This is a genomic window from Leifsonella bigeumensis, from assembly GCF_039537265.1.
Classification (GTDB): Bacteria; Actinomycetota; Actinomycetes; order Actinomycetales; family Microbacteriaceae; genus Terrimesophilobacter; species Terrimesophilobacter bigeumensis.
In genome coordinates this window covers 170,742-285,060 of the sequence record NZ_BAABAE010000001.1, presented here as the reverse complement: position 1 = coordinate 285,060, position 114,319 = coordinate 170,742, and the positions used below count along the sequence as shown (strand labels likewise).

General features: G+C 67.6%; 109 protein-coding genes, 3 tRNA genes and 1 pseudogene (1 of these 113 running past the window's edge). 72 read left to right on the top strand and 41 right to left on the bottom strand.

Translation table 11 applies throughout. From position 1 onward, the window contains the following. Positions 1–25 precede the first annotated feature (25 nt). The 4 genes and pseudogenes from rplI to rpsF form a co-directional block, all read right to left on the bottom strand. A complete protein-coding gene (gene rplI / locus ABD678_RS01440; RefSeq protein ID WP_344752961.1) occupies positions 26–478 on the bottom strand; it encodes a 50S ribosomal protein L9 in 453 nt (150 codons plus the stop codon). 12 nt (positions 479–490) lie between these two features. Further along, positions 491–754, bottom strand: a complete 264-nt coding sequence (gene rpsR, locus ABD678_RS01435; protein WP_344752959.1) for a 30S ribosomal protein S18 — start codon at positions 752–754, stop codon at positions 491–493. 35 nt (positions 755–789) lie between these two features. After that, positions 790–1,284, bottom strand: coding sequence for a single-stranded DNA-binding protein (locus ABD678_RS01430; protein ID WP_344752957.1), 495 nt, complete (start codon positions 1,282–1,284; stop codon positions 790–792). 123 nt (positions 1,285–1,407) lie between these two features. Further along, positions 1,408–1,767 (bottom strand): annotated as a pseudogene (gene rpsF, locus ABD678_RS01425) (30S ribosomal protein S6); the annotation flags it as partial. 145 nt (positions 1,768–1,912) lie between these two features. Between rpsF and ABD678_RS01420 the strand changes: the two are divergent. Beyond that, positions 1,913–2,983: an inositol-3-phosphate synthase gene (locus ABD678_RS01420; RefSeq protein ID WP_344752955.1), complete on the top strand. Its 1,071-nt coding sequence runs from the start codon at positions 1,913–1,915 to the stop codon at positions 2,981–2,983. 9 nt (positions 2,984–2,992) lie between these two features. On the opposite strand, the gene ABD678_RS01415 is transcribed toward ABD678_RS01420, so the two are convergent. Then, a complete protein-coding gene (locus ABD678_RS01415) occupies positions 2,993–4,417 on the bottom strand; it encodes a CCA tRNA nucleotidyltransferase (RefSeq protein ID WP_344752953.1) in 1,425 nt (474 codons plus the stop codon). 79 nt (positions 4,418–4,496) lie between these two features. Between ABD678_RS01415 and ABD678_RS01410 the strand changes: the two genes are divergently transcribed. The 6 genes from ABD678_RS01410 (at position 4,497) to ABD678_RS01385 (ending at position 12,132) form a co-directional block, all read left to right on the top strand. Beyond that, positions 4,497–6,617, top strand: a complete 2,121-nt coding sequence (locus ABD678_RS01410) for a DUF6049 family protein (RefSeq protein ID WP_344752951.1) — start codon at positions 4,497–4,499, stop codon at positions 6,615–6,617. Then, the gene (murJ, locus tag ABD678_RS01405; protein ID WP_344752949.1) at positions 6,614–8,308 is read left to right on the top strand and encodes a murein biosynthesis integral membrane protein MurJ; all 1,695 of its coding nucleotides are present in this window, start codon (positions 6,614–6,616) and stop codon (positions 8,306–8,308) included. The genes ABD678_RS01410 and murJ overlap by 4 nt, the downstream gene beginning before the upstream one ends. A gap of 51 nt (positions 8,309–8,359) precedes the next feature. Next, positions 8,360–9,331 carry a thioredoxin-disulfide reductase gene (trxB, locus tag ABD678_RS01400; protein ID WP_344753527.1) on the top strand — a complete coding sequence of 324 codons (972 nt, stop codon included), beginning with the start codon at positions 8,360–8,362 and terminating at the stop codon, positions 9,329–9,331. Positions 9,332–9,366: 35 nt separating this feature from the next. Then, positions 9,367–9,693: a thioredoxin gene (gene trxA, locus ABD678_RS01395; protein ID WP_344752947.1), complete on the top strand. Its 327-nt coding sequence runs from the start codon at positions 9,367–9,369 to the stop codon at positions 9,691–9,693. Positions 9,694–9,866: 173 nt separating this feature from the next. Further along, positions 9,867–11,177, top strand: a complete 1,311-nt coding sequence (locus tag ABD678_RS01390) for an aminotransferase-like domain-containing protein (RefSeq protein ID WP_344752945.1) — start codon at positions 9,867–9,869, stop codon at positions 11,175–11,177. A gap of 7 nt (positions 11,178–11,184) precedes the next feature. Beyond that, positions 11,185–12,132, top strand: coding sequence for a D-alanine--D-alanine ligase family protein (locus tag ABD678_RS01385; RefSeq protein WP_344752943.1), 948 nt, complete (start codon positions 11,185–11,187; stop codon positions 12,130–12,132). Positions 12,133–12,234: 102 nt separating this feature from the next. Here the strand turns inward: ABD678_RS01385 and ABD678_RS01380 are convergent, their stop codons facing one another. The 8 genes from ABD678_RS01380 to rpmH all read right to left on the bottom strand — a co-directional run bounded on the left by ABD678_RS01380 (position 12,235) and on the right by rpmH (position 17,244). After that, the gene (locus ABD678_RS01380) at positions 12,235–13,179 is read right to left on the bottom strand and encodes a ParB/RepB/Spo0J family partition protein (protein ID WP_344752941.1); all 945 of its coding nucleotides are present in this window, start codon (positions 13,177–13,179) and stop codon (positions 12,235–12,237) included. Beyond that, the gene (locus ABD678_RS01375; protein ID WP_344753525.1) at positions 13,179–14,060 is read right to left on the bottom strand and encodes a ParA family protein; all 882 of its coding nucleotides are present in this window, start codon (positions 14,058–14,060) and stop codon (positions 13,179–13,181) included. Before ABD678_RS01375 ends, ABD678_RS01380 begins: the two co-directional genes overlap by 1 nt. A 128-nt stretch (positions 14,061–14,188) precedes the next feature. Further along, positions 14,189–14,821: a 16S rRNA (guanine(527)-N(7))-methyltransferase RsmG gene (rsmG, locus tag ABD678_RS01370; protein WP_344752939.1), complete on the bottom strand. Its 633-nt coding sequence runs from the start codon at positions 14,819–14,821 to the stop codon at positions 14,189–14,191. Between the two features lie 130 nt (positions 14,822–14,951). Continuing rightward, entirely contained in the window at positions 14,952–15,497 is a 546-nt protein-coding gene (locus ABD678_RS01365) for a Jag family protein (RefSeq protein WP_344752937.1), read from the bottom strand. Positions 15,498–15,500: 3 nt separating this feature from the next. Next, positions 15,501–16,448, bottom strand: a complete 948-nt coding sequence (yidC, locus tag ABD678_RS01360) for a membrane protein insertase YidC (RefSeq protein ID WP_344752936.1) — start codon at positions 16,446–16,448, stop codon at positions 15,501–15,503. Between the two features lie 7 nt (positions 16,449–16,455). Continuing rightward, complete coding sequence (gene yidD / locus ABD678_RS01355) at positions 16,456–16,764, bottom strand: membrane protein insertion efficiency factor YidD (RefSeq protein WP_344752934.1); 309 nt, start codon at positions 16,762–16,764, stop codon at positions 16,456–16,458. Continuing rightward, a complete protein-coding gene (rnpA, locus tag ABD678_RS01350; RefSeq protein WP_344752933.1) occupies positions 16,761–17,099 on the bottom strand; it encodes a ribonuclease P protein component in 339 nt (112 codons plus the stop codon). Before rnpA ends, yidD begins: the two co-directional genes overlap by 4 nt. Before the next feature lie 7 nt (positions 17,100–17,106). Further along, positions 17,107–17,244, bottom strand: a complete 138-nt coding sequence (gene rpmH / locus ABD678_RS01345; protein WP_344752931.1) for a 50S ribosomal protein L34 — start codon at positions 17,242–17,244, stop codon at positions 17,107–17,109. 281 nt (positions 17,245–17,525) lie between these two features. Here rpmH and dnaA point away from each other — a divergent pair, with 281 nt between their 5' ends. The 10 genes from dnaA to ABD678_RS01295 all read left to right on the top strand — a co-directional run bounded on the left by dnaA (position 17,526) and on the right by ABD678_RS01295 (position 28,631). Continuing rightward, positions 17,526–18,938, top strand: a complete 1,413-nt coding sequence (gene dnaA / locus ABD678_RS01340) for a chromosomal replication initiator protein DnaA (RefSeq protein WP_344752930.1) — start codon at positions 17,526–17,528, stop codon at positions 18,936–18,938. Between the two features lie 344 nt (positions 18,939–19,282). Further along, positions 19,283–20,431 (top strand): DNA polymerase III subunit beta, encoded by a 1,149-nt coding sequence (dnaN, locus tag ABD678_RS01335; protein ID WP_344752928.1) that lies wholly within the window; start codon positions 19,283–19,285, stop codon positions 20,429–20,431. Next, complete coding sequence (gene gnd / locus ABD678_RS01330) at positions 20,432–21,361, top strand: phosphogluconate dehydrogenase (NAD(+)-dependent, decarboxylating) (protein ID WP_344752927.1); 930 nt, start codon at positions 20,432–20,434, stop codon at positions 21,359–21,361. It begins immediately after the preceding gene. A gap of 33 nt (positions 21,362–21,394) precedes the next feature. Further along, complete coding sequence (recF, locus tag ABD678_RS01325) at positions 21,395–22,594, top strand: DNA replication/repair protein RecF (protein WP_344752925.1); 1,200 nt, start codon at positions 21,395–21,397, stop codon at positions 22,592–22,594. Then, positions 22,591–23,118: a DciA family protein gene (locus ABD678_RS01320; protein ID WP_344752924.1), complete on the top strand. Its 528-nt coding sequence runs from the start codon at positions 22,591–22,593 to the stop codon at positions 23,116–23,118. The genes recF and ABD678_RS01320 overlap by 4 nt, the downstream gene beginning before the upstream one ends. Before the next feature lie 157 nt (positions 23,119–23,275). Next, a complete protein-coding gene (gene gyrB / locus ABD678_RS01315; RefSeq protein WP_344752922.1) occupies positions 23,276–25,249 on the top strand; it encodes a DNA topoisomerase (ATP-hydrolyzing) subunit B in 1,974 nt (657 codons plus the stop codon). Positions 25,250–25,318: 69 nt separating this feature from the next. Then, a complete protein-coding gene (gene gyrA / locus ABD678_RS01310) occupies positions 25,319–27,916 on the top strand; it encodes a DNA gyrase subunit A (RefSeq protein ID WP_344752921.1) in 2,598 nt (865 codons plus the stop codon). Then, the gene (locus tag ABD678_RS01305; RefSeq protein WP_344752919.1) at positions 27,909–28,316 is read left to right on the top strand and encodes a DUF3566 domain-containing protein; all 408 of its coding nucleotides are present in this window, start codon (positions 27,909–27,911) and stop codon (positions 28,314–28,316) included. Before gyrA ends, ABD678_RS01305 begins: the two co-directional genes overlap by 8 nt. 50 nt (positions 28,317–28,366) lie before the next feature. Beyond that, positions 28,367–28,440 (top strand) — tRNA-Ile (locus ABD678_RS01300). A 118-nt stretch (positions 28,441–28,558) separates the two neighbouring features. Beyond that, positions 28,559–28,631: transfer RNA gene (locus ABD678_RS01295), tRNA-Ala, on the top strand. On the opposite strand, the gene ABD678_RS01290 is transcribed toward ABD678_RS01295, so the two are convergent. Beyond that, positions 28,622–29,284, bottom strand: a complete 663-nt coding sequence (locus ABD678_RS01290; RefSeq protein ID WP_344753523.1) for a TOPRIM nucleotidyl transferase/hydrolase domain-containing protein — start codon at positions 29,282–29,284, stop codon at positions 28,622–28,624. The two genes, ABD678_RS01295 and ABD678_RS01290, sit on opposite strands and share 10 nt — an antisense overlap. A gap of 76 nt (positions 29,285–29,360) precedes the next feature. On the opposite strand from ABD678_RS01290, the gene ABD678_RS01285 reads away from it, so the two are divergent. Beyond that, positions 29,361–29,789, top strand: coding sequence for an NUDIX hydrolase (locus tag ABD678_RS01285; RefSeq protein ID WP_344752918.1), 429 nt, complete (start codon positions 29,361–29,363; stop codon positions 29,787–29,789). A gap of 131 nt (positions 29,790–29,920) precedes the next feature. Next, positions 29,921–30,385 (top strand): hypothetical protein, encoded by a 465-nt coding sequence (locus ABD678_RS01280; protein WP_344752916.1) that lies wholly within the window; start codon positions 29,921–29,923, stop codon positions 30,383–30,385. Positions 30,386–30,431: 46 nt separating this feature from the next. Here the strand turns inward: ABD678_RS01280 and ABD678_RS01275 are convergent, their stop codons facing one another. Continuing rightward, positions 30,432–30,953 carry a DNA helicase gene (locus ABD678_RS01275; protein ID WP_344752914.1) on the bottom strand — a complete coding sequence of 174 codons (522 nt, stop codon included), beginning with the start codon at positions 30,951–30,953 and terminating at the stop codon, positions 30,432–30,434. Between the two features lie 128 nt (positions 30,954–31,081). Between ABD678_RS01275 and ABD678_RS01270 the strand changes: the two genes are divergently transcribed. Both ABD678_RS01270 and ABD678_RS01265 read left to right on the top strand, forming a co-directional pair. Further along, positions 31,082–31,621: a peptidylprolyl isomerase gene (locus ABD678_RS01270; RefSeq protein WP_344752912.1), complete on the top strand. Its 540-nt coding sequence runs from the start codon at positions 31,082–31,084 to the stop codon at positions 31,619–31,621. Between the two features lie 19 nt (positions 31,622–31,640). After that, complete coding sequence (locus tag ABD678_RS01265) at positions 31,641–32,495, top strand: rhomboid family intramembrane serine protease (protein WP_344752910.1); 855 nt, start codon at positions 31,641–31,643, stop codon at positions 32,493–32,495. Positions 32,496–32,566: 71 nt separating this feature from the next. Here the strand turns inward: ABD678_RS01265 and ABD678_RS01260 are convergent, their stop codons facing one another. After that, a complete protein-coding gene (locus ABD678_RS01260; protein ID WP_344752908.1) occupies positions 32,567–32,824 on the bottom strand; it encodes a cell division protein CrgA in 258 nt (85 codons plus the stop codon). 89 nt (positions 32,825–32,913) lie between these two features. Between ABD678_RS01260 and ABD678_RS01255 the strand changes: the two genes are divergently transcribed. After that, positions 32,914–33,690: a class E sortase gene (locus tag ABD678_RS01255; RefSeq protein WP_344752906.1), complete on the top strand. Its 777-nt coding sequence runs from the start codon at positions 32,914–32,916 to the stop codon at positions 33,688–33,690. A gap of 161 nt (positions 33,691–33,851) precedes the next feature. Beyond that, positions 33,852–34,532 (top strand): anthranilate synthase component II, encoded by a 681-nt coding sequence (locus ABD678_RS01250; protein ID WP_344752904.1) that lies wholly within the window; start codon positions 33,852–33,854, stop codon positions 34,530–34,532. Between the two features lie 6 nt (positions 34,533–34,538). On the opposite strand, the gene pknB is transcribed toward ABD678_RS01250, so the two are convergent. The 7 genes from pknB to ABD678_RS01215 form a co-directional block, all read right to left on the bottom strand. After that, positions 34,539–36,260 carry a Stk1 family PASTA domain-containing Ser/Thr kinase gene (pknB, locus tag ABD678_RS01245; protein ID WP_344752902.1) on the bottom strand — a complete coding sequence of 574 codons (1,722 nt, stop codon included), beginning with the start codon at positions 36,258–36,260 and terminating at the stop codon, positions 34,539–34,541. A gap of 60 nt (positions 36,261–36,320) precedes the next feature. Beyond that, the gene (locus ABD678_RS01240; RefSeq protein WP_344752900.1) at positions 36,321–37,952 is read right to left on the bottom strand and encodes a protein kinase domain-containing protein; all 1,632 of its coding nucleotides are present in this window, start codon (positions 37,950–37,952) and stop codon (positions 36,321–36,323) included. Then, positions 37,949–39,388, bottom strand: a complete 1,440-nt coding sequence (locus ABD678_RS01235) for a peptidoglycan D,D-transpeptidase FtsI family protein (protein WP_344752898.1) — start codon at positions 39,386–39,388, stop codon at positions 37,949–37,951. Before ABD678_RS01235 ends, ABD678_RS01240 begins: the two co-directional genes overlap by 4 nt. Continuing rightward, positions 39,385–40,713, bottom strand: coding sequence for an FtsW/RodA/SpoVE family cell cycle protein (locus ABD678_RS01230; protein ID WP_344753521.1), 1,329 nt, complete (start codon positions 40,711–40,713; stop codon positions 39,385–39,387). Before ABD678_RS01230 ends, ABD678_RS01235 begins: the two co-directional genes overlap by 4 nt. 103 nt (positions 40,714–40,816) lie before the next feature. Then, positions 40,817–42,061 (bottom strand): PP2C family protein-serine/threonine phosphatase, encoded by a 1,245-nt coding sequence (locus tag ABD678_RS01225; protein ID WP_344752896.1) that lies wholly within the window; start codon positions 42,059–42,061, stop codon positions 40,817–40,819. Positions 42,062–42,065: 4 nt separating this feature from the next. Continuing rightward, complete coding sequence (locus tag ABD678_RS01220; RefSeq protein WP_344752894.1) at positions 42,066–42,590, bottom strand: FHA domain-containing protein FhaB/FipA; 525 nt, start codon at positions 42,588–42,590, stop codon at positions 42,066–42,068. Further along, the gene (locus ABD678_RS01215; RefSeq protein ID WP_344752892.1) at positions 42,587–43,339 is read right to left on the bottom strand and encodes a DUF3662 and FHA domain-containing protein; all 753 of its coding nucleotides are present in this window, start codon (positions 43,337–43,339) and stop codon (positions 42,587–42,589) included. The genes ABD678_RS01220 and ABD678_RS01215 overlap by 4 nt, the downstream gene beginning before the upstream one ends. Before the next feature lie 170 nt (positions 43,340–43,509). Between ABD678_RS01215 and ABD678_RS01210 the strand changes: the two genes are divergently transcribed. The 5 genes from ABD678_RS01210 to ABD678_RS01190 all read left to right on the top strand — a co-directional run bounded on the left by ABD678_RS01210 (position 43,510) and on the right by ABD678_RS01190 (position 47,875). Beyond that, positions 43,510–43,593, top strand: a tRNA-Leu gene (locus ABD678_RS01210). A gap of 138 nt (positions 43,594–43,731) precedes the next feature. Beyond that, the gene (locus tag ABD678_RS01205; RefSeq protein WP_344752890.1) at positions 43,732–44,091 is read left to right on the top strand and encodes a heavy-metal-associated domain-containing protein; all 360 of its coding nucleotides are present in this window, start codon (positions 43,732–43,734) and stop codon (positions 44,089–44,091) included. 5 nt (positions 44,092–44,096) lie between these two features. Then, positions 44,097–46,364 carry a heavy metal translocating P-type ATPase gene (locus tag ABD678_RS01200; RefSeq protein ID WP_344752888.1) on the top strand — a complete coding sequence of 756 codons (2,268 nt, stop codon included), beginning with the start codon at positions 44,097–44,099 and terminating at the stop codon, positions 46,362–46,364. Positions 46,365–46,458: 94 nt separating this feature from the next. After that, positions 46,459–46,791: a mannitol dehydrogenase family protein gene (locus ABD678_RS01195; RefSeq protein ID WP_344752886.1), complete on the top strand. Its 333-nt coding sequence runs from the start codon at positions 46,459–46,461 to the stop codon at positions 46,789–46,791. An 88-nt stretch (positions 46,792–46,879) separates the two neighbouring features. Further along, positions 46,880–47,875, top strand: coding sequence for a LacI family DNA-binding transcriptional regulator (locus ABD678_RS01190; RefSeq protein WP_344752884.1), 996 nt, complete (start codon positions 46,880–46,882; stop codon positions 47,873–47,875). A 10-nt stretch (positions 47,876–47,885) separates the two neighbouring features. Here ABD678_RS01190 and ABD678_RS01185 read toward each other — a convergent pair whose 3' ends face one another. Continuing rightward, complete coding sequence (locus ABD678_RS01185; protein WP_344752882.1) at positions 47,886–49,169, bottom strand: alanine racemase; 1,284 nt, start codon at positions 49,167–49,169, stop codon at positions 47,886–47,888. Between the two features lie 197 nt (positions 49,170–49,366). Between ABD678_RS01185 and ABD678_RS01180 the strand changes: the two genes are divergently transcribed. The 4 genes from ABD678_RS01180 to ABD678_RS01165 all read left to right on the top strand — a co-directional run bounded on the left by ABD678_RS01180 (position 49,367) and on the right by ABD678_RS01165 (position 53,416). Continuing rightward, a complete protein-coding gene (locus ABD678_RS01180; RefSeq protein ID WP_344752880.1) occupies positions 49,367–50,650 on the top strand; it encodes a sugar ABC transporter substrate-binding protein in 1,284 nt (427 codons plus the stop codon). Positions 50,651–50,717: 67 nt separating this feature from the next. Further along, positions 50,718–51,596, top strand: a complete 879-nt coding sequence (locus ABD678_RS01175) for a carbohydrate ABC transporter permease (protein ID WP_344752878.1) — start codon at positions 50,718–50,720, stop codon at positions 51,594–51,596. Between the two features lie 3 nt (positions 51,597–51,599). Further along, positions 51,600–52,442 (top strand): carbohydrate ABC transporter permease, encoded by an 843-nt coding sequence (locus tag ABD678_RS01170; protein WP_344752876.1) that lies wholly within the window; start codon positions 51,600–51,602, stop codon positions 52,440–52,442. Between the two features lie 26 nt (positions 52,443–52,468). After that, entirely contained in the window at positions 52,469–53,416 is a 948-nt protein-coding gene (locus ABD678_RS01165) for a nucleoside hydrolase (RefSeq protein ID WP_344752874.1), read from the top strand. Between the two features lie 73 nt (positions 53,417–53,489). Here the strand turns inward: ABD678_RS01165 and ABD678_RS01160 are convergent, their stop codons facing one another. Next, positions 53,490–53,855, bottom strand: a complete 366-nt coding sequence (locus ABD678_RS01160) for an RNA-binding S4 domain-containing protein (protein ID WP_344752872.1) — start codon at positions 53,853–53,855, stop codon at positions 53,490–53,492. A 143-nt stretch (positions 53,856–53,998) separates the two neighbouring features. Between ABD678_RS01160 and ABD678_RS01155 the strand changes: the two genes are divergently transcribed. The 6 genes from ABD678_RS01155 (at position 53,999) to ABD678_RS01130 (ending at position 61,920) form a co-directional block, all read left to right on the top strand. Continuing rightward, positions 53,999–56,338, top strand: coding sequence for a hypothetical protein (locus ABD678_RS01155; RefSeq protein WP_344752870.1), 2,340 nt, complete (start codon positions 53,999–54,001; stop codon positions 56,336–56,338). A gap of 76 nt (positions 56,339–56,414) precedes the next feature. Next, the gene (locus ABD678_RS01150; protein WP_344752868.1) at positions 56,415–57,839 is read left to right on the top strand and encodes a phytoene desaturase family protein; all 1,425 of its coding nucleotides are present in this window, start codon (positions 56,415–56,417) and stop codon (positions 57,837–57,839) included. A 28-nt stretch (positions 57,840–57,867) separates the two neighbouring features. Then, positions 57,868–59,295 carry a lipase maturation factor family protein gene (locus tag ABD678_RS01145; RefSeq protein ID WP_344752866.1) on the top strand — a complete coding sequence of 476 codons (1,428 nt, stop codon included), beginning with the start codon at positions 57,868–57,870 and terminating at the stop codon, positions 59,293–59,295. Positions 59,296–59,333: 38 nt separating this feature from the next. Beyond that, positions 59,334–60,380, top strand: coding sequence for a type III polyketide synthase (locus ABD678_RS01140; RefSeq protein WP_344752864.1), 1,047 nt, complete (start codon positions 59,334–59,336; stop codon positions 60,378–60,380). Further along, on the top strand, positions 60,377–60,907 hold the full coding sequence (locus tag ABD678_RS01135; RefSeq protein ID WP_425561937.1) for an isoprenylcysteine carboxyl methyltransferase family protein: 531 nt from the start codon (positions 60,377–60,379) through the stop codon (positions 60,905–60,907). The genes ABD678_RS01140 and ABD678_RS01135 overlap by 4 nt, the downstream gene beginning before the upstream one ends. Next, positions 60,904–61,920 (top strand): NAD(P)/FAD-dependent oxidoreductase, encoded by a 1,017-nt coding sequence (locus ABD678_RS01130; RefSeq protein ID WP_344752861.1) that lies wholly within the window; start codon positions 60,904–60,906, stop codon positions 61,918–61,920. Before ABD678_RS01135 ends, ABD678_RS01130 begins: the two co-directional genes overlap by 4 nt. 13 nt (positions 61,921–61,933) lie before the next feature. Here the strand turns inward: ABD678_RS01130 and ABD678_RS01125 are convergent, their stop codons facing one another. Continuing rightward, positions 61,934–63,142, bottom strand: a complete 1,209-nt coding sequence (locus ABD678_RS01125) for a glutamyl-tRNA reductase (RefSeq protein WP_344752859.1) — start codon at positions 63,140–63,142, stop codon at positions 61,934–61,936. A gap of 44 nt (positions 63,143–63,186) precedes the next feature. Between ABD678_RS01125 and hemE the strand changes: the two genes are divergently transcribed. From hemE to hemL, 8 genes are read left to right on the top strand one after another with little or no spacing between them, the layout of a single operon-like run. Further along, positions 63,187–64,248, top strand: coding sequence for a uroporphyrinogen decarboxylase (hemE, locus tag ABD678_RS01120; protein ID WP_344752858.1), 1,062 nt, complete (start codon positions 63,187–63,189; stop codon positions 64,246–64,248). After that, positions 64,245–65,594: a protoporphyrinogen/coproporphyrinogen oxidase gene (locus ABD678_RS01115; RefSeq protein ID WP_344752856.1), complete on the top strand. Its 1,350-nt coding sequence runs from the start codon at positions 64,245–64,247 to the stop codon at positions 65,592–65,594. Before hemE ends, ABD678_RS01115 begins: the two co-directional genes overlap by 4 nt. Continuing rightward, entirely contained in the window at positions 65,591–66,259 is a 669-nt protein-coding gene (gene hemQ, locus ABD678_RS01110; protein ID WP_344752855.1) for a hydrogen peroxide-dependent heme synthase, read from the top strand. Before ABD678_RS01115 ends, hemQ begins: the two co-directional genes overlap by 4 nt. Next, the gene (locus tag ABD678_RS01105) at positions 66,256–67,356 is read left to right on the top strand and encodes a ferrochelatase (protein ID WP_344752853.1); all 1,101 of its coding nucleotides are present in this window, start codon (positions 66,256–66,258) and stop codon (positions 67,354–67,356) included. Before hemQ ends, ABD678_RS01105 begins: the two co-directional genes overlap by 4 nt. Then, a complete protein-coding gene (hemC, locus tag ABD678_RS01100; RefSeq protein WP_344752852.1) occupies positions 67,353–68,264 on the top strand; it encodes a hydroxymethylbilane synthase in 912 nt (303 codons plus the stop codon). The genes ABD678_RS01105 and hemC overlap by 4 nt, the downstream gene beginning before the upstream one ends. Before the next feature lie 4 nt (positions 68,265–68,268). Continuing rightward, on the top strand, positions 68,269–69,015 hold the full coding sequence (locus ABD678_RS01095) for a uroporphyrinogen-III synthase (protein WP_344752850.1): 747 nt from the start codon (positions 68,269–68,271) through the stop codon (positions 69,013–69,015). After that, positions 69,012–69,986 (top strand): porphobilinogen synthase, encoded by a 975-nt coding sequence (gene hemB / locus ABD678_RS01090; RefSeq protein ID WP_344752848.1) that lies wholly within the window; start codon positions 69,012–69,014, stop codon positions 69,984–69,986. Before ABD678_RS01095 ends, hemB begins: the two co-directional genes overlap by 4 nt. Next, positions 69,983–71,323 carry a glutamate-1-semialdehyde 2,1-aminomutase gene (gene hemL, locus ABD678_RS01085; RefSeq protein WP_344752846.1) on the top strand — a complete coding sequence of 447 codons (1,341 nt, stop codon included), beginning with the start codon at positions 69,983–69,985 and terminating at the stop codon, positions 71,321–71,323. The genes hemB and hemL overlap by 4 nt, the downstream gene beginning before the upstream one ends. Positions 71,324–71,357: 34 nt before the next feature. On the opposite strand, the gene ABD678_RS01080 is transcribed toward hemL, so the two are convergent. Both ABD678_RS01080 and ABD678_RS01075 read right to left on the bottom strand, forming a co-directional pair. After that, the gene (locus ABD678_RS01080; protein WP_344752844.1) at positions 71,358–72,263 is read right to left on the bottom strand and encodes a bile acid:sodium symporter family protein; all 906 of its coding nucleotides are present in this window, start codon (positions 72,261–72,263) and stop codon (positions 71,358–71,360) included. A gap of 27 nt (positions 72,264–72,290) precedes the next feature. Beyond that, positions 72,291–72,731 (bottom strand): MarR family winged helix-turn-helix transcriptional regulator, encoded by a 441-nt coding sequence (locus ABD678_RS01075; RefSeq protein WP_344752842.1) that lies wholly within the window; start codon positions 72,729–72,731, stop codon positions 72,291–72,293. Between the two features lie 71 nt (positions 72,732–72,802). Between ABD678_RS01075 and ABD678_RS01070 the strand changes: the two genes are divergently transcribed. After that, entirely contained in the window at positions 72,803–73,015 is a 213-nt protein-coding gene (locus tag ABD678_RS01070) for a hypothetical protein (protein ID WP_344752840.1), read from the top strand. A gap of 9 nt (positions 73,016–73,024) precedes the next feature. Here ABD678_RS01070 and ABD678_RS01065 read toward each other — a convergent pair whose 3' ends face one another. Both ABD678_RS01065 and nucS read right to left on the bottom strand, forming a co-directional pair. Then, entirely contained in the window at positions 73,025–73,681 is a 657-nt protein-coding gene (locus ABD678_RS01065; RefSeq protein ID WP_344752838.1) for an HAD hydrolase-like protein, read from the bottom strand. Positions 73,682–73,713: 32 nt separating this feature from the next. After that, a complete protein-coding gene (gene nucS / locus ABD678_RS01060; RefSeq protein ID WP_344752836.1) occupies positions 73,714–74,409 on the bottom strand; it encodes an endonuclease NucS in 696 nt (231 codons plus the stop codon). A gap of 189 nt (positions 74,410–74,598) precedes the next feature. On the opposite strand from nucS, the gene ABD678_RS01055 reads away from it, so the two are divergent. Beyond that, on the top strand, positions 74,599–74,805 hold the full coding sequence (locus ABD678_RS01055) for a dodecin family protein (protein ID WP_344752834.1): 207 nt from the start codon (positions 74,599–74,601) through the stop codon (positions 74,803–74,805). On the opposite strand, the gene ABD678_RS01050 is transcribed toward ABD678_RS01055, so the two are convergent. Both ABD678_RS01050 and ABD678_RS01045 read right to left on the bottom strand, forming a co-directional pair. Next, positions 74,802–76,049 carry an MFS transporter gene (locus ABD678_RS01050; protein ID WP_344752832.1) on the bottom strand — a complete coding sequence of 416 codons (1,248 nt, stop codon included), beginning with the start codon at positions 76,047–76,049 and terminating at the stop codon, positions 74,802–74,804. The genes ABD678_RS01055 and ABD678_RS01050 overlap by 4 nt on opposite strands. A gap of 12 nt (positions 76,050–76,061) precedes the next feature. After that, on the bottom strand, positions 76,062–77,405 hold the full coding sequence (locus ABD678_RS01045) for an MATE family efflux transporter (protein WP_344752830.1): 1,344 nt from the start codon (positions 77,403–77,405) through the stop codon (positions 76,062–76,064). 64 nt (positions 77,406–77,469) lie between these two features. Between ABD678_RS01045 and ABD678_RS01040 the strand changes: the two genes are divergently transcribed. The 7 genes from ABD678_RS01040 to ABD678_RS01010 all read left to right on the top strand — a co-directional run bounded on the left by ABD678_RS01040 (position 77,470) and on the right by ABD678_RS01010 (position 84,127). Further along, positions 77,470–79,440 carry a M13 family metallopeptidase gene (locus tag ABD678_RS01040; RefSeq protein ID WP_344752828.1) on the top strand — a complete coding sequence of 657 codons (1,971 nt, stop codon included), beginning with the start codon at positions 77,470–77,472 and terminating at the stop codon, positions 79,438–79,440. Further along, positions 79,434–80,342 carry a serine hydrolase gene (locus ABD678_RS01035; RefSeq protein ID WP_344752826.1) on the top strand — a complete coding sequence of 303 codons (909 nt, stop codon included), beginning with the start codon at positions 79,434–79,436 and terminating at the stop codon, positions 80,340–80,342. The genes ABD678_RS01040 and ABD678_RS01035 overlap by 7 nt, the downstream gene beginning before the upstream one ends. A gap of 324 nt (positions 80,343–80,666) precedes the next feature. Then, complete coding sequence (locus tag ABD678_RS01030; protein WP_344752824.1) at positions 80,667–82,112, top strand: hypothetical protein; 1,446 nt, start codon at positions 80,667–80,669, stop codon at positions 82,110–82,112. 199 nt (positions 82,113–82,311) lie between these two features. Then, a complete protein-coding gene (locus tag ABD678_RS01025) occupies positions 82,312–82,614 on the top strand; it encodes a hypothetical protein (RefSeq protein WP_344752822.1) in 303 nt (100 codons plus the stop codon). A 28-nt stretch (positions 82,615–82,642) separates the two neighbouring features. Next, positions 82,643–83,059, top strand: a complete 417-nt coding sequence (locus ABD678_RS01020; protein WP_344752820.1) for a phage holin family protein — start codon at positions 82,643–82,645, stop codon at positions 83,057–83,059. Continuing rightward, complete coding sequence (locus tag ABD678_RS01015; RefSeq protein WP_344752818.1) at positions 83,056–83,274, top strand: DUF3618 domain-containing protein; 219 nt, start codon at positions 83,056–83,058, stop codon at positions 83,272–83,274. The genes ABD678_RS01020 and ABD678_RS01015 overlap by 4 nt, the downstream gene beginning before the upstream one ends. 79 nt (positions 83,275–83,353) lie before the next feature. Then, positions 83,354–84,127, top strand: coding sequence for a uroporphyrinogen-III synthase (locus ABD678_RS01010; protein WP_344752816.1), 774 nt, complete (start codon positions 83,354–83,356; stop codon positions 84,125–84,127). Between the two features lie 26 nt (positions 84,128–84,153). Here ABD678_RS01010 and ABD678_RS01005 read toward each other — a convergent pair whose 3' ends face one another. Then, positions 84,154–84,576 carry a DUF1304 domain-containing protein gene (locus tag ABD678_RS01005; RefSeq protein WP_344752814.1) on the bottom strand — a complete coding sequence of 141 codons (423 nt, stop codon included), beginning with the start codon at positions 84,574–84,576 and terminating at the stop codon, positions 84,154–84,156. An 84-nt stretch (positions 84,577–84,660) separates the two neighbouring features. Between ABD678_RS01005 and ABD678_RS01000 the strand changes: the two genes are divergently transcribed. After that, positions 84,661–85,908 carry an FAD-dependent oxidoreductase gene (locus ABD678_RS01000; RefSeq protein WP_344752812.1) on the top strand — a complete coding sequence of 416 codons (1,248 nt, stop codon included), beginning with the start codon at positions 84,661–84,663 and terminating at the stop codon, positions 85,906–85,908. A gap of 22 nt (positions 85,909–85,930) precedes the next feature. Here ABD678_RS01000 and ABD678_RS00995 read toward each other — a convergent pair whose 3' ends face one another. From ABD678_RS00995 to ABD678_RS00985, 3 genes are all read right to left on the bottom strand, one after another. Continuing rightward, a complete protein-coding gene (locus ABD678_RS00995) occupies positions 85,931–86,953 on the bottom strand; it encodes a 6-phosphofructokinase (protein ID WP_344752810.1) in 1,023 nt (340 codons plus the stop codon). A 55-nt stretch (positions 86,954–87,008) separates the two neighbouring features. Continuing rightward, complete coding sequence (locus tag ABD678_RS00990) at positions 87,009–87,233, bottom strand: hypothetical protein (RefSeq protein WP_344752808.1); 225 nt, start codon at positions 87,231–87,233, stop codon at positions 87,009–87,011. A gap of 210 nt (positions 87,234–87,443) precedes the next feature. After that, the gene (locus tag ABD678_RS00985; protein WP_344752806.1) at positions 87,444–89,024 is read right to left on the bottom strand and encodes a phytoene desaturase family protein; all 1,581 of its coding nucleotides are present in this window, start codon (positions 89,022–89,024) and stop codon (positions 87,444–87,446) included. 161 nt (positions 89,025–89,185) lie between these two features. On the opposite strand from ABD678_RS00985, the gene ABD678_RS00980 reads away from it, so the two are divergent. The 3 genes from ABD678_RS00980 to ABD678_RS00970 are packed head-to-tail and all read left to right on the top strand — an operon-like array spanning position 89,186 to position 94,632. Further along, positions 89,186–92,647 (top strand): proline dehydrogenase family protein, encoded by a 3,462-nt coding sequence (locus ABD678_RS00980; RefSeq protein ID WP_344752804.1) that lies wholly within the window; start codon positions 89,186–89,188, stop codon positions 92,645–92,647. 5 nt (positions 92,648–92,652) lie between these two features. Next, entirely contained in the window at positions 92,653–93,294 is a 642-nt protein-coding gene (locus ABD678_RS00975; RefSeq protein ID WP_344752802.1) for a TrmH family RNA methyltransferase, read from the top strand. Positions 93,295–93,345: 51 nt separating this feature from the next. Then, positions 93,346–94,632, top strand: coding sequence for an adenylosuccinate synthase (locus ABD678_RS00970; protein WP_344752800.1), 1,287 nt, complete (start codon positions 93,346–93,348; stop codon positions 94,630–94,632). Between the two features lie 10 nt (positions 94,633–94,642). On the opposite strand, the gene ABD678_RS00965 is transcribed toward ABD678_RS00970, so the two are convergent. Continuing rightward, positions 94,643–95,305, bottom strand: coding sequence for a maleylpyruvate isomerase N-terminal domain-containing protein (locus ABD678_RS00965; RefSeq protein ID WP_344752798.1), 663 nt, complete (start codon positions 95,303–95,305; stop codon positions 94,643–94,645). Positions 95,306–95,362: 57 nt separating this feature from the next. Between ABD678_RS00965 and ABD678_RS00960 the strand changes: the two genes are divergently transcribed. The 3 genes from ABD678_RS00960 to ABD678_RS00950 all read left to right on the top strand — a co-directional run bounded on the left by ABD678_RS00960 (position 95,363) and on the right by ABD678_RS00950 (position 97,322). After that, the gene (locus ABD678_RS00960) at positions 95,363–96,004 is read left to right on the top strand and encodes a GNAT family N-acetyltransferase (protein ID WP_344752796.1); all 642 of its coding nucleotides are present in this window, start codon (positions 95,363–95,365) and stop codon (positions 96,002–96,004) included. Positions 96,005–96,065: 61 nt separating this feature from the next. Continuing rightward, the gene (locus tag ABD678_RS00955; RefSeq protein WP_344752794.1) at positions 96,066–96,998 is read left to right on the top strand and encodes a DMT family transporter; all 933 of its coding nucleotides are present in this window, start codon (positions 96,066–96,068) and stop codon (positions 96,996–96,998) included. Positions 96,999–97,007: 9 nt separating this feature from the next. Next, on the top strand, positions 97,008–97,322 hold the full coding sequence (locus ABD678_RS00950) for a chorismate mutase (protein WP_344752792.1): 315 nt from the start codon (positions 97,008–97,010) through the stop codon (positions 97,320–97,322). An 82-nt stretch (positions 97,323–97,404) separates the two neighbouring features. Here the strand turns inward: ABD678_RS00950 and ABD678_RS00945 are convergent, their stop codons facing one another. Together ABD678_RS00945 and purL are read right to left on the bottom strand one after the other, a co-directional pair. Further along, complete coding sequence (locus tag ABD678_RS00945; protein ID WP_344752791.1) at positions 97,405–98,433, bottom strand: hypothetical protein; 1,029 nt, start codon at positions 98,431–98,433, stop codon at positions 97,405–97,407. 103 nt (positions 98,434–98,536) lie between these two features. Continuing rightward, positions 98,537–100,810, bottom strand: a complete 2,274-nt coding sequence (gene purL / locus ABD678_RS00940) for a phosphoribosylformylglycinamidine synthase subunit PurL (RefSeq protein WP_344752789.1) — start codon at positions 100,808–100,810, stop codon at positions 98,537–98,539. Positions 100,811–101,104: 294 nt separating this feature from the next. On the opposite strand from purL, the gene ABD678_RS00935 reads away from it, so the two are divergent. From ABD678_RS00935 to ABD678_RS00910, 6 genes are all read left to right on the top strand, one after another. Next, entirely contained in the window at positions 101,105–101,887 is a 783-nt protein-coding gene (locus ABD678_RS00935) for an ABC transporter ATP-binding protein (protein WP_344752788.1), read from the top strand. After that, positions 101,880–102,695, top strand: coding sequence for an ABC transporter permease (locus tag ABD678_RS00930; protein WP_344752786.1), 816 nt, complete (start codon positions 101,880–101,882; stop codon positions 102,693–102,695). Before ABD678_RS00935 ends, ABD678_RS00930 begins: the two co-directional genes overlap by 8 nt. Positions 102,696–102,742: 47 nt before the next feature. Further along, positions 102,743–103,789, top strand: coding sequence for an ABC transporter substrate-binding protein (locus ABD678_RS00925; protein WP_344752785.1), 1,047 nt, complete (start codon positions 102,743–102,745; stop codon positions 103,787–103,789). Between the two features lie 61 nt (positions 103,790–103,850). Further along, positions 103,851–105,041, top strand: a complete 1,191-nt coding sequence (locus ABD678_RS00920; protein ID WP_344752783.1) for a M24 family metallopeptidase — start codon at positions 103,851–103,853, stop codon at positions 105,039–105,041. Between the two features lie 61 nt (positions 105,042–105,102). Next, positions 105,103–106,098 carry an LLM class flavin-dependent oxidoreductase gene (locus ABD678_RS00915; RefSeq protein WP_344752782.1) on the top strand — a complete coding sequence of 332 codons (996 nt, stop codon included), beginning with the start codon at positions 105,103–105,105 and terminating at the stop codon, positions 106,096–106,098. 2 nt (positions 106,099–106,100) lie between these two features. Beyond that, positions 106,101–107,030 carry an LLM class flavin-dependent oxidoreductase gene (locus ABD678_RS00910; RefSeq protein WP_344752780.1) on the top strand — a complete coding sequence of 310 codons (930 nt, stop codon included), beginning with the start codon at positions 106,101–106,103 and terminating at the stop codon, positions 107,028–107,030. On the opposite strand, the gene fgd is transcribed toward ABD678_RS00910, so the two are convergent. Next, positions 107,027–108,040: a glucose-6-phosphate dehydrogenase (coenzyme-F420) gene (fgd, locus tag ABD678_RS00905; RefSeq protein ID WP_344752779.1), complete on the bottom strand. Its 1,014-nt coding sequence runs from the start codon at positions 108,038–108,040 to the stop codon at positions 107,027–107,029. The two genes, ABD678_RS00910 and fgd, sit on opposite strands and share 4 nt — an antisense overlap. Next, complete coding sequence (locus tag ABD678_RS00900) at positions 108,033–108,473, bottom strand: VOC family protein (protein ID WP_344752777.1); 441 nt, start codon at positions 108,471–108,473, stop codon at positions 108,033–108,035. The genes fgd and ABD678_RS00900 overlap by 8 nt, the downstream gene beginning before the upstream one ends. Positions 108,474–108,653: 180 nt before the next feature. Between ABD678_RS00900 and ABD678_RS00895 the strand changes: the two genes are divergently transcribed. From ABD678_RS00895 to ABD678_RS00880, 4 genes are all read left to right on the top strand, one after another. Further along, the gene (locus ABD678_RS00895) at positions 108,654–110,198 is read left to right on the top strand and encodes a PucR family transcriptional regulator (protein ID WP_344752775.1); all 1,545 of its coding nucleotides are present in this window, start codon (positions 108,654–108,656) and stop codon (positions 110,196–110,198) included. A 90-nt stretch (positions 110,199–110,288) separates the two neighbouring features. After that, entirely contained in the window at positions 110,289–111,704 is a 1,416-nt protein-coding gene (gcvPA, locus tag ABD678_RS00890) for an aminomethyl-transferring glycine dehydrogenase subunit GcvPA (protein WP_344752773.1), read from the top strand. Next, on the top strand, positions 111,701–113,377 hold the full coding sequence (gcvPB, locus tag ABD678_RS00885) for an aminomethyl-transferring glycine dehydrogenase subunit GcvPB (protein WP_344752771.1): 1,677 nt from the start codon (positions 111,701–111,703) through the stop codon (positions 113,375–113,377). The genes gcvPA and gcvPB overlap by 4 nt, the downstream gene beginning before the upstream one ends. After that, positions 113,374–114,319, top strand: partial view of an ATP-NAD kinase family protein gene (locus ABD678_RS00880; protein WP_344752769.1) — the 5' portion only. The gene runs 167 nt beyond the window's last position; the window shows 946 of its 1,113 coding nt (coding positions 1–946); it begins with the start codon at positions 113,374–113,376; its stop codon lies beyond the right edge, outside the window. The genes gcvPB and ABD678_RS00880 overlap by 4 nt, the downstream gene beginning before the upstream one ends.

Sequence of the window (114,319 nt, the reverse complement as noted above, 5' to 3'; positions counted from 1 at the left end):
CGCCCCTGCCGCTCCCGTGAAACGCCTACTTCGCGGCGACCACCCGAACGGTGATCGTCGCCACCAGGTCGTCACGGAGGCGAACGGTCGCCTCGTGCTCACCCGTGGCCTTGATCGGAGCACTGAGCTCGATCTTGCGCTTGTCGATGGTCCCGAGCCCGGCGGCCGAGACGGCATCCGCGACATCCGAGGTCTTGACGGAGCCGAACAGCCGACCGCCCTCTCCGGCCTTGACCGTGAGGGTCACCGGCGTCGCCTGGAGCCTCGCCTTGAGGTCCTGGGCCTCCTCGATGGTCGCGTGCTCGCGCGCGGAGCGGGCGGCCTTGATCTGCTCGATCTGCTTTTCGCCTCCGCGCGTCCAGACCACGGCCCAGCCCTGCGGGATGAGGTAGTTGCGGGCGAAGCCGTTCTTGACGTCGACGACGTCACCGGGGGCACCGAGACCGGTGACCTCATGCGTGAGAATCAGTTTTGACATGTCTCGTGTCTCCTAACGGCCCGAGCCCGCGTACGGAAGCAGAGCCATCTCGCGCGCGTTCTTGACGGCACGGGCGATGAGACGCTGCTCCTGCACGGAGACACCGGTGATGCGGCGAGCGCGGATCTTTCCACGCTCGGAGATGAACTTGCGAAGGGTTGCGACATCCTTGTAGTCGATGACGCCGACCCTGATCGCCTTGGCGGGGGCGGCGTTCTTGCCGCCCTTCGCGCCGCGGAGCGGCTTGCGGCGATCGCCGCTGGACTTTCCGGCCATGATTTCCTGCTTTCAGTGAAAAGTTGGGGAGAGGCCTAGAAAGGCGTCTCGTCGTTGAAGTTGCCGGGCGTGTTCCACACGTCACCGGAGGAGGCGTCGGATGCCGGAGCGGACGATGCCCACGGCTCGTCGCCGCCCTGGCCGCCGCGGGAGGATCCGCCACCACTGGTGGTGCGGGTGACCTGCGCGGTCGCGTAGCGGAGGCTCGGGCCGATCTCGTCGACCTCGATCTCGTAGCTCGTGCGCTTCTCGCCCTCCTTCGTCTCGTAGCTGCGCTGCTTCAGGCGCCCGGTCGCGATGACCCGCGAGCCCTTGCTGAGCGAGCCGGCGACGTGCTCGGCGAACTCGCGCCACACGGAGGCGCGAAGGAAGAGGGCTTCCCCGTCCTTCCAGTCGTTCGTGGCACGGTCGAAGTTGCGCGGCGTCGAGGCGATCGTGAAGTTCGCCACGGCGAGACCGTTCTGCGTGTACCGCAGCTCGGGGTCGGCGGTGAGGTTGCCGACGACAGTGATGATCGTTTCGCCCGCCATGGCCTACTCCGCGTCCTTGTCGGATGCCTCGGCATCCGGGGTGGTCTCGGCGGCGGCCTTCGCCGTGGTCTTGGCCGGAGCCGCGGCCGGCGCTGCAGCTGCAGCCGGTGCCTTGGCAGCGGTCCTGGGTGCGGCGGCAGCCTTGCGGGCGGCCTTCTCGGCGGCGAGCTTCTCGGCCTCGGCGACCTGGGCGATCGCCTCCTCCGCACGCAGCACCTTGGTGCGCATGACGGCTTCGCTGAGCTTCAGCTGGCGGTCGAGCTCGATCGTGGCAGCGGGGGTCGCCGTCATGTCGACGACCGCGTAGATGCCCTCGGTCTTCTTGTTGATCTCGTAGGCCAGACGACGCTTGCCCCAGATGTCGACCTTGTCGATCGTGCCGCCATCCGCGCGGATGACGCCCAGGAACTTGTCGAGGCTCGGAGCGACGGTGCGCTCATCGATCTCGGGATCGAGGATCACCATGAGTTCGTACTGATGCATAACTAACCCACCTCCTTCGGACTAGAACGGTTGCAGACGATCTGCAACAGGAGGGTTGTGGCATCGTGCCACCCGGTCAACAGACCGAGGGCAACCTGCCTAGTGTAGTCAGTGTCCCCCTCTCGTTTCAAGGAGCTCTGAAGCAATGCCCATTCGGGTTGCCATCGCCGGTATCGGAAACTGCGCCAACGCGCTCGTCCAGGGCGTCACGTTCTACCGTGACGCCGCGGAGTCGGAGGTGATTCCCGGTCTCATGCACAACCGGCTGGGCGGCCACGCGGTCGGCGACCTCGAGTTCGTTGCGGCCTTCGACGTCGATGCGCTCAAGGTCGGAACCGATCTCGCCGACGCCATCTGGGCGAGCCAGAACGACACGCTCCGGTTCGCCGAGGTCGCCCCGACCGGCGTGCTCGTGCAGCGCGGCCCCACCCTCGACGGGCTCGGCGAGTACTACCGGGAGCTGGTCGAGGAGTCGGTGGCTCCGGTCGTGGATGTCGCGCAGGCCCTGCGGGACTCCGGTGCGGAGGTCTTCGTCTGCTACCTGCCGGTGGGCTCGGATGCCGCGGTCAAGTTCTACGCGCAGGCGGCACTGGACGCCGAGGTCGCCTTCGTCAACGCGCTCCCGGTGTTCGTCGCGAGCGACCCGGAGTGGGCGCAGAAGTTCACCGACGCCGGTGTTCCCCTCGTCGGGGACGACGTCAAGAGCCAGCTCGGCGCGACCATCACCCACCGCGTGCTCGCGCGGCTGTTCGAGCAGCGCGGTCTCGTACTCGATCGCACCTACCAGTTGAACGTCGGCGGCAACATGGACTTCAAGAACATGCTCGAGCGAAGCCGCCTCGAGTCGAAGAAGATCTCGAAGACCCAGGCGGTGACGAGCAACATCAGCGCCAGGCTCGACCCGAAGAACGTGCATGTCGGCCCGAGCGACCACGTCCCCTGGCTCGTCGATCGCAAGCTCGCGTTCGTGCGACTGGAGGGCCACGGCTTCGGCAACGCTCCGACGAGCCTCGAATACAAGCTCGAGGTGTGGGACTCCCCGAACTCCGCCGGCGTCGTGATCGACGCGATCCGGGTGGCGAAGGTCGCGCTCGACGCGGGCATCGGCGGTCCGCTCGTGGCGGCATCCGCCTACCTCATGAAGTCGCCGCCCGTGCAGTACCCCGACGAGGAGGCACGGGCACTCCTCGAGGCGTTCATCAGCGATCCAGCCTGAGCCGGCCCCTCAGCGGGCGGCGTGCCAGGCGAGCAGGCGACGGGTTGCCTCCTCCTCGCCGAGCGGCCCCTCGGAGAGCCGCAGCTCGAGCAGGAACCGGTAGGCCTCGCCGACCTCGCGTCCGGGCTTCAGCCCCAGAGCGGCCATGATCTGCTCGCCGTCGAGGTCGGGTCGGATGGCGGCGAGCTCCTCCTCCTCGCCGAGCGTCGCGATGCGGTCCTCGAGGTCGTCGTAGGCGAAGGCCAGCCGATCGGCCTTCCTGCGGTTGCGCGTCGTGACATCCGCCCTCGTCAGGATGTGCAGCCGTTCGAGCAGCGGACCGGCGTCGCGCACGTAGCGCCGCACGGCGGAGTCGGTCCAGGCGCCTTCGGTGTAGCCGAAGAATCGCAGGTGCAGCTCGATGAGGCGCGCGACACTGCCGATGGTGTCCTTGTCGAAGCGCAGTTCGCGCATCCGCTTCGCCGCGAGCTTCGCGCCGACGACGTCGTGGTGGTGGAAGGTCACGACTCCGCCCGGCTCGATGCGCTTCGTCGCCGGTTTGCCCGCGTCGTGCAGCAGGGCTGCCAGGCGCAGGACGAGGTCGGGGGCGTCATCCGGATGCCGTTCCCGCTCGAGGTCGATCGCCTGGTCGAGCACGGTGAGGCTGTGCTCGTAGACGTCCTTGTGATGATGGTGCTCGTCGACCTGGAGCTGCAGCGCGGGGAGTTCGGGCAGGACGAGCGCGGCGAGCCCCGTCCCGACGAGCAGTTCGAGACCGGCCCGGGGCGACGGCGTTCGCAGCAGGCGGCTGAGCTCGTCCCGCACGCGTTCGGCGGAGACGATGGAGATCCGATCGGCGAGGTCGGTCATGGCGCCGGCGACCTCGCCGGTGACCGTGAACCCGAGCTGGGAGGTGAACCTGGCCGCCCGCATCATCCTGAGCGGATCGTCTCCGAAGGAGACCTCCGGGGCGCTCGGTGTGGTGAGCCGCCGAGCCATGAGGTCCTCGATGCCACCGGATGGGTCCACGAGCACGAGCTGGGGGAGGCGCAGCGCCATGGCGTTGACGGTGAAGTCGCGTCGCACGAGGTCCCCCTCGAGCGAGTCGCCGAACTCGACGACCGGTTTGCGGGTCTCCCCGTCGTACGCGTCGGTGCGGTACGTGGTGATCTCCACGGTCTTTCCGCCGATCGTCGCGCCGATCGTGCCGAACGCCCTCCCCACATCCCAGTGCGCGTCGGCGATGGGCGCGACGATCGCCAGGATCGCGTCGGGGTCGGCATCCGTCGTGAAGTCGAGGTCATTGAGGGGCACACCGAGGAAGGCGTCGCGCACGGAGCCCCCGACGAGCGCGAGTTCGCGCCCCGCCGTCGCGAACGCCGTGGCGAGCCGGCTCACCTGAGGCGACGCCGCCAGTGACCCGAGTTGCGCGATGGCCGAGGCGGCGCTGTCCATGCGCTCAAGACTACCCAGCGTCCGACCAATAGAATCGCTTCAAGCCGGCCGAGGAAAACCCCGGGGCCCGCTCCCACCTATGAGAATCGTCCCTGTACTGCTCGCGCTCGGCCTCGCCGTCGGGGTTCTGGTCGTGCCCTCCGTCGGGAACGCCGCCGTACCGCCCATCGACGACGGCAGCGTCAGCCTCGTCGCCGCGCCCGCCTTCTCCGGCGTTCTCCGCGCCGGCCAGGCGCTCCAGGTCACCGGCACCGTCACCAACAGCACGGGCCAGGACATGGATGCCGGGGTCGCTTCCGTGTATCTCCCCGAAATCGGCCTCGGCAGTCGTGACGCACTCTCCGACTGGCTCGACTCGGACGCGGGCAGTGCCGGCGTGCCACTCGGAACCGCGCTCGGAACCACCGAGATCGGCGAGCTCGCACGCGGCCAGGTGCGCACCTTCACGATCACGATTCCAGCCAAGGCGCTCCGGCTCTCCGGGACCGCGACGACCGCGCACCCGCTCGCGATGCGCCTCGCGAGCGGGGATGTGGAGGTGGACTTCGCCCGCAGCGCGGTCGTCTGGCTGCCGGACGGCACCGTCCCCGAGGTCTCAGTCGCCGTGGTGACCCCGCTCGTGGCCCCGTCAGGGGGGACCGGGCTCATCGATGCCGCAACGCTCGAGACGCTCACCGCCCCCGGCGGCCTGCTCGACGTCCAGCTCCAGACGGCTCTGTCGCATCCGGTCGCCATCGGCGTCGACCCGATGATCATCGCCTCGATCCGCATCCTCGGTTCGAGTGCATCGCAGTCGGCGCTCGACTGGCTCGCCCTCCTCGCGAGCGCGTCGAACGACGTGTTCCCTCTCGGCTACGCGGATGCCGACCCCGCACTCGCCGCCCAGGCCGGCGCGACCCTGCCGCTCGCCCCGCTCGCATTCCCGATCGACGAAAGCCTGTTCCCGGTGACGCCGGAGGAGACTCCCGAGCCTGGAGTGACGCCGGTGCCGACCCCGCCGCCGGCCGTCCCCACCCCGGAGACCCTCCTCGACTGGACGTACACGATCGAGGGACTCGCCTGGCCCGCCGATTCCACGGTGGCCCCCGACGACCTCGCAGCACTCGCGAACGCCGGATACTCCCGTCTGCTGCTGAACTCCACCCAGCTCGAGGGCACCATCGGATCGAGCCCGAATGTCACCCTGCTGAGCCCGGACGAAACCGATGCGGCAGCGAAATCCGACACGAAGCTCACCGCGACCGTCAGCGACGACGCCCTCTCCCGGCTCGTGCGCACGGCAGCGACCGCGCTGACCGATGTGGAGGCGAACGCCGCCCTCGCCGCGATCTCCGCGCAGCTCGCCGTCACGGCATACGCCGATCGGGGGACGACGCTCGTCGCCACCCTCGGTCGTGACGGCTCGGCGGCCGGGCCGCGCATCGACGACGTGCTGGGCACCCTCGAATCGCTTCCCTGGGTCTCCGTCACGAGCCTCGGCGAAGCCCTCGTGCTCCCCGCGCAGGCCGCCAGGCTCGCACCATCCGCACAGCCCGACGACCGTGTGTCGACGGCGCGGTCGCTCCTGGCCGCCGAACGGGATGTCACCGCGTTCTCCTCCGTCGCCGACGACCCGACCCTCGTCACCGGTCCGCACCGGCTCGCACTGCTCGGCCTGTTCGCCGAATCCTGGGCCTTCGACCAGGCCGGATGGGCCGCCGCGACCACCGCCTACCTGGAGGAGAGTCGCGCCACACTCGAGTCGGTCCACATCCCGGACGGCAGCACCGTCAACTTCCCGCTGGAGAAGGGCAACCTGCCGATCGCGGTGAGGAACGAGCTCGCCTTCCCGGTGACCGTGTATGTCAGGGTGCAACCGGAGCGGGCCATCCTGGACGTGCTCGACAGCCGGGTGGAGCTCAAGATCGAGGCGAACTCGCAGGCGAGGGTTCAGATCCCGGTGCAGTCGATCGCCAACGGCGAGGTGCGCACGATGGTCACGCTCACGAGCTCCAACGGCACGCGCATCTCCACGCCGACCGTCGTCGACCTCAACGTGCAGGCGGGCTGGGAGACCACCGCCACGGTGGTGCTCGTGATCGTCGTCATCGGATTGTTCGGTGCAGGAATCTGGCGTACCGTGCATCGACGACGCAAGGTTCTGCGCGCGGCGCACGAACCTGACGGCGCCCCCGAAGCGACCGGAGAGGACGAGTCGTGAGCACCGACGCCGACCCGCTGCCCGGCACCGCCGCCGGCACCGCGCGGCTGGGGTCGGCAAGCGCCCTGCTGGCCTCCGGCACGATCGTCTCGCGCATCCTGGGCTTCATCAAGGTGGCCGTGCTCGCTGCCGCCATCGGCCAGGTCGGCAGTGCGAGTGCGGACACCTTCGCGATCGCCAACCAGCTTCCCAACAACGTCTACGCGCTCGTCGCCGGCGGGGTGCTGAGCGCCGTGCTCGTTCCGCAGATCGTGCGGGCGAGCAGCGGAGCGGATGGCGGCCGTCAGTACATCAACCGGATCGTGACGCTCGGTGTCGTGATCTTCGCCGTGGTCACGCTCATCGCGACTCTCCTCGCCCCCGCGCTCATCGACCTCTACTCGCAGTCCGCCGTCGCCGCATCGGACGGCACCGGTCGTGGCTTCAGCCCTGAGGCCTTCGCGCTGGCGACCGCGTTCGCGTACCTGTGCCTGCCGCAGATCTTCTTCTACGCGCTCTACAACCTCATGAGCGAGGTGTTCAACGCCCGCAACGTCTTCGGACCCTTCGCCTGGGCGCCGGTCGTCAACAACATCGTCGCGATCGCGGGGCTCGTGGTGTTCATGGCGCTCTTCGGCGGGGCGCAGCAGAACAGCGCCGTCGACGTGTGGTCGTCGGGGCGCATCCTGCTCCTCGCCGGCACCGCGACCCTCGGCGTCGCCGCGCAGGCCGTCGTCCTGTTCCTGTTCTGGAGGCGCTCCGGCCTGAGCTACCGGCCCGACTTCCGCTGGCGCGGTGTCGGCCTCGGGGCGACCGGTCGAGCCGCCGGCTGGCTGTTCGGGATGGTCGTCGTCACCCAGATCACCGGGGTCGTGCAGAGCCGCGTCGCCTCGATGGCCTCGGGGGATGCCGCCTCGATCTCGGCCCTGCAGAACTCCTGGCTCATCTTCATGCTCCCCCACTCGGTCGTCGCGGTCTCGATCGCGACGGCGTACTTCACCCGGATGAGCGGGCATGCCGCCCGCTCCGACCTCGCCGCCATGCGCACCGACCTCTCCGGCTCCCTGCGTGGAATCGGGCTGCTCATCGTGTTCGCCTCGGTGGCGCTGGCGGTCGTCGCCTACCCGTTCGCCCGGTTCTTCGAGAGCGACTACCCCAACGTCGTGGCCATGGGCAACGTCATCCTCGCGCTTCTGCCCGGCCTGGTCCTGTTCAGCGCGCTGTTCGTGATGCAGCGCGCGTTCTACGCGCTCGGCGACACGCGCACCCCGTTCATCCTGCAATGCGTCCAGTCCGTCGTCTTCGTCGTCGGGGCCATCGCGTGCATCGCACTGCCCACCCAGTGGATCGCCGTGGGAATAGCGGTCTCCACCACCGTCTCCAGCAGCACGCAGGCGGTCATCGCGATCCTGCTCGTTCGTCGGAGGCTCGGCGGGGGCGGCGGGGGGCTCATCCTCGTGCGCTACCTCCAGTACCTCGGCCTCTCGCTCGTCGCGGGGGGCATCGGATTCGGCGTACTGCTCCTGCTCGGCGGCCTCGACGCATCCGGATTCGCGCAGTCCGGCAGGGTGCAGGCGATCGTCGCGATCGCGATAGTCGGGGTCGTCATGGCGATCGTCTACGGCGGGCTGCTGGCCGCCATCCGCAACCCGGAGCTCGTCGGGGTCACCAGATCGATCGCGCGCCGCCTCGGTCGCCGGAAGGCGGAATAGCCGCCGAATAGGATGTGTTGTAGCCAGTACGACGTGAAGGGGATCTCCAACGTGCGCCAGCTCATCATCATCGGCTCCGGGCCTGCGGGCTACACTGCGGCGATCTACGCCGCACGCGCCAACCTCTCTCCGCTGCTCATCGCGAGCTCGGTCGAAGCCGGTGGCGAACTCATGAACACGACGGATGTGGAGAACTATCCGGGCTTCCCCGAAGGCGTCCAGGGGCCGGAACTCATGGGGCTCTTCCAGGCACAGGCCGAGCGATTCGGCACCGAGGTCGTGCTGGACGACGTCACGAAGCTCGAGCTCGACGGCCAGGTCAAGAAGGTCACGCTCGGGTCGGGCAGGGTCGAGGAGGCCCTCGCCGTGATCTATGCGACCGGCTCCGCCTACCGCAAGCTCGGGGTCGAGGGCGAGGACCGCCTGAGCGGCCACGGCGTCTCCTGGTGTGCGACCTGCGACGGGTTCTTCTTCCGGGAGAAGGTCATCGCCGTCGTCGGCGGGGGAGACTCCGCGATGGAGGAGGCCACCTTCCTCACCAGGTTCGCGAGCAAGGTCTACATCATCCACCGCAGCGAGACGCTGCGGGCATCCGAGATCATGCAGGAGCGTGCCCGGCAGAACCCGAAGATCGAGTTCCTGCTCAACAAGGTGGTCGAGAAGATCGACGGCGACGCCCTCGTCACGAACGTCGTGCTGCGCGACACGGTCGACGGCGGCGAGAGCACGCTCGACCTCAATGGGCTGTTCATCGCCGTCGGGAGCGACCCCCGGGTGCACCTCGTGCACGGCCAGCTCGAGCTCACCGCTGAGGGCACGATCAAGGTCGACGGGCGCACCTCGAAGACCGACATCCCCGGCGTTTTCGCGGCCGGCGACGTGCTCGACCCCACCTACCGCCAGGCGGTGACCGCGGCCGGCTCGGGCACCGTGGCCGCACTCGACACCGAGCACTACCTCGCGTCACTGCCCAAAGACCTGCTGGCCGAGGCCAGCGCCACACCGACCGCGGTACCGGCCTGACCGCCGGCGCCACCACTGAAGGAGAAGAACCAGCAATGTCCACAGCGACCGACGTCACCGATGCCACCTTCGAGCAGGAGGTCCTGAACTCCGAGACCCCCGTCCTCGTCGACTTCTGGGCCGACTGGTGCGGCCCCTGCCGTGCCGTCTCACCCATCCTCGACCAGATCGCGTCGGAGAACGAAGGCAAGATCCGGCTCGTCAAGGTGGATGTGGACGCCAATCCGCAGGTCGCCATGAAGTACCAGATCACGTCGATCCCGGCGATGAAGGTGTATCAGGGCGGCGAGGTCGTCAAGACCGTCATCGGCGCGATGCCGAAGCCGGCGCTCGAGGCGCAGCTCGCTGACTTCCTGAAGTAGTTCCGTGGTCACCTCGGGGGGAGGGCTGGGCGAAGTCATTTCGGGTCTCCGCCCGTAAACGCCCGCCACACCCGAGACCCGAAACGTCTTCGCCCAGCCCTCCAGTCACGTCGACCCGGGACGATCTCCCTGAGGCGGCGCAATCGGGACTTCTACCCCGTTATTGTTGAGGGATGGCCGGGCTGAGCGAGGGCAACAACCTCGACCCCTGGTACGGGCACTACGCTGCGCGTACGACGGGGTTGAGCGCCTCCGAAGTGCGCGCGCTGTTCGCCGTCGCGTCGAGGCCCGAAGTGGTCTCGCTCGCCGGCGGAATGCCGTTCGTCTCCGCCCTCCCCACCGAGCTCGTGACCAGCGCGATCGATCGCCTCATGCGCGAACGCGGCCCGGTGGCGCTCCAGTACGGCTCCGGGCAGGGGGCGCCGGAGCTGCGCGAGCAGATCCTCGACGTCATGGCGCTCGAGGGCATCCGGGGCAGCGTGGACGATGTCGTCGTCACGACCGGCTCGCAGCACGCTCTCGAGCTCATCGCGAAGCTCTTCCTCGACCCGGGTGACGTCGTACTCGCCGAAGGGCCGAGCTATGTCACGGCGCTCGTGGTGTTCCGGTCCTTCCAGGCCGAGGTCAGCCATGTCCCGATGGACGAGCACGGGCTCATCCCTGCCGCTCTGCGCGAGCGGATCGCCGCGCTGAAAGCCGCCGGAAAGCGCCTCAAGCTGCTCTACACGGTCCCGACGTTCAATAACCCGGCCGGGGTGACCCTCAGCTGGGAGCGACGCCTCGAACTGCTCGAGATCGCCCGCGAGAACGACATCCTGGTTCTCGAGGACAACCCGTACGGGCTGCTGTACTTCGACGGCCCGCCCCCGCACGCGATGCGGTCGGTCGAGAAGGATGGTGTGGTCTACCTCGGCACCTTCTCGAAGACGCTCGCCCCCGGTTTCCGGGTCGGCTGGGCACTTGCACCCCACGCAATCAGAGAGAAGCTCATTTTAGCGAATGAAGCGGCCGTGCTCTCCCCGAGCTCCTTCACCCAGCTGGTGATCTCCGAGTACCTTTCCTCCGCCGACTGGAGGGCCCAAATCGACACCTTCCGCGGCGTCTACCGGGAACGCAGGGACGCCATGCTCTCCGCCCTCGCCGAATACCTGCCGAAACTCAGCTGGACCATACCGAACGGCGGTTTCTACGTCTGGCTCAACCTCCCAGAACAGGTCGACGCGAAGTCGATGCTGCCCCGTGCGGTCAAACAGCTCGTCGCCTACACTCCGGGAACCGCCTTCTACGCGGATGGCAATGGCCGTAACAACATCCGGTTGTCCTTCTGCTATCCCACCCCCGAATTCATCCGGGAGGGCATCCGGCGCCTCTCCTCGGTCATCACGGGGGAGCTCGAGTTGCTTGACACCTTCTCCCAGACCGGACCGCTCACCCGGATCACAGCCGAGCGGAACGTCACGAGTCCACCGCCGAACCTCGGCTAGCACCGACATGAGCACCGCACCCACCCGAGTCCTCGTCCTCGCCGGAGGCATCTCCCACGAGCGCGATGTCTCCCTGCGCTCCGGGCGCCGCGTCGCGGACGCCCTTGCCGAGCACGGCATCACCGTCGAGCTCCGCGACCCGGACGCCGCCCTCCTCGACCACATCGCCGCCAGCGCCCCCGACGTCATCTGGCCGGTCCTGCACGGCTCGAGCGGGGAGGACGGCTCCCTCTACGCGATCCTCGAGTTCGTCGGCATCCCCTTCATCGGCTCCGCCTCCGGCGCGGCCCGACTGGCCTGGGACAAGCCGACCGCGAAGACGATCATCGGGCGGGCCGGTCTCCAGACTCCGCGCTCCATCACCCTCCCACGCGACGCCTTCCGCGACCTGGGCGCCGCACGAGTGCTCGGAACCCTCACCGACTCACTGAGGCCACCGCTCGTCGTCAAGCCGGCACAGGGCGGCTCCGCACAGGGCGTCACGATCGTGAAGGACCTCGATGAGCTCTCCCGCGCCATGGTGGACGCCTACACCTACTGCGACGTCGCCATCGTCGAGGCGGCGATCACCGGCGTCGAGGTCGCGATCGGGGTGATCGACACCGGCGACGGCCCTGTCGCCCTCCCCGCAGTCGAGATCGAGCCGGTCTCCGGCGTGTACAGCTTCGAGGCCCGCTATAACGCCGGCGAGACGCGTTTCTACACGCCGGCGAGGCTGGATGCCGTGGTGGCCGAGCGGGCCGCCTCAGCGGCCATCACTGCGCACACGGCGCTCGGTCTCGGGAACCTCTCCCGCGTCGACTTCATGGTGGATGCGGATGGCGTTCCCTGGTTCCTCGAGTGCAACGTCGTGCCGGGGCTCACCGAGACCTCGCTCCTGCCCCAGGCGCTCGAGGCGGCCGGCCACGACCTCGGCTGGATCTACAGTGCCCTCGTCGAGGCCGCGCGTCGCTAGTATCACGCGATGGATTTCGAGTGACTTTGCCGTCGCGGCGGCTCCGTTCACTGCCAGAGCGAGGGGAAAGTCACTCGAAATCCGCCCCGTGATACACGCGGCCTAGGAGTATCCGGGCTCGCCCAACTCACCGAGGATGCGGTTGAGGTCGGCGACCGACGCGAAGTCGATCGTGAGCGTGCCCTTACTCGCCCCGAGCGAGACCTTGACCCGGGTGTTCAGACGGTCGCCGAGCCGTTCGGCGATCTCGTTGAGCTGAGCCTGGCGCTTCCCGGCCGTCGGCCTGGCCGAACGAGGAGGCTTGGTGGACACGAGACCGGCAGCCGCCTCGGCCCCGCGCACGGTGAGGTCCTCGTTGACGATCTTGTCGGCGAGCCGCTCCATGGCGGCATCGTCCCCCGCAGCGAGCACCGCTCGCGCGTGGCCCGCGCTGAGCACGCCGGAGGCGACGCGCTTCTGTACCGAAGCCGGCAGCTTGAGCAGGCGCAGCGTGTTGCTGATCTGTGGTCGGGATCGTCCGATGCGGCCCGCGAGCTGATCCTGCGTGATGCCGAAGTCGGCGAGGAGCTGCTGATAGGCCGAGGCCTCCTCCAGCGGGTTGAGGTCCGCACGATGCAGGTTCTCGAGGAGCGCGTCGCGCAGCATCTCCTCGTCGGCCGTGTTCTTGATGACGGCCGGGATGGTGTCGAGCCCGAGCTGCTTGGTCGCCCTCAGCCGCCGCTCGCCCATGATGAGCTCGTACTTCGGTTCTCCGGGTGCCGCGCCTTCGATGGCGCGTACGACGACCGGCTGAAGGACGCCGACCTCGCGAATAGAGGCGACCAGCTCATCCAGCTTCTCCTTGACGAAGTCGGTGCGCGGCTGGGCGGCGTTCGGGATGATGTCGTCCGGGGAGATGTTGGCCAGGCGCGCACCCGGCACCGAGACGAGCCCCTCCCGCGCGCCGGTCGGGAAGAACACATCGACGGGGCGGTCCGGGGTTCCCTCCTCGGTGGGGATGAGGGCGCCGATTCCGCGCCCGAGTCCGGTTCTCTTCGCAGCGGCCATCAGCGCGGTGCCCCTCTGTGTGCGATCTCGGCGGCCGCCTCACGGTAGGAGAGGGAGCCGGATGAATTGGTGTCGTAGCTGATGACGCTCTGCCCGTAGCTCGGCGCCTCGGAGATCCGCACCGAGCGCGGGATGAGCGTGTCGAGCACCTGTTCGGGGAAGTGTTCGCGGACATCCTGCACGACCTGGTTGGCAAGGTTGGTCCGCGAGTCGTACATCGTCATGAGGATCGTGGAGACCGTGAGTTCCGGATTCAGGTGGCGCTCGATGAGCTGGATGTTGGAGAGAAGCTGGCTGAGCCCCTCGAGCGCGTAGTACTCGCACTGGATGGGGATGAGCACCTCGGTCGCCGCGACGAAGGCGTTGATGGTCAGGAGGCCGAGCGAGGGCGGGCAGTCGATGAAGACGTAGTGGTACGGCTCGGGGGAGCCCTCGAGGAAGGTCTCAAGAGCCGTGCGCAGACGCTGTTCGCGGGCGACGAGCGAGACCAGCTCGATCTCGGCCCCGGCGAGGTGGATGGTGGCCGGAACGCAGTACAGCGTCCCGAACTCGGGGCTCGCCTGCACGACCGCCGCCATCGGCTCGTCGTTGATGATGACGTCGTATACGCTCGCGGTGTCCGCCCTGTGCTCCACACCGATCGCCGTCGACGCGTTCCCCTGCGGGTCGAGATCGATCACGAGGACTTTGGCCCCGGCCCGCGCGAGCGCTGCGGCGAGATTGACCGTCGTGGTGGTCTTGCCGACTCCGCCCTTCTGGTTGGCGACCGTGAACACTCGAGTGGAACCGGGCAGCGGAAGCTCCTGTGCGGCCAGGGCCTGCCGGCGGCGGGTCAGGTCGGCGAGTTCCCGGGCGAGGGGAGTCGTCTCGTCGGCCGTCATCGGCGTCTCGGCCTCGTCGGTCTTCTCAGGATGTTTCACGTGAAACCTCGGTTGTTCGATCACGGGATTCGCCTGGCCGCTCGGCGGCGCCGGCGAGTGGGGCCGGCCCGCCGGGCGGCCACAGACGGTCAGTCAACTGTAGCCCGAAACACTCTGGTGGATTCCGTGCCGAGCTCCTCGCCCAGGGTCAGGATCTCGGCATCCACGAGATGCGCCTTGCGGATCGCCTTCTCGGCCGACGCGAACTCACGCTCAACGCTGGCGCCCTTGAGGAAGAGGAGTTCTCCACCCGATCGTACGAGCGGTGCGGTGATCGGGATGAGCTTCGACAGCGCGCTCACCGCCCGGGCGGTGACCTGGTCGAGGAACGGCGAGAGCTTCGCCTCCTCGGCTCGCGCCCTCAGCACCTCGACGTCGTCGAGTCCGAGCCGGCCGACCTCCTGAAGCAACCACTCCACACGGCGCTCCATCGGCTCGATGAGGATGAAGTGGACGTCGGGTCGTGCGATCGCGAGGACGATACCGGGGAGGCCGGCACCGCTGCCGACATCGCCGACCCGACCCGGCCGAAGCAGGGGGGCGACGAGCGCCGAGTTCAGGATGTGCCGGGTCCAGAGGCGGGGAAGCTCGAGCGGTCCGATGAGGCCGAGTTCCGGGCCGCGTTTGGCGAGATCGGCGGCGTACCTCCGTGCAAGCTCGATGCGGTCGCCGAAGAGCTCCGCCGCAAGTGCGGGTTCGGGCTCTACGGTCGGGTGATCCATCTATCGACTCCTTCGATGTTTCACGCGAACGCGCTGGAGCTTGGAGCGAAGGCCACTTCTGGCCTTCGCAGCAGGCGAAGCCGTGCCAGCGCCGTCGACCGTCTCGGTCGACGTTTCACGTGAAACATCTCTAGGCAGCCGTGATGACGGTGTGCCGGTCCCGGCCTTCGCCCTCGGATTCCGAAGTCAGCCCCTTCGCCGCGACGAGGTCGTGCACGAGCTTGCGTTCGTACGAGGACATCGGTGGAAGGGCAACGGATGCCGCCCCTTCCTCGAGCCGCTCCGCCGCGCGCTCGACGAGCCGGGCGAGCTCCGCCTCACGCGTCTCCCGGGAGCCGCCGACGTCAAGGATGAGCCGCGAGAAGGAACCCGTCTTCGCCTGGACCGCGATCCGGGCCAGCTCCTGGAGAGCGGTCACCGTCTCCGGCTTCGACAGGAGGCGAAGGTTGCTGTCCTGACTGGAGTTGACGGACACGTAGGCGCGACCATCCCGTGCGTCGATGTCGATGTCACCGTCGAGATCCGTGATATCGAGGAGCTCCTCGATGTAGTCGGCCGCGATATCGCCCTCTTCCTCGAGCTGTGCGGTGGTGCGCTCACGGTCGGCCGATGGGGACGGCTCCTGGGCGTCGACGTCCTCGACGACCTTGTCGTCCTGGGGGGAGAGCTCGGACACCTGCTACCTCTTCTTCTTTTTGCGGTTCTTCGGATTGACCGGCTGGGTCCGCTGGGTCGGCTTCGGCGGTTCCGGAGCCTCGGGGGCCTCGTCCTCGACGATCGTGATTCCGCGGCGCTGGTTCCTCTTCGCCATGCGTGCTTCACGGGCGAGCGCCGCCTCGCTGCCGGGAGTCGGCATGTTCCGGATGACGATGAACTGCTGCGCCATCGTCCAGAAGTTGGAGACGAGCCAGTAGAACATCACGCCGAGCGGGAAGGTGAAGCCGGAGAAGAGGAAGACGAAGGGGAGCACGTACAGCAGCATCCGCTGCTGCTTGTACATCGGGCTCGCCTTGGTCTCCGGAGCCTGGTTCTTGGACATGATCTGCAGTTGCGTGATGAACTGCGACGCGGTCATGAGAACGACCATGATCGAGGCGATGATGATGACGGGAACGCTGCCGTCCGCCGTGCTGATAGCGAGCTTGAGCGGGGCTCCGAGGAAGATCGACTCCCCGAAGGACCTCGACAGGTCGAGATTCAGCAGACCCACACCGACCTTCTCGTGCTGCGCATCCTGCAGCACCGAGAACAGTCCGAAGAAGATCGGCATCTGGAGCAGAAGAGGGAGGCAGGAGGAGAGCGGGTTCGTCCCGGTCTTCTTGTACATCTCCATCGTCTCGCGAGACATCGCCTCGCGGGAGAACTGGTCCTTCTTGCCCTTGTACTTGTCCTGGATCTTCTTGAGGTGCGGGGCCACCTCGAGCATCTTCCGCTGGCTCTTGATCTGGCGGACGAAGATCGGGATCAGGAGCGCACGGACGACGAGCACGAGCCCCACGATCGAGAGCACCCAGGTGGTTCCATCGTCCTTGTCCATGCCGATGCTCGTGAATACCCAGTGGAACGCTACGAGGATCGCCTCAATGGCCCACTTGATGGGCCAGAGGATGGTGCCGATGAAGTCCATTCGGGCGTCAGGCCTTTCCGTTCAGCGGGATGACGAAACCGAATCTCGTCACGCCGTACTTCTGTCTCGGGTTCTCCGGAACGTCGTCCACGCCACCGCGCGCCCACGGGTGGCACCGTGCGATGCGCAGGCTCCCGAGCCAGATCCCCTTCACGACACCGTGCTTCTGGATGGCGTGAAGCGCGTAGTGGGAGCAGGAGGGGTAGTAGCGGCAGACATCCCCGTAGAGCGGTGAGATGACCGCGCGATATCCACGGAGAATCAGAACGAGAGCGTTCCGGGGAAGCAGGTAGAGGAAGGTGGCGAAGGTTCTCACCGTCGTGTGCTCCCGTCCATCGCTGCCGTGATCTCAGAGTGCAGGGTAGCCCAGTTCGCTGACGCGGCATCGGGCAGCGCGCGAACGACGACGTCGACACCCCTCACGCCACCGTCGACGAGTTCGCGGGCGATCGCCTTCATGCGACGCCTCACCCTGTTGCGGCTCACGGCGTTCCCCACCTTTCTGGTGACGATGAAACCGAACCGTGCCATGGTTCCGCTGCCGGTGTCGAGGATGCTGACCACCGTGTTCGCTGTCGCAACGCGTCGCCCGCGACGGAGAACCGTGCGGTAGTCATCGGCCGAGACCAGTCGGTTGGCCCGCGCCAGCACTGTCGACTCAAGCGGAGAGTTCGGTGCGGCCCTTGCGGCGACGGGCGCTCAGGATGGCGCGGCCGGCACGGGTGCGCATCCGCAGGCGGAACCCGTGGACCTTCGCGCGCTTGCGGTTGTTGGGCTGGAAAGTCCTCTTGCTCATTGCTTGTCTCCACAGTGTTGGGATCTCCACTGGGCGCACAGCACGTGAACACTGAAGCCCTGGGAAGTAGGGTAGCCGAATCGGCAGAAGTCAACTGATTAAAGGTACGGGCTTTGCGGCCCCGGGTCAAACCGCCGCCGAAAGCGTCCCGATCGCAGTCGGCGGCTCTCCTCGGTTCGAAACCGGGGGTTGCCTGCCACTGCCCTCGACAAACTAAGGTGGTCTCACTGCACAGTCGGTGGATAACCCTGTGAGTAACCATCCGTTGAGCAAGGGGAATCATGGACGAGGGAGCCGATCCGATCCAGGAACTCTGGCAGGCCGTGCTCACGGCCCTGCGCAGCGATGACCGCATCACACCGCAGCTGGAAGGCTTCCTCTCCCTCGTCGAACCCAAGGGTGTCATGGCGGGGACGCTCTACCTCGAAGTTCCCAACGATCTGACTCGCGGCATGCTCGAGCAGCGCATCCGGCTCCCGCTCCTCAATGCGATCTCGACCCTCGGCGAGGATGAGTCGGTCTCGAACTTCGCCATCGTCGTCAACCCGGATATCGCCCAGGACTACCTCGAACAGACCGTCGAACCGGCAGAACAGCCTTACATCGAACAGCAGCTGAGCCTCGCGCCAGTGGAATCGGGTCGTAAATCGGACTCGCGGCTGAACCCGAAGTACAGCTTCGACAATTTCGTCATCGGCGGTTCCAACCGCTTCGCCCACGCTGCCGCGGTCGCTGTGGCCGAGGCGCCCGCCAAGGCCTACAACCCGCTCTTCATCTACGGCGAGTCCGGCCTCGGCAAGACCCACCTCCTTCACGCCATCGGCCACTACGCCGAAAGCCTCTACCCCGGCATCCGCATCCGCTATGTGAGCTCGGAGGAGTTCACCAACGACTTCATCAACTCCATCGCCAACAACCGGGCTTCGGTGTTCCAGTCCCGCTACCGCGAGATTGATGTCCTGCTGATCGACGACATCCAGTTCCTGCAGGGCAAGGACTCCACCCAGGAGGCGTTCTTCCACACCTTCAACACCCTGCACGATCACAACAAACAGGTCGTCATCACGAGCGACCTGCCGCCCAAGCACCTCACCGGGTTCGAGGACCGGATGCGGTCGCGGTTCGAGTGGGGCCTCATCACGGATGTCCAGGCCCCCGACCTCGAGACCCGCATCGCGATCCTCCGGAAGAAGGCGCAGAGCGAACGCCTCCAGGTTCCGGACGACATCCTCGAGTACATGGCCTCGAAGGTCTCCTCGAACATCCGCGAACTCGAGGGCACTCTCATTCGCGTCACCGCCTTCTCGAGCCTCAACAAGACCCCGGTCGACCTCTCGCTCGTCCAGACCGTGCTCAAGGACCTCATCACCCTCGACGAGGACAACGTCATCGCGCCGGTCGACATCATCAATCACACCGCCGAGTACTTCAAGCTCACGGTCGACGACCTCTACGGCTCTTCCCGTTCCCAGGCCGTGGCCACCGCCCGCCAGATCGCCATGTACCTGTGCCGAGAGCTCACGAACCTCTCGCTGCCGAAGATCGGGCAGTTGTTCGGCAACCGGGATCACACGACGGTCATGTACGCGAACAAGAAGATCAGCGAACTCATGAAAGAGCGTCGATCGATCTACAACCAGGTCACCGAGCTCACGAGTCGCATCAAGCAGAATCATCGCTATAACAAGGCCTGATCACATTCTCCCCAGACTGTGGATAACTTGTGGATAAGTATCAGGGTCGATGTGCATACCCAGCCCGAAGCTGTGAACGCGGGAGGAGAACTACCGCGCATCGTGACACCCATCTCCCCTCGAGCCCACACGGCATCCACATCTCACACCATTGTGATTACCCTGTGCCGGTTGACGACCGTCGTGTTCTCCACACTTTCCACAACGGTTAATGTCATTAGTTCTTTAAAGAATGAGAGGGAGAAGATAACCCTTGAGGGCCGGACTACGTGCAATCGAGCGCCTGTGCCAGTATTAAGGCCCTGACCGAACTTTCGGCTGCGCAAGGATCGACAGAGGTGATCATGAAGTTCCAAGTCAATCGTGACGTCTTCAGTGAGGCTGTTTCATTCGCGGTCAAAATGCTTCCACAGCGAACGACCCTGCCGATCCTGAGCGGTGTACTCATCGACGCCACGGATGCCGGACTCACCCTCTCGTCCTTCGACTACGAGGTATCGACCCAGGCGACGATCGCCGCGGATGTCGAGGACGGCGGTCGCATCCTCGTCTCCGGCCGACTCCTGGCCGACATCGCGAGCCGGCTGCCGAACGCTCCGGTGCACCTCGAGACGGAAGGCTCGAAGATCGTCGTCAAGTGCGGATCGGCGAACTTCACGTTGTTGAGCATGCCGGTCGAGGAGTACCCGACACTGCCGGAGGTCTCCGAGAAGTCGGGCATACTGCCGGCCGAGGCGTTCTCGACCGCGGTCTCCCAGGTCGCCGTTGCCGCGAGTCGCGACGACGTGACCCCGGTCATCACCGGAGTGCAGCTCGAGGTCGGCGAGAACAGCCTGAGCCTGGTGGCCACCGACCGTTACCGTGTCGCCATCCGAGAGATCGACTGGGAGGCCTCCGGAGCGAAGCCATCCGACCCGGTCACCGCCCTGGTCCCGGCCCGGACCCTCACCGAGATCGGCAAGACCTTCGGTCACAGTGGAACGATCGCGGTGTCGATCACGAGCACCGACGAACGCGAGCTCATCGCCTTCAGTGCTGACAACAAGACCGTGACCTCTCTGCTCATCAAGGGGAACTTCCCGCCTGTTCGCCGGCTCTTCCCCGAGTCGGTCGACAACTACGCCGTCATGAACACCGCCGACCTCATGGAGGCGGTGCGTCGTGTCGCGCTCGTGCTCGAGCGGGAGGCCGCGCTGCGGTTCACCTTCACGATCGACGGCGTCACCCTCGAGGCGATCGGTTCGGAGCAGGCCCAGGCATCCGAGACCATCGACGGTCACCTGAACGGCGGGGACACGGTCGTCTCCCTCAAGCCGCAGTTCCTCCTCGACGGCCTCGGCGCCGTGCATTCGGAATTCGTACGGATCTCGTTCACGAAGACCGACAACCCGAACAAGCCCGGTCCGGTGCTCATCACAAGCCAGACCTCGAAGGACCAGCCGGGGGCGGACAATTACAAGTACCTGCTGCAGCCCAACCTGCTGTTGCGCTGATTGTCGCCGGTAGCGACGCCTAAGGAAGAAGTGATGGCAATGCACATCGGCCTCGTCGGTCTCGGCAGGATGGGCAGCAACATGCGGAAAAGGCTGCGAGACCAGGGGATCGAGGTCACCGGGTACGACAAGAATCCCGATGTGACGGATGTCGCGAGTCTCGCCGATCTCGCCGCGGCACTCCCGGCTCCGCGCATCGTCTGGGTCATGGTCCCGGCCGGCGACATCACGCACTCGGTCGTCGAGGAACTCGTGGGCCTGCTCGAGAAGGGCGACCTCATCATCGACGGGGGGAACTCGCGCTTCACCGAGGACGCCCGCCACGCGGAGCTCACGGCGAAGAAGTCGATCGGTTTCGTGGATGCCGGGGTCTCCGGGGGGATCTGGGGTCTCGAGAACGGCTACGGCCTGATGGTCGGTGGCGCGGACGACGACGTGACGCGGGCGATGCCGATCTTCGATGCGCTGCGCCCGGAGGGTCCTCGTGCTGAGGGCTTCGTCCATGTCGGCCCGGTGGGGGCCGGCCACTACGCCAAGATGGTGCACAACGGCATCGAATACGGTCTCATGCAAGCATTTGCGGAGGGCTACGAACTCCTCGATAAAAGAGAAGACCTCATCAAAGATGTCACGGGAACCTTCAAGGCCTGGCAGCGCGGAACAGTCGTACGCTCCTGGCTGCTCGAACTGCTCGTCCGCGCGCTCGAACAGGACCCGGACTTCGAGGAGATCGAGGGCTATGTCGAGGATTCGGGTGAGGGCCGGTGGACCCTCGAAGAGGCGATCGACAACGCCGTTCCCATGCCGGCGATCTCGGCATCCATCTTCGCCCGCTTCGTGTCCCGGCAGGGTGACGAGTCGCCCGCGATGAAGGCGGTGGCGGCGCTGCGTCACCAGTTCGGCGGGCACGCGGTCAAGAAGGCGGACTGAGCCGATGCCCGGTCGCCACCCCGCCCGAACACCGTGATCGTCTCAGCGCTCAGTCTCACCGACTTCCGCAACTACGCGTCGGCCGAGGTCGAGCTCGTCGCGGGTCCGAACCTCTTCGTCGGCAGCAATGGGCAGGGCAAGACGAATCTCGTGGAGTCTCTCGGCTACCTGAGCACGCTCGGCTCGCACCGGGTCTCGACGGAGCAGGCGATGATCCGGCAGGGGGCGGATGCGGCGGTCATCCGCGCGCGACTGCGGCACGACGGTCGGGAGCTGCTCCTGGAGGTGCAGCTCAATCGGGCCGGTGCTAACCGCGCCATGCTCAACCGCAACGAGATCAAGGTGCGTGAGCTGCCGCGCTACGTCTCCACCGTTCTCTTCGCCCCGGAGGACCTTGCGCTCGTGCGGGGGGAGCCGGCCGGCCGGCGCCGCTTTCTCGACGAGTTGCTCGTGCTGCGCACTCCGAGGATCTCGGGGGTCATCGCCGACTACGAGCGCGTGCTCCGGCAGCGCAACTCCCTGCTCAAGTCGGCCAGGGCATCCGGTGTGCGCGAAGGTCAGCTGGGCACGCTCGAGGTGTGGGATGAGCGGCTCGTGGCGCTCGGCTCCGAACTCATCGAGGCCAGGGGCAGGCTCGTGGATGAGTTGCGCCCGGAGGTCTCCGCCGCCTACATCGCGGTCGCGGGCGACGATCACCGCGCCGCGCTCGCGAGCCGGCTGAGCATCCTGGGAGGGGATCCGGATGCCGACGGCGATTCCTCGGTCGCGACTGGCGGCGCGCTGTCCCCGGCCGGCGTCGATGGAGCCGGTATCGACGCGACCGAAGCCGCGGTCAGGTTCCGCGAGTCGCTCGACCGGCTTCGCCGGAGCGAACTGGACCGCGGTGTCACTCTCGTGGGACCCCATCGAGACGACCTGCTGCTCGAACTCAACGGGATGCCGGCGCGCGGCTATGCGAGCCATGGTGAGTCCTGGTCTTTCGCGCTCGCGCTCAAACTCGCCTCGGCCGCGGTGCTGAGGCGGGAGTCGACCGCGGGGGACCCGGTGCTCATCCTCGACGATGTGTTCGCGGAACTCGACGAGTCCCGACGCACGCGTCTCGCCGAGGCGGTGGCCGACTTCGAGCAGGTGCTCATCACGGCCGCCGTGTTCGGGGACGTCCCGGAGCGGCTCGCCCACCACACCGTGCGCATCGAAGCGGGCAGAATCGTCGGTGGAGAGGAGGACCGGTGACGCCTGAGAACCCGTCTCCCGACCCCGCCGTCCGGGGCGAGGCCACTCCGGAGCACGTCGCCGTGTTCCAGCGTTTTCGCCGGGTCTTCGGCGATGCGTCGTCGACCTCCCGCGATGCGCGCAGGCGGGCGAAGCGGGAGCCGGGCTTGAGTGCGCCGTTCGGCGAGGGGCGGGATCCGAAGGGGATCGCCGAGGTCGTCGACGCGCTCACCGCCCGGCTCGGCTGGAACTCGCCGCTCGCGAGGTCCGAGCTCCTCTCCTCCTGGCAGGACATCGTGGGTGCCGAGACGGCCGTTCACTCGGCCCCGGTCGGCATCGAGGACGGCGTGCTCACGGTCTCCTGCGACTCCACGGCCTGGGCGACGCAACTGCGTCTCATGCGCTCGCAGATCCTCACCCAGGTCTCCCGGCGCTACCCGGATGCCGGCATCCGCACACTGCGCTTCGACGGGCCGGGTGTTCCCTCGTGGAAAAGGGGCCGCAGATCAATTCCAGGGCGCGGTCCACGCGATACTTACGGCTGACAGGGCAAAAATGGGGTTCTGACGGCGAACCAGTCCCCAGATGCCCGAATTCGGCCTTTCGTGAGGCTGACTTTGATAGAATCGAATGGTCGTCGAGGCAGCTACTGGCACAGGAGCGGAGCCCGAAGAAACCACCAGGCAGGAGCCCGATTCATTCATGTCAGCAAAGCCCACGTCCTCCGCGCCTGACGACAGTTACGGCGCCGACCAGATCCAGGTACTCGAAGGACTTGAGGCGGTGCGCAAGCGCCCCGGCATGTACATCGGGTCCACCGGCCCCCGCGGCCTCCACCACCTCGTCTACGAGGTCGTCGACAACTCGGTCGACGAGGCGCTTGCCGGGTACTGCGACACGATCATCGTCTCGATGACGAAGGATGGCGGCATCCGGGTCGTCGACAACGGCCGCGGCATCCCGGTCGCCCAGAACAAGCAGGAGAAGAAGTCCAGCGTCGAGGTGGTCATGACCATCCTCCACGCGGGCGGCAAGTTCGGCGGCGGGGGATACTCGGTCTCGGGCGGGCTGCACGGCGTCGGCGTCTCCGTGGTCAACGCGTTGTCGAGCCGGCTCGAGGTCGAAGTGCACCGCATGGGCCACGCCTGGCGGCAGGAGTACCGGCACGGCGTGCCTCAGGCACCGCTCAAGCAGGAGGAGGCGGTCGAGGGCACCGGAACGATCATCACCTTCTGGCCGAGCGCCGACACCTTCGAGACCGTCGAGTTCGACTTCGAGACGCTGCGCGCGAGGTTCCAGCAGGTCGCCTTCCTCAACAAGGGCCTGTCGATCACGCTTCGCGACGAGAGGGACCTCGAAGGCGACGGTGAACTCCTCGAGGTCACCTACCTGTACGAGCAGGGTCTCGTCGACTACGTCGAGTACTTGAACTCGGCGAAGAAGGTCGAGGCCATCCACGAGGAGATCATCTCCTTCGAATCGGAGGACACCGAGCGCAAGATCTCGGTCGAGATCGCGATGCAGTGGACCAACGCCTACCAGGAGAGCGTCCACACCTACGCGAACACGATCAACACCCACGAGGGCGGCACCCACGAGGAGGGCTTCCGCGCCGCGCTCACGACGCTCGTCAACAAGTACGCGCGCGACAAGGCCATCCTCAAGGAGAAGGACGAGAACCTCACCGGGGATGACATCCGGGAGGGGCTCACCGCGGTCATCTCGGTCAAGCTCGCCGAGCCGCAGTTCGAGGGCCAGACGAAGACCAAGCTCGGCAACACCGAGGCGAAGAGCTTCGTGCAGCGCATCGCCGGCGACCAGCTGAACGACTGGTTCGACCGCAACCCCACCCAGGCGCGCGACATCATCCGCAAGTCGATGCAGGCGGCGGCGGCGCGGATGGCGGCGCGCAAGGCGCGCGAGCAGACGAGGCGCAAGGGGCTCCTCGAGTCGGGCGGCATGCCCGGCAAGCTGCGGGACTGCTCGAGCCGCGACCCGAGCGTGTCGGAGATCTTCATCGTCGAGGGCGACTCGGCCGGCGGCTCCGCCGTGCAGGGCCGCAACCCCGAGACGCAGGCGATCCTTCCGCTGCGCGGCAAGATCCTCAACGTGGAGAAGGCCAGGCTCGACCGGGCGCTCGCCAACAACGAGGTGCAGGCGATGATCACGGCGTTCGGCGCCGGCATCGGCGAGGACTTCGCTCCGGAGAAGGCCAGGTACCACAAGATCGTGCTCATGGCCGATGCGGATGTCGACGGCCAGCACATCACGACCCTGCTGCTCACCCTGCTGTTCCGCTACATGCGGCCGCTCATCGACCTCGGCTACGTGTACCTCGCGCAGCCTCCGCTGTACCGGCTCAAGTGGAGCAACTCGCCCCATGAGTACGTGTACTCGGATCGCGAGCGCGATGCGCTCGTCGAGGATGGCGTCGCGGCAGGGAAGCGACTGCCGAAGGACAACGGCATCCAGCGCTACAAGGGTCTCGGCGAGATGGACTACCAGGAGCTCTGGGAGACCACGATGAATCCCGAGACGCGAACCCTCATGCAGGTGACGCTCGACGATGCGCTCGCCGCCGACGAGATCTTCTCCACACTCATGGGCGACGATGTCGAGTCGCGACGCAACTTCATCCAGAAGAACGCCAAGGACGTTCGCTTCCTCGACATCTAGTCCCTTCTCCGGTCGAGCCCGTCGACACCGACCCGCGACCACCTCGGAACACCGAACGAAATCAGAAATATGGCAGACGAACCAGACACCACCGAGCCGGAGGACCCGCAGATCCCCGGCCGTGAGATCGACCTCGCGCACGACAAGATCGAGCAGGTCGACCTGCAGCTGGAGATGCAGCGCAGCTACCTCGACTATGCGATGAGTGTCATCGTCGGGCGCGCGCTGCCCGAGGTACGGGACGGCCTGAAGCCCGTGCACCGCCGGGTGATCTACGCGATGTACGACGGCGGATACCGTCCAGACAAGGCCTTCTCCAAGAGCACGCGCGTGGTCGGCGAGGTCATGGGCCAGTTCCACCCGCACGGCGACGCCTCGATCTACGACACGCTCGTGCGCCTCGTACAGCCGTGGAGCCTGCGCTACCCGCTCGCGCTCGGCCAGGGCAACTTCGGCTCCCCCGGCAACGACGGGGCGGCTGCCCCCCGGTACACCGAGACCAAGATGGCCCCGCTCGCGCTCGAGATGGTGCGCGACATCGAGGAAGGGACCGTCGACTTCCAGGACAATTACGACGGCCGCACCCAGGAGCCGTTCGTGCTCCCGAGCCGCTTCCCGAACCTGCTCGTCAACGGTTCGGTCGGCATCGCGGTCGGCATGGCCACCAACATCCCGCCGCACAACCTGCGCGAGGTCGGCGCCGCAGCTCTCTGGCACCTCGCGAACCCTGAGGCCAGCCAGGAGGAGCTCGTCGCGGCACTCCTCGAGCGCATCAAGGGGCCGGACTTCCCGACGGGCGCGCAGATCCTCGGGGTCAAGGGCATCCAGGACGCCTACCGCACCGGGCGCGGGTCGATCACGATGCGCGCCGTCATCAGTGTCGAGGAAGTCCAGGGCAGGCAGGCCCTCGTCGTCACCGAGCTGCCGTACCAGGTCAACCCCGACAACCTCGCCCTCAAGATCGCCGAGCTCGTCAAGGAGGGCAAGATCTCGGGGATCGCCGACATCCGGGATGAGACCTCCGGGCGTACCGGCCAGCGGCTCGTTATCGTGCTCAAGCGCGACGCGGTGGCGAAGGTCGTGCTCAACAACCTCTACAAGCACACCCAGCTGCAGGAGAACTTCGGCGCGAACATGCTCGCGATCGTCGACGGCATCCCGCGCACCCTCCCGCTCGACAGCTTCATCACGCTGTGGGTGGAGCACCAGATCGACGTGATCGTGCGGCGCACGACGTTCCGGCTCGCGAAGGCCGAGGCGGATGCCCACATCCTGCGCGGCTACCTCAAGGCACTCGACGCACTCGACGAGGTCATCGCGCTCATCCGTCGTTCGCCCACCGTCGAGGAGGCGCGCGACGGCCTCATGAAGCTGCTCAAGGTCGACGAGCTGCAGGCGAGCGCGATCCTCAACCTGCAGCTGCGCCGGCTCGCCGCGCTCGAGCGGCAGAAGATTCAGGACCAGGCGGCCGAGCTCGAGCGTCTCATCGCCGAGTACCAGGACATCCTGAAGAAGCCGGAGCGCCAGCGGCAGATCGTGAGCGACGAACTCACCGAGATCATCGACCGGTTCGGCGATGACCGGCGCACTGAGATCATGTTCGGGTTCGACGGCGACATGAACGTCGAGGACCTCATCCCCGAGGAGGAGATGGTCGTCACGGTGACGCGCGACGGCTACGTCAAGCGCACCCGCAGCGACCATTACCGCAGCCAGCACCGCGGCGGCAAGGGAGTCAAGGGCGCCCAGCTGCGCGCGGACGACGTCGTCGAGCACTTCTTCGTGACGACGACGCACCACTGGCTGCTGTTCTTCACCAACAAGGGCCGGGTCTATCGCGCGAAGACCTACGAACTGCAGGAGGCCGGCCGGGACGCGAAGGGCCAGCACGTCGCGAACCTGCTCGCACTGCAGCCCGACGAGGAGATTGCGCAGATCCTCGACATCACCGACTACCAGTCGGCGACCTACCTCGTGCTTGCCACCCGCGGCGGACTGGTGAAGAAGACCTTACTCACCGAGTACGACACGAATCGGTCGGGCGGCGTCATCGCGATCAACCTCCGTGAGGACGACGAGGTCGTCTCTGCGCTGCTCGTGGAGGAGACTTCAGAGATCCTGCTCGTCTCGCGCAAGGGGATGTCGCTGCGGTTCCGTGCGGACGACGAGGCGCTCCGACCGATGGGCCGGGCGACCTCCGGGGTGATCGGCATGCACTTCCGGGCGGGCGATGAACTGCTCGGGGCATCCGTTGTGGCCGACGACGGCTTCGTCTTCGTGGTGACGGAGGGCGGGTTCGCCAAGCGCACCGAGGTGGAGCAGTACCGGGTGCAGGGCCGCAGCGGCCTCGGCATCAAGGTGGCGAAACTGCAGGAGGCGCGCGGCGATCTGGTCGGGGCGCTCATCGTCGAGGAGGACGACGAGGTTCTTGTGGTTCTTGCCAGTGGCAAGGTGGTACGCTCTGCCGTGGCCGAAGTGCCGGCCAAGGGTCGTGACACCATGGGTGTCGTGTTCGCCAGGTTCGCGGACGACGACAGGATCATCGCAATCGCGAAGAACAGCGAACGAAACTTGGAGGGCCAGGACGAGGGCGGCGATGTCGCTCCGGCGGCTGGGCCCGAAACGGATGCCGACCAGGTCGGGAAGGACGAAACGGTAGATGAGTAGCGTCGCGGAGAAGCTCCAGCGCAAGTCGCAGCGGGCGGCTGCCACCAAACAGGTGCGCCTGAAGCTCGTGTACATCGATTTCTGGTCAGCGGTGAAGTTGTCGTTCCTGATCTCGCTGTGCGTCGGGATCGTTCAGATCGTGGCGACGTTCCTGATCTGGATCGTGCTCAACTCGACGGGGCTCTTCGAGCAGCTCACCAACATCATGATCGATATCCTCGGGGACGCGACGTTCAACGTGCTCGACAGCTTCTCCCTGGTGAAGGTCATGGTGTTCACCCTGATCGTCGCGGGGCTGAGCGTCATCATCGGAACGGCGCTCGGTGCGATCGCTTCTGCGCTCTACAACCTGAGCGTGCGCCTCACCGGTGGTCTGCTGGTCGGTTTCACGAACAACTAGTTGATTACGTGATCGCAGGGCCGGTGCGATACTCTCGTATCTGCCCACTCGGGGATATAGCTCAGGCGGTTAGAGCGCTTCGCTGATAACGAAGAGGTCCCAGGTTCAAGTCCTGGTATCCCCACGCAACTCAATAGTTTGGTGCGACGCACCTACTTCAGGTGGCCGGTTTTGCCGAGCGCTCGCGCGCGGTCGGCAAAACCGCACGCGCGCCGGAGAAGCGCCGGCGCGCTAGCTAGCACGGGGCCTTAGCTCAATTGGTAGAGCGCCTGCTTTGCAAGCAGGAGGTCAGGAGTTCGATTCTCCTAGGCTCCACTCTCAGTTCGCAGCGAAGCCAGCAGGCGATCCAGGGGCCGTGGGATGCGGCCTGGCTCCGCCGCATTGATGAGTGCGCTCGCATAGCGAGCCTTCCTCCCCCCGATCGAACCCATGAAGCGATGGAGCTGCTCTTCGCGCGTACGTGCGCGTTGTGCCGGTTGGCGCTGGAGGCTTCGAAGCGCCCGCAGGTCCCCCTCCGCCTCGATGACCCGCTCCACGCCATCAGACCCGAGAGCGCGGATGAGTTCCGCCTCGAGATCGGCGTCGCAGACGAAGAATCCGAGCGCCTCGAGGTCACGGGCGCCGAGTTCGCGTCCTACGCCGGCGAGTTCGAGTCCGCGACGGAAGTAACGCTCCTCACCGACGTCGCACAGGCCGAGCAGCCGGAGATCGAGACCGTGTGGGCCGAGTCGCTCGAGGAAGCGCCGGATACTCGTCGCCCCGCCGAGCGGGACGATGCAGACACCTTCTGCCTCGAGGTCGCGAGCCCGGCGTGCGGCCAACGTCTCCAGTGCAGCCTGGTCGCTGACCCCCTCGACGAGGATTGCCGTCGTCACTCCGGCGTCTCGCGCGAGCGAACGCAGCGGAGAGAGCGATACCGGGGTGCCGCGGGAGGCCTCGTCGATGACGGCCTCACGGAACCGCGTCATCCGAGTCACGCGATCCAGTCTGCCATCGGGACTGCTCCCTCACGCTTCGACTGCGGAGTTTCATTAGAGTCATGGGGTGGACATCCGGATCGCCGCGTACGGCGTCATCATCGAGGGCGGTCGCATCCTTCTCGCCCACTGGAATGAGGCCGGGCACACCGGCTGGACGCTACCCGGTCGCGGGCTTGAACCGGGTGAGGATCCGGCGGATGCGGCTCGGCGCGAGATCCTCGAGGAGACCGGCCACACGGCGGCCCTTCGTGGCCTGCTCGGCATCGACTCGCACGTCGTCGCGCCCGAGGATCGCATCCGGGGCGGCGCGACGCCGTTGCACTCGCTCCGCATTCTCTACCGGGCGGACGTCACCGGCGGCGAGTTGAGGAACGAACTCGGAGGCAGCACTGACGAAGCGGCCTGGTTCGACCTCTCCGAGGTCGCCGGCATCCCGCATGTCGAGCTCGTGGACATCGGAATCGGGTTCGCGACCGATACGAACACTGTCTGAGATTTCCTCTTGCGCGGGGTCGCCTGAGGAGTAATGTTCTGGTTGGCCCGCCGGGACATCCGACGAACCTTTCATGCATTCACCAGGCCGATTCCGTCCTCGCGACGGGCCGGCGCAAGGGAAGGAACAACGTGAGTTCTGCAATAACTACCCCCTCCACAGCAAGCAAGCCCGTCGCCGGCTGGCGCGTCGTCTGCGATGTGATCTTCAAGTGGCTGGCGCTCCTGGGCCTCGTGCTCGGCCTTCTCCAGGTCGCCTTCGCGGCCCTCGGCTTCTGGGGCGCGGAGGAGAAGCCCGGCGACCAGGCGTGGGGCATGGCAGCGTTCGAACCGCACGCGATCAACGGCATGATCCTCTACGGGCTCGCCGTGGTGCTCCTCATTCTCGGAGTCCTCTCCCGGGCGAACTGGAAGGTGTGGGTGCTGCCGATCGTGCTCTTCCTTCTGCTGTACTTCGTCCAGGGGCTGCTGGTCGGCCTCGGCTTCGGTGTCAGCAAGTGGTATGGGTTCCTGCACGCCGTCGACGGTGTGCTCATCATCGCCGGTTTCGCGTGGCTCTACTTCGACCGGATGCGGCATCCGCTCAAGAAGGGCTGACCGACCGCTGGTCTGACTGGCTGCTGGTTGGGCGGCGGGCCCGGGGCTAGGCCTCGAGCTCGTCGCTGACCCAGAGCTCGTCGTCGGCGCGCAGGGTCTGCCAGGCGGCGTAGGCGATGCCCGCTGCGGCGACGATCCCGATTCCGATGAGGAGATAGCGACCGGGACCGGGTGCCGCCTTGGCCGGCACGACCGCCCTCGAGGCGGTGCCCACCCGGCTGAGCGCCCGGCGCACCTGCGGGCTCTTCGCGACCTCGAGCGCGGCGAGCGCCGTGCCGAGAGCCGACGACACGGCGGGAAGCACGTCGCGCGTGACCTTCCGGCCCGCAGCATCCGCGAACTGGCGTCCGGCCTCCAGACCGGACTCGACACCGGGGCGAACCCGGTTCTCGAAGGCGTCGCGCACGCGGGGGGCGACCTCCTCGCGGCTCACGTTGGAGAGCTGTCGACGGGCTTCCCGCACGACCTTGGACGCGTGCTCGAGGACATCCTTCTGGTCATCCCACAACTCGGATGCTCCGCGCTTCAGCCGGCCCAGCTCGCGCCGACGCTTGCGTGACAGTCCCATCGGTAACCTCCGTCTATGGTGGTCGGACACTCCCACTATCCTCGCACGGGCTCATCCGGCAGCAAACACGCTCAGGCTGGGCGAACGCTGAAACGGCGCCGGCCTCGCCGCTGTGAAACAATTGGCAGATGCCTGCACACACCCACGTCGCGACCCTCCACACGAGCCTCGGCGACATCACCGTCAACCTGCTCGCCAACCATGCGCCGAAGACCGTCGCCAACTTCGTCGGCCTCGCCACCGGCACGATCGAGTGGACCGACCCGGCCACCAACCAGAAGACGAACCGGCCGCTCTACGACGGGGTGATCTTCCACCGCATCATCGACGACTTCATGATCCAGGGCGGCGACCCGCTCGGGCAGGGCGTCGGCGGACCCGGCTACCAGTTCGACGACGAGATCCACTCCGAACTCCACTTCAACGAGCCCTACGTGCTCGCGATGGCCAATGCCGGCATCCAGATGGGCCACGGTACGAACGGATCGCAGTTCTTCATCACGACCGTTCCGACCCCCTGGCTGCAGGGCAAGCACACGATCTTCGGCCTCGTCGAGGATGAGGAGTCGAAGAACACGGTCAAGAGAATCGAGTCGGTCAAGAAGGACGGCCGCGACCGTCCGATCGAGCCGGTCGTGATCGAGAGCATCACGATCGAAGAATTCTGATCGTGGAGGGCTCCCCCGCGTGAGCGACGCGTCCCGCGACCCGGAGAACTACTGCTACCGGCATCCGGATCGCCAGAGCTTCGTACTGTGCCAGCGCTGCGGCCGCACCATCTGCGGCGAGTGCCAGACACCCGCCGCGGTCGGCTTCCACTGCCCGGAGTGCATGCGGGAGGCCCGGCAGAGTGCGCCGAGGACCAAGCCGCGCGTCGTGACAGCCTTGCGCAGCACCAGCACTGCGCCGGTCGTCACCTGGTCGATCATCGCGCTGTGCTTCGTCGTCTTCATCGTCCAGTACCTGACGGGAGGGCCCAACTCGGGCGCGGCGACCAGAGCGCTCGTCTACTTCCCGCCGATCACCGAGTTCGAGCCGTGGCGGATGCTGACCGCACTGTTTCTCCACGGCTCGTTCCTGCACATCCTCTTCAACATGTACTCCCTGCTCATCTTCGGACCGATCCTGGAGCGCTCGCTGGGGCGCTGGCGATTCCTTGCCCTCTATCTGCTGAGCGGGCTCGGAGGGTCGGTTGCGGTCCTGCTGATGGCGCCCACGAGTGCGGTGCTCGGTGCATCCGGGGCGATCTTCGGCCTGCTCGGGGCGTTCTTCGTGATTCAGCGAAAGCTGGGAGGCAACAGCCTTCAGCTCGTCATCGTGATCGGCCTGAACCTCGTGATCGGCTTCGTCATTCCGAACATCGCCTGGCAGGCCCACATCGGCGGGCTCGTGGTGGGTGGGATCGTCGCGTTCGTGTTCCTGAGGACGCGGGCGGCGGCCAAGCGGAACGAGCAGCGCCTGCTGCTTCTCGGCGTGCTGGTCGGGCTCGTGGTGTTGACGGTGGTGGGGGTTCTGCTCCTGCACGCCAGATTTGGTGCCTGACTCTCCACAGGGTTATCCACAGTGGGGATAATTACACGACTGTAATTGTTCCCCGGGACCAATCGCTTTGGCTATGACCGCCAACGCGTCGTCATGAGGAACCCGACGAAGAGGATGCCGAAACCGACGAGGATGTTCCAGTCCTTGAGCGAAGCGACCGGCAGCGTGCCCTGGCTCACGTAGAAGACGATGATCCAGGCGAGCCCGACGAGCATGAGTCCGAACATGATGGGCTTGAACCAGATGGCATTGGGCGCGTCGTCCCCCGTGCGGTTCTCGCCACCGTTGTTCTCCTCGGAGCGGTTGGACTTCGTCGTGGTTCTGGCCATGCCGGAATTCTAGCGTGAAAGATCGGGGGCGGTCTCGGCGAGGACCTCTCCGACCCGACACCGCCGCGGGTGCGCCTAGAATCGACTCCATGGCCGACGACCCGATCGTGACCCGCAAGGCGCTCGCACAAGTGAGACGGCGGCGTCTCCGTCGCGTCAGCGTCGTCGGCGTGCTGGGGGAACTCCTCATCACCGCGGGGGTGCTCGTCTTCCTGTTCCTCGGGTGGCAGCTCTGGCTCAACGATGTCATCGTCGGCGACGAGCAGAACCATGTCGCCGCCGAGATCGCCCAGACCTGGGACGCCGGCAACTTCTCCCTCAACCGGGAGCCGACCACGGTCGACTACGGGGATCCCGTCGTGACACCGGCCTCCGGCAACGCGGAGACCTTCGCGGTCATGTATGTGCCGCGGTTCGGAAAGGACTGGGTGCGCCAGGTGGCCGAGGGCATCGGGGTCCAGGACGTGCTCAACACGAAGCGCATCGGCCACTACCCGGAGACGCAGCTCCCCGGGGAGCTGGGAAACTTCGCTCTCGCAGCGCACCGGCTGACCTATGGTGCGCCGTTTCGGGACATCGACCAGTTGCGGCTGGGAGACAAGCTCTACGTGATGACCAAGGACGGTTACTACACCTACAGCTTCCGCAATCTCGAGTACGTCGGTCCACGCGGGGTGGGGGTGCTCGATCCGGTTCCTCAGAGCTCCGGTGAGACCGCCGGTGAGCGATTGCTCACCATCATGAGTTGCAACCCGAAGTGGTCCGTCGCAGAACGCATCGTCGCCTATGCGATCCTCGATTCATGGCAGCCGATCTCCGCCGGGCCTCCGGAGGCGATCGCCGACCTCGTGAATGCGAAGGGCTAGACCATGTACGGTGCATTGTGGCGCGTGCTGCCCGGACCGATATGGGTCCGCGTCCTCATTCTGCTGGTGGCCCTCGCTGGAGTGCTGTTCTGTCTCCAGGAGTGGGTCTTCCCCTGGGTGAACTCCCTCATTCCGATTCCGGATGCGACGGTGACCGAATAATGACGCGCATTCTCGTCGTCGACAATTACGACAGCTTCGTCTACACCCTGAACGGCTACCTGCTGCAGCTCGGCGCCGAGACGACCGTGGTGCGCAACGACGACGCGGTCGTCGCGGATGCCTCGACTGCCCTCGACGGATACGACGCGGTGCTGCTCTCTCCCGGGCCGGGCACTCCGGCGCAGGCCGGGGCGTCGATCCCGCTCGTGCACGCGGCCATCGACGGGGGAGTCCCGCTGCTCGGAGTCTGCCTCGGCCATCAGGCCATCGCGGAGGCGCTGGGGGCGACGGTCACGATCGCCGAGGAGCTCATGCACGGCAAGACCTCGCTCGTCACGCACGACGACAGCGAACTGTACGAGGGCGTCCCCCAGCCGTTCACCGCGACGCGGTACCACTCGCTTGCGGTCGTCGACTCCACGGTTCCGCCCGAGCTGATCGTGACCTCGCGCACGGTCGCCGGAGCGGCCGGTTCGAGCACGCCGGCTCCCGGCATCCGGGGCGGTGTCATCATGGGGCTCCGCCACGAGTCGGCGCCGGTGTTCGGGGTGCAGTTCCACCCGGAGTCGGTACTGACCGAGGGTGGCTATCAATTGCTCGCGAACTGGCTCGCGGTGGCCGGCCTCACGACGGCGAGGGCTGCGGCCAAGGGGCTCACCCCCCTCGTCAACCTGGGGTAGCGCTCCTCACTCCTCCTCGGCGGGCGGCTCTTCCGGCGAGCCGCTGCAATAGCGCAGCGTGATGGACGACTTCTGCGGGTGGTCGCCCGGCGAGAGCGACTGGCTCGCCACCTTGTTACCGATACAGCTGTCATCGGGGACGATCGAGATGTTGAGTCCGAGCGGGGCGAGCTTGCTGTTGGCCTCCGACACCGTGAGCCCGGTGACTTTCGGGACCGTGACGAGGCCGTCGGAGACGAGCAGGTCGATGATCGTCCCCTGGCGCACGGACGCACCGCTGTCAGGGCTCGTTCCCATGACGACGCCGGCGGCAACGGTCGGAGAGTGGGCCGAGTTGGACTGCCCGTATTCGAGGCCCGCATCCTTGAGGGCCTTGATGGCGTCCTCCTCGGTCATGTTGGTCACGGCGGGCACCGAGACGACACTGCGACCGGTCGACACCCACACCCTGACCGGGTAGCTCTTCGCGACGTTGGTGCCCGCCTCGGGGTCGACGCGCGTGATGGTGCCTTCAGGGGCGGTATCGCTTGCTTCCGCGAGCCGGGTCGGCACGAGGTTCAGATCCATCAGTTCCTGTGCGCCGCTCTCGTAGGTCATGCCGACGATGTCGGGCACATTCACCGAAAGGGCGGAGCCGATGTCCGTCGGTTTGAGGTTGAGAACCCAGACCGTGACCCCGATGAGGATGACCGCCATGATCGTGATGCCCGCCCAGATCCAGGCGACCGGCGGACGGGACTGGGTCCTGACGACCCGGTCATCGGCCGAGTTCGAGAGCTGACGCATCGTGGCCTCGGAGCCGGCCCGCGCGTTCGGGTTCACTCCGAACAGCGTCGCGTTGAAGTCGTCCTTGGCGACCTTGCGTACCGGCAGTTCGCCGGCCGCGGCGGCCTCGAGGTCGGCACGGAATTCGGCGGCGGACTGGAACCGCTCGAACTTGTCCTTGGCGAGGGAGTGCAGCACGACGGCGTCGAGCGCCGGTGAGACCTTCGGGTTGAGCGAGCTCGGCTTCACCGGGGTCTCGCTGATGTGCTGATAGGCGACCGCAGCGGGACGTTCGCCGTGGAACGGCGGCTTGCCGGTGAGCAGCTCGAAGAGCACGACCCCGGTCGAGTACAGGTCGGTGCGCGCGTCGACCGTTTCGCCGCGCGCCTGCTCAGGGGAGAAGTACTGTGCGGTGCCGAGCACGGCGCTCGTGTCGGCGACGGTCGCCGAGTTGTCGGAGACCGCCCTGGCGATTCCGAAGTCCATGACCTTGACCTGACCCGACTGGGTCACCATGATGTTGCCCGGCTTGATGTCGCGGTGCACGAGGAGCGCGCGATGGCTGTACTCGAGGGCGGTCAGCACCTGCCCGGCGATGCGAGCGGCCTCGCTCGGTTCGAGCGGGCCGTCCGCGATGATGTCCTTGAGCATCCGTCCGTCGACGTACTCCATGACGATGAAGGGCAATTGCGTTTCGAAACCGTGGGCGTCGCGCACGGTCTCCTCGCCGGCGTCGAACACGCGCACGATCGTCGGATGCGCCATCCTCGCCGCCTTCTGCGCCTCCTCGCGGAACAGCAGGCGGAATCTGGGGTCGTTCGCGAGTGAAGGACGCAGCAGCTTGACGGCCACCTTGCGGCCGAGACGGGTGTCGGTGCCGACGTGGACGTCCGCCATACCTCCGTGACCGAGGAGGGCACCGATCTGGTACCTGCCGGCGAGCAGGCGAGTGCCTTCAGTCACGTGTGATTCTCCCGGGTGCAGGGGCAATTGCCTGCAAGTGTACCCGCTCGTCGCTGCGGATCATTCGACCGTGAGTGTGAGCACGTTCGACATCGGCGAGGCGACCCCCGAGCAGGATGCCGTGTAGGAGACCTTCGTGGTGCCGGGGTCGGAACGGACGGTGATGTTCGCCGTCGTCGTTCCGGGCGGGACCGGGTTGGCACTCGTGACCGTGCCGTCCTCGATCTGGATGCTGTATCCGTCGAGCGTCCCCGACTGGCAGTCGTAGGTGGACCAGTTCAGGGTCACGGCATCGTTGGGAGCGTAGGGACCGCCGGGGCTCGCACTCAGGTCGCCCGGCTTGGCCGGTGGTGGGATGGGCGCATAGATGCTGACATTGATGACGGTCCCCTTCGGCACGTTGCCCGCCGGGGCGATCCAGTACACCCTGCCCTCATCCGCCTTCGTCGGGGCCACCGTGCCCTCGGTGACGTTGTAGGCCAGTTCGAGCTTGTCGAGTGCCGCCTCCACCTCGTCCTGGGTCATCCCCTCGAAGTCGGAGAGCTTGATGTTGACGAGGTCCGAGCTGGGCGTGGTCGATGAGGTCGGCTTCTGGGAGACGGTGTTCGACGGCGGCGGGGAAGACGGGCCGGTGTTGCCACTCGGTTGCGTGAGCAGGGCGATGATCGCGCCGACGAGCACCACGAGCAGGATGGCGATGAGGGCGATGAGAGGCCAGGTCCACGGGTTGCGACGCTTCGTCTCCACGGGGAGCACGCGAGTGCCGTTCTCCTCCAGGGAGGGGAGAACACGGGTCGTCGCAGTATTGCCGAACGCGGTACCGAGCGATGAATCCCCGAGCACACCGGGTACCGCCGCGGCTGCCGCGGCGACATCCCCGCGCCGAAGGGCCTGTGCAGCGCGCGCGAGGTGTGCGGCGGAGGCGGGCCGGTCGGAGGGATTCTTCGCGATGCACGAGTAGACGAGGTTCCGCACCGGTTCGGAAACGGTGACCGGCAGGTCGGGCGGCGTCTCATTGATCTGCGCCATGGCGATCGCGACCTGCGACTCGCCGGTGAAGGGGCGGCGCCCGGCGAGAGCCTCGTAGGCGACGATGCCGAGGGAGTAGATGTCGGTCGTCGGCGACGCCGGATGTCCGCTCGCCTGCTCAGGGGAGAGGTACTGCACCGTCCCCATCACCTGGCCGGTCGCGGTGAGCGGTACCTGGTCGGCGATGCGGGCGATGCCGAAGTCGGTGATCTTCACCCGCCCGTCCGGGGTGATGAGCAGGTTGCCGGGCTTGATGTCGCGGTGCACGAGCCCTGCGGCATGTGCGGCGTGGAGCGCGGAGGCCGTCTGGGCGACGATGTCGAGCACGCGATCGGTCGCGAGCACGCGCTCGCGCTCGAGAATCGTCGAGAGCGCCTCGCCGGGGACGAGTTCCATGACGAGGTAGGCGCTGCCCTCCTCCTCGCCATAGTCGAAGACGTTGGCGATGCCCTCGTGGTTGACGAGCGCCGCGTGGCGGGCCTCGGCGCGGAACCGCTCGAGGAAGCCGGGGTCGCCGAGGTACTCGTCCTTGAGGATCTTGATGGCCACGGTGCGGCCGATCACGAGGTCGCTCGCCTGCCAGACCTCACCCATGCCGCCGATGGCGATGCGGTTGGCGAGCTGGTATCGACCACCGAAAGTGAGGCCGCTTGTGGGTCTCATTTGTTCAGCACCGCCTCAATGACTTTCCTCGCGATTGGTGCTGCGACGGCGTTGCCGAAGCTGGTTCCGTTCTCGACAACGACTGCAACGGCAATCTGTGGGTCGTTTGCAGGGGCGAATCCGGTGAACCAGAGGGTCAAGGGCCGACCCTCGCCGTTCTGTGCTGTTCCGGTCTTGCCGGCCACATCGACTCCACTTATTCTGCCATTGCTCGCGGCACCGTTGTTGACGTTGTTGACCATGAGCTGGGTGAGTGTCGCGCTCGTCTGTGCGCTGATCGGCGTGCTGAAGACATCCGGCTGGAACGGCTGGAGGACCGTGAGGTCCGGCGCGATGATCGAATGGATGAGGTTCGGCTGCATGACGACCCCCCCGTTGGCGATGCCCGCGGAGACCATGGCCATCTGCAGCGGGGTGACCTGCACGTTCGCCTGGCCGAAGGAGGAGAGCATGAGCTGGGGCGCATCCAGCTGGTCCGGAATCGAGCTCGGGGTTGCGGGCATGGGGATGTCGACCTCGGTGCCGAAACCGAACATCGTGGTGTACTCGCGCAGCGTCTGCTGGCCGATCGCGGCGCCGACCTCGGCGAACGGGATGTTGCAGCTGAGCCGCAGCGCGTCGGCGATGCTCACCTTCTCGCCTGGACCGCAGGTTCCGCCGCCGGAGTTCGAGATGGTGTTCGTGCTGAGCGGGAGCTGGAGGCGGGCGGGGTTCGGGAAAGTGCTCTCCGGGAGGAACTTCCCGCTGTCGATCGCCGCCGAGGCGACGATGAGCTTGAAGACCGAGCCCGGATGGTACAGGTCGCCTGCGATCGCCCGGTTGATGAGCGGGTCGGTCGGATCGGCCAGCAACTCGTCATAGGCGGCGATGACCGCACCGGTGTCGTGGGAGGCCAGCCGGTTCGGGTCGTAGGAGGGCTTGGAGACCATGGCGAGGATGGCACCGGTCTTCGGATCGAGTGCCACGACGGCGCCGGTGTTGCTGCCGAGCGCATCCCAGGCCGCCTGCTGAACGACGGGGTCGATCGTGAGCTCGACCGCGGCACCCTTGGGAGTCTGACCGGTGAGGATGGCGTTGACCTGGGCGAGGAACTGATCGTTGGCGCTCCCGCTCAGGTAGTCGTTGAGGGAGCCCTCGACACCTGTCGTGCCCTGGTTGAGCGTGAAGTATCCGGTGATCGCCGCGTAGAGTTCGGGGTTCGTGTAGACGCGCTGGAACTTGTACTGGTCGTCGACGGGCGACGACTCGGCGATCGGCTGGCCGGCGACCAGAATGGGGCCGCGCTCGGCGGAGTAGCTGTCGTAGAGGGTTCTCACGTTGCGGCCGTCCGCCCGCAGGTTGTCGACCTGCAGCACCGTGATCGTGGTGGCCGAGCACAGCAGGGCGACGAACATCACGAGGATGGCCGCACTCACGCGCTTGAGCTCCTTGTTCACGGACTCACCACCAGTCGCGGCTGGTGCCGCACGGTGTCGGTGAGGCGCAGCAGCAGGGCCACGATCACCCAGTTGGCCACGAGGGAGGAGCCCCCCGCCGCGAGGAAGGGGGTGGTGAGGCCGGTGAGCGGAATCACCCTGGTGACCCCGCCGACGACGATGAACACCTGGAGGGCGATGACGAAGGAGAGGCCGACCCCGAGCAGTCGGCCGAAGTCATCCTGTCCGGCGAAGCCGATGCGCATGCCGCGCGAGACGAGGATGAGGTAGAGCGCGAAGATCGCGAAGAGTCCGGCGAGGCCGAGTTCCTCGCCGAGGCTCGCCATGATGTAGTCGCTCTCGGCGAGCGGGACGATCTGGGGACGCCCCTCGCCGAGACCGGTGCCGATGAGGCCGCCGTGCGCGAGGCCGAACAGCCCTTGCACAAGCTGGTAGCTTCCGCCGGCGGCGCCGTAAACATCCGGGTTGAACGCGTCGAGCCAGCCGTGGAATCGCGAGGCGACGTATCCGAACAACTGACTCGCGACGATCGCACCCCCGACGAAGAGGAGGAGGCCGAGCACGATCCAGCTGAGCCGTCCGGTGGCGACATAGATCATGACGAGGAAGAGGCCGAAATAGAGGAGGGAGGTGCCCAGGTCGCGCTGGATGATGAGGACGCCCATCGCCGCCGCCCAGATGACGAGGATCGGGCCGAGGTCGCGGGCGCGCGGAAAGCGCATTCCGAGGAACCTGCGGCCGACCAGGGAGAGGCTGTCGCGGGCCTGGACGAGGTAGCCGGCGAAGAACACCGCGAGGGCGATCTTGGCGAACTCGCCCGGCTGGAACGAGAAGATGCCGAGGCGGATCCACAGCCGGGCGCCGAACTGCTCGTACCCGATCAGGGGCAGCATGGGCAGCAGGAGCAGCACGATCCCGGTGAACATCGCGATGTAGCGATAGCGCTGCAGAACCCGGTGATTGCGGATGAGGATGATCACGCCGAGCGCGATGGCCATGGCGATCGCGGTCCAGACGATCTGGCGGATGCCGTCCGCCCCCCAACCGACGTGCTTCGCCGCGATGTCGAGCCGGTAGATCTCGGCGATTCCGATCCCGTTGAGCAGGGTCGCTATGGGAAGGATGAACGGGTCGGCCTGGGGGGCCACGAACCGGAGGGCGATGTGCAGGCCGATCGCGAGCGCCGCGAGGCCGCCGCCCAGCCAGATGATGTCGGTCTGGATCTCGCCGAGAGCCCCCAGCTGTACGAGGACGACGGCTCCGCCGTTGAGCAGGCAGGCGAAGGTGAGGAGGATGAGCTCGAGGTTGCGCAGCTTGGCCGGCATGTGCAGCCGGAGCCGGATCGACCCGGTGCCGGTTCCGCCGCCCGCCCGGCTGCCGGATGCGGCTGGCGGGGCGGGCCTGGTCGTCGAGACCTCCCGGGTCAGGTCAGCCATCGGTCGAGTCGGCCAATCTCTGGATGATGGCGCGCGCGTCGTCCAGGTTGTCCGCGCTGATGGTGTCCTCGATCGTCGATCGCGTGTACGGGGTCAAGTCTTCGAGCTTGATACTGGTCTGCTGGTAGACGCTGTGCAGTGAGATCGGGCCGAGATCCTGCTGCACGCCCTGGAAGATCGCGACCGTCTCGCCGTTGGCGCCCACGTAGTAGTGGGTCTGGGTCCAGCGGTAGACGAAGAGCAGGGCGACGACGATCGCGGCGATGATGAGCAGGATGCCGACGAGCCAGGTGATGCGGCGGCGGAGGGCGCGGCGCTTGTCCTCGAGGATGAGCTCGTCGAGGTACTCCTCCGATTCCGGCTCGAAGTGGCTGTCCTCGTGTTGCGCCGACTTGAGCGGATGCAGCAGGAGCGTCGGGAGGCGAAGGGCCCGCCTGGCGCTGTCCGCCTCGTAGGTGAGGGGCAGGGCGGCGGAGCCGACCGTCTGCGGGGGGTTGGAGGAGGAGTCCGGTCCGTCCCCGACGTCCACGAGCACGACCGTGACGTTGTCGGGCGCGCCCTGGTCGAGGCTTTCGCGCACGAGGCGGTTGGTGGCATCCTTCGTGCCAGGGAAGTTCCCCAGCGTCGCGGCGATCTTGTCGTCGGAGACGTAGCTGCTGAGACCATCGGAGCAGATGAGCCAGCGGTCGCCCGGGCGGGTGTCGAGGATGGTCGTGTCGATCTCGGGCGAGGAGTCGACGTCGCCGAGCACGCGCATGAGCACCGATCGGCGGGGGTGCACCGCAGCCTCCTCCTGCGTGATGCGGCCGCTGTCGACGAGGCGCTGCACGAAGGTGTGGTCGGCGCTGATCTGTTCGAGCAGGCCATCGCGGTAGAGGTAGATGCGCGAGTCGCCGATATGGGCGAGCGCCATCTGGTCGCCGACGCGCGCGAGGGCGCTGACGGTCGTGCCCATACCGGTGAGTTCTGCATGGTCGAAGACGGTCTCGGCGAGCATGGTGTTGGCGGCGAGGAGGGCGGTCTGCAGGGCGAACTCGGCATCCTGCGCGGAGGCGTAGGACTTGTCGGCCTCGATGATCCTCTTGAGGGCGATCGCGGAGGCGACGTCACCGCCGGCATGGCCGCCCATCCCGTCGGCGACGAGGAAGAGGTGCCGCCCGGCGTAGCCGGAGTCCTGGTTGTTGGCCCGGATCTTCCCGACATGGGAGACGGCCGCGCTCTTGCCCGATATGGCCATCCGGTTACCGTCGCAGTTCGAAACTCGTCGTGCCGATCCGGATCGGGGTATTAAGAGGTACCGGCGTCGGCACGGTGACCCGGACATCGTCGAGGAAGGTGCCATTGGTCGAGTCGAGGTCCTGGATCACCCATTCCTCACCCCACAGCATGAGCCGTGCGTGGTGCGTCGAGGTGTAGTCGTCGCGGATGATGAAGCCGCTCTCGCCGGATCTCCCGATGGTGAGCGGCTCGGCGGTGAGCTCGAGTTCGAGACCCTCTTTGGCGCCGGAGGTGATGACGAGGCGCTTGGCGGTGTCGACGGTCGCCGGGCCGGCCGCCGGCTTCGGCGAGGGCTGGGACTTCGGGGCGGTCGCGCCGGCGGATGCCGGTGCCCCGGCCGGGAACGGCGAGGCCGCGTTCTCGGTCGGCATCCGTCGCACCCGCTGGCCGAAGAGGTCGGTGCGCAGCGCGTAGACGACCGCGAAGACGAACACCCAGAGCAGCGCCAGGAATCCGAAGCGCAGGACGAGGAGGGTGAGTTCGCTCACCAGCCACCACCACCGTCGCGGGAGCTCTCACCGGAGCCGGTGCGCGGCTTGTCGATGCGCAGGTCCGAGAACTGGTCGATCGTCGCTGATTGGGCAAGCACCCGGAACACGATACGGGTTCTGCCGATCGAAATCACGGAGTCGGGCGGCAGGGCGGCTTTCGTGACCGGCGTTCCGTCGAGCTGGGAGCCGTTCGTGGAGCCGAGGTCGTTGACCTGTGCGCGCTTGCCGTCCCAGAGGATTTCGACGTGTCGACGTGAGATGCCGGGGTCGTTGACGGTGATGTCGGCTTCGGCGCCGCGCCCGATCACCGTGTGCGATCTGGTGATCGGGTACCGCTTGCCGCTGATGTCGAGGATCGGGGTCCACCTGACCTCGCCCTTGACGTTGGTGGATTCGATGCGCACGACGCCTTCGCCGAGTCCGGTGTCCTCTGCGAGGCGGATGCTGATGCCTCCGGCGAACTGGTAGTGCTGAGCGGTGGCGTGCGTCTGGACGAGCTGGACGAGTTCGTCGATGAGCGTCGGGCCGATGCCGGACATCCGCTCGTGATCGCGCGTGCTGAGGTTGACGACGAACTTGTTGGGGACGAGGATGCGGTCGCGCGCGACGACCGCCGCCTTGGTGTCGAGTTCTCGGCGGAGGGCGGCGGTGATCTCGATCGGCTGGAGCCCGCTCTTGAAGGTCTTGGCGAAGGCGCCGTTGACGACTCGCTCAAGTCCCTTCTCGAAGCTGTCCAACAGGCCCAAGGGTCTCCTCCTCCTACCCTGTCGATGTTAGCCGCTGGGTTTGGGGCCGAGGTCGAATCACGGCGAATCCCCGTCGAGAGGATGATGTCGGCGGTATCCGAGACCTCGGCCCGCGGATGCCGCAGCGGGCCGCTCAGGATGCCCTGGCGCTGTGATAATCTCGCTAGCACGCGCGGGTGGCGGAATTGGTAGACGCGCTGGCTTCAGGTGCCAGTACTCGCAAGGGTGTGGGGGTTCAAGTCCCCCCTCGCGCACAGTTGTCTGCTTCTCCTTCGCCCGGGCTGTTCTCCGTGCTGCGTCGGCCTGCCCGGTCAGCGAAGACATACCCATAGGGGGTATAGTCGAGTAGGCGCCCATCGCATCCGCGCGCCGCCGACCACGAAGGAAGCAGCATGGACATCACCAGCCCGAACGAACTCACCCTGACCGACCTGAGCGCGCCGGCGAGCGCGGGCTGTTCCTGCGGCGGCTGCGGGTGCGGCGAGGGTGCGAGCGCATCGACCGAAGAACCCGTTGCGGAATCGGCTGCGTTTCGGGAGGACTTCCTCGTGACCGGCATGACCTGCGGGCACTGCGTCGCGAGCGTCACGGAGGAGCTGTCCGGCCTCGCCGGCGTCGCCTCCGTCGACGTCGCGCTCGAGGCGGGCGGAACATCCGTCGTCACGGTCGAGAGCTCCGCAGCGCTCGACACCGACGCGGTCCGCGCCGCCGTCGAGGAGGCGGGCTACGCCCTGGTGAACTCGCCCCGGTGACCGCCATGTCGCCGAGCAATGCCATCGGTGGCGCCGGACTCGCGCCCGCCCTCGAACTCGAAATCGGCGGGATGACCTGCGCCTCGTGCGCCACACGCGTCGAGCGAAAGCTCAACAAGCTGCCCGGGGTCGAGGCGAGCGTCAATTACGCCACCGAGAAGGCGCGCGTGCAGGTGCCGGACGACCTGAACGTCGAGGCCGTCATCGCCGCGGTCGAGGCCGCGGGCTATACGGCCGTACTGCCGGCCCCGCCGCGCACCGCTGAAACGGATACCCCGGTCGCCGAGGCGCCCGACTCGGTCACGCCCCTGCGCCACCGATTGGTCGTCTCCGCGGTGCTCGCCGTTCCGGTTGTGCTGCTGTCGATGGTTCCGGCGATCCAGTTCGACCACTGGCAGTGGCTCGTGCTCACCCTCGCCGCCCCCGTCGCGGTGTGGGGTGCCTGGCCGTTCCATCGCGCGGCCTGGATCAACGCCCGGCACGGCGGTGCGACCATGGACACGCTCATCAGCGTCGGGGTCCTCGCCGCGCTCGGCTGGTCCCTCTACGCCCTCTTCTTCGGCATGGCTGGTGAGACCGGCATGCGCATGAGCTTCCACTTCCTGGCCGTGCCCGGCTCTGGCGCGAACGAGATCTACCTCGAGGTCGCCGCGGCCGTCACGGTGTTCATCCTCGCCGGGCGCTACATCGAGGCGCGGGCGAAGCGGGCATCCGGTGCCGCCCTGCAGGCTCTGCTCGAACTGGGCGCGAAGGATGCCGCCCTGCTGCGCGACGGCGTCGAAGTGCGCGTGCCGATCGGCACCCTCGTTCCCGGCGATCGGTTCGTCGTGCGCCCCGGGGAGAAGATCGCCACCGACGGAATCATCATCGAGGGCGCCTCGGCGGTGGACGCGAGCATGCTCACCGGCGAGTCGACCCCGGTCGAGGTCGCGACCGGCGACCGGGTGGTGGGCGCGACGATCAACGTCGGCGGGCGGCTGGTTGTGGAGGTCACCCGGGTCGGCGCCGACACGGAGCTCGCGCGGATGGGGCGTCTCGTCGAGGACGCCCAGACCGGCAAGGCCCAGGTGCAGCGCCTCGCCGACCGGGTCTCCGCCGTCTTCGTGCCCATCGTCTTCGCGCTCTCCCTCCTCACCCTCGCCGGCTGGCTGCTGCTCGGCGCCGGCCCGGAAGTCGCCTTCACCGCGGCGGTCGCAACGCTCATCATCGCCTGCCCCTGTGCACTCGGGCTCGCGACCCCGACAGCGTTGCTCGTCGGCACCGGCCGTGGCTCGCAGCTCGGAATCCTCATCGGCGGCCCGGAGGTGCTCGAGCAGACCCGACGCGTCGACACGATCGTCCTCGACAAGACCGGCACCGTGACGACCGGACGGATGGAACTCTCCGGCCTGGTCGCGGCCGACGGCGGGGATACGACCGAACTGCTGCGGATGGCGGCAGCCGTCGAGCACGGTTCGGAGCATCCGATCGCGCGCGCGATCGTGACGGCGGCGCACGAGCAGAGTATCGCGGCCGGAGAGGCGGAATCGTTCCTGGCCGAGCCGGGCAACGGCGCACGGGCCGTCGTCGACGGTCGCCTCGTGCTCGTCGGGCGACTCGACTGGATCGAGCGGGAATGGGCCGGCGCGGCCGCCCCGATGATCAGGGATGCGGCGCTCGCCGCGGAGCAGGCTGGCTCGACCGTGGTGGCCGTGGCCTGGGATGGTGCGGTCCGCGGGCTCGCCATGGTGGGCGACACCGTGAAGCAGAGCAGCGCCGCCGCCATCGGCCACTTCGTGCGGCTGGGGCTGACACCGGTTCTGCTCACCGGCGACAACGCCGGGGTCGCCGCGGCCGTCGGCTCGGCGGTGGGGATTGCGGATGTGCGGGCCGGCGTGAGCCCCCAGGGCAAGCTCGAGGCCATCCGTGCGCTCCAGGCGGAGGGGCGGGTCGTGGCGATGGTGGGCGACGGCGTGAACGACGCCGCGGCGCTCGCCGCAGCCGACCTCGGCATCGCCATGGGCTCCGGCACCGATGCCGCGATCGCGGCCGGTGACATCACTGTCGTGAGCGGGGACCTCGTGGTCGTCGCCGACGCCATCCGCCTGGCCAGGCGCACGCTCGGCACGATCAAGGGCAACCTGTTCTGGGCGTTCGCCTACAACGTCGCGGCGATCCCGCTCGCGATGCTCGGCCTGCTGAACCCGCTGCTGGCCGGTGCCGCGATGGCGTTCTCCTCGGTGTTCGTGGTCACCAACAGCCTGCGTCTGCGGCGATTCCGCGGCACCGCCTGAGCTGCTGCTGGTCCCTCATCGAGGCGAGGGATCTGGTCGAGTCACCGGCCCTCAGGCATGATCCGGGCGGTGGAGCCGCGGACGACGAGATGTGGTGCTGGAGCGGTACCGCAACCCGGCGATCCGGGACTCGCTCGCTCGCCTGTGCGCCGGGGCCTCGGATCGCATCCCCACATTCCTGCTTCCGGTGGTCCGGGCGGAACCGGCGGTTGGCGGCCCCGTGGAACTCTCCGCCGCCGTGGTCGCGAGCTGGGCACGATACGCCGAGGGTATCGACGGACTGGGCGCAACGATTCAGATCGTCGACGCACGACGGGAACGGCTGATGTCGGCCGCCCGCCGCCAGCACGACGATCCCACGGCGTTCATCGAAGACACGGAACTGTTCGGAAACCTTGCAGAGCAGGAGTCCTTCGTCGGCCCGTAGCTGAGGACGCTCGATCTACTGCACTCGGGGACGGCCGGAGAGGCCCTCGAAGCCCTGTTGGAGTAGCGGCAACCTCTAGAGTGATGGCATGAGCAGGGCCAATCGCGAGGATGTTGCGCGACTCGCTGGCGTCAGCACTGCAGTTGTGAGCTACGTCGTCAACAGGGGTCCTCGGCCCGTCGCCGAAGCCACTCGAGAGCGTGTCCTTGCTGCGATGGAAGAACTCAACTATCGGCCGAATGCCTCGGCGCGTGCCTTGAAGCTGGCGCGAACCTATGTTCTCGGCCTGATGATGACCGACATCACTAATCCGTATTACTCCGAATTCGCTCGGATTTTCCAGGACCTTGCCTATGAGGCCGGCTATGCCGTGATGATCGCGAACACCGCACACGATGGCGCGAAGGAGATCGCCGAGCTCAAGTCGCTGCTGGCTCGCGAGGTCGATGGCATCGCGGCATACGGTGTTCGTGAGGAAGAGACACTCGAACTGTTGGCTTCGTCGGGAGTACGCACAGTCTCGATGGATTGGCATCTGACCCGGGACGGAATGCCGTCGGTCGTCATCGATGACTACCGTGCCACTCGTCTCGCCATCGAGCACCTCCAGGGTCACCACCATCAGCGAATCGGACTGATCGGGGGCACGGGCGATCGGACGGCGCGGCAGCAGGCATGGCGCGACGCGATGGGACCGATATTGGGACGAGACCTGGAAGGCCTCGCCGAGTGGGGCGAGTTCTCGCGCGACGGCGGGTATCACGCGACGATGCGTCTGCTCGATCGCCCTGACCGACCTTCCGCGATGTTCGTATCGTCAGATGTTCAAGCCTTCGGCGCTCTCAGGGCGGCGCAGGTGCTGCGGCTGAATGTCCCCCGCGACGTTGCCATCGTCTCCTTCGATGGAACTGTTGCGTCGGCCTATACGAGTCCGCCGCTTACGACGATTCAGGTACCTTACGAGCAGGTCGCCCGGCAGTGCCTTCGCAAGCTCACCGACCCGCGGGACTCGTTCGAAATGCACACCACGCTCGACCACTATCTGGAAGTGCGCTCAAGCTGTGGGTGCAATCCCGAGCCCTGACGCGCGAGTGTTAGAAGTACGTTCTGATTGCATCGATCACCCGGTACTGACTATCGACGACGGGGATCAGCCGCCACTTATCGAAGGTCGTGCAGGGGTGCGAGATCCCCGCGACAAGAACATCTCCGGGGAAGACCGTGATCGCGGAGTCGAGTTTTACGTAGACGTGTTGATCATTGATGGAGACGATTCGAGAGTCTCCCGCGGAGAACTCCCCACCGGAGCGCATGAACCGTAGTGGCAGCGGAAGTCCTGCGTCGAAAGAGACATCTCGGCGCCCAAAGCCCGCTATTGCAAGGCCTGGCTCCGGGCAGGACAACACGGACCCCCAAACCTCGATCGCAGGTTGCAGCCCGGATGCTAGCCGCCCATCGGACTTCGGCCCGTTGGCTGCATACAGGCCGTGATCGTGCGTCACGTAGCAACCACTGCGTAGTACAAGCGAGACGAGATGCCCTTCGAGCCATTGTCCCGAAAGCTCATCGAGAACGATGTCGAAGTAGGAGCTGCCTCCGAACGTCACTATCACCTCATCGGCCAGGAAACCGCGTGCAGACAAAGCATGAACGGCCACCTTTGCCTCTCGAAGCAACGAGCTTATTCCCGGGGTGGCCTCGGTCCGGGACGCGCCGGGCACCGCACCCTCAAAGCCCTCGACGCCCGCCAGCCGCAAGCGGCTGGACGACTGCACGGCCTCCGCGATCGCCAAGACCTGCGGAAGGGAACGGGCCCCCGCCCGCCCGCCAGTAGCTCCGAGCTCAATCAGCACCGGAAGGGCCACAGTCGGCTTCAGAGAAGGTGCCAACCCTGAGTCCAGAAGCCTTACCGCGTCGACGGAGTCGACGAGCACGAAGAGTTCCACGTTCGGATGAGTCGACATCGTTTCGGCGATCCAGGCGATATCGGTGGCGGACACGACCTCATTCGCAATGATCATTCGCGATGCACCGAACGCAAGAAAAATCCGTGCCTGCGAGACGTTCGCGACAGTGACAGCCCAGGCCCCCGCCTGCAACTGGCGTTCCACCAACTGGGGGCTCATCGTGGTCTTCGCATGCGGCGCCAGCAATGCGCCCGAAGTCTTGGCGAGCCGCGACATCCACTCGATATTGCCCGCCAATTCATCTGCTTTGAGCATCACGATGGGCAAAGTGAATCCACCCGTAAAGATGTCCAGGCCCAGCTCAGGAACTTCTTCCAGGGTCCCACCGCCGAGATCGGGAAATCCCTTGTATCTCCAATCGACGACTTCCTGCCGGAGCCGCCGCATTTCGACGGGAAGAAGAGAGCTCATCGGCCGCCTCCTGCGTTTCGCGAATAGTGGGATCTTCGGACATCGACCCGCAGTTGACATCACGTTATCTACTCTAGTAGATTCCAAAACTGACATACCCGGGCATCGTTCAGGATGATGAGAGAACGAGGCTGTTCGACCCGGCATTTTCCCACCGAACGCACGTTCGCGTAGGGCCAAGCAGAGTTAGGAGAACCATGTCCGCAATCCGTAAGCGTGCGCTTCTTGCGCTCGCGATGACGAGCGTCGCCGCTCTCTCTCTCGTCGGCTGTGCCGCCGGCGAGTCGCCCAATGGCGACAAGATCGAGCTCAACTTCGTTCATTCCGCCTATTCCGACCCGCTGTGGGGAGCCGCCATCGACGCGTTCGAGGACGCACACCCCGGCGTGACCATCAAAGAGCAGCAGATCGCCTTCGATGACCTGAGCACCCAGGTACAGGCACGGTTGTCGAGCAAGGACACGTCGATCGATGTCATCGCCGTCGACGGACCGCGACTCGCCAACATGGCCGCCCAGGGCTTCCTCCGCGACCTGTCCGACTCGCGAGATGAGATTCTGGCCAGCACCGGCGAGTTCGCACTCAAGCAGGTGACATACGAAGACGCGCAGTACGCGTTCTCACAGTGGACATCCACGAACGTGATGTTCTACAACAAGGCGCTGCTCGCTGCAGCCGGCGTCGAAGCGCCATCCGCGGATCTGGCCGACAGGTTGACGTGGGAGCAGATCGTTGACGACGCGAAAAAGGCCCAAGCCGCAGGGGCGAAGTATGGTTTCAGCTTCGAGCAGGTCGATCGGTACTACCAACTGCAGCCGCTCTTCGAGTCAGCGGGAGCGGGCAGTGGGCTGACCGGCACCGGGAACCTGACGCCGGACATCACGAGCGCGGCCTGGGAGAAGGTCGCAGGTTGGTACGGAAGTCTTTATGCGGATGGAGTCTCCCCACGAGGTGTTCCAGTAGAGCAGCTCCCGGATGAGTTCATGTCGGGGAACCTCGCCTATCTTGTCGCCGAGCCTGCCCACCTGCAGAAGTTCATCGACTCCGGCGTCGACTTCGGTGTCGCTCCGATGGGGTACTTCGACGGAGGTACTCCTGTGACCCCGACGGGATCGTGGACGATTGGGGTCAGTGCATTCAGCGAGCACGGTGACATCGCCGCAGAGTTCGCGAAGTACATCACGCTTGATCCGGAGGGAGCCTCGCTCGTTCAGCTCAATGGGATCCCCATTCAGAAGGACAGTCTGGCGGCGTATATCTCTGACCTCTCCACAGGCGGACCAATACAGTCGAATCTTGCCGGCATCATCCAGGGTGAGCTCGCGGCCACCCCCGTAGCTCGTCCATCGAGCGTCGCTTATGTCGACTTTGAGGGCATCATCAATGCGGCATTCGCCGACATCCGCAACGGTGAGCCGGTGGATGCCGTGCTTGCGACGGCCAACGACAAGTTGGATGTCGCCTTCGCGCGTTACCAGTAAGACCACGACAGTTGGGCGGGCCATCCGGCCCGCCCAACGCGTGCTCAGCGAAGCGGAGAGCCAACGGATGTCCCGATCCAAGCGTCAACGCCTGCTCAGGCGAGAGGGCGCCATCGCCATCGCGTTCCTTGCACCTGCGGTAGCGATGCTGGTCTTTCTGCGCCTGCTACCGCTGGCCGAGGGCCTGAATACCTCCTTTCAGGCCTGGAAATTCGGGGACAGCGGATTCGTCGGGCTGGAGAACTATGCCAGGATCCTGCAGGACCCGACCTTCGTGAACGCGCTCGTCGTCACGTTAGTTTTCGCGCTCATTGTCAATCCATTCCAGATCGTGATTGCGTTGCTCCTCGCCGTGCTGTTGAATCAACGGCTCCCACTCGTGGGACTCTGGAGATCCTTGGTGTTCTTACCCGCGGCCATCCCGCAAAGCGTGTCCGCAGTTATCTGGCTGATCCTGTTCCGACCGGACGGACCACTGAACGCCATCTTCGAGGCGGTGGGTCTGCCGCCACAGCCGTTCATCACCTCGTCCTCTCAATCGCTCTTCAGCATCGTTCTCGTCGTGAGCTGGGTCGGTGTCGGATTCTGGATGATGTTTCTGATTGCCGGCCTCAATGACATTCCTCAGGAGCTATATGAGGCGGCAGACGTCGATGGCGCAGGGCCGCTTCGGCGGTTTTTCAGCATCACGATTCCTCAGTTGCGCCGACCGCTACTCTTCGTCCTGGTGGCAGATACTGTTGCGAACTTCCTGATCTTCGCGCCGGTGCAGATCCTGACCAAGGGAGGACCGGCCGACTCCACCAACCTGATCATGTACGAGATATTCAATCGTGCATTCAGCACGGGCGACTCGACCGGCGCAAGTGCCGGCACCATCCTGCTGATCTGCGTGATTGTGGTCATCGTCTCCATCCAGTTCCGCCTCCTTCCCGGGAAGGACTGACTGATGCGACCGGTGAAGTCAAAGCTTTCTCTTGTGGCGCTGTCCATCGTCGCCATCGTGGTCTCGTTCCTGGCCATGGCTCCCCTGCTCTGGGCGATAGTTTCGGCGTTCCGACCGGCTGGCGACATTTTTCGATACATGAATCCGCTGACGTGGCTGACCGTCCTGCCCATCCCGGCGACGTTGGATAACTTCGTCGTGGTGTGGGAGTCGTCGTTCCCGCTAGCGCTTGCAAACTCGGTCCTCGTCACCACCGTGACGGTCGCGCTCGGGCTGGCGATCTCCGTGCCCGCTGCCTTCGCCTTATCCGCGCTCAACTTTCGGGGGCGTGGTCTCCTTTTCGCGATCGTGCTCGTCAGTTTCCTGATCCCGTTTGACAGCATTGCGATTCCGCTGTCCACGATGTTCCGTACTTTGAAGCTGAGTGACAGCTACCTCGGAATCATTCTTCCGGCGATCGGAAACGGGCTGGCCATCTTCCAGCTGCGCCAGTTCTTCCTCAACATTCCGGTGGAACTGAAGGAGGCAGCTCGACTGGATGGTCTCGGCTGGTTCGGTCTCATGTCCCGTATCTACATCCCGCTGGCTAAGCCAGCGATCCTCGGGGCGGGCCTGCTGATCTTCATTTTCCAGTGGCAGTCCTACCTATGGCCGTTGCTGATCGCCCCCGACCCGCAATTCATCCTCGCCCCGATTGCGATCGCAAACTACGCCGAACAATACAACGTTGCCTATGGGGCGGTGTTCCTCGCCGGGGTCGTCACCGCGATCGTCCCGTTGCTGGTGCTTCTCGCCACTCAACGTCTCTTCGTCCAGTCCATCGCCACAACAGGAAGTAAAGGGTAATCGCAATGCCGAGAAAGCCAGGAGGCTTGCCCGTCATCATCGAAACCGACATGTACTGCGATGTCGATGACATGGGAGCGCTCGCAGTAGCCCATGTCCTGGCGGATGAGGGGCGTATCGACCTTCTCTGCGTCGGCGTCAATACGCCGAGCAGGTACGGTGTGGGCGCCGTGCGTGCCGTCAACGAATTCTACGGCCGCCCCGAGCTCCCGGTTGGGGGCATGTTCCCGCAGACTGACGATGTCTTTCCGCGTGATTATGCCAAGTTTGTGGCCGAGCGCTTTACGACATCGCAAGGCACTGTGCCGGATGCACCAGCGGTCGACGTTCTCAGGGCCGCACTCGCCGGACAGGAGGACCACTCGGTGATCATTGTCTCTATCGGCTACTTTCAGAATCTGCTCGCACTGTTGCATTCCGCACCCGACGCAGCCTCCGATCTCTCCGGCGAGGAGCTTGTGATCCGCAAAGTTCGTCAGACGACAGTGATGGCCGGACAGTTCCCCGTGGGTCGGGAGACGAACATCACCGACTTCGCGGAAGTATCCCGCGACTTCGTCGCGCACTGGCCACTGCCACTGGATTTCCTGGGGTGGGAGCTGGGGTTCGATGTCATCACGGGATCAGGCCTCTCACCGCACTATTCGCAGGACAATCCAGTTGCGGCTGCGTACGAACAGTACTGCGGCAAAGGCGTCGGGCGCCGAAGTTGGGACCCGATGACAGTCAGTCTCGCGGTGCTGGGCGAATCTGCGGGATACCGCTACTCGAACCACGGTCGCGTCGAAGTGCTTCAGGACGGTACCACGACGTGGACAGAGGACCCCACCGGCCCTCACAGGATCACGTTCAGAACTCGTAGGGCGGAAGACATCGCCACTGAGCTCGACCAGATGCTGTTGCGTTCGCCAAAATTCGCGGCGAAGTCGGACATGGTCGAAACCGAGGTTCGTCCCGGCGGTACCCCGAATTAGCAACCATCGCTCGCGTCCCTCCACTTTGGCTGCAAGACGTCATGAATCCGGGTCGCCTGATGAATGGGGGGAGTCAACGCCCCCGCAGCCGCTCCATCTCCCTGCGGTCGCGCTTGGTGGGGCGCCCGGCCCCCGGGTCGCGGCGGGGTGCGAGCGGTACGGACTCGCGTGGCGGTGGGGGCGGTGTGAGGTCGACGTAGCACTCGGCGGCCTCCGCGGCCGAGACGCGCTTGACGATCAGGCGCTGCACCGTGAGGATGCGGTCGAACCCGGCGATCCTCACCCGCACCTCGTCGCCGACCCGGATGGGCTGGGCCGCCTTCGCGCGGTCGCCGGCGACGCGCACGTGGCCGGCACGGCATCCGGATGTCGCGGCCGACCGGGTCTTGAAGACGCGCACCGCCCACAGCCAGGCGTCGACGCGTACCGATTCAGCCATGGAACGAGCCTATGGTCCGCGCCGTGCGATCGCATGGCCCATCGGCGAAAATACCTCTTGTCGCGCGCGTTTGCCCTACTCTAAAGTTGCCTGATCAAGTGATAAGGGCCATTCCGGCCATCGATAACTGCACGGGGAAATCAATGGTCGGATTCAGGCCCGTCATGAAGTTGACGGCGATCGTGGTGGCCGCCACTTTGCTGCTCACCGGCTGCATCTTCAACAGCGGTGACGAGCCCGGCGACGCCGCGGTCGACACCCGGCTCTACCTCGGGCCGATCCCCGAGCCGGCGCCCTTGCCTGCCCTTGGTGCCCAGCCCGAGGCGCCGACCCCGCCCACCGACGTCAACGACCAGGCTGCGATGGAGGAGTACATCGCCGCTGTGGAGGAGTACGCCGCCCAGATGCAGAACCTGGACCAGCCCGGCAGCCCTGCCGCCTTCCAGAAGGCGGTCGTCACCCTCGGTGAGACCGCACAACGGGGAGGAGCCCAGGCTGTCGCCGCCTGGCAGTCGCTGCTGGTCGCTTCCGGGATCGCGGTGGCCGGCCATGACGGCGCACCGATCACCGTCAACGGGAGCGTCGGCTCCGGGTGGCCGGTGACGGATGCCGAGCTCAGGATACTGGCCCTCATGGGCACCTCGAATGACGGGATGCTACTCGTCGATCTCGCCGACGTCCTGGAGGGCATCCCCGAACTCGCCGGCCGCGACGTTGCGGAAGACCTTTACGACGACCTCCTGAATTTCAGTGGCGCGGATCTCGGATTCGACGCTTTCATGCACGCACTGAACCCGTCATACCTTGTGCGGGACATGGAGATGATTCCGATCGACGAGGTGGCGCTGACCTGGGGCCAGATCGGGTTGGTGCTTCGTCGGCTCTCCGCTGAACTCCTGACCGTGACCGGTGCGGTCACCGCGGAACCCGCGGCGAACGCCGGGGTGCGCATGCAGCCGGCAGCCTTCACCACCGCATCCACATCGGCGGCGGACAAGCAGGCCTGCGCCATCGAGACGGGTAGTCCGTGGACCGACGAACTTCTCAAAGCGGTGACGAAGGCGCACTCTGTCGGTTTCGACTCGGTGCTCGACCCGTACATCACCAAGATATCCACCAAGGTCGGCATGGCCGCCGCCCGGCTGGTCCTCGCCTTCCTCGCGGTGGTCGTGAAGGCGTTCGCGCTTGAGGCCGACTTCTCGATGTCGGACTCCCCCCTCGTGCGCACGAAGAGGACCCAGCCGGGCGAGGTGCGCGACCTCACCATCGACTTCGAGTTCAACAGCGGTCGATGGAGCGAGATCGCCGGATGCCTGAACCTGTTCCTGGGGTTCGCCGGTTTCGAGCTGCCCGCTGCGCCGCGCGGCCCGGCCGTGGACATCAGCGTGGATCTCGCGAGCACCCGACCGGGACTTCTGCGGGTCGGTGACGGCCAGGGCGGTGGCACGCCGGTCAACCAGGCGACGACGAACTCGAGTGGTGAGGCGAAGTTCAAACTCTCGGGGGCCCCACAGGCTGACATCATTCCCGAGCAGGCGGAGCCCGACCTGAAGACCGTGACGCTTCGCGCGGAGTCGAACCTCGAGAACAACGATCTCTTCAAGGACATCATGTCCCTGCCGTGGGCGGCGCTCGATGCCGTCGGCACCTTCGGGCTCAGCCTCGTTCCCACCATGCTCAGTCGGGTGAGGATCCTGAGCCACTCGGGCACGGTCGACGTGCGGGACTGGAAGCTCGACGCCGATTTCGAGGTCACCGCGGTCGGCGCGATGACTCTTCACGACGGAAGGAACGTGCAGCTCTCCGGAGGATGCACGCCGGGGACGACCATCATCTCGACTTCGGATCACGCCGAAGTCTCCTTCGCCTCCGACCCGGTCACAGTGTCGGCCCTGCTGTTGAGCAACCCGCAGGGCAACGTCGGAGACCAGGCGGTCGTGTTCACGCCGATGGGCGAGGATTTCTACCCGATGGACCAGGGACACGGCGTTCGGATGTTTGAGCTGCCAGTGGTGTACTCGGCTGACAAGTCGCATGCGGAACCCGGTGTATCGCCCATGCCGCCGCTCTACAAGGTCCCGCCGAGCAATGCCTGTGGCGACGGAGGAGGCGCCACGAACGAACCGCCGCCACCTGACTGCGGCGTACGCACCTACAGTGGAACGCTCGAGGTCACCATCCCGATGAGGAGGACCCTGCACGTCGGTGGAGAGCCCATCACCGAAAGTGTCTGGAAGCACTGCGGTTCGCCCCTCAACTTCGGTGAACCGCCCGTCGCCATGCACCTGGAGGGATGCACGTCTCCCGACCGCTCCGGCGGCGCGTTCCCCTCCATCGCGGACGTCTTCGACACCTCGAAGACGCGCCTCGAGGTCAGCGGAGAGCTCACCTGCACTTCGGAGTACCCGGGTTCCCAGAGTCTGGTCGTCTACACCTGGACACTGACCTTCTGCCGCATCGTGGAGGACAAGCCGGCCTGCTGACGCGAGGCCTCTCGACGGGATGGGCCTGCCGCAGCAGACTTGACAGGGTGACCGGTACCGAGAGCCTGGAGAACCCGTGATCGACGTGACCGTGGTCGGAAGCGGCCCGAACGGGCTCGCCGCCGCGGTGACGGCGGCGCGCGCAGGGCTCGGCGTCCGGGTCATCGAGGCCGCGCCGACGCTCGGCGGTGGCCTGCGCACGGCGGAGCTGACTCTGCCCGGGTACCGCCACGACGTGTGCTCCGCCGTGCATCCTGCGGCGCTCGCCTCGCCGTTCTTCCGCGCGTTCGGGCTGGCGGAGCGCATCGAGTGGATCATCCCCGACGTCTCCTATGCGCATCCGATGCGGGGCGGGGAGGCCGGTATCGCCTACCGCGACCTCGACAGGACCGCAGACGCGCTCGGCAGGGATGGCGCGCGGTGGCGCCGCCTGCTCGGACCGCTGCTGCGGCGGGCGGACGGGGTCGTCGACTTCACCGGTTCCCAGCTCCTGCGCATCCCGCGCGACCCGGCCGCGGCGGTCCTGTTCGGCCTGCGGGCGATCGAGCAGGGCTCCGGCCTGTGGGACCTGAGGTTCCGGGGAGAGACGGCCAGAGCGATGCTGACCGGTGTCGCGGCCCACGCCGCCGGCCGGCAGCCCTCGCTCGCGACCGCCGGCGCCGGGCTCCTCCTGGCGGTGCACGCGCACGCGGGCGGCTGGGGTTTCCCGGTCGGCGGTTCCCAGGCGATCGCGGATGCCCTGGTCGCCGACCTGGTCGCCCACGGCGGCAGTGTGGAGACCGGCAGACGCGTCGATTCCCTCGCACAGCTCGAACCATCCCGGGTCACGCTGCTCGACACCTCGACCGCATTGCTGATGACCGCCAACCTGCCGGCCGGCTATCGCCGCGCGCTCGGGCGGTACCGTTACGGCTCCGGCGTCGCGAAGGTCGACTTCGCGCTCTCCGGCCCGGTGCCGTGGTCGAACCCCGAGGTTCGGCGCGCGCCGACCGTACACCTCGGCGGCACGCGCGAGGAGATCGCCGCGGCCGAGCACGCGGTGGCGCGGGGGACGGTTCCGCAGCATCCCTATGTCCTCGTCACGCAACCGAGCGTCCTCGACCCGACCAGGGCACCGGCCGGGCACCACGTGCTCTGGGCCTATACGCATGTGCCCGCCGCCTCGACGCTCGACGCGACGGAACTGGTGACCGCCGCCGTCGAGCGCTCCGCGCCCGACTTCCGGGATATCGTCCTGGCCTCGGCCTCCCGATCGGCCGAGGAACTCTCCCGGTACGACGAGAACTACGTCGGCGGTGACATCTACAGCGGGGCGCTGAGCCTGCGGCAACTCGTGAAACGCCCGGTGGTCTCCACGCGTCCGTGGCGCACGCCGATCGACGGGGTGTACCTCTGCTCCTCGGCCACACCGCCAGGCCCCGCCGTGCACGGTATGAACGGGTGGTTCGCCGCGCGCCTGGCTCTCCGCGAGAGGTTCGGGATCGAGATCCCCACTCCCTGAACCGGGCCACCGCGCGTAGCGTGGACGGGTGGACTGGTTCGCCGCCCAGGATTACGAGATCGCCCGGCAAGTGCTGCAGCGGGGCGTCGCGGGAGTCTTCGTCGTCGCCTTCCTGTCCACCGCGGCCCAGTTCCCCGCCCTCCTCGGCGAGCACGGGCTTCTGCCCGTGCCGCGGCTGCTCGAGCACAGGCGGTTCCTCCGTGGGCCGACGCTGTTCCGCTGGAGGTACAGCGACCGCCTGCTGCGGTGGGTGGCCTGGACGGGGGTGGCGCTCGCGGCATCCGTCGTCGTCGGCCTTCCCCAGTCGGGCCTGCCCTGGGTTCCGATGCTCGTGTTCCTCGCCCTGTGGCTGCTGTACATGTCGGTGGTCAACGTCGGCCAGACGTTCTATGCCTTCGGTTGGGAGATGCTGCTGCTCGAGGCCGGGTTCACGGTCGCCTTCCTCGGCTCGGATGCCATGCCGCCGCCGACCGCGATCCTGCTACTGACCGCGTGGCTGGTCTTCCGTCTCGAATTCGGGGCCGGCATGATCAAGATCCGCGGGGACCCGGCGTGGCGCGACCTCAGTGCGCTGTACTACCACCACGAGACGCAGCCGATGCCGAATCCCCTCAGTCGCTTCGCTCATCTGCTGCCGAAGCCGGTGCACCGGCTCGAGGTGCTCGGCAATCATTTCTCGCAGCTGATCGTACCGTTCTTCCTGTTCGCGCCGCAGCCGATCGCGAGCGCGGCGGCCGCCGTGATCATCCTCACCCAGTTGTGGCTCGTCGTGAGCGGCAACTTCGCCTGGCTGAACTGGATCACGATCGTGCTGGCCTTCAGCCGGATCAGCGATCCGGTCGTGCACTGGGCGCTTCCCTTCCTCCCGCGGGAGGGGGGTTCCGGCACAGTCCTGCCGATCTGGTGGCTCGTGCCGGTCCTTGCGGTGAGCGCGCTGCTCGTCGTTCTCAGCTATTGGCCGATCCGGAACCTGTTCTCCCGTCGGCAATTGATGAACGCCAGCTTCAATCGGTGGCAACTGGTTAACGCGTACGGCGCCTTCGGCACCGTCACCCGTCGCCGGATCGAGGTGATCGTGGAGGGAACCCTGGAGGCGTCCCCCGACGACACCGCCGAGTGGCGCGAGTATCAGTTCAAGGGGAAGCCGGGCGACCCGGCGCGCATGCCTCGGCAGTTCGCCCCGTACCACCTGCGGCTGGACTGGCTCATGTGGTTCCTGCCGCTCGGTTCGGTGCGGGAGGAGTGGTTCTACGCCTTCCTCGGCAAGCTGTTGGAGGCCGACCGCTCGACGCTGCGGATGCTGCGGGTCGACCCGTTCGACGGTGAACGGCCGAGCTGGGTGCGGGTCAGAACCTTCCACTATCGCTTCGCGACGCGGGCCGAGAAACGCAGGACCGGACTGTGGTGGATGCGGGACCAGCCCCGCGTGGTGATTCCTCCCGTGTCACTGCCGTAGCACGCGCAGCGGTAAGCCACGCGTGCTACGTTCAGCGAATGACGCGGATCGCAGCCGTCGCACCGGTTCTGCCCGAGTACAACTACTCACAGGCTGAGATCACTCGTGAGTTGGCCCCGCTCATCTCCTCCGATCCGGCCCGGCGCGCGGTCCTGGAACGGATGCATGCCGCGACGGGCATCGGAACCCGCCACACGGCCCTCCCGCTCGAGCAGTACCGGGAGCTCGGGCCGTTCGACGAGACGAACGACATCTTCATCGGGGTCGCGACCGACCTTGCGGAGCGCGCGCTCGGCGACGCGCTCGCGCAGGCCGGGTTCGCGGCAAGCGACGTCGACTTCGTGCTGTTCACGTCCGTGACCGGGATCTCCGCGCCGTCGATCGACGCACTCCTCATCCCGAGGCTGGGCCTGCGCAGCGACGTGAAGCGCCTTCCGTCGTTCGGGCTCGGCTGTGTCGCGGGAGCATCCGGCATCGCGCGCGTGCACGACTACCTGGTCGGGCATCCGAACGAGGTCGGGGTGCTGATCAGCGTCGAATTGTGCTCCCTCACGCTACGGCGTGCGGATGAGACCATGGCGAACTTCGTGGCGACCGGGCTGTTCGGCGACGGGGCCGCCGCAGTCGTCATGGTCGGCAGCGGGCTCGAGGCGGCCGGCCCGCGCGTTCTCGACACGCGCAGCGCGTTCTACCCGGACACGGGCGACGTCATCGGCTGGAACGTGAAGGCGAGCGGTTTCGAGATCGTGCTCACGGCCGGGGTCGCCGATCTGATCGCACGCCACTTCCCCGCCGACGTCCGCTCGTTCCTCGCCGACAACGGCCGCGTGCTCGCCGACGTCGGGTGCTGGATCGCGCATCCCGGCGGCCCCCGCGTGCTCGAGGCGTTCGGCGACTCCCTGGGCCTCCCAAGGGAGGTCTTCGACCTGAGCTGGGCGTCGCTCGAGAAGGTCGGGAACCTCTCGTCGTCCTCCGTCCTGCACGTGCTCGCGGATGCCGGCCCGCAGTCGAGCGGGACCCCTGGGCTGCTCTTCGCGCTCGGCCCGGGCGTCGGGGCGGAGTTCGTGCTCCTGGAGTGGCCGTGATCGCCTACCTCGCCCTGGTCCTCGCGACGGGAGCGGAGCGCATCGTCGAACTCGTGATCTCCACCCGCAACGCGCGGACCGCGTTCGCCCAGGGCGGTGTCGAGTACGGGAAACGGCACTTCCCGTGGATGGTCGCCCTGCACAGCGGGCTGCTTCTCGCCTGTCTCGCCGAAGTGTTCCTCGCCGGCCGGCCGTTCCTGCCCTGGCTCGGATGGCCCATGCTCGCACTCGTCCTGCTCAGCCAGGCGCTGCGGTACTGGTGCATCGCGTCGCTCGGACCGCAATGGAACACGCGGGTCATCGTCGTGCCCGGGCTGCACCTCGTGACGCGCGGTCCATACCGCTGGCTGCGGCATCCGAACCTGCGTCACCCTAACTACCTGGCCGTCGTCGTCGAAGGGTTCGCACTCCCGCTCGTGCACACGGCGTGGATCACGGCGCTCGCGTTCACGGTGCTGAACGCCGTTCTGCTGCTCGGCTTCCGCATCCCGACCGAGAACCGGGCACTCGCGAGCCTCGCGCGATGATCGACGTGCTGGTCGTCGGGGGCGGGCCGATCGGCCTCGCCGCCGCGATCGAGGCGCGGATGGCGGGTCTCTCCGTGACGGTCGTCGAGCCGCGGACCGGCCCGATCGACAAGGCCTGCGGCGAAGGCCTCATGCCCGGTGCGGTCACCGCACTCGCGCGTCTCGGGGTGGACCCGCAGGGCCACGGCCTCGCGGGCATCAGCTACCGGGGCGGTGGGCGTCGGGCCGATCACGGCTTCCGTCACGGCGTCGGCCGCGGGGTGCGCAGGACGATCCTGCACGCGGCGCTCGCAGAGCGCGCGGAGGAGGTCGGAGTCGATCGCATGGTCGGGAAGGTCGACGCGTACGAGCAGTCCGCGGACTCGGTCGCGGCCGCCGGGATCGAGGCGCGCTGGATGCTCGGGTGCGACGGCCTGCACTCCACGGTCCGCGAGCTGGCCGGGCTCGCCGCTCGCACGCGCGGACCGCGGCGATTCGGGCTGCGCCGGCACTTCGCGGTCGCACCCTGGAACGACCTCGTCGAAGTGCACTGGACGGGCAGCGCCGAAGTGTACGTGACGCCGGTCGGCGACCTCGAGGTCGGCGTCGCCGTGCTCGGACCCCGGCACACCGACTACGACGCGGCGGTCAACGCGGTGCCGTCGCTCGCGCAACGGCTGGACGGGGCGGCGGTCACCACGAGCACGCGCGGGGCCGGTCCGCTCCGGCAGCGCACTCGAGCGAGAACGGCCGGACGCGTGCTGCTCGTCGGGGACGCATCGGGCTACGTCGACGCGATCACGGGGGAAGGCATCCGGGTCGGGCTCGCCCAGGCGCGCGCAGCGATCGACTGCATCGTCGCCGATGAGCCGAAGAGGTACGAGCGGGAATGGCGCAGGGCGACCCGGGACTTCCGGATGCTCACGGTCGGTCTCGTCGCGCTCGGCGCCTCACCGCTGCGGCCCACGATCGTGCCGCTGGCCCGCGCCCTGCCGAACGTCTACGGCGCGATCGTCGAGCGCCTGGCCCGATAGGGGCCGGAGGAGCTCAGGCGCACTCCGCCTGGGGGTCGGCCTCGGCCGGCGCATCCTCGAGCCGGATGTCGAACAGGGCGTCGAGCGCCAGGGCGACATCGTCGGAGCGGCCCTCGACCGCGAGTTCCCTGGCCCGAACGGACGGCCCGTGCAACAGGACTCCGGCGAAATGGCGAAGGGCCGCCTCGGTCTCGGAGCTCGCGGGGCGCCGCTCGAGTTCCGCGGCGAGCACGGCGAGCACATGCTCCCGCAGTGCGACGACCGCCGGGGCGATGGCCGCTCCCGCCGCGAACGCCGACGCGGCGCTTCCGACGATCTCGCGCGCATCCTGGGTCGAACTGAGTTCCGCGAGCGGAGCGTGCAGGCTGATCGTCTCGAGGTCGAGGAGGTCGACGCCGTCGACCGTCGTGACGTTCGGATCGACATTGCGCGGAAGCCCGAGATCGATGACGAGAGTGCGATGCGTTCCTTCGAGATCCTCTGCCGCGACGACATATCCCTCGTGCGAGGTGCAGGTCACGACGAGATCGGCGGCGGCGAGTTCGGTGCGGAGATCTCCCGCCGCCCGGAGCCCGTGGCTCACGGCGAAGGAGGTCTCCCTCCCCGTCACCGAGAAGACCACGATGCGGCTCGCGCCGCGCTCGCGCAGGGCTGCGACGGTGGTCGCGGCGTACCTCCCGGTCCCGACGAGCAGCACGGTCAGGTCGGACCAGTCGGCGAAGCGGCTCGCGGCGAGGTCGAGGGCGAGGCGCACGAGTGAGCGGCCGGCCGTGCTGAGCTCGGTGCGGGTCTTCACCCCGCGACTCGTCTTCGCGGCCGCCTGGAACAGTCTCTCCAGCGATGAGGATGCCGCGCCGCTGCTTCGCGCCGCGCTCAGGGCCCTGCCGACCTGGCCGGAGATCTCCTCCTCCCCGACGACGACGGATTCGAGCCCGGATGCCACGGAGAACAGGTGCCGGGCGGCATCCTCCCCGTGGAACACGCTCGCGTGTTCGCGGAGAGCCCGGGCGTCGACCCCCGCCGTCTCGGCGATGATGGGGATGGCATCCCGGAGCTCGGAATCCAGGTAGACCTCGAACCGGTTGCACGTCGACAGCACGATCGCACCGTCGACATCGGAACGTCCACCGAGGCCGGACAGGGCGGCGGATGCCGAACCCGCAAGCTGCTCCAGGTACTCGAACTCCGCGTTTCGGTGACTGACGGAGACGCAGAGGAGCACGCCGTCCAGTGTAGAACTACTTTCTGCATGCCTAAGCTGTTCCCGTGGCTCTTCCCCCAACACACCCCCTGGTCGACGGCAGGACGCAGAGTTCTCCCCTGATCCGCGCCTTCCGCGGCGAACGGCCGGAAACCCTCCCGGTGTGGTTCATGCGGCAGGCCGGGCGCTCCCTCCCGGAGTACCGGGCGCTGCGCACGGACGTCGCCATGCTCGATGCCTGCCTCGACCCTGCGCTCGCAAGCGAGATCACCCTGCAGCCGGTGCGCAGGCACGGCGTCGATGCCGGCATCCTGTTCAGCGACATCGTCGTTCCCGTCAGGCTCGGCGGTGTCGGTGTGGAGATCGCGCCGGGCCGCGGCCCGGTGCTCGAGCATCCGATCCGCAGCGCCTCGGACGTCGCGGCTCTGCGCCCCATCGACCCCGACGTCTTCTCGCCGATCCGCGAAGCCGTCGCCCTCACCGTCGCAGAGCTCGGCAGCACGCCGCTGATCGGCTTCGCGGGCGCCCCGTTCACGGTCGCCGCCTACCTGGTCGAGGGCGGCCCGTCCAAGGATCATCTTCGGGCGCGCACCCTCATGCACTCCGACCCGCACACTTGGGCGGCACTCATGAACTGGGCGGCCGACGCGGCGGGGGAGTTCCTTCGCGCGCAGGTCGAGGCCGGCGCATCCGCCGTGCAGCTGTTCGACTCCTGGGCCGGGTCGCTCGGCGTCGACGACTACGTGCGCCGGGTCGCCCCGCACTCCAGGCGCGCGCTCGACCACCTTCGCGGGCTGGACGTCCCCACGGTCCACTTCGGGGTCGGGGCGGGCGATCTTCTTGCCGCGATGCGGGGGGTCGGCGCGGACGTGATCGGCGTCGACTGGCGGATGCCGCTCTCCGAGGCGAATCGCCGGCTCGGCGGGAGCACCCCGCTCCAGGGCAACATCGACCCTGCGCTGCTGGCTGCACCCTGGCCGGTACTGGAGGCTCACGTGCGAGAGGTCGTGGATTCCGGACGGGCGGCTCCCGCCCATGTGGTCAATCTCGGGCACGGCGTGCCGCCGGACACCGACCCCGACACGCTCACGCGCCTCGTCGAGCTCGTGCACTCCCTCCCACGGTGACGGCCGCGACAACCCGGCGCGGCATCGTGATCGGGGGCGGGATCGCAGGCCTCGTGGCGGCGCGGGATCTCGCGGTGGCCGGTGTTCCTGTGGTGCTGCTCGAGGCCGGCGATCGCCTGGGCGGGCAGGTGCGGCGCCACAGTGTCGGCGGCATCGAGCTGGATGCCGGGGCGGAGGCCTTCGCGACCCGCACGAGCGTCGTCGCAGATCTCGCCACGGAGCTCGGGCTGGGCCCCGACATCGTCGCACCGGAACCGGCGGGAGCCTGGTTGTACTCCGGCGACGGCAGAGCCCTTCCGCTTCCTGCGACGAGCCTGCTCGGCGTCCCCGCCTCCCCGTTCGACGCCGCCGTGACCAGGATCGTCGGGCGCCGCGCCGCGATCCGCGCCGGCCTCGACGCACTGCTGCCGGTCCGGGTCGGCGCGAGCTCGCGCACTCTCGGTGAGCTCGTGCGCCGCAGGATGGGCGCCTCGGTGGTCGAGAAGCTCGTCGCCCCAGTGGCGGGCGGCGTGCACAGTACCCACCCCGACGAGCTGCTCCTGGAGCAGGTCGCCCCCGGGCTGCTCGCGGCTCTCGCGGCCGAGGGATCCCTCGCGCGCGCCGTTCGTGCGCTGCGCGGCTCCGCGATCGCCGGATCGGCCGTCGCGGGGATCCGAGGCGGGATCGTGCGGCTCGTGGACGAACTCCAGGCCGACCTCGAACGACGCGGTGCCGACATCCGACTCGGTGCGCGCGTGGACGAGGTCCGGGCTGACGGTGTGCTCGTGGGCGGGAGGCTGCTCTCCGGTGTCGTGGTGGTCGCCGCTCCCGGCCTGGTCGCGCCGGCGGAATCGCGCACGACCACGCTGGCGACCCTCGTCCTCGACAGCGCCGAGCTGGATTCCGCGCCGCGTGGCAGCGGCGTCCTGGTGGCCCGGAATTCCCGGGTGAGGGCCAGGGCGCTCACCCACCAGACCGCGAAGTGGTCCTGGCTGGCCGAGCGCGCCGCCGGCCGGCACGTCGTGAGACTCTCCTACGAGAGCGCGTCTCCCGACCTCAGGGATGTGGCGAGGACGGATGCCGCCGAGCTGCTCGGTGTCGGCCTCAGCCCCGGACAGGTCCTCGATTTCGCGACGGTGGAGTGGGCTCGCGCGGTGCGGCGGCCACCGGTTCCCGGTGTCGCCCAGGTCGGCGAGGCTGTCGCGGGGACCGGGCTCGCCTCGGTCGTCGCCCAGGCTCGGGCGCAGGCGGCCGGGCTGCTCGGGTGGTTGCTCGGTGGGCCGCTCAGGGGACCGCGCGGTCGCGGTGAGAGTGCGAAGCCGAAAAGTCGTAGCGTGGTACCAGGCAAGGAGAACAACACAGAATGACAACGGAAACCCCCGAACTCGGTTACACCCTCTGGGCGGTGCTGCGGCGAGACCCCGCCAGGACCGCGGAGGGGCCCGTCGACGACCTCGCCGAACGCCTCGCCGCGGTGCAGAAGACAGGAGTGGTGGTCCGCGGCCTCTATGACACCTCAGGCGTGAAGGCGGACTCCGACCTCATGGTGTGGCTGCACGGACCGGACCCGCAGCGACTGCAGTGGGCGCTGCGCGAGCTTCGCCGATCGCCGCTGCTGAGAACGCTCCTGCCGACCTGGAACGCGCTCGGGGTGCATCGCGACGCCGAGTTCTCCGCGAGCCACCTCCCGGCCTACCTTCGGGACACCGAGCCGAAGCGTTGGCTGACGGTGTACCCGTTCGTGCGCTCCTACGAGTGGTACCTGCTGCCCGAGGATGAGCGCAAGCGGATGCTCGCCGAGCACGGCAGGAAAGGTCGCGACTTCCCACAGGTCCTCGCGAACACCGTCGCGAGCTTCGCGCTCGGCGACTACGAATGGCTTCTCGGACTTGAGGCCGACGACCTCGTCGACCTCGTCGACCTCATGCGTCACCTGCGCTATGTCGACGCGCGGCTTCACGTGCGGGAGGAGATCCCCTTCTACACGGGCCGCCGCATCGAACTCGCGGAGCTGCCAGAGGTCCTGGCGTGACCGAGCCTGCCGTCTACGACGCCATCCTGCTCGCGGGGTTCGGCGGACCGGAGGGGCAGGATGACGTCATCCCGTTCCTTCGCAACGTCACGCGCGGGCGCGGCATCCCCGACGAGCGCCTCGAGACGGTCGCCGCCCACTACCGCCATTTCGGCGGTGTCAGCCCGATCAACGACCACAACCGGCAGCTGAAGGCCGCCATCGAGACGGAACTGGTCGCGCGCGGCATCGACCTGCCCGTGCTCTGGGGAAACCGCAACTGGGCGCCGTTTCTGAACGATGCCGTCCTCGAGGCGAACCAGCGCGGATTCACGAGGCTGCTCGGGGTCGTCACGAGCGCCTACAGTTCGTACTCCAGTTGTCGCCAGTATCGCGAGGACTTCGCGAGAGCGCTGGCCGAGACCGGGCTCGCGGGCACGGTCCACATCGACAAGGTCCGCCAGTACTTCGACCACCCCGGCTTCGTCACGCCGTTCATCGAGGGGGTGCGCGAGGCCTACGCGGAGTTCGCGCAGCGGGGCATCGACCCCGACCGCATCCACGTGCTGTTCTCGACACACAGCATCCCGACCGACGATGCGGAGCGCAGCGGGCCGCGCGAGATCGACTTCGGCCCGGGTGGGGCGTATGCGGCGCAGCACCTCGCGGTCGCGCGCGTCGTCATGGACGCGCAGGAACACCCGGGGAGCTGGGAGCTCGTCTACCAGTCGCGCTCCGGGGCGCCGAGCATGCCGTGGCTCGAGCCCGACATCAACGACGCGATCGACGCCCTCGACACCGAGAAGCTCGACGGCGTCGTGATCGTGCCGCTCGGATTCGTGAGCGACCACATGGAGGTGCTCTGGGACCTCGACACCGAGGCCATGCAGGCGACGCGCCGGCGCGGCCTAGAGGCCATCCGCGTCGCGACTCCCGGCATCCATCACGCGTTCGTGTCCGGCCTGGTCGACCTCGTGCTCGAACGTCTGCGCGGCACGCCGGATGAGGAGCGGCCGACCCTGACGAACCTCGGCCCGTGGTACGACGTCTGCCGTCCGGCGTGCTGCGAGAACATCCGCGCCGGGTTCAAGCCGGCCGTCGCAGGGATCGCACCGTGACCCTCCGCATCGGCACGCGCGCGAGCGCCCTCGCGATGGCACAGACCGGCCAGATCGCCGACCGGCTGACGCGCGGGAGCGGCGAGCCCGTCGAGATCGTGAAGATCACGACGGCGGGCGACCGCAGCACGGCATCCCTCGCGTCGCTCGGGGGGACAGGGGTGTTTGCGGCGGCGCTGCGCGAGGCTCTGCTCGCCGGGGAGTGCGACATCGTCGTCCACTCGCTCAAGGACCTGCCGACCTCGCCGCTTCCCGGCCTCGTCGTCGCCGCGACGCCGAAGCGGGCCGATGCGCGCGACGCCCTGTGCGCCAGGGACGGATTCACCCTGGAGACCCTGCCGGTCGGGGCACGGGTCGGGACCGGGTCGCCGCGACGCCGCGCGCAGCTGCTGTCTCGCCGGCCGGACCTGGAGACCCTCGACATCCGCGGCAACGTCGACACGCGTCTCGGGCGCGTCTCGACCGGCGACCTCGACGCGGTCGTGCTCGCGGCGGCGGGTCTCGACCGGCTCGGAAGACTCGACGCCGCCACACAGTTGCTCGAGCTGTCGGAGTGGCCGACGGCACCCGGCCAGGGATCCCTCGCGCTCGAGGTCCGCGCTGGGGAGGAGCACCTCGTGGCGGCCCTCGACCACCCGGCCACCCGGTTGATCGTCGAGACCGAGCGCGGGGTCCTCGCCCGACTGGAGGCCGGATGCGCGGCACCGGTCGGTGTGACCGCCATGCTCGACGGCGGGCTGCTGTTCGCCTCGGCGCGCGTCTACAGCCTCGACGGCAGCAGCCTGCTGACGAGCTCCCATGCTCTCTACCCAGCGGATACCCCGGCACCCGCCGACGAGCTCGCGCGGCGCATCGCCGACGAGCTGCTCGCGGCGGGGGCGGCAGAGCTCGCCCCGCTCGGAGGGTAGTGCCGTGACCAGTGCCATAGCCGGATGGCGCGTGCTCGTGCCGCGCGGCGGCCCCTGGGGGCGTGCCGTTGCGAACCGTCTGGTCGAGCGGGGGGCGATACCGGTCATCGCCCCTCTCATCGAGTTCGCCCCGACGGAGGACGCGGCAGAGCTCGCCGCGGGACTCGAACGGCTCGCCGCGGGCGACTTCGACTGGCTCGTGGTGACGAGCGCGACGACGGTCGGTCTGCTGGAGGGCGTGGAGGTTCCCGCGACCACGAGGATCGCTGCGGTCGGCTCCGCGACGGCGGATGCGCTCGCGGAGGCCGGGCTCCGGGTCGATTTCGTGCCGAGTGCCGACTTCTCGGCGGACGCCCTGGTCAGCGAGTGGCCGGGCGGGGCGGGATCGCGGATCTTCCTGCCGCAGTCCGCCATCGCGGAGCCGACCGCCGCCGAGGGCCTGCGTGCGGCGGGGAACCGGGTCGACGCGGTTGCGGCCTACCGGACTATCGGCGCGCGTGTCGCGCCGGAGACCGTCGCGGAGGTGCGGTCGGGCGGCATCCGGGCCATCCTCGTGACGTCGGGGAGCGTTGCGCGGGAGGTCGCCGCACAGCTCGCGCCCATATCCCCAGGCACCGTGATCGCCTGCATCGGACCGCGCACGGCGGCCGAGGCCAGGGCGGTCGGCCTCGACGTCGACGCGATCGCCGAGCGGCAATCCATCGAAGCCCTGATCCTCTCCATCATCCATTCTGCGGAGGTACGACCATGACCGGACCCGACCGGCGACCACGCCGACTGCGGGCGACCCCCGCGATGCGGCGACTCGTCGCCGAGACGCGACTGCACCGGGCGGAGCTCATTCTGCCCATGTTCGTGAGGGAGGGCATCAGCCAGCCGGTACCGATCCGATCGATGCCCGGTGTCGTGCAGCACAGCCTGGACTCGTTCCGTGCCGCACTGGGCGAGGCCGCCGCCTCCGGCATCGGCGGCGTCATGCTGTTCGGTGTTCCGGAGCACAAGGATGCGATCGGTTCGGGCGCCACCGACGAGAACGGCATCCTCAACGTCGCGACGCGGATCGCGGCGGCGGAGGTCGGGTCCGCGCTCGTCGTCCAGACGGACCTGTGCCTCGACGAGTTCACCGACCACGGCCACTGCGGTGTTCTCGATGCGGATGGTCGCGTCGACAACGACGCGAGCCTCGAGCGCTACCAGGAGATGGCTCTCGCGCAGGCCGCCGCCGGCTCCGCCCTCCTGGGGCTGTCCGGGATGATGGACGGCCAGGTCGCCGCCGTGCGGGAGGCGCTCGACTCCGCAGCGTATTCCCAGACGGCCATACTCGGTTATGCCGCGAAGTACGCGTCCGCGTTCTACGGGCCATTCCGCGAAGCGGTCGACTCCTCGCTCGTCGGCGACCGCCGCACCTACCAGCTGGACCCGACCAACCGGCGTGAAGGACTCCACGAGGCCAGGCTCGACATCGACGAGGGTGCCGACATCATCATGGTGAAACCGGCGATGAGCTACCTCGACATTCTCGCCGACGTCGCCGCGGAGAGCCCCATTCCGGTTTGGGCATACCAGGTGAGCGGAGAGTACGCGATGGTCGAGGCTGCGGCGGCGAACGGATGGATCGACCGCGAGCGCGCGATCATGGAGAGTCTCGTGGGCATCCGCCGCGCCGGTGCCGAGGCCGTTCTCACCTACTGGGCCATCGAAGCCGCGGAGGCGATCGCATGACGACCACCAACCGGCAGCAGTTCGAGCGGGCGCAGCAGGCGATCCCCGGGGGTGTGAACTCCCCGGTTCGTGCGTTCGGCTCCGTCGGCGGCACCCCGCGGTTCTTCGTGAGCGGCACCGGCCCGTACCTCACTGATGTCGAAGGTCGCGAGTATGTCGACCTGGTCGCATCGTGGGGCCCTGCCCTGCTCGGGCACGCGCATCCCGAGGTCGTGCGCGCGGTCCAGGATGCCGCGGCGCGCGGTCTGTCGTTCGGGGCGTCGACGCCCGGGGAGACGGAGCTCGCCGAACTCGTGGAGGCGCGGGTGAGCGCTGGGGGGCGGCATCCGATCGGGAAGCTCCGCCTCGTGTCGACCGGCACCGAGGCGACGATGACCGCGATCCGCCTGGCCCGTGGCTATACCGGACGCGACCTGCTCGTGAAGTTCGCCGGCCACTACCACGGACATTCGGACTCGCTGCTGGCCGAGGCCGGCTCCGGCCTCGCGACCCTTGCCCTGCCCGGCTCGGCCGGTGTGCCGGCGGCCGTGGCGGCGCAGACCCTCGTCCTCCCTTACAACGACGAGGCGGCGGTCCGGGCCGCCTTCGCGGAGCACGGCGATCGCATCGCCGCGATCATCACCGAGGCGGCCGCGGCGAACATGGGGGTCGTCGCCCCGGACCCGGGATTCAACCGGGCGATCGGTTCGATCGCCCGCGAGCACGGGGCACTGCTCATCCTCGACGAGGTGCTCACCGGGTTCCGGGTCGGGGAGGCCGGATGGTGGGGGCTCGAGGCCTCCGGCGCCGTTCCCGGCGGAGAGGACTGGGAGCCCGACCTGTTCGCCTTCGGCAAGGTGATCGGCGGCGGCATGCCTCTGGCGGCGCTCGGCGGTCGCGCGGACGTCATGGATCACCTGGCCCCGCTCGGCCCGGTCTACCAGGCCGGCACGCTGAGCGGTAACCCGCTCGCGGTGGCCGCGGGCATCGCGACTCTGCGCGCCGCGGATGCCGGGGTGTACGAGCGCGTGACCTCGGTCGCGAACGAGCTGTCCGCCGCCGTGTCGGACGCCCTCTCCGCCGAGGGTGTCGCGCACGTCGTGCAGCGGGCCGGCACGCTCTTCTCGTTCGCCTTCGCCACGGAGTCGCCGCGCGACTACGCTGCGGTCAGGCGTCAGGAGGCGTTCCGCTATCCACCGTTCTTCCACGCGATGCTGTCCGCCGGCGTCAACCTTCCGCCATCGGTGTTCGAGGCGTGGTTCGTGACGGCCGCCCACGACAGCGCCGCGGTCGGGCGGATCGTCGACGCGGTGCCGGCTGCCGCGAAGGCCGCCGCCGCGGCACGCCCCGCCGACTGAGCGCGCCCGCCCCCTGCCTTCTCGTTGACTCGGGTCAATCTGCGACTTCGATGGCCCCGACACCCGCAGATCGACCCGAGTCAACGGAGCCGACGCGTCCCCGGATGACGAACCCGAAGGCCGCCGCGACGAAGAACATGAGCACGCCGTACACCGCGGCCGGCAGCGACAGTTCGACGCTGCCCAGCACCGTCTGGGCGATCACGATCGCGAGCGTCGCATTGTGGATGCCGATCTCGAAGCCGCTCGCGACCGCCTGCGCGCGACGCACGCCGAACAGCTTCGGCACCCAGTAGCCGATGGTCAGGCTCAGCAGGCAGAACAGCACGGTGATGAGTGCGAGTGAGGCGAAGTTCGCGACGAGGATGTCGATGTTCGAGTACACGGCGCCCGCGATGACGACGATCAGGATGATGACGGAGGCGATCCGCACCGGCTTGTCCATGGCATCCGCGAACCGAGGCTTCCACCAGCGCACGAGCATGCCGAGCGCCACCGGCAGCAGCACGATCGCGAAGACCTCGAGCACCTTGGAGAGCTGCAGGCCGAGGGTGGGGTCGCCCGGCATGAAGAAGGCGATCGCGAGGTTCGCGATGATCGGCAGCGTCACGACGGCGATGACGGAGTTGATCGCGGTGAGACTGATGTTGAGCGCGACATCCCCGCGGAAGAGGTGGCTGTAGAGGTTCGCGGTCGTGCCGCCCGGCGAGGCGGCGAGCAGCATCATGCCGACCGCGAGCACCGGTGACAGCTGGAACGCGAGCACGAGGCCGAAGCAGAGCGCCGGCAGCAGGAGGAGTTGGCAGACGAGGGCGATGACGACCGCCTTCGGATGCTTGCCGACCCTGGCGAAGTCGCCCAGGGTGAGGGTGAGACCGAGCCCGAACATGATGATGCCGAGGGCGACGGGCAATCCGATGGTGGTCAGCGCTGATCCCATGGCCATACCCTACTGGGCCGGGGCGGTCTAGGCGATGGCCGCCTCGATGAGACGGTGCAGCACGTGTCTTGCGTGCTCGAGCTCTTCGAGTGGAAGGCCGAGCTTCGCGACGATCTGACCGGGGACCGCGAGGGCCTTCTCGCGCAGTGCCACCCCGTCCGGGGTGAGGGTGACGGCGAGAGCGCGCTCGTCGCTCGTGCTGCGTTCGCGTGTGAGGTAGCCGGCGTTCGCGAGCCTCTTGAGCAGTGGGGACAACGTCGCCGGTTCGAGCAGGAGTTCGGCTCCGAGCTCGGAGACGGTGCGCGGGCTCTTCTCCCAGAGTGCGAGCATGACGAGGTACTGCGGATGGGTGAGGCCGAGCGGCTCGAGCACGGGACGGTACAGCGCGATGACGCTGCGGGATGCGGCGGCGAGGTTGAAGCAGACCTGCCACTCCAGGGCCAGTGGATTCTCCTGCACTGTCGTCATCGTCCGCCTCCGTGAGCAAGCCTAGCAGGTTTATATAGTACGCTAATAGTAAGTGTACTAAGGAGTGGGATGTGACGCCGAAGACGAACTGGGTGCATCGCCTGAACGCCGCGCTGTTTCCCTGGATCGGGCCACCGCCGCTGGGTCCCTACGGCGAGCCGGAACTCCCACCGTCATCCGGCAAGGCGTGTCCGCTGTGCGCCCAACCGATGTCCCGGCACGCGATGACGAAGAGGGAGGGGAGGCCGACGTTGCTCCACTGCCCGGTCGAACTGGTCGCCTGAGCCTTCACCTCACGGCAGCAGCAGCGTCTTGAGCTCTGCGCTCGTTCCGACGGAGGCGATCGCATCCTCGCTCTCCGCGGGCGAGCCGTAGCCCCACTCGACATAGATTGCCGGGATGCCGTTCGCCTCCGCACCCTCGACGTCATAGAAACGGTCGCCGACCATCACCGGGTTGCTGAGGTCGGCCTCGATCATGGTGAAACGGTTGATCGCCTCGGCGATGACATCCTTCTTGGCGCTGCGGATCTCGTCGATCGACGAGCCGGAGATCACCCGGAAATATTGGGTGAGGTTGCCATGGTCGAGGATGAGCGAGGCGGCGAACTCCGGTTTCGAGGTGGCCAGCGCGAGCGGAACCCCTGCCTCGTGGATCTGCCGGAGAACCCCGGACACCCCCGGATAGATCGGGCTGCCGTTGCCGCTGTTGGCCAGGTAGTGCTGCCGGTAGATCGCGAGCGCCTGCGCGGACTCGACCGGATTCATCCCGGCCAGGTCCCGGAAGGAGTCGAGGATGGGCGGGCCGACCCAGGCGCGGAGCTCCTCCTGCGAGGGCACCGGACGCCCGAGCTTCTCGAACATGAAACCGAGCGATGCGGTGATGCCCGGAGCGGAGTCTGCGATGGTCCCGTCCAGGTCGAACAGGATGCAACTCCAAGGGGCTTTCACACCGTCAACATTACGAGGTTCCGCCTGCGCGGTCAGAAGAGTCGCAGGTGGTGGTCGTCGAGGCCTCGCAGGGCGTCGTAGTCGAGGGTCACGCACCGGATGCCTCGGTCGGTCGCGAGCGTCCGCGCCTGGGGCTTGATCTCCTGGGCGGCGAACACGCCGGCGACCGGCGCGAGCAGCGGATCGCGGTTCATGAGCTCGAGGTACCGGGTGAGCTGCTCGACCCCGTCGATGTCGCCGCGCCGCTTGATCTCGATCGCCACGCTACCGCCGTCGGCATCCTTCGCGAGGATGTCGACCGGGCCGATCGCGGTCATGTACTCCCGGCGCACGAGCCGGTATCCGTCGCCCAGTACCTCGATCTGCTCGGCGAGCAGGCGCTGGAGGTCGGCCTCCACGCCGTCCTTCTGCAGGCCGGGGTCGACGCCCAGTTCGTGCGAGCTGTCGTGCAGGATCTCGTGGATGGAGATCACGAGCAGGTCGGCCGTCTTCACCTGGCTGACCTTCCAGAGCTCGACGACCCCGGCATCCGCCTGCTCCGGGTCGGGGTCGAGGACCGTGAGTACGCACGGCGGGCTCATCCAGTTGAGCGGCTTGTAGGAGAGCGAGTCGGAGTGCACGAGCACGCTGCCGTCGCCCTTGAGGACGAGCAGCCGGGTCGCGAGCGGGAGGTGCGCGCTCAGCCGGCCGGCGTAGTCGACGGAGCAGCGGGCAATGACGAGGCGCACGAGATCGAGGGTAATCGATATCCGTTCGTCTCCGGTCGAGCTTGAATCTTCTCTGATTGAGCTTGTCGAAATCGGGTCTCGACAAGCTCGACCGGAGAGGAGGGGGGCTCGACCGGAGAAGAGACGGCTCGACCGGACCGGGTTAAAGGCGCAGACTCGAGGGACAAGGTCGATCAACGAGGAGGAACCATGGCATCCGTAGCGCGGGTAACCACCTTGAGCGTGAGCTCTGACACATCATTCGAGGACGCGATCGCAGCGGGCGTCGCAAGGGCGAACAAGACCCTTCGCGGCGTGACCGGCGCGTGGGTCAAGGAGCAGAAGGTCGAGGTCTCCGGCGGTGCCATCGTCAGCTGGCGCGTCGTGCTCGAAGTGACCTTCGTGCTCGACGACTAGGCGCTCGGCGTCTTCGTGCGGTCGCGGGCCGAGCCGGAGGCGACGCCCGCGACCACGATGAGCACGAGCACGAGCAGGAGGGCGTGCAGCAGCCCGAAGTGCTCGCCGAGGAAGCCGATGAGCGGCGGCCCGACGAGGAAGGCGCAGTAGCCGATCGTGGCGACCGCGCTCACCCTGGCCGCTGCCGTGCGGGGATCGTCGGCGGCCGCCGACATCCCGGTCGGGAAGCCGAGCGCAGAGCCGAGACCCCACAGCACGACGCCCACGACGGCGATCCACAGCACCGGTACGAAGATGAAGACGAGCAGGCCGAGTGCGGCGAGAGCGGCGGATGCCCGCAGGACCGGAACGCGACCGTAGCGATCCAGGACGCGCGGCCCGGTCAGCCTGCCGACCGTCATCGCGGTCACGAAGATCCCGAACACGACCGCGCCGGTCGGCCGGTCGACCCCGTGGCCCTCCACCGCGGCGAGGGAGAGCCAGTCGTTGGCGGACCCTTCCGCGAAGGCCATGCCCAGCACGATGAGGCCGATGAAGAGGGTGCGCGGGTCCTTCCAGATCGCCAGGCGCGTGCGCCAGCCATCCGGTACGAACTCGCCCGACTCGTCCGGCACGTGCAGGATCGTCTCGGACTGCGTCATCCGCACTGCCGCGAGACCGGCGATCACCATGACGGTGGAGACGATCACCGCCTGCAGGGCGATCGAGACCTGCAACAGTTCAGTGAGAGCCCCGAGCCCGGCGCCGATCATGGTGCCGAAGCTGAAGAAGGCGTGGAACACCGGCATGATCGTGCGCCTGAGGATGCGCTCGTTCACGGCGCCGGAGAGGTTCATGGCGACATCGCAGGTCGCCATGCCCACCCCGAAGAGGCCGAGCCCGAGGAACGCCACCCAATAGAACTGCCCGAACGTCACCGCGAGCCCGGCGATGGCCAGTCCGATCGGCGCGATCAGGAAGCACGTCGCCATGACCGCACGCGCGCCGAAGCGGGCGAGCAGATGGCTCGACGACAGTAGCCCGAGGATCGAGCCGAGGGCGATCGCGAAGATCAGGATGCCCATCTCGGCGGTCGTGACGGCCAGTTCTGCCTTGATCGCGGGGGTGCGGGCCATCCAGCTGGCGATGCCGATTCCGCACAGGGCGAAGATGACCAGGATGCCGTTGCGCCAGGCGATGACCTGACGCCGGCTGAGTCCGGCCGGATAGGTGGCGGTGGGAGCGGTTGCGGAGTCGTCTGCCATGGCCCATCTAGCCTATTTGCGCCGGACCGTGCCGGTGACCATCCAGCGGTCGCCACGTGCTCGAAGGCCGAGGGTGATCGCCCGCGCGCCGATGTAGCCGAGGCCGAACGCGAGCCACAGCCACACCATCCCCGGTTCCGGGCGAAGCGCCTCGACGAGCCAGAGCAGCGGCACGTAGACGAGCAGGTTGACGACGCCGGTGAGGGCGAGGTACCGGGCATCGCCGGCCCCGATGAGCACCCCGTCGAGCACGAACACGAAGCCCGCGAGCGGGACTCCAGCGGCCATCACCAGCAGGGTGATCGTGAGCATCCGGTGCACTGCCTCGTCGCCGCTGAAGACCGGTCCGGCGAATGGCGCGAGCACCGCCACGGCGACGCCGAGCCCGATGCCGCCGAGGATGCCGTGGTCGACGAGCCTCCTGGTGACGGCCGAGACGCGGGGCACGTCGGCCGCGCCGAGCCCATGACCGATCATCGCCTGGCCGGCGATCGCCAGCGCGTCGAGGATGAAGGCGAGGAGGGAGAACACGGTGAGGGCGATCTGCAGCGTGGCGAGCTCCGTCACCCCGAGGTCGGTCGCGACGAAGACCGTCGCGATCATGGCCGCACGAAGGCTCGCCGTGCGCAGCAGCAGCCAGCCGCCGCTGCCGGCCGCATTCCCCACTCCCGCGAGCCCCGGTCGGAGCGGAACGCCGACCGCCCTGGCCGCGCGCACCGCGATGACGATGTACACCGCGGCCATCAGCCATTGGGCGATCACGGTACCGATGGCCGACCCAGCGATCCCCAGGCCGAAGCCGTAGATGAAGAGCGCGTTGAGCAGGCCGTTGGCCGCGAACCCGCCGATCGCGACGACGAGCGGGGTCCTCGTGTCCTGCATCCCGCGCAGCAGTCCGTTCGCCGCGATGACGATGAGCATGCCGGGAATGCCCCACAGGGAGAGGGAGAGGTAGGTGTCGGCCGCAGCGGTGACATCCGGGTTCGCGCCGAACAGTCCGACGACCCAGCCCGATGTCGGCAGCCCGATGACGACAATGGCCGCCCCGATCCCGAGGGCGAGCCATAACCCGTCGATACCGGCGCGGATGGCTCCCGGGCGATCCCCTGCGCCGAGCCGTCTGGCGACGGCGGGCGTCGTCGCGTAGGCGAGGAAGATGAGCAGGCCGATCGCCGTCTGCAGGATCGCGCTGCCGATGCTGAGGCCGGCGAGCGGCACCTCGCCGAGGTGCCCGACGAGCGCGGTGTCGGTCAGCAGGAAGAGCGGCTCGGCCACGAGGGCTCCGAGCGCGGGCAGCGCGAGCCGGAAGATGTCACGGTCGATGGCGTTGATGCAGCACACTCTAGCCGCGGCCATGGACGTGGCCGGGGCCGCGGGGCCGCGCGTGTGCGAACCCTCCGCACAACCTAGGCTTGAGGCCATGACCGACACCGCTCCAGTGATCTCCGGGCCGCTCGCTTCCGGCATCGCGACCGACGAACTCGACCCCGCCATCCGACCGCAGGACGACCTGTTCCGGCATGTCAACGGCAAGTGGATCGACCGCACCGAGATCCCGTCCGACAAGGCGCGCTACGGCTCCTTCTACCTGCTCGCCGAGGAGGCGGAGAAGGCGGTGCGCGACATCATCGTCGAAGCGCAGGATGCCGCCGCCGGCACCGAGGAGCGCAAGTTCGGTGACCTCTACGCGAGCTTCATGGACGAGGCCCGGGCCGAGGAGCTCGGCGCGACCCCGCTCGCCCCCATGCTCGCCGGGATCGACGGTGTCACCACGATCGAGGGCGTGCTCGCCGAGCTCGGCCGCCTCGAACGCACCGGCATCACCGGCCTCGCCCAGCTCTTCGTCGACAACGACCCGGGCAACCCTGAGCGCTACCTCGTCTTCGTCGAGCAGGGGGGCCTCGGCCTTCCCGACGAGTCGTACTATCGCGAGGAGAAGTTCGCCGAGATCCGCACCGCCTACCTCTCCTTCCTGGAGCGGATGTTCGCGCTCGCCGGCCTCGACAACGCCGCCGAGCGCGCCCGGCGGGTGTTCGCGCTCGAGACCGACATCGCGACCCACCACTGGGACAACGTCGCGAGCCGCGACAGCGAGAAGACCTACAACCTCCGCCCGTGGGCGGAGCTCGCGGGGCCGGACCTCACCGGATGGCTCGCGGCGCTCGACCCCCCGAAGGGCTCCTTCGACGAGGTCGTCGTCCGGCAGCCGAGCTTCCTCGAGGGACTCGGGACGCTCCTGAGCGACGACCGGCTCGAGGACTGGACCGATTGGATGCGCTGGCAGGTCATCCGCTCGTCCGCCGCCTACCTCTCGAGCGACTTCGTGAACGCCAATTTCGAGTTCTACGGCAGAACCCTCACCGGCACCCCGGAGCTGCGTGCCCGCTGGAAGCGCGGCGTCTCCTTCGTCGAGGGCATGATGGGCGAGGCCGTTGGGCGCACCTACGTCGACCGCCACTTCCCGCCCGCGGCGAAGACCGCCATGGACGCCCTCGTCGCCAACCTCATCGAGGCCTATCGGCAGAGCATCACCGGACTCGCCTGGATGACGGGGGAGACGAGGAAGCGCGCCCTCGACAAGCTCGACAAGTTCACCCCGAAGATCGGCTACCCGGTGAAGTGGCGCGACTACTCGTCGCTCGAGACGAGCGCCGACGACCTCATCGGCAACCTCCGGGCCGGCAGCGAGTTCGAGTTCCAGCGCGAGCTAGGCAAGATCGGCAAGCCGCTCGACCGCGACGAATGGTTCATGACTCCGCAGACGATCAACGCCTACTACAACCCGGGATTCAACGAGATCGTCTTCCCTGCGGCGATCCTGCAGTACCCGTTCTTCGACGAGAACCGGGATGCCGCCGCCAACTACGGCGCGATCGGCGCCGTCATCGGACATGAGATCGGCCACGGCTTCGACGACCAGGGATCGAAGTACGACGGCGACGGCCGCCTCACCGACTGGTGGACCGCAGAGGATCGCGCCTCCTTCGAGAAGCTCACCGGATCGCTCATCGAGCAGTACAACGCGCTCGCCCCGCGCCAGGTCCCCGAGCACAACGTCAACGGTGCCCTCACGATCGGCGAGAACATCGGCGACCTCGGTGGCCTCGGGATCGCCTGGAAGGCATATCTCATCTCGCTCGGCTCGCAGGAGCCCCCGGTCATCGACGGCATGTCCGGCGCCGAACGGTTCTTCCTGTCCTGGGCGCAGGCGTGGCAGCTCAAGGCCCGCGACGAGGAGGTCATCCGACTCATGGCCATCGACCCGCACTCGCCCAACGAGTTCCGCTGCAACCAGATAGTTCGCAATCTCGACGGGTTCTATGAGACGTTTGGAGTGACCGAAGCGGATGCGCTTTGGCTCGGACCCGAAGAACGCGTGACCATTTGGTAGCACCCACTCGAGACGCAGTACGGCGCGAGCGGGCGCGCGCACCACGGGCGGCCCGTCATCGCGGAGCCGGCGGAGCAGAGAACTTCACCGGCAGCTTCACTGCGCTCGGGCGGCTCGCCTACGACGGCGCGCACGTCTCTGCGAACGTCATCGACCTCACGAGCGGACACGTGCTGTGCGCGATCGACGACCGCATCGTGCTGCCGACGGCGAGTGTCGGCAAGGTCCTCCTGCTCATCGAGGTGTCAGCGAGGCTGACCGCGCGGGAGTTCTCCGGCTACGGCATCCTCGACAAGTCCCCCAGGGATTCGGTGGCCGACTCCGGCATCTGGCAGCACCTGCAGGCGCCGTCGCTGCCTGTCGCCGATCTCGGCGCCCTCGTCGGTGCCACGAGCGACAACCTGGCGACCAACGTGCTGCTGCGCCAGGTCGGCCTTGATGCCGTGCGCAAGAGGACGGAGTCGCTCGGCCTCGCGAGAACCGCGCTGCTCGACCTCGTACGGGACTCGCGCGGCCCGGATGACGCCCCACAGCTCTCCGTCGGCTCGACAGCGGAGCTCGCCTGGCTCTTCGGCGCGCTCTACCGGGGGCAGGTCGTCGACCAGGTGACGAGCCAGCGGGTCATGGGCTGGCTCTCCCTCAACACCGACCTCTCGATGGTGGCCGGCGCGTTCGGACTCGACCCCCTGTCGCACCGCACGATGGACCACGGCATCCAGCTCGTCAACAAGACGGGGTCGGATGTCGGGGTGCGCAGTGAGGCCGGCATCCTCAAGGGTTCGCGAACCGCTGTGGCGTACGCGGTGACCGTGCAGTTCCGCGACGACAATCTCGCGCGCAGGCTCAGGACGCTCGACGCCATGCGCACGGTCGGCTACGACCTGCTCGAGTACGTCGACTGATTTCGGACTCGGTTCGGATTTATCCGCTGACCCTCTTGGTTCTGTATATCGGTTAGTGGTACTGTGCAATCTGCACCTGAGTTCCGCGAAACCCGAATCGCGAAACTAACCCCCGACGGGTGCCTCAAAGAAGGTGATTACCCGACACCGATTCCGGCCATCCCGGCCGCATCACCGAGCCCAGCGCTCCCCGACTTACCCCTCGATCCGATGTCTTCTGAATGACATCCGAATCATCGTCGGTGCGCCCCTGCGCGCTCGCTTCATGATGCAACAACACCCGAAAGCAATCTTGCTTGTTGTCATTTAAAGGAGATACCCCCCATGAAATCCAAGAAATTACTGGCACTCGGGAGCGCCCTGCTCCTGGTCGCCGGCTTCGTCTCGCTGGGAGCGTTGCCCGCCAACGCCGACGCCGGCACCAACGATCCCGCTAACTGGGTGACACTGACCGGTGAGACCTGCTTCAAGTACGAGCCGGTGGCAACTCCCTACGTGCTGCCTGCACCGGACGAAGGTCGCACCTACTCGAAGGTGATCATCAAGTCCGGAAGCTCGGGGCAAGGCGGCGTGGTCGATGAGAACACCGTGTACACCACGGGGCTCAACACTGGCGCCTCCTTCACCCACGCGAGTGGAAAGAACATCAGCCATGTGATCCTGTGTACGGTTCCGACGCCTACGCCTCAGGATGCGACGGCGTCGGCGGCGACGACGGATGCCACGTGTGAGGCGCCTGGTGGCGTGTCGTTCTCGATCAACAACGCGACCTGGGATGACGTCAACGACATCTCTGACGGTTCGCGGACGGCGACGGCGAACTCCGGTCACCTGTTCAGCAACGGCCTGACCACGCTGACGGTGACGTACACGATCGCCCCGCAACTCACTGGCGAAGAGTGCCAGACGACGCCTCAGGATGCGACGGCGTCGGCGGCGACGACGGATGCCACGTGTGAGGCGCCTGGTGGCGTGTCGTTCTCGATCAACAACGCGACCTGGGATGACGTCAACGACATCTCTGACGGTTCGCGGACGGCGACGGCGAACTCCGGTCACCTGTTCAGCAACGGCCTGACCACGCTGACGGTGACGTACACGATCGCCCCGCAACTGACCGGTGAACAGTGCCGTACGGTGATCCAGTTCATCGCTCCGCACGCGTTCGACCCGACCTGCCCGGAGGAGCTGGATGCGGCGAGCGGTTACATCCAACTCGACCTGAAGGACCACCTGCACTACGCGATCGATGGAGTCCCCGCGACCCAGGCCAAGAATGACGTGGCTCCGGGAACGTACACGATCAGCGTGACGGTCGATGATGGTTACACCCTGGTGGGCCCGAGCAGCTGGCAGATCACGGTGAACCCGCCGTTCTGCCCGCCGACGCTCGCCCTGCTGAGCACCACGGCATCCATGTCGAACATCACCTGCAGCTCCGCGGGCAGCTTCACGCTGGCTGCCACAGAGGGCATTCAGTGGTTCGTGAACGGTTCGGCGACGGCCACCCCGGCCGGGACCTACGCCCGGACCACTCCGGGTGTTGTCAACGTCGAGGCGAAGCTCATCGACACGGTGAACGACGGTTGGGAGGAGGGGGCCAAGACGAACTGGACCTTCACCTTCACGAACCCGGTCGACTGCCTGCCGACGCTGGCCTTCACCGGATCTGACAGCGCCGGCCTCGGGCTGCTGCTGGCCGGCGGTCTTCTGCTGGTCGGTGGAGCGGCCATCACGGTCGAGAAGCGACTCCGCCGCGCAGCCCGGTAAACTCCGGCACCCCTAGAGTTCGGGTGTCCCACTCTCCCGCTTCGGGTGGGGAGGTGGGGCACCCGAATCATGTGCGCCGGAGTTCCGCCGGATGGCCGTTGGCTGGGAATTTGCTGACCGGGGCACAGGCCGGCGGCGCTACGCTGGACCGAGAACACCGGCCTGGATACGCAGTGGCGGTGAGGCGAACGGAGACGTGATGCGAGGCAAACTGGTCCTGCTGGTCGGTATCGGAATCGGCTATGTACTCGGCGCTCGTGCCGGCCGTGAACGCTACGAAGAGATCAAGCGTGCGGTGCGCGGTTTCTGGAACGACCCTCGCGTGCAGCACCAGGTGCAGAACGTCGAGGAGTTCGCCAAGGACAAGGCCCCGGATGTCGTCGACTTCCTCGGCGAGACCGCCAAGAAAGCGGTGCAGCGCAAGCCGGCAGCGGACAAGACCACCGCCTCGTCGTCGGCACGCAAGCCGGCGGCATCCTCGACCACCGCGAAGAAGAAGTGACGTCCGGTCTCGGCAGGGGGAACATCCAGTGACCGACCGGACGCGCGAACACGAGCAGAAACGCTCGCTCTTCTCCCTCATCGGCAGCCTTCCCGGGCTCGTCGTCGAACTGGTCAAGAGCGAACTCGACCAGCTGAAGAACGAGTTGCTGCGAAAGCTCAAGCACGCCGGCATCGGAGTCGGACTGCTCGGGGTCGCCGCGGTGTTCGCATTCTTCGCGACAGGTGTCCTCACGGCCGCGGCGATCCTCGGACTCGCGGTCGTTCTGCCGGGCTGGCTCGCTGCGCTCATCGTCGCCGCACTGCTCCTGATCTTCGTCGCGATCTTCGTCCTGCTGGGGGTGCGCGAGCTCGGGAAGGGCAACCCGGAGCCCACCGAGACGATCACGAGTATCAAGCGCGACGTGCGGGTCATCAAGGGGACAGCGAAGCGGAGGACACCATGAGCGCTGGGGCGAGGAGCGCGGCGGCACGGGCCGAGCTCGAGGCGACGCTCGACGCCATCGAGGACAAGCTCAACGTGCCGAAACAGTTGGGGGCGCTCGGAACGAGGGCGAAGGCGTCCTGGGATGTGAACCCCATTCCGTGGCTCGTGGGAGCAGCCGTGGCCGTCGTCGTGGTCGGCGGACTCATCGCCTGGGCGGTCGCCGGAGACGACTGAGTCGTCTACCCCCGCTTTTGGCTCTCGCCGCGCCGCGCGGGAGGATAGACGGCATGAGTTCCGCAATCCCGAGCGCTGCATGACGCCATCGCGCAGCACCAAGCCTCTCTCCGGCTGGCGGGTTCTGGTCCCCCGCGGCGGCGAGTGGGGGAACGGTATCGCCGCGACCCTGCGGCAGGGCGGAGCGGTTCCGGTCATCGCTCCGATGATCAACTTCGCGAGCACCGAGAACGCGGATGCGCTGGCCGGTGCCTTCGAGCGCCTGCAGACCGGCGCCTTCGACCTGCTCGTGGTGACGAGTGCGACGACGGTGGACGTGCTCCTCAGTCACGAAGTCCGGGTGCCGGAGAAGACCCGGATCGTCGCGGTCGGGGAGACGACCGGTTCCGCGCTCGCGCTCGCCGGGTACCGCGTCGACTTCGTTCCCGAGCAGGACAACTCCGCGCGCGGTCTGGTGAAGGCCTGGCGGTCGCTCGCGGCATCCGGCCCGGCCCTCATTCCGCAGTCGAACGTTCCGGAAGAGAGCCTCGTGAGCGGCCTCCAGGCACTGGGGGCGGACGCCGAGTTCGTGACCGCTTATCGCACCGTCGGCGTTCCGGTGGCCCCGGAGGTCGCGGCGGATGTCGCCTCCGGTCGCATCGGCGGCATCCTCATCACCTCGGGCAGCGTCGCACGGCAGATCCAGGAGCAGCTCGCCCCGCTGCCCGAGGGGACCATCGTGGCGGCGATCGGCCCGCGCACCGCCTTCGACGCACGCAAGGCTGGGATCGCGGTCGACGCCATAGCCGAAACCCGCACGGCCGACGCCCTCGTCGAGGCGTTCATCGAGCACGTGCGGTCGCGGTCCAGATGACGCGGCAGCTCAGCTGACGGCGCAGCTCAGATGACCATGAGCGGCGCGTGCGCCGCAACCGCCCAGAGCAGGAACACCACCGCGAGCAGCGGAGCGACCCCCTGGATGAGTGCGGCCCGCCAGAGGCGTCGGCTCGAGATCATGAGCACCACACTGGCCAGCACCATCGAGGAGAGGGTCACGAGCAGCACCCACTTGCCGCCCATGGCGTTTCCGGAGGAGAGCAGGTAGAGCCCGAGACCGGTCCCGATCGCGAGGAACAGGTTGTAGAAGCCCTGGTTGAAGGCCATCGGCTCCACGACATCCGCATCGGACTGGGAGCGGAGCCCGAACCGGCGCCAGGTCGACGGCGTCGGCCAGAGGATGCTCTCCATGACGAAGATGAGCACATGGATGAGCGCAGCGATCACGGCGAAGACGACGGTGAGAACTTGCAGGGTTGCGATCATGAGCGCTAGTGTGCCACGGTGCGCCCGCCCGCGCCATCGACCCGAATGGCGAGCCGCGGCTGCGGCGGGCCGGAGAGGCTGCCCATGCCCGAGACGATGACGACGACGTGCTGTATCTCGGGAGGCGGTCCGGCCGGCATCATGCTCGGCCTTCTGCTCGCCCGGGCCGGGGTCGACGTGGTCGTTCTGGAGAAGCACGTCGACTTCTTCCGCGACTTCCGCGGGGACACCATCCACCCCTCGACGATCGACCTCCTCGACCAGCTCGGCCTGCGTGAGCGGTTCGACGCGATCCCGCAGAGCGAGATCCACACCCTCGACGTCGTCGTGAACGGCAACCGGCTGACGCCGGTCGACTTCTCCAGGCTGCACCGCAAGAACGAGTACATCGCGCTCATGCCGCAGTGGGACTTCCTGTCGCTGCTCGCGGAGGAGGGGAAACGGTACCCGAACTTCCATCTCATGATGGGCGTTGAGGCGACCGGCATCCTGCGTGACGGGGACGGCGATGCCGGTGGCGCGCGCGTGCGCGGTGTGACGGCGACCACGAAGGACGGTCCGATCGAGATCGAGGCACTGCTCACCGTCGCCGCGGATGGCCGGGATTCGGCCGTTCGCGACTCCGCAGGGCTCGTCCCGGTGGACTTCGGCGTCGCGATCGACCTGCTGTGGTTCCGCCTGCCGCGCACGAAGGTCAACCCGCCCGACACGCTCGCCTACCTCGATGCGGAGTCGATGGTCATCACCATCCCGCGCCACGACTACTACCAGGCCGGGATGCTCATTCCCAAGGGCGGTTACCCGGACGTCCAGGCGGCCGGACTCGAAGACTTTCGTGCGCGCATCGTGCGCGTCGCGCCGTTCCTGGCGGAGGTCGTCGGCTCCCTGAAGGACTGGGACCAGGTGAAGCTCCTGACCGTTCAGGTGGACCGCCTCGAGCAGTGGTGGCAGGACGGCCTGCTCTGCATCGGCGACGCGGCGCACGCGATGTCGCCCGCGTTCGGCGTCGGGGTGAACTATGCGATCCAGGATGCGGTGGCGACCGCGAACCTCCTCGTCGACAACCTGCGTGCCGGCGCGGTGACGACCGAGGATCTCGCCCGGGTGCAGGCGAGGCGGCTGCCGCCGGTGGCACGGATGCAACCCATCCAGTTGCGCCTGCACAACGTCATCGCGAAGCCCGGCGGTGGCGGCTTCCTCGCCAACCCGATGCGCTGGTGGCAGCGGGCTGCCGCGGCGGTGCTCCTGCCGATCCTGAGGAGGATCTCCGCGCGCATCGTCGGCCGCGGGTTCCGTCCCGAGGTCATCGGGCCTCAGCTCGACCCTCGCTGAACACGACCGGGGGTCGCCGTGCTCAGCCGAAGAGCGCGCTCACCTCGTCGTAGCGCGCATCCGGAACCGTCTTGAGCGAGCCGAGCGCCTCCGCGAACGGCACGTCGACGATCTCGGTGCCCTTGAGCGCGACCATGAAGCCCCATTTGCGCTCGCGCACCATCTGCAGCGCACCCCAGCCGAGCCGGGTCGCCAGCACGCGATCGAAGGCGGTCGGCGTTCCGCCACGCTGGATGTGACCGAGCGTCGTCGCGCGCGTCTCGATTCCGGTGCGATCCTCGATCATCGGCGCGAGCATTTCGCCGATGCCGCCGAGTCTCGGCCGCCCGAAGGCGTCGAGGCCGCGCTCGTTGTGGACATCCGTCATCGAGTCGAGCAGGAATCCCTCGGCGACGGCGACGAGGGGGGCCCGGCCGCGGCCGTGGGCCTTCGTGACCCAGTCGCAGATCTGGTCGATCGAGGTCTTCTTCTCCGGGATGAGGATGACGTGGGCGCCGGCCGCGACGCCGGAGTGCAGGGCGATCCAGCCGACGTGCCGGCCCATGACCTCGGCGACCATGCAGCGCTGATGGGAGTCGCCGGTCGTGCGCAGGCGGTCCATCGCCTCGGTCGCGATCTGCACGGCGGTGTCGAAACCGAAGGTGTAGTCGGTGGCGTCGAGGTCGTTGTCGACGGTCTTCGGAACGCCCACGATGGGGAGGCCGAGGTCAGAGAGCCGATTGGCCGCCGCGAGGGTTCCCTCGCCGCCGATCGCGATGAGAGCATCCATGCCGGTGCTCTCCATGACCTCGCGGACGCGCTCTGCCCCGCCGTGCTCGAAGGGGTTGGTGCGGGAGGTGCCGAGGATCGTGCCGCCCTGCTTGCTGATGCCCATGATGTCGTGTCGGACGAGCTCGAACACGTCCTGGTCGACGAGGCCCTTCCAGCCGTTCCGGATGCCGAGGAACTCGAGGCCATGCGTCTGGATGCCGCTGAACACGATCGCGCGGATGACCGCGTTGAGACCCGGCGCGTCTCCGCCGCTCGTGAGGATGCCGATTGCCATGGAACCATCTTGGTGCACGTACGGGGCTCGCTCCGAACCGGTGAGCTCGGAGAGTTCAGGCATCCTCGTCGTCGCCGGCGTCCGGTTCTGGAAGCCGCTCGAGGTCCGACTCGCCATCCGGTTCCTCGTCCGAAAATTTCGAGGGCCCGGAGCCCGGCTCGTCCTCCGTCGCGGCGAGGCGCCGCAGGAGTTCGTCGGAATGCTTCTTCGCGTCGCCAGCGTGCTCTGGGTCCCAGGCGGCGGGGCCGCCCTGGTTGGCGAACGGGTCGAAATCGGCCATGGCAGGCTCCTCCCGGTCGCCGGTGCGCAGCAATGTGGCTGTGGGTGGAATTCAACCAGCCTTCGGACCGTAGGTAAAGAGTCCGAGAGGGTCGTAGGACTTCTTCACAGCGGACAGCCGGGTGAAGATCGCGGGTGGCCAGGCGCTCGCGGAGTGCTCAGGCGACCGGAATCGGCCGGCGGGGCTCAAGCGGACGAGGCCGGATGCGGCTCAGCCGGCCTCGAGCATCGCCATCGCCGCGTTGTGGCCCCCGAGGCCGCTCACGGCGCCGCCGCGCCGGACGCCGGATCCGCACAGCAGGATGCGGTCCCACCCGGTCGCAACGCCCCAGCGTTCGGCCGGGGTCGACAGCGGGGCTTCGTCCTCCACGAAGGGCCAGGACAGCGGACCGTGGAAGATGTTGCCGCCCGGCATCCCGAGCGCCGCCTCGAGGTCTAGCGTCGTCTTCGTCTCGACGCAGGGCTCTCCGTTCGCGTCCGGCAGGAGCACCCCCTCGATGGGTTCGGCGAGCACCGAGTTCAGGGAGGTGAGCACCGCGGCCTGCAACCGGTCGCGCATCAGGTCGTTGTTCTCCCGTGTGAGCAGCCGGTCGGGGGCGTGCAGAGCGAAGACCGTGAGGGTGTGGGCGCCGGATGCCTGCAGTTCGGGCGAGAGGATGCTCGGGTCGGTGAGGGAGTGGCAGTAGATCTCTGCCGGGATCGGGTCGGGGATGCCTCCACCGCTTGCCGCCTCGAACGCCGTTTGCAGCTGGCTGTAGAGCTCGTTGATGTGGAAGGTGCCGCCGAAGGCTGCGGCAGGGTCGACGGAGGAGTCCTTGAGCCTGGGCAGACGCGAGAGCATGAGGTTGACCTTGACCTGGGCGCCCTCCGGTCGCGCGGACCTTTCTCCGGTCGAGCCTGCCGAGACCCCCGCACCCCCGACCAGCCGGTCGAGCACGTACGGTGCGACGTTGGCGAGCACCGTGCAAGCGCCGACCACGTGTTCCTTGCCGCGAGAGACGTATCGCACCTCGCCGTCGGGCGAGATCGACGTGACCTCGGCACCCGTCAGAAGTTCGGCGCCCGCGCGCCGGGCCGCATCGGCGAGCGCGCTCGTCACGGCACCCATTCCGCCGATCGGCACGTCCCAGTCCCCCGTCTCGTTGCCGATGACGTGGTAGAGGAAGCAGCGGTTTGCGGCGAGGGTCGCGTCGTGGGCGGCGGCGAACGTGCCGATGAGGGCATCCGTGAGCACGACGCCGCGCACGAGGTCACTCGTGAAGGCAGCCTCGATCGCCTCGCCGATGGGGCGTTCGACGATCGACGACCAGAGGGCGTCGTCACCGAGTGCACGCCGCGCCTCGGTGCGCGTCGCGAGCGGCTCGCACACGGTGGGGAAGAGCGCGCGGGCGAGCCTCGCGGTCCCGGCGTAGAACTCCTGCCAGGCGTCGGCGTCCTTCGCGGCGCCGATCGACGCGAAGGATGCGGCCGTCGCGCTCGCATCCGCGTTGTCGACGAGCAGGCCGCGATCGCTGCCCGGCTCGGGTGTGAAGGAGGAATACCGTCGCCTGGCCAACCGGATGTCGAGTCCGAGTTCCCGGATGATGCGCTTCGGCAGCAGGCTCACGAGGTAGGAGTAGCGGGAGAGCCGCGCATCCACCCCGGCGAACGACTCGGCGGACACGGCCGCCCCGCCGACATGGTCGAGCCGCTCGAGCACGGTCACCGAACGGCCGGCCTGGGCGAGGTAGGTCGCGGCGACGAGCCCGTTGTGCCCGCCGCCGACGATGACGACATCAGTATCAGAAGCCATACTGCGAGCCTACTCAGCGCCCACACCCCCGAGTGATGGTCGAGCGGACGACCGGGGGTGCTTCGGCACCATCACTCGTCCGAACCGCCGGCAACTCGGGGCGAGACCGGGGGTGAGACCGGTCTCGCCGACCGTTCAGGCAGGCGAAGTAGGCTTTTCGCATGGAACTGCGCGATCGCGCCCTGCCAGAAACGGTCGCGGACCTTGCCGACGAGGCGGCGGCGACCGTGCGACGCTGGCTGGATGCCGCCGCAGGCATATCCACACCGGCCCACGAGACCCGGTTGGGCGAACTCGTCACAAGCCCGGAGGGTGCATCGTTCGCGATCGGATTCGTGGATGGTGTGCTGCGCCCGCATGACCTCCGGGTCGCGGGTCGCAACCTCGATCGTCTCTCGCGTGCGCTCCCGGATGCGCTCCACTGGTACTCGGAGTTCGGCGCACAGCTGGCCGGCGGATTCGCACCACTGCTGCCGGCCCCGATCGTCCCTCTCGCGAGGGACGCCTTCCTGAGGTCGATCGGTCACCTCCTCATCCGGCTCGACGGCCCGGACCTCGAGAAACAGCTCGCCGAGCTCATCGAGCCGGGCGGCATCCGGCCCGTCCTCGCTCCCATCGCCGCGACCGCGAGCGGGCGGAGGGAGGCCGATCGCCAGGTCATGGACGCCCGCGAGTTGCTGTCGAGGCCGGATGCCGCCGGCGTCTCGATCTCGCTGGCCTCGGTCGTCGGGCGTCCGCGGCTGGTCGACCTCGACGGCGTCGTCGCCCAGGCCCTCGAACTGCTAGGCCCCCTCGTCGAGTTCGCGGCGTCGAAGGGGGACAAGTCGATCGACTTCGACGTGCAGCGCCTCGACGAGCTCGAACCGACCTTGCGGGTGCTGCACGAGCTCGCCAAGCGCCACCCCGCACTTCGATTCGGGGTCGGCCTCCCCGCTTATCTGCCGGAGTCGCTCCCGGCTGCCGAGGCGCTGGCCACCTGGGCGAAGAGGCGAAAGGCGGCCGGGCATCCGCCGGTCACGATCCGGGTCACGAAAGGCGAGCAGCTCGGCGAGGAGAGGGTCGACGCCCTGCTGGGCGGGCTTCCCCCGGCGCCGTTCACGAGCCGCGTCGAGACGGGCGCCCAGTTCTTCCGGATACTCGATCACCTGCTGAAGCCGGCGCTCACCGGAGCCGTGCAGGTCGTCGCCGCGACCCACAATCTGTTCGACGCCGCCTGGACCTGGCGCCTCGCCCGCCGGCGCAGAGTCGAGGGGAGCCTCGAGCAGGAGTTCATGCTCGGGCTCGCGACCGCTCAGGTCGCCGCCGCCAAGCGCGACCTGGGCGGCATCCGGCTGTACACGCCGGTCGTGCAGTCGGGGCAACTGCCGCTCGCCGCGGCGTACCTCGTCCGACGGCTTCGTGACCTCTCCGGCCCCGACAGCTCGCTCTCGACTGCGGCGACCATCGGAAAAGACGAGGAGCTCTTCGCGCGGGAGGAGGAGCGCTTCCGCGCCTCGCTCGCCGTTGCAGCCGGCGCCGCGCCATCCGGTGAACGGCGTTACGACCCGCTGCGTACGACCTCGGCCGACTTCAGCCTCGAGGCGACGCGCGAGTGGGCGGCCGGGGTCTTCGCGCGGACGCGGGACTCCGCTGCGGGGGAGGCCCTTCTCGCGAGGACCCGTCTCGACGGCAGCACGGCGCTCGCGGCTCTTGTCGAGCGCACGGCGACCGCCGGCCGAGAGTGGGGGGAGCGTCGCGGGTCGACGCGCGCGGCCGTCGTCGAGAGCGTCGCGGAGGTGCTCGCCGAGTGGCGTGGACTGCTCGTCGAGGTCGCGGTGAGCGAGAGCGGCCTCACGATCGTCGAGGCGGATGCCGAGGTCACGTCGGCGATCGCCCTCGCCCGTCGCGCCGCGCAGAGCGCTCGCGAACTCGACGGGATCACGGATGCCGTCTTCCATCCCCCCACGCTGACGGTCGTCGTTCCGCCGCGATCCGGTCCCATCGCCCGCCCCGCCGGAGCCGTGCTGGCGGCCCTCGCGGCGGGGAGCGCCGTCATCCTGAAGACCGCGCCGGAGACGCGACGCAGTTCGGCGGTGCTCGTCGAGACGCTCATCGCCGGCGGGGTGCCGGCCGAACTGCTCGGCCTCGTGGACGACGAGAGCACGCTCGCCCGAGAACTCCTCTGCCACCCCCGGGTCGACCGCGTGCTGCTGGGCGGCAGCCGGCACACCGCGAAGCTCTTCCATTCCTGGCAGGCCGAGATCCCGCTCTTCGCGACGACCGGCGGGCGCAACGCGATCATCGTGACGCCGAGCGCAGACCTCGAGAGCGCGGTCGGGGACATCGTCGCGAGCGCGTTCGACCACGCGGGACAGTCGGCCACGGCGACGGACACCGTGATCCTCGTCGGGTCGGTGGGCGAGTCCAGCCGGTTCCTCGGCCGGCTGAGGGATGCCGTCGCTTCGCATCCGACCGGCAGGCCGGGAACGGCGGCGGCAGGGATCTCAGCGCTGGCCAGGCCTGCGGTCGGTCGGGTGCTGGACGCCCTCGACGTGCTCGGGGCGGACGAGAAGTGGCTCGTGCGGCCGCAGCGACTCGACGAGAACGGGCGCCTGTGGTCGACCGGGCTGCGCGACGGGGTGCAGCCCGGGTCGAGTTTCCAGGCCAGGGAGAACCGGGCCCCCGTCCTCGGCATCATGCGCGCCGCGACCCTGTCCGAGGCGATCGAACTGCAGAACGCACCGGGCTTCGGCCTCGCGGCAGGTATCCAGGCGCTGGATGCCGACGAGCTCGCCGAGTGGTTCGACACCGTTCAGGCCGGCATGCTGTTCGCCAATCGTCCCGTCGGGACGGGCTCAGCCACCCTCCTGCCGCACGGCGGCTGGAACCGGTCGAACATCGGATCGGGCACCGCCGCGGGCGGACCCGACGAACTGATCGCTCTCGGCCGGTGGTCGGCCGTGGCGGCCGAGCCCGGTCCCACGGTCTCTCTCGAGGGGATCGACGCCCAGGTGGCGAGGCTCATCGATGCCGCCCTGCCCTCGATGGCGTTCGAGGAGTTCGACCAGGTGCGCCGCGGAGCCCTGAGCGATGCGGAGGCCTGGCGCGAACGGTTCTCGGTACCGATCGAGCTCGGCGATACGGGGCTCGCCACCCGGCCCGCTGCTGGTGAGGCCGGCATCGAGCGCACCCTGCTGCGACACCGCCCGGTGCCGGTCACGATCCGGCTGGCGGAGGGGGCGTCGCCCGCCGACCTCATTCGGGTGCTCGCTGCCGCCACGACGGCGCGTGCTGCCGTCGCCATCAGCTCCGCCGTCCCGCTGCACGCGAACCTCATCGAGCTCTTCGGCGCGCGCGACGCCCCGATCGGTATCGCGCAGGTGCTGGTCGAATCGGATACGCGGTGGCGCGCCAGGGTCCAGGCCGGGGAGGTCGCGACGACGCGCATCCGCCTCATCGGGGGAGATCGCATCGTGCTCGCCCGCGTGCTGCACGGGCAGCCGGGGATCGCCGTGTACGCCGATCCGGTGACGGCGAGCGGACGGATCGAGCTGCTGCCGTTCCTCATCGAGCAGTCGATCAGTGCAAGCACGGTGCGGTTCGGACAGCCCGACCCGGGCCTGGCGAACGTGCCGCTAGCCTGATCCTCATGGTGCAGCAAGAGCACACACCGTCACCCGAGTCGACGACGCACGGTGTGGGTCCATGGTCCGGCGAGTGGCCGTCGGACGATCGCTACGACCCCGACCTGCTGCGCGACGGCGACACGCGCAACGTCATCGACCGGTACCGCTACTGGCGTATGGAGGCGATCGTCGCCGACCTCGACACGCACCGGCATCCGTTCCACGTCGCGATCGAGAACTGGCAGCACGACATGAACATCGGCTCGATCGTGCGCAGCGCCAACGCGTTCGCGGCCGAGACCGTGCACATCATCGGGCGCCGCAGGTGGAACAAGCGCGGCGCGATGGTGACCGACCGCTATCAGCATGTGATCCAGCATCCGGATGTCGTCGGCTTCGTCGACTGGGCGCGCGAACGCGATCTCCCGATCATCGCGATCGACAACGTGCCCGGCAGCGTCGTCATCGAGACGTTCCCGCTACCGGAGCGATGCGTGCTGCTGTTCGGACAGGAGGGCCCAGGGCTCACGCCGGAGGCCATCGAAGCGGCCGAGGCGGTCGTCGAGATCAGCCAGTTCGGTTCGACCCGCTCGATCAACGCCTCGGCCGCCGCCGCTGTCGCGATGCACGCCTGGATCCTGCAACACGTGACCTTCGAGGGTTAGCGCTCGATAGACTGGGGTGTAATCCCCCACCCAATCGAAGGGATCCCTGCCATGCCCGCAATCGTCCTGATCGGCGCCCAATGGGGCGATGAAGGCAAGGGAAAGGCCACCGACCTGCTCGGCAGCCGCCTCGACTACGTCGTGAAGTTCAACGGGGGCAACAACGCCGGGCACACGGTGGTGGTCGGCACCGAGAAGTATGCGCTGCACCTGCTGCCGTCCGGCATCCTCACCGACGGTGTCGTACCCGTCATCGCGAACGGCGTCGTCGTCGACATCTCCGTGCTGTTCGAGGAACTCGACGCTCTCGAGGCCCGCGGCGTCGACGTGTCGAGGCTCCGCGTGAGCGCGAACGCCCACGTCATCACGAGCTACCACCGCACGCTCGACAAGGTGACGGAGCGCTTCCTCGGCAAACGGCAGATCGGCACGACCGGCCGCGGGATCGGCCCGGCATATGCGGACAAGATCAATCGGGTCGGGGTGCGCATCCAGGACCTCTTCGACGAGAACATCCTTCGCCAGAAGGTCGAAGGCGCCCTCGACCAGAAGAACCAGCTGCTCGCGAAGATCTACAACCGGCGCGCGATCGCGGTCGAGGAGGTCGTCACCGAACTGCTCTCCTACGCCGACCGGCTGCGGCCCATGGTGGCCGACACCGCGCTCGAGTTGAACCGGGCGCTCGACGACGGCAAGACCGTTCTCTTCGAGGGCGGCCAGGCGACGATGCTCGATGTCGACCACGGCACCTACCCCTTCGTCACCTCCTCCAATGCGACGAGCGGCGGTGCGGCGACCGGATCGGGTGTCGCCCCGAACCGTTTCGACCGCGTCATCGGGGTCATCAAGGCGTACACGACGCGCGTCGGGGCTGGACCGTTCCCCACCGAGCTGTTCGACGAATGGGGCGACTTCCTCACCGAGAAGGGCGCGGAGTTCGGAACGACGACCGGCCGCAAACGACGCACCGGTTGGTACGACGCGCCCATCGCGCGGTACGCCGCCCGCATCAACGGGGTCACCGATTTCGTGCTCACCAAGCTCGACGTTCTCACCGGCCTCGAGTCGATCCCGGTCTGCGTCGCCTACGAGGTCGACGGGAAGCGCTTCGACGAGATGCCGGTCAACCAGACCGACTTCCACCATGCGAAGCCCGTCTACGAGAACTTCCCCGGCTGGACCGAGGACATCACCGGCGTGCGCGAGTTCGACGACCTCCCGAAGAACGCCCGCGACTACGTGCTCGCCCTCGAGGCGATGAGCGGTTCACGGATCTCGGCGATCGGGGTCGGACCCGCTCGCGATGCGATCGTCGTCCGCCACGACCTCGTCGGGTGACTCCGGGCGTTCAGACCACGCTGAAGCCTTCGGGCAACGGACCGCGCCCGGTGGCCGCGAGAAGAAGCGCATCGCCCCGGCCGCTGCGCGCGGCAGCCCGGGCAGCGAGGCCCCCCGCCTCCTCGAGCGCTCGCACCGGGATCGCATGCGGGATGCCGGTCGCCCGGGAGAGGTCGATGGTGTGCACGACCAACTCGAACACCCGCGTTCGCAGGTACTCCGCGAGCGGTATCGTGCGCCCTCCAACCACGGAAACGATCCGATCGACCGGCTGGGTTGCGAGCGTCACAAGGGTGCGATCGAGCGTCTCGGTAAGGGAACCGACCGGATCGTCGCCGAGCGCCTCGCCCGCCGCGGTTCCCCGCGCCGCGACCGCCTCGTGGTCGGCGCCGGCGCCGGCGAGGTCCAGAAGGTAGGTCTCGGCATCCGGGCAGCCGGACCCATCGGATGGGGACGCGCCACCAGGCAGCACGCCGTCGGGCGGACCGGCGGCGAGGTATTCGCCCACCGTGATGATCGCGCGCGAGGTGTGGCCGGCGAGCCCGCGAACGGTCCACACGCCGAGCCCCGGGCGCTCCCACTGGCCCGGTTCATCCGTCTCACGATCCCGGATGCCGGCGAGCACCTGGAGGAAGGCGCGGGCGGCGCTCTCGAAGATCACGGTGTTCGTCATGTCACCATCGTGTCACCGGTGTGCGGTGCGAGTGGCCTCCGGTGCCAGAATCGACTGGTGACCGCCACGCGACCCGAGCCCGCCGTTCTGGCCGGCGACTACATCCGTCTCGAGCCGGCCGAGGACCACCACCTCCTAGCACTGTTCGAGGCGATCGCGCAGCCTGCGGTGTTCGAGTACGGCTTCGGGGGAGGGCCCTCGGCACTGCCGGTGGACATCCAGGAGTTCCGGGACTGGTTCGCCCGCACGCATCCGTCGACCAACAACATCTTCGTCGTCGTGCTCGTGGGCGGGCCGCGCGACGGTCAGGTTGTCGGCACGACGAGCCTCGGCGACTTCGATGAGCATCGGGAGGCGACCCACATCGGCTGGACCGGCTACGACCCGCGGGTGTGGGGGACCGCCGTCAACCCCGAGGCGAAGCTGCTCCTGCTGCAGTACGCCTTCGACGCCGGGTTCGGGCGGGTGAAGATCCAGACGGATGTGCTCAACGAGCGCTCGCGGGCGGCCATTGCCGGCATCGGCGCGACGTTCGAGGGCGTCGTGCGCCGCGAGCAGCCGCGCGCCGACGGAACCTGGCGGGACACCGCTATGTTCTCGATCGTCATCGAGGAGTGGCCGCGGGTGCGCGCGGGTCTCGAGGCGCGACTCGCCGGCTTCGGCGGCCGGCCCGTGCTGTTCCGGACGCCGCGCGCGTGAGAAGCGCGTCCGGGTCGCTTGGGGCGGCATCCGTGTCGGTCGTCACGGGTAGTGTCGGCCTGTGAACGAGAAACTCGCGGGAATCGGAAAGTACGGCGCCCTGCTCCAGTTCGTCGCGATGGGTCTCGTCTGGGGAGCGAGCTTCCTCTTCATGAAGGTCGCCCTCGACGGCGTCTCCTTCACCCAGATCGCCTGGTCGCGCGAGATCCTCGGCGCGCTGACCCTCGGCATCGTCATGATCATCGGCAGGCACCGCCTTCCGCGAGACGGAGTCGTCTGGTTGCACTTCGTCGTCATCGCCTTGACGAACTGCGTCATCCCGCACACCTTGTTCGCCTGGGCCGAGCAGCACGTCTCGTCGGGGCTCGCCGCCATCTACAACTCGATCACCCCGATCGCAACGGCGATTCTCGCAGCCGTCGCGTTCCGGGTGGAGAAGCTGGTTCGCGGCCAGATCGTCGGCGTGCTCCTCGGCGTGGCCGGCGTGCTCGTGATCATCGCGCCATGGCAGTACTCCGACCTGAGCGGCGACCTGTGGGGGCAGCTGGCCTGCATCGCCGCCGCCGTCTCCTACGGGGTCGCGATCAGCTACATGCGCAAGTTCGTGAGTCCGCGCCCGATCAGCGGAACGACCGTGGCCTTCATGCAGATCGGGACCTCGGCGGCCATCATGCTCCTCCTCACGCCGATCCTCGCCGTCGGCCCGGTCGATCTGAGCTTCCCGGTCGTCGCGAGCCTCGTGCTGCTCGGAGCGCTCGGAACCGGCCTGGCCTACATCTGGAACATCGGGGTGCTGCGCGCCTGGGGGCCGACCAATGTGTCGACCGTCACCTACCTCATCCCGATCGTCGCGGTCGTGCTCGGATTCCTCGTGCTCGGCGAGACGCTCTCCTGGAACGAACCGCTCGGAGCTGTGCTCGTGCTCGTCGGCATCCTGTTCACGCAGCAGCGCCTCAAACTCCGCGGGGGCACCGCGATGGCGCCTGGGCAGTAACCTCGTACCATGCCAGACCACGAGAGTGATCACGACGAGAAGGTCCGCGCCGAGCTTGACGGCATCCGTCTCAGCATCGACAACATCGACGCCGCGCTCACCCACCTGCTCGCCGAGCGGTTCCGGTTCACGCAGCAGGTGGGCCGGCTCAAGGCCGCGCACGGGATGCCCGCTTCCGACCCCGAGCGGGAGAAGGTGCAGCTCGCGCGGCTCCGTGCGCTCGCCGCCGAGAGCCACCTAGACCCTGCGTTCGCCGAGAAGTGGTTCAACTTCGTGGTGGCCGAGGTCATCCATCACCACGAGCAGATCGCCAAATCCTCCTGACGCGCCCCCGCCCTCCGTTTGTGCGCACTTTTGGTCGCTCTAGCTGAGTCCATTGCGACGAAAAGTGCGCACAAGCGGGAGGCTATGGGCGCCAACCCTGAGCGAGAAGAGCGGCGCGGACGTGATGGACCGCGACCTGAGCGTTCGCTCCGAGCATGCCCTTGTGGATGCGGACGACATACCAACCGTCCTCGACAGCCTCCGAGAGCCTGTCGATGTCGCGTTCGAACTGGCGGGAGTCGTCACGATGGCGCCAGCCGTCGTACTCGACCAGGACGCGAAGCTGCGGGTACACCAGATCGCCCAGACGCAGCTCCACCCCGAAGCGATTGAGCACCGGATGATTGATGAGCGGCTCCGGAAGTCCGGCGCGCACGATGACCAGGCGGAGTTCGGTCTCCTTCGGGGAATCGGTGCGGGCACGCGCGAGCGGTAGCGCGGCACGGAGCTGCTTGGCTCCATGCCGCCCGGTGTGGGCGCGGGCGGCGCGAGACAGCTCCGCGAGCGTGGCCACCGGATGCTGGCGCTCCATGAGTTGGTCGGCGATGACCACGGTCTGGTCCAGGGACAGGGAGCTCGCCAGCATGCACCAGGTGTCCAGCGGCGCCGTTGTCACCAGATCGTCGACCGTGGCGAGTTCGACACGGCCTTCCGGCATGAGGTGGCCGCGCACTCCTCGCGTGCGGGGCCGATATCCCGGAGCCGCAGTGGCCACGTGGAGGGTGAGGTCGGTCGCGAGGCGTGAGGGCAGGTAGAAGCCATGGATGTGGGCCGCCGTCGCGTGGCTGAAGACGACTCTGCCGGACATCCTGCGTCGATAGCTCCGCGCGCGGGCGAGCACGAGTTCGCGAACTCGGGTCCAGTATTCGGGATCGTCGGGCCCGGCGGGAAGGTCCCTGAGAAGGAGAGTGTCATCGCCGCCGAGCGGTGAACGTACGCCGGTGAACGGGGTCGAGAGGTCGCTTCGACGAAGCCGTTCGCGGCTGACCCCCGCGGCCATCGCCTCGGCGACGGATATGGCGCGGCCGGAGAGTTCCTTCGGAAGGGGGGGCGGGTCTGCGCATCCGTCGATCGTTGCGCATCCAGCGCGTGTATCGAGCGCTCTCTCCACAGGCCTCGTTTGTGCGCACTTTTGGTCGGAATCCGCCTTGTCGGAGCGACCAAAAGTGCGCACAAACGGAGGGGGTCAGGGGGAGGGGGGGTGAGGAGGGGGGTCAGGAGAAGGAGGCGGGGAGCGTGCCAGTGTGGGCGGCGCGCAGCTCGTCCAGGTCGAGCGTGAAGACATCCTGGATCTCGAGGGCCGGCGCGAGCTTGTCGGTCACGCCGATGCGCAGCACCGGGTAGCCCCGCCCCTCGCACAGCCCCTGGAACTTCACATCGTCCTCGCGCGGCACGCTCACGATCACGCGACCCGTCGACTCGCTGAACAGCGCCGTCGCGACATCCACGCCATCGCGATGCAGGATGTCGCCGAGCCAGACCCGGGCGCCGACGCCGAACCGCAGGACGCTCTCCGCGAGCGCCTGGGCGAGCCCGCCGTCGGCGAGGTCGTGCGCGGAGGCGATGAGCGACTCCTGCGCGCCGGCCGCGAGCAGTGCCGCGAGCTTCTTCTCCCGTGCGAGGTCGACCGCGGGCGGCCGCCCGCCGAGGTGGTCGTGGATCGTTCCGGCCCAGGCCGAGCCGTCCAACTCCTCGGATGTCGTCCCGAGCAGGTAGATGTTGTTGCCTTCGTCCTGCCAGCCGCTCGGGATGCGTGCTGCGACATCCGGGATCACCCCGAGCACCGCGACGACCGGCGTCGGGTGGATCGGCACGTCGCCGGTCTGGTTGTAGAAGCTCACGTTGCCGCCGGTCACCGGGATCTCGAGCTCCAGGCATCCGTCGGAGAGACCCTCGACGGCCCGCGAGAACTGCCACATGACCTCGGGGTTCTCCGGGGAGCCGAAGTTGAGGCAGTCGGACACGGCGGCCGGCACGGCGCCGGTGACCGCGACGTTGCGGTAGGCCTCCGCGAGGGCGAGGCGGGCGCCCTGATACGGGTCGAGCTGGGCGTAGCGACCGTTCGCATCCGCGGCGATCGCGAAGCCGAGCCCGCTGTTCTCGTCGACGCGCACCATGCCGCCGTCATCCGGGAAGCTGAGCGCCGTGTTGCCGCCGACGTAGCGGTCGTACTGGTCGGTGATCCAGGACTTCGAGGCGAGATTCGGCGAGCCGAGCAGTTGCAGGAACTGCTCGCGCAGCGCAGCAGGCTCGTTCGAGCGCGGCAGCGCGGATGCCGAATCGGCCTGCAGCGCGTCGATCCAGGCCGGGTAGGCCACGGGTCGCTCGTACACCGGTCCGTCGATCGCGACGGTGCGCGGTTCGACGTCGACGATCTCCTCGCCGTGCCAGTGGATGACGAGCCGCCCGGTGTCGGTGACCTCGCCCAGCACGCTCGTCTCGACATCCCATTTCGCGGTGACGGCGAGGAACGCCTCGAGCTTGTCGGGCCGCACGATCGCCATCATGCGCTCCTGGCTCTCGCTCATCAGGATCTCTTCGGCGGTCAGTGACGGGTCGCGCAGAAGCACCTTGTCGAGCTCGATGAACATCCCGCCGTCGCCGTTCGAGGCGAGCTCGCTCGTGGCGCAGCTGATTCCGGCCGCACCGAGATCCTGGATGCCCTCGACGAGATCGCCGGCGAACAGCTCGAGGCAGCATTCGATGAGCACCTTCTCGGCGAAGGGGTCGCCGACCTGCACAGCCGGGCGCTTGGTCGGCCCGCCCTCGGCGAAGGTATCCGAGGCCAGGATGCTCGCCCCGCCGATGCCGTCACCGCCGGTGCGCGCGCCGAACAGCACGACCTTGTTCCCGACGCCGCGGGCGTTCGCGAGGTGCAGGTCCTCGTGGCGCAGTACGCCGACGGCGAGCGCGTTCACGAGCGGGTTGTCCTGGTAGCAGGCGTCGAAGTAGGTCTCGCCGCCGATGTTCGGCAGGCCGAGGCAGTTGCCGTAGAAGCTGATCCCGGAGACGACGCCGTGCACGACGCGGGCGGTGTCCGGATGGTCGATGGCACCGAACCGAAGCTGGTCCATGACGGCGACCGGCCGTGCCCCCATCGAGATGATGTCGCGCACGATCCCGCCGACGCCGGTCGCGGCGCCCTGGAACGGCTCGATGAAGGATGGATGGTTGTGCGACTCGACCTTGAAGGTCACGGCCCAGCCCTCGCCGATGTCCACGACGCCGGCGTTCTCGCCGATGCCGACCATCAGCTTCTCGCGCATCTTCGGGGAGACCTTCTCGCCGAACTGGCGCAGGTAGACCTTGGAGCTCTTGTAGGAGCAGTGCTCGCTCCACATGACCGAGTACATCGCAAGCTCACCGCTCGTCGGTCGGCGCCCGAGAATCTCCCGGATGCGCGCGTACTCGTCGGGCTTCAGTCCGAGCGCCGCGTACGGCTGCTCGTGGTCGGGGGTCGCGATGGCGTTGGCGACGGAATCAGTCACAGCGGGAGAGCTCCAGTGGGTGGGGTTGAGCCGGACAGCTCAAGCCTAGCCGCGCGTGCCGCCGCCGCCGTTGCGCGGTGCGAACCCCTGATCGGGCATCCGATTTCGCCGATATCCGCACTGTCCACCGCCTTCCCCCGAATGTACGTGATGTCGATTGTTGGCTATCAGAACGCCCACATAGAGTTGCCGGAAGCAACCGGGCCACATCGACGTCCATGTTGAAGGGCAGTCGTTTTCCGGGGGTTCATGCGGGGCGTGACGATGACGTTCCACGGGCTTCGAAGGAGCAATATGACCGGCAAGAGCGGCGGCGCCGCGGTCCGGGTGAAGGATGTCAGCAAGACCTTCACCACACCGACGGGGCAGACCCATGCCGTGGATTCCGTGTCCTTCGATATTGCGGCAGGCAGCTTCGTGTCGATCATCGGTCCGTCGGGTTGCGGGAAGACGACCGTCGCCCGGATGATCGGCGACCTGCTGCCGCCGACGTCCGGTGAGATCCTGATCGACGGGGAGTCGCCTTCGATGGCTCGCGCCGGCCGCAAGTTCGGGTTCGTGTTCCAGCGACCGACGCTCGTGGAGTGGCGGTCGGTCCTCAGGAACGTCACGCTGCCTCTCGACGTGCTGGGCTGGTCGAAGCAGGACAAGGAGGACCGCGGCCGTGAGCTGCTCAAGCTCGTCGGCCTCGAGGATTTCGCCGACCACCGCCCCGACCAGATCTCGGGCGGGATGCAGCAGCGGGTCGCGATTGCGCGAGCGCTCTCCTACGACCCCGGCGTGCTCATCATGGACGAGCCGTTCGGCGCCCTCGACATGATCACGAGGGATCGGATGGGGTTCGAGCTGCTGCGCATCTGGGCCGAGTCGGGAAAGACCATCCTGTTCGTGACGCACAGTATCGAGGAAGCCGTTCTGCTGTCCGATCACGTGCTGTCGATGAGCCCGCGTCCGACATCCCTTCAGAAGTCGGTACTGATCGACCTCGAGCGCCCCCGCACCGTGCAGCACCGGACCGACTCCCGGTTCATCGCCGCCACGCAGGAACTGAGAGAAATGCTGGAGCCCCATGCCTAAGCAAACGCGCCTTCGCGCCACCGGTTCACCCCGGCTCCTCAGGGCCGTCAAGGGCAATATCCCCGCAGTGCTGTTCTACGCCGCCCTCATCGTGGCCTGGGAGATCGCCTACCTGGCCGGCGCGGTGCGGGCCTTCATCCTGCCCGGCCCGTCGCTGATCTGGCAGTCGATGGTCGACAACTGGGAGACGCTGCTGTCCAACGGCATCGTCACGGCGAGGGAGATCCTGCTCGGATTCGTGGTCGGGTCCCTGCTCGGCTTCGTGCTGGCGCTCGGGATCTTCTACTCGAAGATGCTGCGCAAGATCATCTATCCCGGCGCGGTCTTCCTCCAAACCGTCCCCAAGGTGGCACTCGCCCCACTGTTCATCATCTGGTTCGGCGTCGGGGAGAACGCCATCGTCGCGATCACGGCGCTCATCTGCCTCTTCCCTGTGCTCGTGAACACCGTGGTCGGCTTCGAGGGCGTCGACGTGAACCTGTTGGAGATGATGCACTCCGTCTCCGCGAACGGCTGGCAGAAGTTCCGCATGATCTATGTGCCGGCGAGCCTGCCGTCCATTGTCGCGGGCCTCGAGGTGGGCATGTCGCTCGCCGTCGTCGGTGCGATCGTCGGCGAGTTCGTCGGTGCTCGCGCCGGGCTCGGCTACCAGATCCTGATGGCGAACAGCCGTATCGCCACAGATGAGGTGTTCGCCGCCATCATCCTGATCTCGGTCCTGGGAATGATCTTCTACTTCGGCATCAGAGTGCTGGGTCGAATGATGGTCGGCACCCGGGCCAACAACCGCAGTCTGCGCGAGAGCTGATCGACGCGCCACCACAGTTATACCCCCCTACAAACAGAAGGAGAGTCATGTTGCATTCACGTGTTATTCGCACAGTCGCCGTCGCCGTTGCCGGCTTGGTCGCGGCGGTGTCTCTCGGCGCCTGCTCCAGTGGCGGCACCGACGTCCAGAAGGAGGACGGCCTCGACATAGTGACGATGCGTCACTCCTGGGTCCCCGACCAGCTCACGCTTCCGTATGAGTACGCCAAGGCCCAGGGTTTCTACGAGGATGAGGGCATCCAGCTGGTCGACCAGGCCGGCAACGGCGGCGCCACGTCGGTACAGCTGGTGGCCAACGGCGAGGTGATGTTCGGCACCGGGGAGAGCTCGCACCTGCTCTCCGCCCAGTCGAAGGGCATCAACGTCGTTTCCGTCATGCAGCAGTATCAGGAACAGCCCATGGCGGTCATCACGCTCAAGACCTCGGGCATCGACAGCTGGGAGGAACTCGAAGGGAAGTCGATCGGTGGCACCGTCGCAAGCTCCGGAACCGTCGGAATCCTGGCCGCGCTGAGCCTGAAGGGAATCGGGGAGAAGGACATCGACTTCGTCAACCTCAGCCCGGGAGCCCAGTACGCGGCTCTGCTCGAAGGCGACATCGACGCCGCCGGCACTTTCATCGGCAACCTCGCCGCATTCGACTTCTACGACGAGCTGAACATCCTGCCGCTCTCTGACGCCGGCTATGTCGCTCCGTCGACGACGCTGTTCACGAGCGAGGAGTTCCTTGAGAAGAACCCGGACCTCGTGGAGCGTTTCGTGCGCGCCACTCTTCGGGGCATGGTGGCGACTCTCGAGGACCCGAAGGCCGCCGCCGAGGCGATGGCGTCACGGATCGCCAACGTCAAGGCCCCGGCGCTGGAGGCGACGTTCCTCCTCGACCGGCAGTTCGTCGCTACGGCATTCACCGATGAGAACGGCCTCGGAATTCACAACGCGGACTCCTGGGCACAGCAGGCGGAGATGCTCTTCGAGCTCAAGCAGCTCGACACAAAGGTCGACTCGACGAAGAACTTCACGAACGAGTTCGTCGAGGCCACGCCGATCGAAGAGCGCACCTACAGCTCACGCTGACCGGACCGTCGCAGATCATCCAGGTGAGGCGCAGGCCTCGCCAGAAGCTAAGGAGCAATAAGTGGCATTCGCAGAGGAATACCGACTGAAGTGGACCGACTTCCCGCGGGACGAGTATGAACGGCGCACCCATCGTGCGCAGGAGCTCATGGCCGTCGATGGGCTGGATGTCGTGGTGCTGACCTCCCAGGAGAACGTCGAATACTTCTCCGGCTTTCAGACCGGACACTGGAATTCGAAGTCCTTCCCAACGGCTGCACTGGTGCTCCACCGCACGAAGGACCCCATCCTGGTCATCGCGCAGTTCTTCTCCGGCACAGCGTTCTCGACCACCTGGGTCGATCACCTGATGACGTTCAACGAGCCGCACGCCGCACCGCGCGAATACGCCAGGGTGCTGGTCGAGGCGGTTCGCACTCTGGGCGGCGCCACCGCGACGATCGGGTTCGAGCGCGGGAGCCACCTGCTTCCGAACTGGAACGTCGACGACTACCTGTATGTGATGAGCGAGCTCGCGCCGGGCGAGATCCGCAGTGCCGCCAATGTGATCTGGGGCACCAGGATGATCAAGTCGGAACGGGAGCTGGAGCGCATGCGCTGGCTCACCGCGATCACCGACGAGGCGATCACGGTGGCGCGCCGCGATCTGGCGCAGGGCCAGACGGAGGTCGAGGTCGGCACCAGGATCGCGACCGAGATGATGGCCCGTGGCGCGAACGGCACGTCGTTCCGCAACATCCGCGCCGGCAAGGATCGCTACCACTGCAGCGACTCCCTGCCCCAGGATCGCCCGTTCATCGACGGTGACCTGCTCATCATCGACATCGGCGCGAAGTTCAACACCTACGTGACGGATGTCGCGTACACGACCCACATCGGAAAGGCCACGTCGCGCCATCACGAGATCTATGACGTCGTGGTGCGAGCGCAGGCCGCTGCGGTGGCGAAGTGCCGCCCCGGCATCCCGGCGAAGGAGGTTTTCTTTGCCGCGGAATCGGTGATCAAGGAGTCCGGCCTGGTGAGCCTGGACATGATCGGCCACGGTATCGGCATGGACCTGCACGAGCCGGTCATGCTCACTCCGTACAACGATGAGCCATTGCAGGCCGGTATGGTTCTCGCGGTCGAGCCGTGGTTGTACGACTCGTCCGGCCTCGGTGTGTTCGCGCTCGAGGAGCACGTGCACGTGACCGATGACGTGCCGGAGATGCTGTCGTCCATCGAGCGCGACTCGCTCATGGAGATCGTGTAACGCTGCAAGTCGGGTGGGGGTGCGGCGCCGCCGCACCCCCACCCCCCACCGGGAGGTCCCCATGAGCACGCCACTGCTGAGCCTGCACCTGTCGAACCATGGTTCGGCCCGGGAGACGGTGGATTCCGTCGTCAGGGCGGAGCAGTCCGGGATCGAGCGCGTGTGGCTCTCCGAGGACCTCTTCTATCGCGGGGCCATCCCCATTGCGGCCGCGAGCCTGGTGTCGACGTCGCGGATCGGCATCGGCTTCGGCATCCTCGCGCCGCAGCACCGCCATCCGGCGTCTCTTGCCATGGACATCAGAACGTTGACCGACCTGTCGCCGGACCGGGTGACGGTCGGCCTGGGCGCCGGGGTCGCCGAGCGGGCCGCCCTCGTGGGCATGCCGGCCTCGCCGCCGCTGGCGATCGTGTCCGAGGCGGTGTCATCGCTGAGAACCCTGCTGGCCGGTGAGGTGCTCGACCAGGGTGGCGTGCTGCACGAGTCCGCCGGCCTCCGGCTCACCGGTGAGGTGTCCGGCGCCGTTCCGCCCATCTTCGTTGCCGCGGTGGGCCCGAAGGCGCTCGCGCAGGCCGGCGCCGGCATGGACGGCGTCATCCTCACGATGATGTGCTCTCGAGCGCACGCGAGCTGGGCGGCCGGGACGGTCGCCGAGGCTGCGGCCGCGGCCGCGCGTCCTGCGGTGCCCGTCGTCGCCTACCTTCCCATCGCGGTTGACGCAGACGGCGCTCTGGCCAAGCAGCGCATGCGCGGTGTGCTGGCCGACTTCATCGCCCGATGGTCGAAGGTCGGTTTCCTCTCCAAGCTGTTCACCGAGTGGAGCGACCTCGACGACGAGCGCATGCAGCGCATCGCCTCCGCCGTCGCGTCCGGCGACGACCTTCGCGACCTCGTACCGGATGATCTGGTCGACCAGTTCTGCATCGCCGGCTCCCCGGCGGAGTGCCGTGACCTCGTCGAGGAGTTCGGCAGGTCCGGGATAACCGAGATCGCGCTCGATCCGGGCGGGGACATCGCGGGCGCCCTGGAATTCGTCCGCGACACCACAGGGAGCTGACGATGGCATCGACCCGATTCGGCATTGCGCTTCCGCAGAGCGGGGCCTCCGGGGCCGCTCTGGTCGACGACACCGCAGAATTCGCCCGCGCCGCGGAAGGCTACGGTCTGGACAGCCTGTGGGTGCAGGAACAGACGATCGGGGCGGACCCGAGTCTCGAGCCGATCGTCAACCTGGCCTACGTCGCGGCGCTCACGAGCACGATCAGGCTGGGCACCGCCGCGATCATCGCTCCCGCCCGCAACCCCGTCGTTCTGGCGAAGCAGCTGGGCTCCCTGGACCGCCTGAGCCGGGGCAGGCTCATCGTCGGACTCGCGATCGGCGACATGCTCTCGCTGTACCGCGCATCCGGCGTCCCCGTCGAGGCCCGCGGTGAACGGCTCGACGAACTGGTGCGCGTGCTCAAGGGGCTGTGGACCACGGAGCGCTTCGACCACGAGAGCGCGTTCCGGAGCATCGTCGATGCTCCGATGGAGCCGAAGCCCGTCCAACGGCCGCATCCGCCGCTGTGGTTCGGCGGCAAGAGCCCTGGCGCCCTGGCGCGCGCCCTGCGCGAAGGGCAGGGCTGGGTCTCCGCCGGCGGCACGTCGATCGCCCGGTTCGCGGAACTCGTCCCATCGGTCGGCCTCGCGCTCGAGGGTCAGACGCGCGACTTCACGATTTCGAAGAAGGTCTACATCGCCGTCGAGGACGATCGGGAGACGGCCAGGCGCCGACTGGCGCGGTGGTTCGCGGTGCACTGGATCACCGGCGAGAACCCGGATGAGCTGGCGGCGTCCGTCGGCATCTCCGGCACCCCGCAGGACTGCGCCGAGGCGCTCGCCGCCCTGTCGGATCTCGGCCCGGACCTGATCATCCTGAACCCGGTGTACGACGAGCTCGACCAGCTCGCCAGGCTGGCGGAGTCCGTACTGCCCGCCCTGGGCCGCTAGCGGGTCTGCTGGCGCAGCCCCGGCAGGACTTCCGCGGAGAAGCTGCGCAGGAAACGCTCCTGATCCGCCCCCGGAGCGTGGAAGACCAGGTGGTTGAAGCCGAGCGCCTGGTATTCGCGGATGCGCGAGATCATCTCTGCAGGGTCATCGGAGACGATCCAGCGCGTCGCCGCGCGCTCGACGGGCAGTGCGTCCGCCAGTCGCTGCATCTCGATCGGGTCCTCGACGCCGGTCTTCTCGTCCGGGGTGAGCGCGAGCGCCGCCCAGTTGCGGGTGTCCTGCATGGCGCGGTCGCGGTCGCGATCGTACGAGACCTTCACCTCGAGCAGTGTGTCGACCGCGGCTCGCTCACGACCTTCCTTGTCGAGACCCTCCGCGAGGGCGGGCAGCAGCACATCGGTGTAGAGCTCCGGAGCCTTGCCGGATGTCGTGATGTAGCCGTCCGCGATCCTGCCGGCGAGACGAGTCGCCGCCGGGCCGGAGCCGCCGATGTAGAGCGGTACCGGCGTATCCGGCCGGTCGTACACGGTCGCATTCTCCGTGGAATAGTACGTGCCGTGGTGGGTCACCCGGTCCTCCACCCACAGCTGTTTGATGAGCAGGATGGCTTCCTTCAACCGGGCGAACCGCTCGGGCGATGGCGGCCAGTCGATCCCGAGCGGCACCTCGTTGAGAGACTCGCCGGTACCGACGCCCAGGATGATGCGCCCGGGGAACATGAGCCCGAGGGTCGCGAAGGCCTGCGCCACCACGGCGGGGTGGTAGCGGAACGTCGGAGTGAGTACCGACGTCCCGATGGCGATCCGCGACGTGCGGGCCCCGAGCGCACCGAGCCAGGGCAGGGCAGCGGGCGCATGCCCGTCGTCGTGACGCCACGGCTGAAAGTGGTCGGAGAGGAAGACCGAGTCGAACCCGAGCTCCTCGGCCAGCACGGAGAAGTCCAGCAGCGGGCCGGGAGCGAACTGCTCGGACGATGCCTTGTAGCCCAGGCGCAGGCGCGACTCAGACATCCGTGCCCTTCTGGTGCATCTCGAGCACCAGACCGCCGACCGCCCGAGTCTCGAAGTACGCGAAGCTGCCGCCGTCGGTGAGCTTGCCCTCCGAGATCACCTCGAACCCGGCCGCCGTCATGCGGGCGATCTCGGCCTGAAGGTCATCCGTGTAGGCGCACAGGTGCAGGGCGTGCTCGCCCTTCTCCTCGAGCGCCTGCTGCTGGATGCTGTCGCCGCTGACCGGCTGGAGGAGCTCGAACTCGACCGGCCCCATCTGCGCCAGCGCGCCGCGGACTACCGCATCGGTGGGCTTGCCGTTCACGCGGCGGTCGAATGCCGCCTGGGACGGTCCTTCGACGAAGGGGCCGATCCCCGCCTTCTCGAAGTGCTCCTTCGCGAGATCCAGGTCTTTGACGACCACCCCGATCTGGTAGGTACGGTCCCAGTTCATCCGATGTGCTCCGTCTCGTGTCGCTGCCGGGGGACAATTCCCTCTACCGTATGGGCGTGCCCTTCCCGCATCGATCACCGCTTCGTACAATCGCCCGCGACGGCACGCCGGGACGGATAGCGGCATGCCCGTCGCGTCCTGCGGGAGGTCTGCCATCGGGCACGCATGAGAAAATGGACCATGGTGACCCTTCGAGAGGTGCTGCGTTTCCCCGGTCTCGGCCTGTCGCTCCTGACCGGTGAGCACGCCCTGGACCGGGAGGTCCGCTGGGCGCACGTGAGCGAGCTGGACGATCCGACGCCCTGGCTGGAGGGCGGCGAGCTGCTGCTGACCACGGGCTTGAACGCCCAATGGGGCTATGACGGTGCGCTGGAGTACTGCCAGAGGCTTGCGCTCGCCGGCGTCTCCGCGCTGGGCGTCAGCACGGGGCCGAACGTGGCGCACGACTCGGTGCCGGACGAGCTCATCATGGCGGCGCGGGATGCCGACCTCGCGCTGGTCGACATCCCGAACCTGACGCCGCTGCAGTCGGTCGTCCGCGCGGTCGCGGATGCGATCAACTCGGAGCTGAACCTGCCGTTGCGCTCGACCGTCGAGATCCAGCGACAGCTCAGCGAGGCCGCCGCCTCCGGTGACGGCATCCTGGGTGTGTTCTCCCGGCTGCGGGAGTCCGCCGGACTGGACTGCGTCGCCTACGACACGCGACTGCAGCCGCTGACCCCCGAGGGGGATCCGCCGCAACCCCTCACGGGGGAGTTGCGACAGCAGATCAGGAAGCGCATTCTCGGTGAGGCGCGCGGCTCGATGTCGGTTCAGGAGGGCGGGGCCGCCCTCATCGTGCTGCCGCTCGGCACGGAGGGCACGTTGCGGGGGGTCCTGGTGGTCCGCCACAGCGCCGTGCTGAGTGCCCATCAACGCTCCATCCTGAAGATGTCGGTGCCGATTCTGAGCCTGCTGCTGGATCTTCGGCATGCGGCGGATGCGCCGGGGCGGCGCGCACGGCAGGCGGTCATCGAGGCACTGCTCAGTGGGAACGAGTCGCCGGAGCGGATCGCCGGAATGCTGCAGTCCGCCGGAATGTCGGCGACCACGGTTCAGGTGGTCCGCGCCAGGATGCGCTCCGGGCCGCAACGACGCGGTTTCGTCGCCGGGCTCGTGGAGCTCGCCGCCGACGTGCTCGTGCGCAACGAGGACGATCGGATGACCGCCATCCTGTGCGACCCGAAACCCGATGTCGTCGAGCGGCTGCGGGACCTGGTCGACGGGACGGATGTGCTCGAGGCCGGGCTCGGCAAGGAGGTGGATCCGCAGGATGCCGAACTGAGCTTCCAGGAGGCCACGCGGGCGCGGGAGGTCGCCCAGGCTCGCGGGGTCGCCTTCGTCGCACTGCCCGACTACCACACGCACGCCGCGCTCATGCTGCTCGGAGATCCGACCGAGCAGACCGCGTTCGCCGACTCCATCCTGCATCCCATCGACGCGCACGATCGGGCGAACAGCCGTCAACCCCTGCTGCCGGCGTTGCAGGCTTTCTTCGACGCGATCGGCAGCCTGGAGCTCGCCGCCGCGGAGCTCGGCATCCACCGGCACACCATGCGAGCCCGGCTGGCGAAGGTGAGTGAGATCAGTGGGCACGATCTGACGAGCGCGTCCGAGTATCTCGAGTTGTGGCTCGCCGTGGAGTTCCGCCGACTGCATGCCGCACGGGGTGCGCAACGCCCGTAGGCCTCGCGGCACACTCACTATCCGCGAAGGCGCTCACGCCTCGGCGATTGTACGAGATGGAGCGGGTTTTGCCGCGCCTCCGTCCGTAACGTGGGAATCCATCCAGATCGAAGGGGAGGAGCCACGTTGTCGTCCGCCCATCCGTACATTCCCAATTCGGCGCCGTCGACCAGGTCGGACATGCTCTCCGCGATCGGCGTCGATGACATCGAGCAGCTGTATGCGAGCATTCCGGATGCGCTGAGGGTCGAGGGCGCGCTGAGCCTTCCGCCCGCGTTCCGCTCGGAGGTCGAGCTCAAGCGCCACGTCGACGGCATCCTGGCCACGAACGTCACGACGACCGAGGTGCTCTCCTTCCTGGGGGCCGGATGCTATCCCCATTACGTTCCTGCAGTGTGCTCCGAAGTCAATTCGCGTGCCGAGTTCCTGACCGCATACGCGGGTGAGCCGTACGAGGACCACGGCAAGTGGCAGGCCATCTTCGAGTACACGAGCCTCATGGCGGAGCTGCTCGAGATGGATGTCGTCAACGTGCCGAACTATGACGGCCACCAGGCGGCGGCGACGGCACTCCGGATGGCCGTGCGCGTCACGGGTCGGCGCAGCGTGATCGTCTCCGCTGCCGTACCCGCCGCCAAGCGCGCGAAGATCGATACCTACCTCGCCGGGGCGGCCGACGTTCTGACCGTCCCGATCGACCCCGCCACCGGCCGGATCGATCGCACAGCGCTCGGGGGCCTGCTCGACGACACGATCGCCGCCGTCTTCATCGAGAGCCCGAACGTCTTCGGGGTCGTGGAGTCCGACGCCGCATCGCTGGCCACCGCGGTGCACGCCGCCGGCGCTCTCGTGGTGTGCTCGACCGACCCGATCGCGCTGGGCTTCCTGCCCGCTCCGGCGAGCTGGGGTGCGGACATCGTGTGCGGCGACATCCAGTCGCTCGGTCTCGGCATGCACTTCGGCGGCGCCAACGGCGGATTCATCGCGAGCCACGACGAGGAGCGCATCGTGTTCGAGTACCCGTCGCGGTTGTTCGGGCTCGCGCCGACCGCTGTCGACGGCGAGATCGGGTTCTGCGATGTCGCGTACGAACGCACCTCGCTCGCCATGCGTGAGGAGGGCGTCGAGTGGGTGGGCACCGCGGCGGCGCTGTGGGGCATCACGGCGGGCGTGTATCTGTCGCTGGTCGGCCCGCGCGGGTTGCGGGAACTGGGGGACACCATCGCCGCGTACACGCGATATGCCATCGAGTCTCTGTCGGGTGTGCCCGGGGTCGAGCTGCCGTTCCGGGGATCCGCTCACTGGCGCGAACTCGTCGTGCGCTATCGCGACACCACCGTTGCGGAGGTCAACGAGAGGTTGCGGGAGCGCGGCATCCTCGGCGGCGCAGACATCTCCGACCAGTTTCCCGGTCTCGGCCAATTGAGCGTGTTCTGCCTGACGGAGCTGCACGAGCAGGCCGACATCGACCGGTTGGTCTCCGAACTCCGGGAGGTACTGGCATGACGATCGTCTCCGAGCCCACCGCGACGCGGGACGAGAGGCTGTCCAGGATCACCCGGAAGGGCCTGGTGCGCGACTACCACGCGCCGCGCTGGGACGAGCCGCTCATCTTCGACCTGCACAGCGACGGCCAGCGCGGCGTCATGCTTCCGGAGGCTCCGTCCTCTCTCACCTCGGCGATCGGTTCCTCCCCCGAGGGCTCGGTTCGACGTGCTGAGCGCCCCGGCCTGCCGGAGATCGGGCAGCCCCAGGTTCTTCGTCACTTCCTGAGGCTCTCGCAGGAGACCCTCGGCGCCGACCTCAATGTCGACATCGGCCAGGGCACCTGCACGATGAAGTACAGCCCGAAGATCAACGAGTCGTTCGCCGGCTCGCCGAAGTCGGTCGACCTCCACCCGCTCCAGCATCACTCGATGGCCCAGGGCACGCTGCGCATCCTCTCCGAGCTGGAGCAGTACCTCGCCGAGATCTCAGGCATGGACGCGATCTCCCTGCAGGCCGGGGCGGGCTCCGCCGCCATCTACTCGAATGTGAAGATCGTGCAGGCCTACCACGAGAGTCGGGGGGATGCGGACACCCGCGACGAGATCGTGACCACCATCTTCTCGCACCCGTCCAATGCGGCGACCGCCAGAACAGCCGGTTACAAGGTCATCACGCTGTACCCGGGCGAGGACGGCTTCGTGGATTTCGAGGCGCTCACGGCCGTGCTGTCCGAGCGGACCGCAGCGATCATGATCACCAATCCGGAGGACACCGGGATCTTCAATCCGCGGATCGCGGAACTCGTCGAGGCGGCTCACGCGGTCGGGGCGCTGTGCGTCTACGACCAGGCGAACGCGAACGGCGTGCTGGGCATCACGCGAGCACGGGCCGCCGGTTTCGATCTCTGCCACTTCAACCTTCACAAGACGTTCTCGACCCCGCACGCCTGCGGGGGCCCGGCCGCGGGTGCCATCGGCGCCACGCGTGAGCTGGAGCCGTTCCTGCCCGGGCCCCGCGTGCGACTGGGCGATGGCGGATACCAGCTGATCGACGCAGGCCCCCTCGCGACCGCACCCGCACGGCCGTTCTATGGAGTCATCCCGAACCTGATCCGCGCCTATGCCTGGATCAGGGCGATGGGGGCGGACGGACTGCGCGAGGTCGCCGAGATCGCGGTGCTGAACAACAACTACGTGATGAACGCGCTGACCAGGATCGACGGGGTGACCGCCGCCTACATCCAGGAGGGCAGTCCACCCATCGAGCAGGTTCGCTACAGCTGGGCCGGCCTGACCCAGGACACCGGAATCACCTCCGGGGAGATCGGTCAGCGCCTGGCCGACTTCGGAATGCACTACTGGACCAGCCACCACCCCTACGTCGTGCCTGAGCCGGCCACGATCGAGCCGACCGAGTCGTACTCGCGCCGCGAACTGGACGAGTACATCGCCTCACTCGCGCAGGTCGCCCAGGAGGCGAGGCACTCGCCGGACTTCGTGCGCGCGGCACCGCACCGCTCCAGCGTTCACCAGATCGATTCCGAGGCGATGAACGACCCGGACACCTGGGCGACCTCCTGGCGCGCCTACCGCCGCAAGCACCTCGGCGAGCAGCGGGACATGCCCGATCACTGGAAGCCCGAGGAGGGCGCGCCGGCAAAGCCTCGGCCGCCGAAGGCGTTCCACCGGTGAGCGTGTTCCGCTGCGGATTGATCGTGAATCCCGTGGCGGGACTCGGTGGCGAGGCTGCGCTCAAGGGAAGCGACGGCGAGGCGACGCAACGACTGGCGACTCAGCGAGGCGGGATCTCGCGGGCGACGGAACGCGCCGTCCGCGCCCTGCTTCCGTTCGGTGCGCTCCCGGATTTCGAGGTCGTCACGGGCGCCGGTGTGCTCGGCGCCGACGCGGCAGAACGGGCGGGAGTACGCCATCGCGTCGTCTACCGCCAGGCCGAAGAGTCCTCGACCGCCTCAGACACGAAACGGCTCGCCGGGATGCTGGTCGGCGAGCGGGTCGACCTCATCGTGTTCGCCGGGGGCGACGGTACCGCGCGAGACCTCTGCGAGGTCCTCGGCGAATCCCAGACCGTGCTCGGCATCCCCTCGGGGGTCAAGATGCACTCCGCGGTGTTCGCCGTCACGCCGGAAGACGCCGGGAACATCATTCAGGCGAGCATGCGCGGTGCGGTCGACCGGGTCGTCGCCGACGTCGTCGACATCGACGAGGCCGCCAGGAGGTCGGGGCGACTGCGGTCTCGCCTGTACGGGCGCATGCTCGTTCCGCATGCGGCGCGCGGCATCCAGTCGGGCAAACGCAGTTCCGTGCCGCCCGGCAGCACCACGGTAGCGGGCATCGCGGCCGAGGTCGCCGCAAGGTTGAGGCCCGGCGAGACCTGCCTGTTCGGGCCGGGCACGACGGTTCAGGCGATCGGGCGCAGCCTGGGCTTCGAGTTCAGCCTGCTCGGGGTCGATGCGGTGCGTGACGGCGTGGTCGTCGGCACCGATCTCGACGCCGCAGGGTTGAACCGCACGGTGGGCTCTGGACGGTTCCAGGTCGTCGTGTCACCGGTGGGCGGTCAGGGCATCGTTCTGGGCCGGGGGAATCAGCAGATGGACGACCGGCTACTGGAGCGCC

Coding starts and splice junctions, on each gene's coding strand:
- rplI (WP_344752961.1), bottom strand. CDS start 478: ATGTCAAAACTGATTCTCACGCATGAGGTCACCGGTCTCGGTGCCCCC.
- rpsR (WP_344752959.1), bottom strand. CDS start 754: ATGGCCGGAAAGTCCAGCGGCGATCGCCGCAAGCCGCTCCGCGGCGCG.
- ABD678_RS01430 (WP_344752957.1), bottom strand. CDS start 1,284: ATGGCGGGCGAAACGATCATCACTGTCGTCGGCAACCTCACCGCCGAC.
- ABD678_RS01420 (WP_344752955.1), top strand. CDS start 1,913: ATGCCCATTCGGGTTGCCATCGCCGGTATCGGAAACTGCGCCAACGCG.
- ABD678_RS01415 (WP_344752953.1), bottom strand. CDS start 4,417: ATGGACAGCGCCGCCTCGGCCATCGCGCAACTCGGGTCACTGGCGGCG.
- ABD678_RS01410 (WP_344752951.1), top strand. CDS start 4,497: ATGAGAATCGTCCCTGTACTGCTCGCGCTCGGCCTCGCCGTCGGGGTT.
- trxA (WP_344752947.1), top strand. CDS start 9,367: ATGTCCACAGCGACCGACGTCACCGATGCCACCTTCGAGCAGGAGGTC.
- ABD678_RS01390 (WP_344752945.1), top strand. CDS start 9,867: ATGGCCGGGCTGAGCGAGGGCAACAACCTCGACCCCTGGTACGGGCAC.
- ABD678_RS01385 (WP_344752943.1), top strand. CDS start 11,185: ATGAGCACCGCACCCACCCGAGTCCTCGTCCTCGCCGGAGGCATCTCC.
- ABD678_RS01380 (WP_344752941.1), bottom strand. CDS start 13,179: ATGGCCGCTGCGAAGAGAACCGGACTCGGGCGCGGAATCGGCGCCCTC.
- ABD678_RS01375 (WP_344753525.1), bottom strand. CDS start 14,060: ATGACGGCCGACGAGACGACTCCCCTCGCCCGGGAACTCGCCGACCTG.
- rsmG (WP_344752939.1), bottom strand. CDS start 14,821: ATGGATCACCCGACCGTAGAGCCCGAACCCGCACTTGCGGCGGAGCTC.
- yidC (WP_344752936.1), bottom strand. CDS start 16,448: ATGGACTTCATCGGCACCATCCTCTGGCCCATCAAGTGGGCCATTGAG.
- rpmH (WP_344752931.1), bottom strand. CDS start 17,244: ATGAGCAAGAGGACTTTCCAGCCCAACAACCGCAAGCGCGCGAAGGTC.
- dnaA (WP_344752930.1), top strand. CDS start 17,526: ATGGACGAGGGAGCCGATCCGATCCAGGAACTCTGGCAGGCCGTGCTC.
- dnaN (WP_344752928.1), top strand. CDS start 19,283: ATGAAGTTCCAAGTCAATCGTGACGTCTTCAGTGAGGCTGTTTCATTC.
- gyrB (WP_344752922.1), top strand. CDS start 23,276: ATGTCAGCAAAGCCCACGTCCTCCGCGCCTGACGACAGTTACGGCGCC.
- gyrA (WP_344752921.1), top strand. CDS start 25,319: ATGGCAGACGAACCAGACACCACCGAGCCGGAGGACCCGCAGATCCCC.
- ABD678_RS01305 (WP_344752919.1), top strand. CDS start 27,909: ATGAGTAGCGTCGCGGAGAAGCTCCAGCGCAAGTCGCAGCGGGCGGCT.
- ABD678_RS01290 (WP_344753523.1), bottom strand. CDS start 29,284: ATGACGCGGTTCCGTGAGGCCGTCATCGACGAGGCCTCCCGCGGCACC.
- ABD678_RS01275 (WP_344752914.1), bottom strand. CDS start 30,953: ATGGGACTGTCACGCAAGCGTCGGCGCGAGCTGGGCCGGCTGAAGCGC.
- ABD678_RS01270 (WP_344752912.1), top strand. CDS start 31,082: ATGCCTGCACACACCCACGTCGCGACCCTCCACACGAGCCTCGGCGAC.
- ABD678_RS01260 (WP_344752908.1), bottom strand. CDS start 32,824: ATGGCCAGAACCACGACGAAGTCCAACCGCTCCGAGGAGAACAACGGT.
- ABD678_RS01255 (WP_344752906.1), top strand. CDS start 32,914: ATGGCCGACGACCCGATCGTGACCCGCAAGGCGCTCGCACAAGTGAGA.
- ABD678_RS01250 (WP_344752904.1), top strand. CDS start 33,852: ATGACGCGCATTCTCGTCGTCGACAATTACGACAGCTTCGTCTACACC.
- ABD678_RS01240 (WP_344752900.1), bottom strand. CDS start 37,952: ATGAGACCCACAAGCGGCCTCACTTTCGGTGGTCGATACCAGCTCGCC.
- ABD678_RS01230 (WP_344753521.1), bottom strand. CDS start 40,713: ATGCCGGCCAAGCTGCGCAACCTCGAGCTCATCCTCCTCACCTTCGCC.
- ABD678_RS01225 (WP_344752896.1), bottom strand. CDS start 42,061: ATGGCCATATCGGGCAAGAGCGCGGCCGTCTCCCATGTCGGGAAGATC.
- ABD678_RS01205 (WP_344752890.1), top strand. CDS start 43,732: ATGGACATCACCAGCCCGAACGAACTCACCCTGACCGACCTGAGCGCG.
- ABD678_RS01200 (WP_344752888.1), top strand. CDS start 44,097: ATGTCGCCGAGCAATGCCATCGGTGGCGCCGGACTCGCGCCCGCCCTC.
- ABD678_RS01190 (WP_344752884.1), top strand. CDS start 46,880: ATGAGCAGGGCCAATCGCGAGGATGTTGCGCGACTCGCTGGCGTCAGC.
- ABD678_RS01185 (WP_344752882.1), bottom strand. CDS start 49,169: ATGAGCTCTCTTCTTCCCGTCGAAATGCGGCGGCTCCGGCAGGAAGTC.
- ABD678_RS01180 (WP_344752880.1), top strand. CDS start 49,367: ATGTCCGCAATCCGTAAGCGTGCGCTTCTTGCGCTCGCGATGACGAGC.
- ABD678_RS01175 (WP_344752878.1), top strand. CDS start 50,718: ATGTCCCGATCCAAGCGTCAACGCCTGCTCAGGCGAGAGGGCGCCATC.
- ABD678_RS01170 (WP_344752876.1), top strand. CDS start 51,600: ATGCGACCGGTGAAGTCAAAGCTTTCTCTTGTGGCGCTGTCCATCGTC.
- ABD678_RS01160 (WP_344752872.1), bottom strand. CDS start 53,855: ATGGCTGAATCGGTACGCGTCGACGCCTGGCTGTGGGCGGTGCGCGTC.
- ABD678_RS01155 (WP_344752870.1), top strand. CDS start 53,999: ATGGTCGGATTCAGGCCCGTCATGAAGTTGACGGCGATCGTGGTGGCC.
- ABD678_RS01140 (WP_344752864.1), top strand. CDS start 59,334: ATGACGCGGATCGCAGCCGTCGCACCGGTTCTGCCCGAGTACAACTAC.
- ABD678_RS01130 (WP_344752861.1), top strand. CDS start 60,904: ATGATCGACGTGCTGGTCGTCGGGGGCGGGCCGATCGGCCTCGCCGCC.
- hemQ (WP_344752855.1), top strand. CDS start 65,591: ATGACAACGGAAACCCCCGAACTCGGTTACACCCTCTGGGCGGTGCTG.
- hemB (WP_344752848.1), top strand. CDS start 69,012: ATGACCGGACCCGACCGGCGACCACGCCGACTGCGGGCGACCCCCGCG.
- hemL (WP_344752846.1), top strand. CDS start 69,983: ATGACGACCACCAACCGGCAGCAGTTCGAGCGGGCGCAGCAGGCGATC.
- ABD678_RS01080 (WP_344752844.1), bottom strand. CDS start 72,263: ATGGGATCAGCGCTGACCACCATCGGATTGCCCGTCGCCCTCGGCATC.
- ABD678_RS01075 (WP_344752842.1), bottom strand. CDS start 72,731: ATGACGACAGTGCAGGAGAATCCACTGGCCCTGGAGTGGCAGGTCTGC.
- ABD678_RS01055 (WP_344752834.1), top strand. CDS start 74,599: ATGGCATCCGTAGCGCGGGTAACCACCTTGAGCGTGAGCTCTGACACA.
- ABD678_RS01050 (WP_344752832.1), bottom strand. CDS start 76,049: ATGGCAGACGACTCCGCAACCGCTCCCACCGCCACCTATCCGGCCGGA.
- ABD678_RS01045 (WP_344752830.1), bottom strand. CDS start 77,405: ATGGCCGCGGCTAGAGTGTGCTGCATCAACGCCATCGACCGTGACATC.
- ABD678_RS01040 (WP_344752828.1), top strand. CDS start 77,470: ATGACCGACACCGCTCCAGTGATCTCCGGGCCGCTCGCTTCCGGCATC.
- ABD678_RS01030 (WP_344752824.1), top strand. CDS start 80,667: ATGAAATCCAAGAAATTACTGGCACTCGGGAGCGCCCTGCTCCTGGTC.
- ABD678_RS01025 (WP_344752822.1), top strand. CDS start 82,312: ATGCGAGGCAAACTGGTCCTGCTGGTCGGTATCGGAATCGGCTATGTA.
- ABD678_RS01015 (WP_344752818.1), top strand. CDS start 83,056: ATGAGCGCTGGGGCGAGGAGCGCGGCGGCACGGGCCGAGCTCGAGGCG.
- ABD678_RS01010 (WP_344752816.1), top strand. CDS start 83,354: ATGACGCCATCGCGCAGCACCAAGCCTCTCTCCGGCTGGCGGGTTCTG.
- ABD678_RS01005 (WP_344752814.1), bottom strand. CDS start 84,576: ATGATCGCAACCCTGCAAGTTCTCACCGTCGTCTTCGCCGTGATCGCT.
- ABD678_RS01000 (WP_344752812.1), top strand. CDS start 84,661: ATGCCCGAGACGATGACGACGACGTGCTGTATCTCGGGAGGCGGTCCG.
- ABD678_RS00995 (WP_344752810.1), bottom strand. CDS start 86,953: ATGGCAATCGGCATCCTCACGAGCGGCGGAGACGCGCCGGGTCTCAAC.
- ABD678_RS00990 (WP_344752808.1), bottom strand. CDS start 87,233: ATGGCCGATTTCGACCCGTTCGCCAACCAGGGCGGCCCCGCCGCCTGG.
- ABD678_RS00985 (WP_344752806.1), bottom strand. CDS start 89,024: ATGGCTTCTGATACTGATGTCGTCATCGTCGGCGGCGGGCACAACGGG.
- ABD678_RS00980 (WP_344752804.1), top strand. CDS start 89,186: ATGGAACTGCGCGATCGCGCCCTGCCAGAAACGGTCGCGGACCTTGCC.
- ABD678_RS00975 (WP_344752802.1), top strand. CDS start 92,653: ATGGTGCAGCAAGAGCACACACCGTCACCCGAGTCGACGACGCACGGT.
- ABD678_RS00970 (WP_344752800.1), top strand. CDS start 93,346: ATGCCCGCAATCGTCCTGATCGGCGCCCAATGGGGCGATGAAGGCAAG.
- ABD678_RS00965 (WP_344752798.1), bottom strand. CDS start 95,305: ATGACGAACACCGTGATCTTCGAGAGCGCCGCCCGCGCCTTCCTCCAG.
- ABD678_RS00950 (WP_344752792.1), top strand. CDS start 97,008: ATGCCAGACCACGAGAGTGATCACGACGAGAAGGTCCGCGCCGAGCTT.
- ABD678_RS00935 (WP_344752788.1), top strand. CDS start 101,105: ATGACCGGCAAGAGCGGCGGCGCCGCGGTCCGGGTGAAGGATGTCAGC.
- ABD678_RS00930 (WP_344752786.1), top strand. CDS start 101,880: ATGCCTAAGCAAACGCGCCTTCGCGCCACCGGTTCACCCCGGCTCCTC.
- ABD678_RS00925 (WP_344752785.1), top strand. CDS start 102,743: ATGTTGCATTCACGTGTTATTCGCACAGTCGCCGTCGCCGTTGCCGGC.
- ABD678_RS00915 (WP_344752782.1), top strand. CDS start 105,103: ATGAGCACGCCACTGCTGAGCCTGCACCTGTCGAACCATGGTTCGGCC.
- ABD678_RS00910 (WP_344752780.1), top strand. CDS start 106,101: ATGGCATCGACCCGATTCGGCATTGCGCTTCCGCAGAGCGGGGCCTCC.
- fgd (WP_344752779.1), bottom strand. CDS start 108,040: ATGTCTGAGTCGCGCCTGCGCCTGGGCTACAAGGCATCGTCCGAGCAG.
- ABD678_RS00900 (WP_344752777.1), bottom strand. CDS start 108,473: ATGAACTGGGACCGTACCTACCAGATCGGGGTGGTCGTCAAAGACCTG.
- ABD678_RS00895 (WP_344752775.1), top strand. CDS start 108,654: ATGGTGACCCTTCGAGAGGTGCTGCGTTTCCCCGGTCTCGGCCTGTCG.
- gcvPB (WP_344752771.1), top strand. CDS start 111,701: ATGACGATCGTCTCCGAGCCCACCGCGACGCGGGACGAGAGGCTGTCC.